At 71.1% G+C, this 114,327-nt stretch carries 110 protein-coding genes, 2 pseudogenes and 3 riboswitches (2 of these 115 running past the window's edge); of the genes and pseudogenes, 77 read left to right on the forward strand and 35 right to left on the reverse strand.

The genetic code is table 11. The annotated features are described in order from the left end of the window. On the forward strand, positions 1–38 hold the final stretch of the coding sequence (locus R4I43_RS05710; protein WP_324264454.1) for a type II toxin-antitoxin system Phd/YefM family antitoxin. 223 nt of this gene lie to the left of the window's left edge; the window shows 38 of its 261 coding nt (coding positions 224–261); the start codon falls outside the window, past its left edge; the stop codon is at positions 36–38. Positions 39–82: 44 nt separating this feature from the next. Then, positions 83–814, forward strand: coding sequence for a Type 1 glutamine amidotransferase-like domain-containing protein (locus tag R4I43_RS05715; RefSeq protein WP_324264455.1), 732 nt, complete (start codon positions 83–85; stop codon positions 812–814). Here the strand turns inward: R4I43_RS05715 and R4I43_RS05720 are convergent. The 3 genes from R4I43_RS05720 to R4I43_RS05730 form a co-directional block, all read right to left on the reverse strand. Next, positions 807–2,204, reverse strand: coding sequence for a mycothione reductase (locus tag R4I43_RS05720; protein ID WP_324264456.1), 1,398 nt, complete (start codon positions 2,202–2,204; stop codon positions 807–809). The two genes, R4I43_RS05715 and R4I43_RS05720, sit on opposite strands and share 8 nt — an antisense overlap. Before the next feature lie 14 nt (positions 2,205–2,218). Next, the gene (locus tag R4I43_RS05725) at positions 2,219–3,208 is read right to left on the reverse strand and encodes a VanZ family protein (protein ID WP_324264457.1); all 990 of its coding nucleotides are present in this window, start codon (positions 3,206–3,208) and stop codon (positions 2,219–2,221) included. 121 nt (positions 3,209–3,329) lie between these two features. Beyond that, entirely contained in the window at positions 3,330–3,875 is a 546-nt protein-coding gene (locus R4I43_RS05730) for a YbhB/YbcL family Raf kinase inhibitor-like protein (RefSeq protein WP_324264458.1), read from the reverse strand. A gap of 187 nt (positions 3,876–4,062) precedes the next feature. On the opposite strand from R4I43_RS05730, the gene R4I43_RS05735 reads away from it, so the two are divergent. The 5 genes from R4I43_RS05735 (at position 4,063) to R4I43_RS05755 (ending at position 11,879) form a co-directional block, all read left to right on the forward strand. Further along, positions 4,063–5,034 (forward strand): sugar kinase, encoded by a 972-nt coding sequence (locus tag R4I43_RS05735; protein ID WP_324264459.1) that lies wholly within the window; start codon positions 4,063–4,065, stop codon positions 5,032–5,034. A 3-nt stretch (positions 5,035–5,037) separates the two neighbouring features. Then, complete coding sequence (locus R4I43_RS05740) at positions 5,038–5,631, forward strand: bifunctional 4-hydroxy-2-oxoglutarate aldolase/2-dehydro-3-deoxy-phosphogluconate aldolase (RefSeq protein ID WP_324264460.1); 594 nt, start codon at positions 5,038–5,040, stop codon at positions 5,629–5,631. Between the two features lie 139 nt (positions 5,632–5,770). Continuing rightward, positions 5,771–6,682, forward strand: a complete 912-nt coding sequence (locus R4I43_RS05745; protein ID WP_324264461.1) for a D-isomer specific 2-hydroxyacid dehydrogenase family protein — start codon at positions 5,771–5,773, stop codon at positions 6,680–6,682. A 313-nt stretch (positions 6,683–6,995) separates the two neighbouring features. After that, positions 6,996–7,115: riboswitch (cobalamin riboswitch) on the forward strand. Positions 7,116–7,166: 51 nt separating this feature from the next. After that, complete coding sequence (gene cobN / locus R4I43_RS05750) at positions 7,167–10,844, forward strand: cobaltochelatase subunit CobN (protein WP_324264462.1); 3,678 nt, start codon at positions 7,167–7,169, stop codon at positions 10,842–10,844. 231 nt (positions 10,845–11,075) lie between these two features. Beyond that, entirely contained in the window at positions 11,076–11,879 is an 804-nt protein-coding gene (locus tag R4I43_RS05755) for a S1 family peptidase (RefSeq protein ID WP_324264463.1), read from the forward strand. 1 nt (position 11,880) lies between these two features. On the opposite strand, the gene R4I43_RS05760 is transcribed toward R4I43_RS05755, so the two are convergent. Then, a complete protein-coding gene (locus tag R4I43_RS05760; RefSeq protein WP_324264464.1) occupies positions 11,881–12,792 on the reverse strand; it encodes a LysR family transcriptional regulator in 912 nt (303 codons plus the stop codon). A 113-nt stretch (positions 12,793–12,905) separates the two neighbouring features. On the opposite strand from R4I43_RS05760, the gene R4I43_RS05765 reads away from it, so the two are divergent. From R4I43_RS05765 to R4I43_RS05775, 3 genes are all read left to right on the forward strand, one after another. Beyond that, positions 12,906–13,109, forward strand: a complete 204-nt coding sequence (locus tag R4I43_RS05765) for a DUF6290 family protein (RefSeq protein ID WP_324264465.1) — start codon at positions 12,906–12,908, stop codon at positions 13,107–13,109. Then, positions 13,106–13,483, forward strand: coding sequence for a type II toxin-antitoxin system death-on-curing family toxin (locus R4I43_RS05770; RefSeq protein ID WP_324264466.1), 378 nt, complete (start codon positions 13,106–13,108; stop codon positions 13,481–13,483). The genes R4I43_RS05765 and R4I43_RS05770 overlap by 4 nt, the downstream gene beginning before the upstream one ends. 76 nt (positions 13,484–13,559) lie before the next feature. Continuing rightward, on the forward strand, positions 13,560–14,771 hold the full coding sequence (locus R4I43_RS05775; RefSeq protein ID WP_324264467.1) for an MFS transporter: 1,212 nt from the start codon (positions 13,560–13,562) through the stop codon (positions 14,769–14,771). On the opposite strand, the gene R4I43_RS05780 is transcribed toward R4I43_RS05775, so the two are convergent. Continuing rightward, on the reverse strand, positions 14,685–15,311 hold the full coding sequence (locus tag R4I43_RS05780; protein WP_324264468.1) for a LysE family translocator: 627 nt from the start codon (positions 15,309–15,311) through the stop codon (positions 14,685–14,687). The two genes, R4I43_RS05775 and R4I43_RS05780, sit on opposite strands and share 87 nt — an antisense overlap. A gap of 300 nt (positions 15,312–15,611) precedes the next feature. Between R4I43_RS05780 and R4I43_RS05785 the strand changes: the two genes are divergently transcribed. The 3 genes from R4I43_RS05785 (at position 15,612) to R4I43_RS05795 (ending at position 19,277) form a co-directional block, all read left to right on the forward strand. Next, complete coding sequence (locus R4I43_RS05785) at positions 15,612–16,430, forward strand: S1 family peptidase (RefSeq protein WP_324264469.1); 819 nt, start codon at positions 15,612–15,614, stop codon at positions 16,428–16,430. 78 nt (positions 16,431–16,508) lie between these two features. Continuing rightward, entirely contained in the window at positions 16,509–16,991 is a 483-nt protein-coding gene (locus R4I43_RS05790; RefSeq protein ID WP_324264470.1) for a GNAT family N-acetyltransferase, read from the forward strand. A gap of 56 nt (positions 16,992–17,047) precedes the next feature. Next, a riboswitch (cobalamin riboswitch) is annotated at positions 17,048–17,220 on the forward strand. 35 nt (positions 17,221–17,255) lie between these two features. Next, positions 17,256–19,277, forward strand: coding sequence for a putative cobaltochelatase (locus R4I43_RS05795; RefSeq protein ID WP_324264471.1), 2,022 nt, complete (start codon positions 17,256–17,258; stop codon positions 19,275–19,277). A 357-nt stretch (positions 19,278–19,634) separates the two neighbouring features. Here R4I43_RS05795 and R4I43_RS05800 read toward each other — a convergent pair whose 3' ends face one another. Beyond that, positions 19,635–20,795, reverse strand: a complete 1,161-nt coding sequence (locus R4I43_RS05800) for an MFS transporter (protein ID WP_324264472.1) — start codon at positions 20,793–20,795, stop codon at positions 19,635–19,637. Positions 20,796–20,917: 122 nt separating this feature from the next. On the opposite strand from R4I43_RS05800, the gene cobO reads away from it, so the two are divergent. The 11 genes and pseudogenes from cobO to R4I43_RS05855 form a co-directional block, all read left to right on the forward strand. Then, entirely contained in the window at positions 20,918–21,532 is a 615-nt protein-coding gene (gene cobO / locus R4I43_RS05805; protein ID WP_324264473.1) for a cob(I)yrinic acid a,c-diamide adenosyltransferase, read from the forward strand. Beyond that, complete coding sequence (locus tag R4I43_RS05810) at positions 21,526–22,896, forward strand: cobyrinate a,c-diamide synthase (protein WP_324264474.1); 1,371 nt, start codon at positions 21,526–21,528, stop codon at positions 22,894–22,896. The genes cobO and R4I43_RS05810 overlap by 7 nt, the downstream gene beginning before the upstream one ends. Next, complete coding sequence (gene cobI, locus R4I43_RS05815) at positions 22,893–23,630, forward strand: precorrin-2 C(20)-methyltransferase (protein WP_324264475.1); 738 nt, start codon at positions 22,893–22,895, stop codon at positions 23,628–23,630. The genes R4I43_RS05810 and cobI overlap by 4 nt, the downstream gene beginning before the upstream one ends. Then, positions 23,624–24,853, forward strand: a complete 1,230-nt coding sequence (gene cobM, locus R4I43_RS05820) for a precorrin-4 C(11)-methyltransferase (RefSeq protein ID WP_324264476.1) — start codon at positions 23,624–23,626, stop codon at positions 24,851–24,853. The genes cobI and cobM overlap by 7 nt, the downstream gene beginning before the upstream one ends. Beyond that, positions 24,837–26,000 carry a cobalt-precorrin-5B (C(1))-methyltransferase gene (locus R4I43_RS05825; protein ID WP_324264477.1) on the forward strand — a complete coding sequence of 388 codons (1,164 nt, stop codon included), beginning with the start codon at positions 24,837–24,839 and terminating at the stop codon, positions 25,998–26,000. Before cobM ends, R4I43_RS05825 begins: the two co-directional genes overlap by 17 nt. After that, positions 25,985–27,184 (forward strand): precorrin-6y C5,15-methyltransferase (decarboxylating) subunit CbiE, encoded by a 1,200-nt coding sequence (gene cbiE, locus R4I43_RS05830; RefSeq protein ID WP_324264478.1) that lies wholly within the window; start codon positions 25,985–25,987, stop codon positions 27,182–27,184. Before R4I43_RS05825 ends, cbiE begins: the two co-directional genes overlap by 16 nt. 147 nt (positions 27,185–27,331) lie before the next feature. Continuing rightward, on the forward strand, positions 27,332–29,089 hold the full coding sequence (cobJ, locus tag R4I43_RS05835) for a precorrin-3B C(17)-methyltransferase (RefSeq protein ID WP_324264479.1): 1,758 nt from the start codon (positions 27,332–27,334) through the stop codon (positions 29,087–29,089). After that, positions 29,079–29,261, forward strand: coding sequence for a DUF362 domain-containing protein (locus R4I43_RS05840; protein ID WP_324264480.1), 183 nt, complete (start codon positions 29,079–29,081; stop codon positions 29,259–29,261). Before cobJ ends, R4I43_RS05840 begins: the two co-directional genes overlap by 11 nt. Positions 29,262–29,291: 30 nt before the next feature. Continuing rightward, complete coding sequence (locus R4I43_RS05845) at positions 29,292–29,594, forward strand: hypothetical protein (RefSeq protein ID WP_324264481.1); 303 nt, start codon at positions 29,292–29,294, stop codon at positions 29,592–29,594. Then, the gene (locus R4I43_RS05850; protein ID WP_324264482.1) at positions 29,545–29,787 is read left to right on the forward strand and encodes a helix-turn-helix domain-containing protein; all 243 of its coding nucleotides are present in this window, start codon (positions 29,545–29,547) and stop codon (positions 29,785–29,787) included. The genes R4I43_RS05845 and R4I43_RS05850 overlap by 50 nt, the downstream gene beginning before the upstream one ends. 243 nt (positions 29,788–30,030) lie before the next feature. Continuing rightward, a pseudogene (locus R4I43_RS05855) lies at positions 30,031–30,513 on the forward strand (pyridoxal-dependent decarboxylase); the annotation flags it as partial. Here R4I43_RS05855 and R4I43_RS05860 read toward each other — a convergent pair. After that, a complete protein-coding gene (locus R4I43_RS05860; protein ID WP_324264483.1) occupies positions 30,510–31,397 on the reverse strand; it encodes a DMT family transporter in 888 nt (295 codons plus the stop codon). The pseudogene R4I43_RS05855 and the gene R4I43_RS05860 overlap by 4 nt on opposite strands. A 91-nt stretch (positions 31,398–31,488) precedes the next feature. Between R4I43_RS05860 and R4I43_RS05865 the strand changes: the two genes are divergently transcribed. After that, positions 31,489–32,343, forward strand: coding sequence for a LysR substrate-binding domain-containing protein (locus R4I43_RS05865; protein WP_324264484.1), 855 nt, complete (start codon positions 31,489–31,491; stop codon positions 32,341–32,343). 32 nt (positions 32,344–32,375) lie between these two features. Here the strand turns inward: R4I43_RS05865 and R4I43_RS05870 are convergent, their stop codons facing one another. Then, entirely contained in the window at positions 32,376–32,645 is a 270-nt protein-coding gene (locus R4I43_RS05870; RefSeq protein ID WP_132677999.1) for a DUF1876 domain-containing protein, read from the reverse strand. Positions 32,646–32,828: 183 nt separating this feature from the next. Continuing rightward, positions 32,829–32,952: riboswitch (cobalamin riboswitch) on the forward strand. 97 nt (positions 32,953–33,049) lie between these two features. Here R4I43_RS05870 and R4I43_RS05875 point away from each other — a divergent pair. From R4I43_RS05875 to cobA, 4 genes are read left to right on the forward strand one after another with little or no spacing between them, the layout of a single operon-like run. Beyond that, positions 33,050–34,084 (forward strand): HoxN/HupN/NixA family nickel/cobalt transporter, encoded by a 1,035-nt coding sequence (locus R4I43_RS05875; protein WP_324264485.1) that lies wholly within the window; start codon positions 33,050–33,052, stop codon positions 34,082–34,084. A 16-nt stretch (positions 34,085–34,100) separates the two neighbouring features. Next, positions 34,101–34,712: a precorrin-8X methylmutase gene (locus R4I43_RS05880; protein WP_324264486.1), complete on the forward strand. Its 612-nt coding sequence runs from the start codon at positions 34,101–34,103 to the stop codon at positions 34,710–34,712. After that, positions 34,709–35,614 (forward strand): sirohydrochlorin chelatase, encoded by a 906-nt coding sequence (locus R4I43_RS05885; RefSeq protein WP_324264487.1) that lies wholly within the window; start codon positions 34,709–34,711, stop codon positions 35,612–35,614. The genes R4I43_RS05880 and R4I43_RS05885 overlap by 4 nt, the downstream gene beginning before the upstream one ends. Then, the gene (gene cobA / locus R4I43_RS05890; RefSeq protein ID WP_324264488.1) at positions 35,595–36,806 is read left to right on the forward strand and encodes a uroporphyrinogen-III C-methyltransferase; all 1,212 of its coding nucleotides are present in this window, start codon (positions 35,595–35,597) and stop codon (positions 36,804–36,806) included. Before R4I43_RS05885 ends, cobA begins: the two co-directional genes overlap by 20 nt. A gap of 306 nt (positions 36,807–37,112) precedes the next feature. On the opposite strand, the gene R4I43_RS05895 is transcribed toward cobA, so the two are convergent. The 4 genes from R4I43_RS05895 to R4I43_RS05910 form a co-directional block, all read right to left on the reverse strand. Continuing rightward, positions 37,113–38,618, reverse strand: coding sequence for a DEAD/DEAH box helicase (locus tag R4I43_RS05895; RefSeq protein WP_407691200.1), 1,506 nt, complete (start codon positions 38,616–38,618; stop codon positions 37,113–37,115). A gap of 220 nt (positions 38,619–38,838) precedes the next feature. After that, complete coding sequence (locus R4I43_RS05900; protein ID WP_407691201.1) at positions 38,839–39,789, reverse strand: serine protein kinase RIO; 951 nt, start codon at positions 39,787–39,789, stop codon at positions 38,839–38,841. Between the two features lie 194 nt (positions 39,790–39,983). Further along, the gene (gene yaaA, locus R4I43_RS05905; protein ID WP_324264489.1) at positions 39,984–40,724 is read right to left on the reverse strand and encodes a peroxide stress protein YaaA; all 741 of its coding nucleotides are present in this window, start codon (positions 40,722–40,724) and stop codon (positions 39,984–39,986) included. Positions 40,725–40,741: 17 nt separating this feature from the next. Beyond that, positions 40,742–41,635 carry an endonuclease domain-containing protein gene (locus R4I43_RS05910; RefSeq protein WP_324264490.1) on the reverse strand — a complete coding sequence of 298 codons (894 nt, stop codon included), beginning with the start codon at positions 41,633–41,635 and terminating at the stop codon, positions 40,742–40,744. A 433-nt stretch (positions 41,636–42,068) separates the two neighbouring features. Here R4I43_RS05910 and R4I43_RS05915 point away from each other — a divergent pair, with 433 nt between their 5' ends. Continuing rightward, on the forward strand, positions 42,069–43,814 hold the full coding sequence (locus tag R4I43_RS05915) for a proline--tRNA ligase (RefSeq protein WP_324264491.1): 1,746 nt from the start codon (positions 42,069–42,071) through the stop codon (positions 43,812–43,814). An 81-nt stretch (positions 43,815–43,895) separates the two neighbouring features. After that, complete coding sequence (locus tag R4I43_RS05920) at positions 43,896–44,726, forward strand: phosphatidylinositol-specific phospholipase C/glycerophosphodiester phosphodiesterase family protein (RefSeq protein WP_324264492.1); 831 nt, start codon at positions 43,896–43,898, stop codon at positions 44,724–44,726. Between the two features lie 4 nt (positions 44,727–44,730). Here R4I43_RS05920 and R4I43_RS05925 read toward each other — a convergent pair whose 3' ends face one another. Further along, positions 44,731–45,141 carry a YjbQ family protein gene (locus R4I43_RS05925; RefSeq protein WP_324264493.1) on the reverse strand — a complete coding sequence of 137 codons (411 nt, stop codon included), beginning with the start codon at positions 45,139–45,141 and terminating at the stop codon, positions 44,731–44,733. A 57-nt stretch (positions 45,142–45,198) separates the two neighbouring features. Between R4I43_RS05925 and R4I43_RS05930 the strand changes: the two genes are divergently transcribed. Both R4I43_RS05930 and R4I43_RS05935 read left to right on the forward strand, forming a co-directional pair. Beyond that, positions 45,199–46,224: an aminotransferase class V-fold PLP-dependent enzyme gene (locus R4I43_RS05930; protein WP_324264494.1), complete on the forward strand. Its 1,026-nt coding sequence runs from the start codon at positions 45,199–45,201 to the stop codon at positions 46,222–46,224. A gap of 61 nt (positions 46,225–46,285) precedes the next feature. Further along, positions 46,286–47,119: a hypothetical protein gene (locus R4I43_RS05935; protein ID WP_324264495.1), complete on the forward strand. Its 834-nt coding sequence runs from the start codon at positions 46,286–46,288 to the stop codon at positions 47,117–47,119. A gap of 4 nt (positions 47,120–47,123) precedes the next feature. Here the strand turns inward: R4I43_RS05935 and R4I43_RS05940 are convergent, their stop codons facing one another. Continuing rightward, a complete protein-coding gene (locus tag R4I43_RS05940) occupies positions 47,124–47,573 on the reverse strand; it encodes a ferritin-like domain-containing protein (RefSeq protein WP_324264496.1) in 450 nt (149 codons plus the stop codon). Continuing rightward, the gene (locus R4I43_RS05945) at positions 47,570–48,058 is read right to left on the reverse strand and encodes a hypothetical protein (protein ID WP_324264497.1); all 489 of its coding nucleotides are present in this window, start codon (positions 48,056–48,058) and stop codon (positions 47,570–47,572) included. Before R4I43_RS05945 ends, R4I43_RS05940 begins: the two co-directional genes overlap by 4 nt. Before the next feature lie 266 nt (positions 48,059–48,324). Here R4I43_RS05945 and rimP point away from each other — a divergent pair, with 266 nt between their 5' ends. From rimP to R4I43_RS05980, 7 genes are all read left to right on the forward strand, one after another. Continuing rightward, a complete protein-coding gene (rimP, locus tag R4I43_RS05950) occupies positions 48,325–48,882 on the forward strand; it encodes a ribosome maturation factor RimP (RefSeq protein WP_324264498.1) in 558 nt (185 codons plus the stop codon). Then, the gene (gene nusA, locus R4I43_RS05955; RefSeq protein ID WP_281454795.1) at positions 48,879–49,949 is read left to right on the forward strand and encodes a transcription termination factor NusA; all 1,071 of its coding nucleotides are present in this window, start codon (positions 48,879–48,881) and stop codon (positions 49,947–49,949) included. The genes rimP and nusA overlap by 4 nt, the downstream gene beginning before the upstream one ends. Positions 49,950–50,098: 149 nt before the next feature. Then, the gene (locus R4I43_RS05960) at positions 50,099–50,377 is read left to right on the forward strand and encodes a YlxR family protein (protein ID WP_407691202.1); all 279 of its coding nucleotides are present in this window, start codon (positions 50,099–50,101) and stop codon (positions 50,375–50,377) included. A gap of 92 nt (positions 50,378–50,469) precedes the next feature. Further along, complete coding sequence (infB, locus tag R4I43_RS05965) at positions 50,470–53,457, forward strand: translation initiation factor IF-2 (protein WP_324264500.1); 2,988 nt, start codon at positions 50,470–50,472, stop codon at positions 53,455–53,457. A gap of 64 nt (positions 53,458–53,521) precedes the next feature. Continuing rightward, positions 53,522–53,815, forward strand: coding sequence for a DUF503 domain-containing protein (locus R4I43_RS05970; RefSeq protein ID WP_324264501.1), 294 nt, complete (start codon positions 53,522–53,524; stop codon positions 53,813–53,815). 57 nt (positions 53,816–53,872) lie between these two features. After that, positions 53,873–54,373, forward strand: a complete 501-nt coding sequence (gene rbfA, locus R4I43_RS05975; protein ID WP_324264502.1) for a 30S ribosome-binding factor RbfA — start codon at positions 53,873–53,875, stop codon at positions 54,371–54,373. A 113-nt stretch (positions 54,374–54,486) separates the two neighbouring features. Continuing rightward, positions 54,487–55,479 (forward strand): DHH family phosphoesterase, encoded by a 993-nt coding sequence (locus R4I43_RS05980; protein ID WP_324264645.1) that lies wholly within the window; start codon positions 54,487–54,489, stop codon positions 55,477–55,479. 217 nt (positions 55,480–55,696) lie between these two features. Here the strand turns inward: R4I43_RS05980 and R4I43_RS05985 are convergent, their stop codons facing one another. Continuing rightward, positions 55,697–56,230, reverse strand: coding sequence for a CGNR zinc finger domain-containing protein (locus R4I43_RS05985; protein WP_324264503.1), 534 nt, complete (start codon positions 56,228–56,230; stop codon positions 55,697–55,699). Between the two features lie 67 nt (positions 56,231–56,297). On the opposite strand from R4I43_RS05985, the gene R4I43_RS05990 reads away from it, so the two are divergent. The 10 genes from R4I43_RS05990 (at position 56,298) to R4I43_RS06035 (ending at position 66,678) form a co-directional block, all read left to right on the forward strand. Continuing rightward, positions 56,298–57,626, forward strand: coding sequence for an MATE family efflux transporter (locus R4I43_RS05990; protein WP_324264504.1), 1,329 nt, complete (start codon positions 56,298–56,300; stop codon positions 57,624–57,626). A gap of 45 nt (positions 57,627–57,671) precedes the next feature. Then, on the forward strand, positions 57,672–58,580 hold the full coding sequence (gene truB / locus R4I43_RS05995) for a tRNA pseudouridine(55) synthase TruB (protein WP_324264505.1): 909 nt from the start codon (positions 57,672–57,674) through the stop codon (positions 58,578–58,580). Positions 58,581–58,759: 179 nt separating this feature from the next. Then, positions 58,760–59,746 (forward strand): bifunctional riboflavin kinase/FAD synthetase, encoded by a 987-nt coding sequence (locus R4I43_RS06000; protein WP_324264506.1) that lies wholly within the window; start codon positions 58,760–58,762, stop codon positions 59,744–59,746. A 122-nt stretch (positions 59,747–59,868) separates the two neighbouring features. After that, a complete protein-coding gene (locus tag R4I43_RS06005) occupies positions 59,869–60,351 on the forward strand; it encodes a helix-turn-helix domain-containing protein (protein WP_132620733.1) in 483 nt (160 codons plus the stop codon). Between the two features lie 16 nt (positions 60,352–60,367). Next, the gene (locus R4I43_RS06010) at positions 60,368–60,928 is read left to right on the forward strand and encodes a 2'-5' RNA ligase family protein (protein ID WP_324264507.1); all 561 of its coding nucleotides are present in this window, start codon (positions 60,368–60,370) and stop codon (positions 60,926–60,928) included. A 148-nt stretch (positions 60,929–61,076) separates the two neighbouring features. Continuing rightward, entirely contained in the window at positions 61,077–61,346 is a 270-nt protein-coding gene (rpsO, locus tag R4I43_RS06015; RefSeq protein WP_093413246.1) for a 30S ribosomal protein S15, read from the forward strand. Between the two features lie 254 nt (positions 61,347–61,600). Beyond that, on the forward strand, positions 61,601–63,850 hold the full coding sequence (locus R4I43_RS06020) for a polyribonucleotide nucleotidyltransferase (RefSeq protein ID WP_324264508.1): 2,250 nt from the start codon (positions 61,601–61,603) through the stop codon (positions 63,848–63,850). Positions 63,851–63,953: 103 nt separating this feature from the next. After that, positions 63,954–65,294, forward strand: a complete 1,341-nt coding sequence (locus R4I43_RS06025; RefSeq protein WP_324264509.1) for a M16 family metallopeptidase — start codon at positions 63,954–63,956, stop codon at positions 65,292–65,294. Between the two features lie 174 nt (positions 65,295–65,468). Next, complete coding sequence (dapB, locus tag R4I43_RS06030) at positions 65,469–66,212, forward strand: 4-hydroxy-tetrahydrodipicolinate reductase (protein WP_324264510.1); 744 nt, start codon at positions 65,469–65,471, stop codon at positions 66,210–66,212. A 16-nt stretch (positions 66,213–66,228) separates the two neighbouring features. Then, a complete protein-coding gene (locus R4I43_RS06035) occupies positions 66,229–66,678 on the forward strand; it encodes a hypothetical protein (protein WP_407691208.1) in 450 nt (149 codons plus the stop codon). Between the two features lie 16 nt (positions 66,679–66,694). Here R4I43_RS06035 and R4I43_RS06040 read toward each other — a convergent pair whose 3' ends face one another. Further along, positions 66,695–67,876, reverse strand: coding sequence for an FAD-dependent monooxygenase (locus R4I43_RS06040; protein ID WP_324264512.1), 1,182 nt, complete (start codon positions 67,874–67,876; stop codon positions 66,695–66,697). A gap of 86 nt (positions 67,877–67,962) precedes the next feature. On the opposite strand from R4I43_RS06040, the gene R4I43_RS06045 reads away from it, so the two are divergent. The 6 genes from R4I43_RS06045 (at position 67,963) to R4I43_RS06070 (ending at position 74,282) form a co-directional block, all read left to right on the forward strand. Then, positions 67,963–68,535, forward strand: a complete 573-nt coding sequence (locus R4I43_RS06045; RefSeq protein WP_324264513.1) for a TetR/AcrR family transcriptional regulator — start codon at positions 67,963–67,965, stop codon at positions 68,533–68,535. Positions 68,536–68,897: 362 nt separating this feature from the next. Further along, positions 68,898–70,718, forward strand: coding sequence for a hypothetical protein (locus R4I43_RS06050; RefSeq protein ID WP_324264514.1), 1,821 nt, complete (start codon positions 68,898–68,900; stop codon positions 70,716–70,718). 106 nt (positions 70,719–70,824) lie between these two features. Continuing rightward, positions 70,825–72,456 (forward strand): hypothetical protein, encoded by a 1,632-nt coding sequence (locus R4I43_RS06055; RefSeq protein WP_324264646.1) that lies wholly within the window; start codon positions 70,825–70,827, stop codon positions 72,454–72,456. Between the two features lie 8 nt (positions 72,457–72,464). Continuing rightward, positions 72,465–73,703, forward strand: a complete 1,239-nt coding sequence (locus R4I43_RS06060) for a YeeE/YedE family protein (RefSeq protein WP_324264515.1) — start codon at positions 72,465–72,467, stop codon at positions 73,701–73,703. A gap of 46 nt (positions 73,704–73,749) precedes the next feature. Further along, entirely contained in the window at positions 73,750–73,941 is a 192-nt protein-coding gene (locus R4I43_RS06065; protein ID WP_324264516.1) for a hypothetical protein, read from the forward strand. A gap of 74 nt (positions 73,942–74,015) precedes the next feature. Next, complete coding sequence (locus R4I43_RS06070) at positions 74,016–74,282, forward strand: hypothetical protein (RefSeq protein WP_324264517.1); 267 nt, start codon at positions 74,016–74,018, stop codon at positions 74,280–74,282. A gap of 204 nt (positions 74,283–74,486) precedes the next feature. Here R4I43_RS06070 and R4I43_RS06075 read toward each other — a convergent pair whose 3' ends face one another. Both R4I43_RS06075 and R4I43_RS06080 read right to left on the reverse strand, forming a co-directional pair. Further along, positions 74,487–74,984 (reverse strand): VTT domain-containing protein, encoded by a 498-nt coding sequence (locus R4I43_RS06075; protein WP_324264518.1) that lies wholly within the window; start codon positions 74,982–74,984, stop codon positions 74,487–74,489. A gap of 23 nt (positions 74,985–75,007) precedes the next feature. Then, positions 75,008–75,571, reverse strand: coding sequence for a GNAT family N-acetyltransferase (locus tag R4I43_RS06080; protein ID WP_324264519.1), 564 nt, complete (start codon positions 75,569–75,571; stop codon positions 75,008–75,010). Positions 75,572–75,773: 202 nt separating this feature from the next. On the opposite strand from R4I43_RS06080, the gene R4I43_RS06085 reads away from it, so the two are divergent. Beyond that, positions 75,774–76,997 carry a winged helix-turn-helix domain-containing protein gene (locus R4I43_RS06085; RefSeq protein ID WP_324264520.1) on the forward strand — a complete coding sequence of 408 codons (1,224 nt, stop codon included), beginning with the start codon at positions 75,774–75,776 and terminating at the stop codon, positions 76,995–76,997. A gap of 6 nt (positions 76,998–77,003) precedes the next feature. Here R4I43_RS06085 and R4I43_RS06090 read toward each other — a convergent pair whose 3' ends face one another. Both R4I43_RS06090 and R4I43_RS06095 read right to left on the reverse strand, forming a co-directional pair. Continuing rightward, a complete protein-coding gene (locus R4I43_RS06090) occupies positions 77,004–77,990 on the reverse strand; it encodes a DUF4097 family beta strand repeat-containing protein (RefSeq protein WP_324264521.1) in 987 nt (328 codons plus the stop codon). Between the two features lie 30 nt (positions 77,991–78,020). After that, positions 78,021–78,629, reverse strand: a complete 609-nt coding sequence (locus R4I43_RS06095; RefSeq protein ID WP_324264522.1) for a toxin-antitoxin system HicB family antitoxin — start codon at positions 78,627–78,629, stop codon at positions 78,021–78,023. 141 nt (positions 78,630–78,770) lie between these two features. Here R4I43_RS06095 and thyX point away from each other — a divergent pair, with 141 nt between their 5' ends. The 5 genes from thyX to R4I43_RS06120 all read left to right on the forward strand — a co-directional run bounded on the left by thyX (position 78,771) and on the right by R4I43_RS06120 (position 83,665). Continuing rightward, complete coding sequence (thyX, locus tag R4I43_RS06100) at positions 78,771–79,523, forward strand: FAD-dependent thymidylate synthase (RefSeq protein ID WP_324264523.1); 753 nt, start codon at positions 78,771–78,773, stop codon at positions 79,521–79,523. A gap of 147 nt (positions 79,524–79,670) precedes the next feature. Next, the gene (locus tag R4I43_RS06105; RefSeq protein ID WP_324264524.1) at positions 79,671–80,297 is read left to right on the forward strand and encodes a TIGR03085 family metal-binding protein; all 627 of its coding nucleotides are present in this window, start codon (positions 79,671–79,673) and stop codon (positions 80,295–80,297) included. A gap of 137 nt (positions 80,298–80,434) precedes the next feature. Then, positions 80,435–81,367 carry a 4-hydroxy-tetrahydrodipicolinate synthase gene (dapA, locus tag R4I43_RS06110; RefSeq protein WP_324264525.1) on the forward strand — a complete coding sequence of 311 codons (933 nt, stop codon included), beginning with the start codon at positions 80,435–80,437 and terminating at the stop codon, positions 81,365–81,367. A gap of 7 nt (positions 81,368–81,374) precedes the next feature. Next, positions 81,375–83,099 (forward strand): ribonuclease J, encoded by a 1,725-nt coding sequence (locus R4I43_RS06115; protein WP_324264526.1) that lies wholly within the window; start codon positions 81,375–81,377, stop codon positions 83,097–83,099. A 260-nt stretch (positions 83,100–83,359) separates the two neighbouring features. Further along, positions 83,360–83,665 (forward strand): hypothetical protein, encoded by a 306-nt coding sequence (locus R4I43_RS06120; protein WP_324264527.1) that lies wholly within the window; start codon positions 83,360–83,362, stop codon positions 83,663–83,665. Between the two features lie 62 nt (positions 83,666–83,727). On the opposite strand, the gene R4I43_RS06125 is transcribed toward R4I43_RS06120, so the two are convergent. The 6 genes and pseudogenes from R4I43_RS06125 to R4I43_RS06150 form a co-directional block, all read right to left on the reverse strand. Then, a complete protein-coding gene (locus R4I43_RS06125) occupies positions 83,728–84,552 on the reverse strand; it encodes an ESX secretion-associated protein EspG (RefSeq protein WP_324264528.1) in 825 nt (274 codons plus the stop codon). Between the two features lie 3 nt (positions 84,553–84,555). Next, positions 84,556–85,746: a hypothetical protein gene (locus tag R4I43_RS06130; RefSeq protein WP_324264529.1), complete on the reverse strand. Its 1,191-nt coding sequence runs from the start codon at positions 85,744–85,746 to the stop codon at positions 84,556–84,558. A 28-nt stretch (positions 85,747–85,774) separates the two neighbouring features. Continuing rightward, on the reverse strand, positions 85,775–86,338 hold the full coding sequence (locus R4I43_RS06135) for a DUF3558 domain-containing protein (protein ID WP_324264530.1): 564 nt from the start codon (positions 86,336–86,338) through the stop codon (positions 85,775–85,777). A 40-nt stretch (positions 86,339–86,378) separates the two neighbouring features. Beyond that, positions 86,379–86,648, reverse strand: a complete 270-nt coding sequence (locus tag R4I43_RS06140) for a hypothetical protein (RefSeq protein ID WP_324264531.1) — start codon at positions 86,646–86,648, stop codon at positions 86,379–86,381. A 268-nt stretch (positions 86,649–86,916) separates the two neighbouring features. Next, a pseudogene (locus R4I43_RS06145) lies at positions 86,917–88,467 on the reverse strand (alpha/beta hydrolase). A 143-nt stretch (positions 88,468–88,610) separates the two neighbouring features. Continuing rightward, on the reverse strand, positions 88,611–89,357 hold the full coding sequence (locus R4I43_RS06150; RefSeq protein ID WP_324264647.1) for a lysophospholipid acyltransferase family protein: 747 nt from the start codon (positions 89,355–89,357) through the stop codon (positions 88,611–88,613). Positions 89,358–89,540: 183 nt separating this feature from the next. Here R4I43_RS06150 and R4I43_RS06155 point away from each other — a divergent pair, with 183 nt between their 5' ends. Together R4I43_RS06155 and R4I43_RS06160 are read left to right on the forward strand one after the other, a co-directional pair. Continuing rightward, complete coding sequence (locus R4I43_RS06155) at positions 89,541–92,042, forward strand: FtsK/SpoIIIE family DNA translocase (protein WP_324264532.1); 2,502 nt, start codon at positions 89,541–89,543, stop codon at positions 92,040–92,042. A 249-nt stretch (positions 92,043–92,291) separates the two neighbouring features. Next, the gene (locus R4I43_RS06160; protein ID WP_324264648.1) at positions 92,292–93,533 is read left to right on the forward strand and encodes a sialidase family protein; all 1,242 of its coding nucleotides are present in this window, start codon (positions 92,292–92,294) and stop codon (positions 93,531–93,533) included. 169 nt (positions 93,534–93,702) lie between these two features. Here R4I43_RS06160 and R4I43_RS06165 read toward each other — a convergent pair whose 3' ends face one another. From R4I43_RS06165 to R4I43_RS06175, 3 genes are all read right to left on the reverse strand, one after another. After that, on the reverse strand, positions 93,703–94,206 hold the full coding sequence (locus R4I43_RS06165; RefSeq protein ID WP_324264533.1) for a phospholipase: 504 nt from the start codon (positions 94,204–94,206) through the stop codon (positions 93,703–93,705). 111 nt (positions 94,207–94,317) lie between these two features. After that, positions 94,318–94,836 (reverse strand): amino-acid N-acetyltransferase, encoded by a 519-nt coding sequence (locus R4I43_RS06170; protein WP_324264534.1) that lies wholly within the window; start codon positions 94,834–94,836, stop codon positions 94,318–94,320. Positions 94,837–94,893: 57 nt separating this feature from the next. Next, entirely contained in the window at positions 94,894–95,394 is a 501-nt protein-coding gene (locus R4I43_RS06175) for an amino-acid N-acetyltransferase (RefSeq protein WP_324264535.1), read from the reverse strand. Between the two features lie 132 nt (positions 95,395–95,526). On the opposite strand from R4I43_RS06175, the gene rimO reads away from it, so the two are divergent. From rimO to R4I43_RS06210, 7 genes are all read left to right on the forward strand, one after another. Next, a complete protein-coding gene (rimO, locus tag R4I43_RS06180) occupies positions 95,527–96,945 on the forward strand; it encodes a 30S ribosomal protein S12 methylthiotransferase RimO (RefSeq protein ID WP_324264536.1) in 1,419 nt (472 codons plus the stop codon). Then, complete coding sequence (gene pgsA / locus R4I43_RS06185; RefSeq protein WP_324264537.1) at positions 96,942–97,532, forward strand: CDP-diacylglycerol--glycerol-3-phosphate 3-phosphatidyltransferase; 591 nt, start codon at positions 96,942–96,944, stop codon at positions 97,530–97,532. The genes rimO and pgsA overlap by 4 nt, the downstream gene beginning before the upstream one ends. Next, positions 97,529–98,020: a CinA family protein gene (locus R4I43_RS06190; RefSeq protein WP_324264538.1), complete on the forward strand. Its 492-nt coding sequence runs from the start codon at positions 97,529–97,531 to the stop codon at positions 98,018–98,020. Before pgsA ends, R4I43_RS06190 begins: the two co-directional genes overlap by 4 nt. 205 nt (positions 98,021–98,225) lie before the next feature. Beyond that, on the forward strand, positions 98,226–98,660 hold the full coding sequence (locus R4I43_RS06195; RefSeq protein ID WP_324264539.1) for a helix-turn-helix domain-containing protein: 435 nt from the start codon (positions 98,226–98,228) through the stop codon (positions 98,658–98,660). A gap of 307 nt (positions 98,661–98,967) precedes the next feature. Continuing rightward, positions 98,968–99,792: a PspA/IM30 family protein gene (locus tag R4I43_RS06200; protein ID WP_324264540.1), complete on the forward strand. Its 825-nt coding sequence runs from the start codon at positions 98,968–98,970 to the stop codon at positions 99,790–99,792. 16 nt (positions 99,793–99,808) lie between these two features. Continuing rightward, a complete protein-coding gene (pspM, locus tag R4I43_RS06205; protein WP_324264541.1) occupies positions 99,809–100,621 on the forward strand; it encodes a phage shock envelope stress response protein PspM in 813 nt (270 codons plus the stop codon). Between the two features lie 160 nt (positions 100,622–100,781). Next, positions 100,782–102,050: a uracil-xanthine permease family protein gene (locus tag R4I43_RS06210; RefSeq protein ID WP_324264542.1), complete on the forward strand. Its 1,269-nt coding sequence runs from the start codon at positions 100,782–100,784 to the stop codon at positions 102,048–102,050. A gap of 40 nt (positions 102,051–102,090) precedes the next feature. Here R4I43_RS06210 and R4I43_RS06215 read toward each other — a convergent pair whose 3' ends face one another. Next, positions 102,091–102,870, reverse strand: coding sequence for a DNA-formamidopyrimidine glycosylase family protein (locus tag R4I43_RS06215; RefSeq protein WP_324264543.1), 780 nt, complete (start codon positions 102,868–102,870; stop codon positions 102,091–102,093). Between the two features lie 4 nt (positions 102,871–102,874). Continuing rightward, on the reverse strand, positions 102,875–103,708 hold the full coding sequence (locus R4I43_RS06220; RefSeq protein WP_324264544.1) for a ParA family protein: 834 nt from the start codon (positions 103,706–103,708) through the stop codon (positions 102,875–102,877). A gap of 200 nt (positions 103,709–103,908) precedes the next feature. Between R4I43_RS06220 and R4I43_RS06225 the strand changes: the two genes are divergently transcribed. Beyond that, positions 103,909–104,637 (forward strand): class I SAM-dependent methyltransferase, encoded by a 729-nt coding sequence (locus tag R4I43_RS06225; RefSeq protein WP_324264545.1) that lies wholly within the window; start codon positions 103,909–103,911, stop codon positions 104,635–104,637. A gap of 302 nt (positions 104,638–104,939) precedes the next feature. Beyond that, entirely contained in the window at positions 104,940–105,356 is a 417-nt protein-coding gene (locus R4I43_RS06230) for a DUF3040 domain-containing protein (RefSeq protein ID WP_324264546.1), read from the forward strand. A gap of 69 nt (positions 105,357–105,425) precedes the next feature. Here R4I43_RS06230 and R4I43_RS06235 read toward each other — a convergent pair whose 3' ends face one another. Genes R4I43_RS06235 through R4I43_RS06245 form a run of 3 tightly spaced genes read right to left on the reverse strand, consistent with a single transcriptional unit; the run spans position 105,426 to position 109,958 of the window. Beyond that, positions 105,426–107,672, reverse strand: coding sequence for a transglutaminase TgpA family protein (locus R4I43_RS06235; RefSeq protein WP_324264547.1), 2,247 nt, complete (start codon positions 107,670–107,672; stop codon positions 105,426–105,428). Beyond that, the gene (locus R4I43_RS06240; protein WP_324264548.1) at positions 107,669–108,925 is read right to left on the reverse strand and encodes a DUF58 domain-containing protein; all 1,257 of its coding nucleotides are present in this window, start codon (positions 108,923–108,925) and stop codon (positions 107,669–107,671) included. The genes R4I43_RS06235 and R4I43_RS06240 overlap by 4 nt, the downstream gene beginning before the upstream one ends. A 1-nt stretch (position 108,926) precedes the next feature. After that, a complete protein-coding gene (locus R4I43_RS06245) occupies positions 108,927–109,958 on the reverse strand; it encodes an AAA family ATPase (RefSeq protein WP_407691204.1) in 1,032 nt (343 codons plus the stop codon). Positions 109,959–110,467: 509 nt separating this feature from the next. Here R4I43_RS06245 and mraZ point away from each other — a divergent pair. The 4 genes from mraZ to R4I43_RS06265 form a co-directional block, all read left to right on the forward strand. Then, positions 110,468–110,899 carry a division/cell wall cluster transcriptional repressor MraZ gene (gene mraZ / locus R4I43_RS06250; protein WP_324264549.1) on the forward strand — a complete coding sequence of 144 codons (432 nt, stop codon included), beginning with the start codon at positions 110,468–110,470 and terminating at the stop codon, positions 110,897–110,899. Positions 110,900–111,109: 210 nt separating this feature from the next. Next, entirely contained in the window at positions 111,110–112,108 is a 999-nt protein-coding gene (gene rsmH / locus R4I43_RS06255; RefSeq protein WP_324264550.1) for a 16S rRNA (cytosine(1402)-N(4))-methyltransferase RsmH, read from the forward strand. Further along, entirely contained in the window at positions 112,105–112,842 is a 738-nt protein-coding gene (locus tag R4I43_RS06260; RefSeq protein WP_324264551.1) for a hypothetical protein, read from the forward strand. Before rsmH ends, R4I43_RS06260 begins: the two co-directional genes overlap by 4 nt. Further along, positions 112,842–114,327: the 5' portion of a peptidoglycan D,D-transpeptidase FtsI family protein gene (locus R4I43_RS06265; protein ID WP_324264552.1), read on the forward strand. 356 nt of this gene lie beyond the right edge of the window; 1,486 of the gene's 1,842 nt are visible here — the first part of the coding sequence; it begins with the start codon at positions 112,842–112,844; its stop codon lies beyond the right edge, outside the window. The genes R4I43_RS06260 and R4I43_RS06265 overlap by 1 nt, the downstream gene beginning before the upstream one ends.

Below are 114,327 nucleotides of genomic sequence, written 5' to 3' on the forward strand. Positions count from 1 at the left end.
ACTACTGGGCCGATCCGGGGACATCCGCCGACGCGTGAGCGAAGCGCGCCCGCACGGCCGCTGAGCTGGGTAGTCTCCGCGCGTGCCCGCTGACGCCCCGACGATCCTCGCCACGAGCGGCGGCTTCCGCCGAGCCGAGCGCCTGCCGTGGGGGATCGGCCCGCTGACCCGACACGCCGTCGACCTCGCCGGAACCACCGGGCGCGCACCGCGCGTGTGCTTCCTGGCCACGGCTGTCGGCGACGACCCGAGCCTGATCAGCACCTTCTACGCCAACGCTTCGGCCGAGGGGTGGCAGGCCAGCCACGTGGCGCTGTTCCCGATGCCGAACCTCGAGGACCTGCGCGAACACCTGCTCAGCAGGGACGTGGTGTGGGTGTGGGGCGGCAGCGTGGCCGGGTTGCTGGCGATGTGGCGGCTGCACGGGCTCGACGAGATCTTCCGCGAAGCATGGCGAGCGGGCGTCGTGCTCACCGGGGTGTCGGCGGGTTCGATCTGCTGGCACGCCGGCGGCACCACCGACTCGTTCGGTCCCGAACTGCGGCCGATCACCAGCGGTCTCGGCCTGCTTCCGCACTCCAACGGCGTGCACTACGACAGCGAGCCCGGTCGCCGGCCGCTGTTCCAGCAGCTCATCGCCGACGGAACCCTGCCGCCCGGGTTCGCCACCGACGACGGAGCCGGCCTGCTCTACCGGGGCACCGAGCTCGTCGAGGCTCTCGCCGAGAAGCGCAGGGCCGGGGCCTACCGGGTCGACCGCGGCCCGGACGGGACCGCGGTCGAAACACCGCTCGACGTCCGCCGGCTCAGTTGAGCGGCAGGTTGAGCAGCGCGTTCTCCAGCAGCTCCGGCATCGCCGGGTGGATCCAGTACTGGCCGTGCGCCATGCTGCGCGCGTCGAGGCCGAAGTGCATGGCCTGGATGATCGGCTGCAGCAGCGTCGGCGCCTGCGGGCCGATGATGTGCGCGCCCAGCAGCAACCCGGTGTTCGGATCGGCCAGCAGCTTGGCGAACCCGGTCGTGTCCTCCATCGCCCAGCCGTAGGCGATGCCCGCGTAGTCCTGGGTGGAGGACACGAAGTCGACGCCGCGCTGCCGGGCCTGCTGCTCGGTCAGCCCGACCGAGGCGATCTGCGGTCCGGAGAACACCGCGTGCGGCACGAAGCGGTGGTCGGAGGTGATCGGTGCCTCCGGGTGCAGCAGGTTGTGCTGCACGACCCGCATCTCGTGGTTGGCGACGTGCTTGAGCTCGTGGTCGGAGCTGATGTCGCCCAGCGCCCACACGCCCTCCACCGAGGTGCGCTGGGTGTCGTCGACCTCGATCTTGCCCGCGTCGGTGAGCCGCAGGCCACCGGTCGCCGCGTCGATCAGGTCGGCGTTGGGGGTGCGCCCCACTGCGACCAGCAACTTCTCGGCCTCAACGGAGTCCGCGCCGTCCAGGCCCTCCAAGTTCAGCCGGATCGCATCACCGGTCTTCTCGGCGGAGACGACCTTGCGGTTGAGCCGCAGGTCCCAGCGCCGGTCCGCGATCTCGGTGAAGCGGGCGGAGACGTCGATGTCCTCGGCGCGCAGCAGCTTGCCGGAGCGGCCGATCATGGTGACCTCGACGCCCAGCGCGCTGAAGATGTGCGCGAACTCGGCGCCGATGAACCCGGTGCCCATGATGATCACCCGGCGCGGCAGCTCTTCCAGGCGCATCACGGTGTCGCTGGTGTGCACCTCGACCTGGTCCAGGCCCGGGATCTCCGGGATGACCGGGCGGCCACCGGCGGCGACCACGAAGCGGTCGGCGGTGATCGTCTCGGCGCCGTCCGCGGTCTGCACGGTCAGCTGCTTGACGTCGGTGAACGCGGCCTCGCCCGTCAGCAGGGTGACGTTCGGCGAGCCCTCGGCCCGGTACTGGCGGCCGCCGTCGGAGATCGGGTCGATGCGCCCGAAGATGCGGTCGCGGATCTCCGGCCAGCGCACGCCCCGGCGTTCGAGGTCGACGCCCAGCCCCGCGCCCGCCTCGGGCGCGCCCGCGACGTCGGCGGTGTGCACGAACATCTTCGTCGGGATGCAGCCGACGTTGAGGCAGGTGCCGCCGTAGGCGTCGTTGGGGCCGATGCCCTTCTCGACGATGGCCACGTTCCAGTCGGCGAACCGGTCGTCGAGGATCGAGTTGCCGGAGCCGGAGCCGATGATGACTAGATCGAAGTGCCGCACGGTTCCATCCTGCCTCACTTGGTGCGGGCCGTTGCCGGTCCGCGGACGTCGGTCAGTTCCAACCCGGCGAGCCGCCCTGAGATTCCACGCCGATCTCGGTCCCAGATCACACCGATCGCGTGCGCGGCGCACCACGACAGGCCGAGCACCGCGCTCGGCGCGCCGCGCACCAGCTCGCAACCGGCCTGCAGCAGCGCGAGGCCGCCGGTGCCCAGCGCCCAGCGCAGCACCGCGGACGGCCCGTCCGGTGCGCGCGCTCGCAGCAGGACCAGCCGCTGACCCGGTGTGCCGTTCGTGCGCAGGGTCACGACCAGCAGGAACAGGGCAGGCGCCAGCCACGCCGCGGCGGCCTGCAGCGCGGGCGAGGCGGGGATGCCGTTCCAGCGCAGGGCGAAGCCCGTCAGGTGCACGCACACCGCGCCCAGCCACCACAGCAGCAGGCCGTCGCAGCACATCCCCAGCAACCGCCGCCCGGCCGTCACCGGGCGCGGCTCGTCGGCCCGCCCGCCGCTGCCGGTGGGAACCCGGGCGAGCAGCGGCGCGAACAGGCCGCCGAGCGCGGCCCCGGTGGTGTTGGCGAGGACGTCGTCGACGTCGAACACCCGCACCGGGCACGGGAACCGGAACCACAGCCCGGTCAGCTGGGTGAGCTCGACGAACACCGACAGCCCCGCCCCGGCCAGCGCCGCCACCGGTGGTGCCCGCCGCAGCAGCGCCCCCAGCGGCACGAACAGCGCGATGTTGCAGGCGAACTGCTCGACGCCGACCGAGCTGGTCAGCCCGGCCAGCGGGCGCAGCTGCGGCGGGAAGCAGGCGGTGCCGCCGGGCGGCAGCACGTAGCAGGCCAGCGCGATCGCGTAGAGCAGCGCCGCGAAGCGCAGCACGGCAGCGCCCGCGCGCAGCTCGCCGTGCCGCCGGTGGTCACCGGCGACGAACGACGGGAACAGCAGCGTGGCCACCCCGGTCGCGATCACCGCGGCGATGGAACCCGGCAGCAGACTCATCCCTCGCACCTCCCTCATGGATAAAGAGGCGCGAACCCCCGAAACAGATACATCTCGATCGGGTGATCAACGACGTCGAGCCCGCCCGGACCGTCCCGGGCGGGCTCGACGAAGAAGGGCGTCAGTGCAGGTAGGTGGGGGTGACGACGGCCCCTCCGCAGGTGTGGAAGGCCAGGTTGAAGCTGACCACCGCCGGGGAGGCGTTCTCGTCCACGCCCAGCTTCTCGGTGTCGACCGCGTGCACCACGAAGTAGTAGCGGTGCGGCCGGTCACCGGGGGGCGGAGCGGCTCCGCCGAAGGCGCGCTCGCCCATGTCGTTGGCGACGTGGAACGAGCCGGCCGGGATGTTCTGGCCGTTGCGGTTGCCCGCGTCGGCGGCCAGCTCGGTCACGTTCGCGGGCACGTCGACCAGGACCCAGTGCCAGAACCCGCCCGGGATGGGTGCGTCCGGGTCGAAGCAGGTGACCACGAAGCTCTTGGCGGCATCCGGGAAGCCCGACCAGCTCAGCTGCGGCGACACGTTCTGACCGCCCGCACCCATGCCGTCGTAGGCCTGGGCCTTCGACATCGCCCGGCCGTCGGCCACGTCGGTGGAGGTGACGGTGAACTCGGGGACCGCGGGCAGGAACGAGTACGGATCAGGATCGATCGGGCGCTCCAGACTCATGCGAGCATCCTCCTTTTCCTGTGGCTAGGGGGTGATCGTCGGCGATCACCGGACCCAGCCTAGGAGACCTCGCGCAGCTCCACCTCGCCGGATCTATCGGCTCGTTGCATCATGCGCAATGAGGGGTGTGCATCTTGCAGCATCGTGTGGCTAAGCTGTCGCCGATCCAGTGATGACGGGAGGAAACGTGGCGCAGCTGGGCAACGAGGCCGAGGTGTTGTGCCTGGGCGAGACGATGTCGCTGGTCGCTCCGGCCGCCCCGGTACCCCTGGAAGAAGCCCCCGCTTTCACGCTCTCCGCCGGTGGCGCCGAGTCCAACGTGGCCGTTCACCTGGCTTCGCTCGGTCACCGCGTGCGGTGGGCGAGTCGCGTCGGGGACGACCCGCTCGGACGTCGCGTGGTCGGCTCCATCGCCGCCGCGGGCGTCGACACCGGGCTGGTCGAGGTGAGATCCGACGCTCCGACCGGCGTCTACTTCAAGGACCCCGGGCCGGACGGCACCCGCGTGCACTACTACCGAGCGGGTTCGGCGGCGTCGACAATGGACCAGGACTTCCTCGCCGACGAGGTCATCGACGCCGCGCGCGTCCTGCACATCAGCGGCATCACGCCGGCGCTGTCGGAGAGCTGCGACCGGCTGATCCGGCGGCTGCTGACCCGCCCCCGCCGCGCCCCGATCTCCTTCGACGTCAACCATCGGCCCGCGCTGTGGTCGGCCCGGCAGGCCGCCCCGGTGCTCGCCGAACTCGCCCAGCTCGCCGACGTGGTGTTCGTCGGGCTCGACGAAGCCGCCGCCCTGTGGGGCGTGAAAACCGCCGAGGACGTGCGGAAACTCCTGGACTCCCCGGTCACGGTCGTGGTCAAGGACGGCGGTGAGGCCGCCCACGCGCTGGGCGAGCGGTCGACCGTCGTGCCCGCGCCGAGCGTCGAGGTCGTCGAACCGGTCGGCGCCGGTGACGCCTTCGCCGCCGGGTTCCTCTCCGGCGTGCTGCGCGGCGAGGACGACCAGCGCTGCCTGCGCCGGGGGCACCTGCTGGCCGCGCACAGCCTGCGCAGCACCGAGGACCACACCACCCCGCCCGATGCCGAATCGCTGGAACGCTGGCTGAGCCTCGACCAACAGCGTTGGGGCGCACTGCGATTCGACGGGAGCGAGTGAGACGTGCCCTTCCTCGACGAACTGTTCGCCAAGCCGGTGATGGCGATCCTGCGCGGCATGGACCCGCAGCGGACCGTCGAACTCGCCGAACGCGCCTGGGACCTGGGCATCGACGCCGTCGAGGTCCCGATCGAGACCCCGGAGGCCGAGCCGTCGCTGGCGGCCGCCGTGCGCGCCGGGACCGAACGCGGCCGCCCGGTCGGCGCGGGCACGATCAGCACCTCGGACCAGCTGCGCACCGCGCGGGAACTCGGCGCGGCCTTCACCATCGCGCCCGGTCTGGACGCCGACGTCGTGCAGCTCAGCGCCGAGCTCGACCTGCCGCACGTGCCCGGCGTGGCCACGCCCAGCGAGATCCAGCAGGCGCTGCGGCTCGGCCTGTCGTGGGTGAAGGCTTTCCCCGCCGCGGAGCTGGGCAGCAGCTGGTTCCGCGCGATGAGGGGTCCCTTCCCCGCGCTGCGCGTGGTCGCCACCGGCGGCATGAACGCCCGCAACGCCCCCGAGTTCCTGCAGGCGGGCGCCGACGTGGTCGCCGTCGGTTCGGCGCTGGAAGATGACGCCCAGCTGCCCGCCCTGGCGCAGCTCATCGACGGGTGAGCGAAGTTTCAGCTGGAACTTCCCCCGCGGCGGTGAACGAAGGTGTCGACTGAACCCGTGGTCCCTCGGGGCGGGTTCCAACCGAAGCTCCCGTCGCTGTGCGGGACGTGGTCGTGACGAACTTGGAAGAGGAGAAGTCGTGAAGGTTCACGTTGGTCCGGTGGCGAACGCCGAACTGGAGGCCGCCGTGGTGGCCGCCGGCGCTGAGCTGAGCTCCGCCGGGGACGCGAACGCGCTGGTGTGGTTCGGCGGGGAGCCGAGCCGGTTCGCCGAGTACGACCGCCCGGGCCTGGAGTGGGTTCAGCTGCCCTCGGCGGGCATCGAGTCGTGGGTGGCCGCCGGTGTGCTGCGCGAGGACCTCACCTTCACCTCGGCCGCCGGCACCTTCGCGCAGACCGTCGCCGAGCACACGCTCGGGCTGATGCTCACCGGCGCGCGGCAGCTGGCGACGATGGCCCGCGCCACCAGCTGGCAGCGCCCGGAGGGCATGCGCAGCCTCACCGGATCGACCGTCGGCATCATCGGTGCAGGTGGGATCGGCAAGGCGCTGATCGAGATGCTGCGTCCCTTCGGCGTGCGGGTGCTGGCGGTGAACCGCTCCGGCAAGCCGGTGCTCGGTGCCGAGCGGACCTGGCCCGCGGAGGACGCCGGGGGAGTCCGCGAGGTGTTCGCCGAGTCCGACTTCGTCGTGGTGGCGGCTCCGGCGACCTCGGCCACCTCGAAGCTCGTCGACGCGGCCGCGCTCGAGGCGATGAAGTCCGGCGCGTGGCTGATCAACATCGCCCGGGGATCCCTCGTCGACACCGAAGCGCTGGTCGAGGCCCTGGACGCGGGTCGGATCGGCGGTGCCGCCCTCGACGTGACCGACCCCGAGCCGCTGCCCGACGGGCACCCCCTGTTCAGCCACCCGCGCGCGCTGATCTCGCCGCACACCGCGAACCCGCCCTCGCTGCAGATGCCCGCGCTGGCCCGCCGCGTCGAGGAGAACATCCGCCGCCACATGGCCGGCCAACCCCTCCTGGGCCTGGTCGACGTCGCGGCCGGGTACTGACGTCAGGCAACCGGCGAAGCCGGTTTCTCTTCCTCCACCTGAGGCACTGGCACCGCGGTGCCCTCCCCTGCGGGGGATTTCTGAGCGTCTTCGCGGCGAGTACGCCGTGACGCCGCGTGTTCGAAATGCTCAAGGAGCGGCGCACGGAGTCCACGAAGGCGCTGCGCTTTCCCGTTCGGGGGTTTCCGCTACCCGCACCGCCACGCAAGTTGAGGTGCTCCTCCAGAGGAGATCTTTCTCGCGAAATCGTGTGATGGGTGGTCCCTGATCGCGCGGTCGATAGGATGGCTGCGCCAGTACGGCGGTGACGTGGAGGAACCCGGTGTGAGGCCGGGGCGGTCGCGCCACTGTGACCGGGGAGCGGACCCCTGGCAGCCACGGCCCTGACGGGCTGGAAGGCGGGGACACCGCGAGGATCCGGGAGCCAGGAACTCCTGCCGCCGTGACCCCCCCGCCGGGGCGCGCACCCCGAGAGAGGATCACCGTGAGCGAGCCTGCCCGCGACGCCCGAGTTCTGCTGCTGTCCACTGCGGACACCGACCTGCTGGCCGCGCGTGCCGCCGAGGCCGACTACCGCGTCGCCAACCCCTCCCGGGTGGCCGCCGAGGACGTCCCGGCGCTGCTGGAGGACGTCGACGTCGTGGTCGTCCGGTTGCTGGGCGGTCGTCGCGCTTGGGAGGAGGGCCTCGACGCGGTGCTGGCCTCGGGCCTGCCGACCGTGGCGCTGGGCGGCGAGGCGACCCCGGACGCCGAGCTGATGACGCTGTCCACGGTGCCCGCCGGTGTGGCCACGCAGGCCCTGGCCTACCTGGTCGAAGGCGGCCCGGAGAACCTCGCGCAGCTGGCGAACTTCCTGTCCGACACGGTGCTGCTGACCGGCACCGGGTTCACCGAGCCGCAGTCGATGCCCGAGTTCGGCCTGCACGGCGAGCGCGCGCACGACCCGTCGCGGCCGACGATCGGCGTCGTCTTCTACCGGGCGCACGCGCTGTCCGGCAACACCGCGTTCGTCGACACCCTCGCCGACCAGGTCGAATCCGCCGGCGCCAACGTCGTGCCGGTGTTCTGCGGCTCGCTGCGCGGCCTGTCCGACGCCGCCGGTCTGCGCGAGCTGCTGGCGGGCTGCGACGCGCTGATCGCCACCGTGCTCGCCGCGGGCGGTGCCGTGGCCGCGGACGCCAGCGCGGGCGGTGACGAGGACTCCTGGGACGCCGGTGCGCTGGCCGAACTCGACATCCCCGTGCTGCAGGGTCTGTGCCTGACCACCAGCCGCGCGGTGTGGGCCGACAGCGACGCCGCGCTGTCGCCGATGGACGCGGCGATGCAGGTCGCCGTGCCGGAGTTCGACGGCCGGCTGATCAGCGTTCCGTTCTCCTTCAAGGAGGAGGGCCCGGAGGGCATCCCGGTCTACGTCGCCGACCCGGAGCGCGCGGCCCGCGTGGCCTCCACGGCGGTGTCGCTGGCGCGGCTGCGGCACGTGGACAATTCCGCCAAGCGCCTCGGCGTGGTGCTTTCGTCGTACCCGACCAAGCACTCCCGCGTCGGCAACGCCGTCGGCCTGGACACCCCGGCATCGGCGGTCGTGCTGCTGCGCGCGCTGGAGGAGGCCGGCTACGACCTGGGCGGGCTGGACGTGGCCGGTCTGGACGGCGACACCCTGATCCACCGGCTCATCTCCGCCGGTGGTCACGACGTGGAGTGGCTGACCGAGGAGCAGATGGCCGAGGCCGCGATCCGCGTCCCGGCGACCCGCTACCGCGAGTGGTTCGACGCGCTGCCCGAGGAGCTGCGCGCGTCGATGACCGAGCACTGGGGCGCCCCGCCCGGCAGCCTCTACGTCGACGACGAGGGCCACCTCTACGTCGCGGCGCTGCGGTTCGGCAACGTGGTGATCCTGATCCAGCCGCCGCGCGGGTTCGGCGAGAACCCGATCGCGATCTACCACGACCCGGACCTGCCGCCCTCGCACCAGTACCTGGCGGCCTACCGCTGGCTGGCCGAGGACTTCGGCGCGCACGCGGTGATCCACCTGGGCAAGCACGGCACGCTGGAGTGGCTGCCCGGCAAGGGCCTCGGGCTGGCCGCGGACTGCGCGCCGGACGCGGTGCTGGGCGACATGCCGTTCGTGTACCCGTTCATCGTCAACGACCCGGGCGAGGGCACGCAGGCCAAGCGGCGCGGCCACGCGACCGTGGTGGACCACATGATCCCGCCGATGGCGCGCGCCGACGCCTACGGCGACATCGCCAAGCTGGAGCAGCTGCTCGACGAGTACGCGCTGGTCACCGACCTGGACCCGGAGAAGAAACCGGCGCTGCGCAACCAGATCTGGGAGCTGGTCACCCAGGCCGAGCTGCACCACGACCTGCACCAGGAGGGCCAGCCGGACGCGGAGTCCTTCGACGACTTCGTGATGCACATCGACGGCTACCTGTGCGAGATCAAGGACGTGCAGATCCGCGACGGCCTGCACATCCTCGGCCGCGCGCCGCGGGACGAGGAGCTGGTCAACGACGTGCTGGCGATCCTGCGCGCCAAGCAGGTCTTCGGCGGCAAGGTCGGCGCGCTGCCCGGTCTGCGCTCCGCGCTTTCAGTCCACTTCGGACTCGACGAGCAGGCGCTGCTGGCCGAGCCCGGTGCCCGCGCGGACGTCCCGGCCGAGCTGACCGCGCTCGTCGAGGGCCCGTCGGCTTCCGCGTCGGACGCGGTGGACCTGCTGGAATCGTTGGCGCGCAAGCTGATCGAGGCGCTGGCCGGCACCGGCTGGGACGTCGAGCGCGCCGAGCAGGTCGTCACCGACGTGATCGGCACCCGAGTCGAGGACCTGGTGCGGGTGCTGCGGTTCGCCTGCGCCGAGCTGGTGCCGCGACTGGCGCGCACCACCGACGAGGTCGACCACGTGCTGCGCGCGCTCAACGGCGGTTTCGTGCCGGCGGGCCCGTCGGGTTCGCCCACCCGGGGGCTGATCTCGGTGCTGCCGACCGGTCGCAACTTCTACTCGGTGGACCCCAAGGCCATCCCGTCCCGCAACGCCTTCGACGTCGGTTCCGCGCTCGCCGATTCGCTCATCGCCCGGCACGTCGCCGACACGGGGGAGAACCCGCGTTCGGTCGGTCTGACCGTGTGGGGCACCTCGGCGATGCGGACCCAGGGCGACGACATCGCCGAGATCCTGTGGCTGCTGGGTTGCCGCCCGAAGTGGGACGACGCCTCGCGGCGGGTCACCGGCTTCGAGGTCGTCGAAGTCGCCGAGCTCGGCCGGCCGCGGATCGACGTGGTGGTGCGCATCTCCGGCTTCTTCCGCGACGCGTTCCCGCACGTCGTCTCGCTGATCGACGACGCGGTGCAGACCGTCGCCAAGCTCGACGAGCCCGACGAGGACAACTACGTCGCCGCGCACTACCGCGCCGACGTCGGTGAGCACGGCGACGACCGGCGGGCCTCGACGCGCATCTTCGGCTCCAAGCCGGGCGCCTACGGTGCCGGGCTGCTGCCGCTGATCGACGCCCGCAACTGGCGCAGCGACGCCGACCTCGCCGAGGTCTACGCGACCTGGGGCGGTTACGCGTACGGCCGGGGGCTCGACGGGCGCGAGGCGCGCGGTGACATGGAGACGGCGTTCAAGCGGATCCAGGTGGCGGCCAAGAACGTCGACACCCGCGAGCACGACATCGCCGACTCCGACGACTACTTCCAGTACCACGGCGGCATGGTCGCGATGGTGCGCTCGCTGTCCGGGCAGAACCCGGCCGCCTACGTGGGTGATTCGGCGGTGCCGCACGCGGTCAAGACGCGCACGCTGGGCGAGGAGACCAAGCGGGTCTTCCGGGCCCGGGTGGTCAACCCGAAGTGGATCTCGGCGATGCAGCGGCACGGCTACAAGGGCGCGTTCGAGCTCGCCGCCACGGTGGACTACCTGTTCGGCTTCGACGCCACGGCCGGTGTGGTCGACGACTGGATGTACACCAAGCTCGCCGAGTCCTACGTCTTCGACGAGCAGGTGCAGCAGTTCCTGCGCAACTCGAACCCGTGGGCGCTGCGCGGCATGACCGAGCGGCTGCTGGAGGCCGCCGACCGGGGTCTGTGGGCCGAGCCGGACGAGCAGGTCCTCGACGCCCTGCGGTCGGTGTACCTGGAGCTGGAGGGCCAGCTGGAGGACTGATCCGCCACCCCGGGGTCCGGGTGCGGGCCTCGGGATGATCGTCCATCCACAATGGACGTCAATGTTGGGCCGTCCGAGTGGAAAAGTCCTTCAAATTCCACTCGTTCGTGTTGTGCTCCCGGCTGAGGTGTATCTGACAGGGGGTTCGTTTCCTCTTACTCGTGGACACTTTGGACGAGCCGGAGCGGCGGTCGGACGGCCGCCGGGAGGCTCCGGGGGAGGAGACGAACCATGTCGGACAAGAAACTCGGGGTGCGGGCAGCGGCCGGGACGCTGGCGGCGATGAGCCTGGTCGGCGGCCTGCTGGCCACCACGGCCAACGCCACCGAGCAGGGGACGGCCGCGCCGCCGATCGTCGGGGGCCAGGCGGCTCGGATCGCCGATCACCCGTGGGTGGTGTACCTGGCCGACGAGCAGGGCAACCAGTTCTGCGGTGGCACGATCGGCGCGGCCAACAAGGTCATCACCGCGGCGCACTGCATCCAGGGCGAGCAGCCCGCGTCCGTGCGCGTGGTGGCCGGCCGGGAGAGCAAGTCGTCCACCGACGGCGTCGAGGCGAAGGTCACCGGCGTCTGGGTGCACCCGAAGTACCAGGACGCCAACACCGGTTCCGACGTCGCGGTGCTGACCCTCGACCAGCAGCTGCCGCAGACCTCGCTGCCGGTCGCGACACCGGCCGACACCGCCTCCTACGAGCCCGGCCGGATGGCCACCGTGCTCGGCTGGGGCGCCACCTCCGAGGGCGGTGACGCGTCGGAGACCCTGCAGAAGGCGGAGGTGCCGCTGACCTCGGACGCCGACTGCAAGAAGGCCTACGACCAGTACGACCCGCAGGCGATGGTCTGCGCCGGGTTCCCGCAGGGCGGTGTGGACAGCTGCCAGGGCGATTCCGGCGGGCCGCTGGTGGTCGACGGCAAGCTCGTCGGCATCGTCTCCACCGGAAACGGCTGCGCCCGACCAGGCAACCCGGGCATCTACACCCGCACCGCGAGCTACCAGGCCGACATCCAGGCCCAGCTCACGGCGCAGCACTGAGTCACGCGGGAGTCAGCCGCAGCCCGGGGCCGAGCTCGCGGGCGAGGCCGGCGGCCAGCGTCCGGAAGGCCCGCACCTCCGGACTCGCGTCGCCGGCGCGGCTGACCAGCACGCTGTGCTCCCACGGCGCGTCGACCACCGGCACGCAGCGGGTGCCCGGCCACGGGTAGAAGCGCTGGAAGGACTCCAGCGCCGAACCCGCCCCGCGCCCGGCGGCGGCCGCGGCCAGCACCTCGTGCGGGGTGACCGCGTCGTCACCGCGACGCGGGGCCTCTCCGCCCCGCGCCGCGGTGAAGTACAGGTAGTCGGTGAAGGGGCGCGGCGTGCGCTCGGGTAGCCGGACGAACGGCAGGTCGAGCACGTCGATCAGGTGCACCTCGGGCGCGTCGGCCAGCTCCCAGCGGGCCGGGACCACGACGATGCGCCGCTCGGTGGTCAGCACGTCGATCTCGACGCGCTCGTCCTCCGGCGCCGGGCGCACGAAGGCCACGTCCACGCGGTGCTCCAGCAGCGCCGAGACGTGCTCGGTGAAGTCCATCGGCACCAGCCGGAGGTCGACCTCGGGGTGGGCGGTCCGGAAGGCCTGCACGGTGGCCGGGGTCAGCTCCGCCGAGCCGTGCCCCATCACCCCGACCCGCAGCGTTCCCGGCTGCTGGGCGGAGGCGGTCTCGGCGACGTCCGCGCGCGCGACCTCGGCGGCGGTGAGCAGCGTCCGCGCGTGCCGGGCGAGCCGGTGCCCGGCGGCGGTCAGCCGCACCGGGCTGCGGTCCAGCAACGGCACCCCGAAGTCCTGCTCCAGCTGCTTGACGTGCTCGGTCACGGTCGCCTTGGCCAGGAACAACCGCTCAGCGGCCCGGCCGAAGTGGCCCTCCTCGGCCACCGCCAGCAAAGTCTCCAACCGCCGCAACTCCATGCGGGCAACGTACGGCCGGGCAAATCCCTTGGCCAGCGAATGAGAGGCGGTTTACCGTGCCGTCCCCGCAAGGGCTCGGTCCGTTTGGTGTCACTGATGATACCATCGTGGTCATGGCGATGACGTTGCGCTTGTCAGACGCCGAAGCGGAGGCTCTTCGGCGTCGTGCTGAGCTTGAAAACCGTTCCATGCAGGAAGTGGCCCGTCAGGCAGTTCGTGAATACGTCGAAGGGCATAGCCGGGCGGATTTGATCGACCAGGTTCTCGATGAGGAACTGCCGCGTTATGCGGAGGCCTTGGAGCGCCTCGGTAAATGATCTACCTCACGCTGGACGAGTTGCTCCACGTTGCCAAGCGGACCATCGGCGGCGAGGTAGAGGTTCGCGATTACGGGCTGCTCGAATCAGCGCTAGCGAGGCCGCAGGCAACGGCATTCGGCGCGGAGGCCTATCCGACGCTGGTGGAGAAGGCCGCGGCGCTGCTGCACTCACTCGCTCGAAACTACAGCCTCGTCGACGGCAACAAACGTCTTGCTCTGACTGCGACTTTCACCTTTCTCGGCATCAACGGTCGCCGGTTGACCTTTTCGAACGCGGAGGCATACGTCGTTGTCATGGCAGTAGCCGCAGGTGAGCTCGACGATGTTCCGAGCATCGCCAAGCGCCTCCAGGACTCGACCGAGCCGCGGTGAGGCCTGTCGTTCGGAAAATCCGAACCATTGATGTCCCTGGTGACGATCAGGCCGTAGAACCTGAGGTGTGCGAAACGTGTGGGTGCCTGCTGCTCTGCTGTTGATGGTGGCGGGGTGGGGCGCTAACCAGTTCTCCCCGTTGCTGGGGGCGTATCGGGGTGAGCTGGGGCTGAGCCCATCGGCCGCGACCGGGTTGCTGGCGTTGTACGTGGTCGGGCTGGTCCCCGGGTTGTTGTTCGGGGGTCCGCTGGCGGATCGGCGCGGGCGCAAACCGGTGGTCATCTGGGCGATCGTGATCAACGCCGTGGCCACGGTGGCGCTGATGCTCGGGGCGCACGTCGTGCCGTGGTTGGTGGTCGGGCGGCTGCTGGTGGGGGTGAGCACCGGTGCGGTGCTGGCGGCCGGGAGCGCCTGGGTGCGGGACCTGTCGCACCCGCCGTTCGGGACCGCGACCGAGGACGGCGCCGGTGCGCGCCGGGCAGGGGTGCTGCTGGCCGCCGGGTTCAGCATCAGCGGCCTGGCCTCCGCGCTGGTCGCGACCTGGGGGCCGTTCCCGCTGGTCAGCGCCTACGTTCCGCACCTGGTGCTGTGCGCGGTGACGCTGCCGCTGGCGTTGCGCTGCCCGGAGACGCGCGTGGAGCCGGTCGCCGGAGCGCCGCGCGGTCGGGGCGCCCGGGATCCCCGGTTCCTGCGGCGGGTGGTGCCGGTGGCGCCGTGGATCTTCCTGTGCCCCACGGTCGGTTTCGCGGTCCTTCCCGCGCAGGTCACCGCGACCTCGCCCGACTACGAGGTGCTCTACGCCGGGATCTCGACGCTGTGCGCCCCGGGTTTCGGCGCGGTCGTGCAGCCCTGGGCGCGCCGGATCGCGCGCAACGGCGTGCGCGCGACCGCCGTGTTCGGGCTCGTGGCCATCGCCGCGGGACTCGTGCTGGCGGCGATCGCGGCCTGGCGGGTGCAGCCGTGGCTGGGGCTGCTCGCCGCGCTGACGTTGGGCACCGGGTACGGCTTCGTCTCGACCTACTGCCTGACGGTGGTCGGCCGCATCGCCGGGCCGTCCGAGCTCGCCGGGCTGACCGCGATCATGTGGGTGCTGGCCTACCTGGGCTTCTGCACGCCGTTCGTGGTGAGCCTGCTCTCCGGCGTGGTCGCGGTGCCCGTCGTGCTGCTGGTGCTGGCCGGTCTCGCGCTGCTGACCCTGCTGTCAGCTCGCGACGAGGCCGATGGAGATGGTCACGAAGGCCGTCGCGCTCAACGCGTCCAGCGACTTCGAGACTCGGGGGTTCTTTAGCCGGTCGGCGATCCCGGCGGCGGCCAGCACGATGGTGACCTCCCAGATCGCGGCCAGCACCAGGAACACCGCGCCCAGCGCGACCAGCTGCAGCGCGGGCTGGGTGGACGAGCCGACGAACTGCGGCAGGAACGCCAGGCTGAACAGCAGCATCTTCGGGTTGGTCAGGTTGCTGAGCAGCCCGCGCAGGTAGGGGTTGGCGCCCTCCGGCGGCGGCACGTCCAGCGCGCCGGACTCGCGCCTGGTCAGCCAGTACCCGCGCACGATCGTCGCCGCGAGGTAGAGCAGGTAGGCCGCGCCGACCCACTTCAGCGCCGCCAGCACGCCCGGGGCGCTGGTGATCAGCGCGCCCAGTCCGGAGATGACCAGCGTGACCTGCAAGGCGCTCGCGCTGTGGATGCCGGCCAGCGCGAGCAGACCGGCCTTGCGGCCGTGGTTCAGCGACGTGCGCAGCAGCAGGAAGACGTCCACTCCCGGTGTGATGATCACGACCGCGCTCGCCAGCAGGAAGGCGGGCAGCGGCGTCAGGTCCAGGAGCACGGCGAATTCCTCTCTCGTCCGGGCAGCGCGCGCTGCCGCGTCACTTGATCAGGTTCTTCTCGTCATCCGGTCAGGCGAAATCGGCGGATGCCGGTGGTGGAGGTGCCCCGGGTCCGCGTTGCCGTGGGATGGAGACGCGACCGTCAACACCGACGATTGCGAAAGAATTTCTTTCCGCAGTCGAGCTTAACGAAATATTTTCCTGGTGACCTATGAGTTGCGCCTCGTGATGTTTCGGTGTGCGGGTGAATACGGTGTGTCCGCTCCGCACCACGACCGCGACAGCTGGAGGCACCCGCTTTGGGCCGCGACGAACAGGGAACCGCCGACACGACCCGCGCGCTGCAGGCGCTCGCCATCGCCGGAGCGGTCGCCGCGCTGGCCGGCACGAGCCCCGCAGCCCACGCCGAACCCGCGATCGCCGGCGACGACCAGCCGCAGTCCCGGATCCTCGGCGGCACCGGCGCCACCACCGACGACACGCCCTGGGTCGTCGCCCTCACCGACCGCTACGGCAACCAGTACTGCGGCGGCACCCTCATCCGCGCGGGCGAGGTCATCACCGCCGCGCACTGCGCGCACGACCCGCTCACCGGCGCGGAGCGCTCCCCGAAGGACATCCGCGTGATCGCCGGGCGCACCGACCTGCGCAGCTCGCAGGGCGACGAAGCCCAGGTCGACGACGTGTGGGTGCACCCCGGCTACGAGGACTTCACCACCGGCGACGACCTCGCGGTGCTCAAGCTCAGCGCACCGCTGCCGCAGCGCCCGCTGCCCGTGGTCGCGCCCGGCGACACCACGTCCTACGAGCCCGGCACGAAGGCCCGCGTCTACGGCTGGGGCCGCACCAGCGAGGACGGTCCCGCCTCCGACACCCTCCGATCCGTGGAGGTGCCGGTCGCCGCCGATGACACCTGCCGCTCCGCCTACCCGACCTACGACTCGCGCAGCATGTTTTGCGCCGGCTACCCCGAAGGTGGCCGGGACGCCTGCGCGGGCGACTCCGGCGGGCCGATCGTGGCCGACGGGCGGCTCATCGGCGTGGTGTCCTACGGAACCGGCTGCGGCAGGCCAGGAACGCCGGGCGTCTACACGCGGTTGGCCAGCTACGTGCCGTGAGCGCACCGCGAGTGGTCTGCACAACTCCTGGTGCCTGCGAATGCGGGGATTCGGAAGCCCTGTGATATCCAGGTAAGGGTGACCCTTCAGCCGCTCGCGACAGCCGTGCAACGCGCCTACACCGCAGATCTCGACGCTTCCGACTTCTACCGGATGCTGCGGCTGCGCGTCGATGTCTTCGTCGTCGAGCAGGAGTGCCCGTACCCCGAGCTCGACGGTCGCGACCTGGAAGACGCCACCCGCCACTTCTGGGTCGACTCCGCCGACGACTACGTGCTCGGCTACCTCCGGCTGCTGGAAGACCCCGACGGCACCTACCGCATCGGCCGCGTCTGCACCGCCAAGAGCGCCCGCGGCCTGGGCATCGCCCGCAAGCTGATGCGCGCCGCCGTCGCCGAGGTCCAGAACTCGCCCGCCGTGCTGTCCGCCCAGACCTACGCCAAGGACTTCTACGCCTCCTTCGGGTTCGTCGAAACCGGGGACGAATACCTCGAAGACGGCATTCCGCACATCGACATGCGGCGCGAACCCCGCCGCGCAGGCGTCACCGCCGGACGCTGAATGTGAGTTGCGGCGCCGGACGGTTGGGCGCTTGATCGACGTCTGGGACGATGTCGATGAATCCGTTTGCAAGGGGTGTTGGCAGGAAGCCGGTGCGAGTCCGGCACGGTCGGCGCCACTGTGACCGAGGAGCGGACCTCCCGCGCGAGCCACCGGGGTGACCTGGGAAGGCCGGAGGGACGTGACGATCCGGGAGTCAGGACACTGCGGCCCCTTGTTCCCGACAGCGGGGCGTCCGCACCCCGAGGAAGGAACCACACCGGCATGTCCGCTGCCCCTCGCTTCCCCTTCTCCGCCGTGGTCGGCCACGACGATCTGCGGCTCGCGCTGCTGCTCAACGCGGTGCACCCGCGCATCGGCGGTGTCCTGGTGCGCGGCGAGAAGGGCACGGCCAAGTCGACCGTGGTGCGCGCCCTCGCCTCGCTGCTGCCGCAGCTCGACGTCGCCGACGGCTGCCGCTTCGGCTGCGACCCCGCCGACTCCGACCCGCAGTGCCCCGACGCCCCGCACGGTGACACCGCCACCCGCAAGCCCGCGCAGCTCGTCGAACTGCCCGTCGGCGCCACCGAAGACCGGCTCATCGGCTCGCTCGACCTCGAACGCGCCCTCACCGAAGGCGTCCGCGCCTTCCAGCCCGGGCTGCTCGCCGGAGCCCACCGCGGCGTGCTCTACGTCGACGAGGTCAACCTGCTGCACGACCACCTCGTGGACCTGCTGCTCGACGCCGCCGCGATGGGCCGGGCCCACGTCGAGCGCGACGGCGTCTCCGTCTCGCACGCCGCGTCGTTCCTGCTGGTCGGCACCATGAACCCGGAAGAGGGCGAGCTGCGGCCGCAGCTGCTGGACCGCTTCGGGCTCACCGTGCAGGTCGCCGCCAGCCGCGAGGTCGTCACCCGCACCGAGGTCGTCCGCCGCCGGCTCGCCTTCGAAGCCGACCCCGCCGGATTCGCCGCCCAGTGGGCCGACGCCGACGCCGAACTCGCCGAGCACATCAGCGCCGCTCGCGCCCGCGTCGAGAAGGTCGTGCTGCCCGACGCCGAACTGCGCCGGATCTCCGCGCTGTGCGCGGCCTTCGACGTCGACGGCATGCGCGCCGACCTGGTGCTCGCGCGCACCGCCGTCGCCCACGCCGCCTGGCGAGGAGCCGAGGCCGTCGCCGAGCAGGACGTCGAAGCCGCCGCCCGGCTCGCGCTCCCGCACCGCCGGCGCCGCGACCCCTTCGACGAACCCGGCATGGCCGAGGACCAGCTGCAGCAGGCTCTGTCCGACGCCGCCGAACAGGCCGAGGACCAGCCGCCGGAAGACCCCGACGACGACCCCGACGGCGGCCCGGACGGCGGTCCCGGCGGGGGCGGCGAACCCCAGGACCAGCCCACCGGCCCCGACGGAAACGGGGGCGGTGAGCAGCAGGAACAACCCGGCGGCGGGGACGGCGACCGCGCTCCCGCCGGCGCCGGACCGTCCTTCCGCGCCCGGCTGCTCGAAGTCCCCGGACTCGGCGAAGGCGCACCCGGCCGCCGGTCCCGCGCGCGCTCGCGCACCGGCCGCACCACCCGCGCCACCACGGTCGACGGCCACGGGCTGCACGTCACCGCCACGCTCGCCGCCGCCGCACCCCACCAGGCCGCGCGCGGGCGCACCGGACCAGGGCTGATCCTGCGCTCCGACGACGTGCGCCGATCCCTGCGCGAAGGCCGCGAAGGCAACCTCGTGCTCTTCGCCGTCGACGCCTCCGGATCGATGGCCGCCCGCGACCGGATGACCGCCGTCAGCGGCGCCGTCCTGTCCCTGCTGCGCGACGCCTACCAGCGGCGCGACAAGGTCGGCGTGATCACCTTCCGCGGGGACCAAGCCGAAGTCGTCCTGCCGCCCACCTCCTCGGTCGACATCGCCGCGGCCCGGCTCCGCCGCCTGCGCACCGGCGGGCGCACCCCGCTGGCCGACGGCCTGCTGCGCACCCAGCACGTCATCCAGACCGAGAGCACCCGCGACCCGCAGCGCAGGGCCCTCGTCGTGCTGCTCACCGACGGCAAGGCCACCGTCGGCGTCCAAGGCGCCGGAACCAAGCAGGCCGTCGACGACGCGCTGCGCGCCGCCCGCGTCCTCGCGGGCACCGGAACCGCCTCCGTCGTCGTCGATTGCGAGAACGGACCCGTCAAGCTCGGACTCGCGAACCAGCTGGCCACAGCCCTGGGCGGGCCCAGCCTGAAGCTCGAAGAGCTCTCCGCCGAACACGTCGCCGGAGTGGTGCGCGCCGTCAGCGGTGACAGCGGTTTGGCAGCTTAGTCTCGTTTTGATTACGAGATGCAACCCTGTCAGTACCGACCTAACGGTCGGATTGGTACGGTGACCACCAGTCCACCTGACCCCCAGGGGTGGACCTTCAAAGTGCCCCGCGCTCCCAGCGACCCCCAGGCCGGTTGAGCGCGGGGCTCTTTTTTCTCGTGGGATTACTCCGGTGGTTGCTTTGCTTGGCGGTGCCAGTAGCGGAACCTGAGCGGCGCTGTGGACTCCGCGCGCCACTCCTTGTGTATGTCCACTACACGGCGTCGCGGCGTGCTCGCCACAGCACCGCTCAGAACCCGCGGCGGTGCCAATGCCTTTGGTGGTGAACGAGAAACCGGCTTTGCCGGTTGCCTGACGTCAGGCTGGTTGTGGGGTTTTCTTGTGGTAGCGGTTCCTGGTGTAGGTGGCTGTTGCTACCAGGGGGATCGCCACCGCTCCTGCTGTGGCGAAGAGGATTGTGTAGTTGCCGTGGTCCGCCAGGGGGCCTGCTGCTGCTGAGGCTGCTGCGCTGCCGAGGAAGAGGGCGCAGGCGAAGAGGGCCACCGCTGTTCCTCGTGCTTCCGGGGCCACCGAGGTGGCCCACGACTGGAGGGAGGAGTGCATGAACGACCAGCCTCCGCCCAGCAGGAGCGCTGTGATGATCACCGTGGCGAGGTTGGTGTCCAGGGTGACTAGCGCGTAGCCGACGATCATCTGGGCGCCGCCGATGGCGATCAGGCGGGACACCGGGAGCTGGGAGTTGATCGCCTTGACGACCCGGGAGAAGACCAGGACCCCGACTCCGTAGGCGCCCGTGGCCAGACCCGCGACCGCGACGTCCAGGCCCTCGTTGACCAGGGCTGATGCCAGGAAGGTCATGGTGCCGAGCAGGACCGCGCCCTCCACGAAGACCAGGCCGAAGACCAGCAGGGCCCAGCGGTTGCGGAGGACCCCGCCGATGTGCGAGCCGACGCCTCCGGTCACCGCTGCTCGGGGTGGTTCCGGGAGGCCGCGCAGGAGCAGGGCGCAGATCGCCGCGCAGAGCGCCGGGAGCGCGAACACTGCGCGCCAGTCCAGCCAGTGCGCCAGGACGCCGCCCACCGCCGTGGCCATCGCCGTGCCAACCGCCTGGGCCGCCATCAGGTCCGACAGCGCGCTCTGCCGCTTCTGCTGCGACACCGTGTCGCCGACGTAGGTCAAGGTCGTCGGCACCACCGCGCCCATGAACGCGCCCGCCAGCACCCGGGCCGCGATCAGCACCGGCAGCGAGGGGGCGAACGTGGAGATCAGGCCCGTCGCGGCCGCCGCCAGCAGGGTGGCGCGCATGATCGGGATCCGGCCGAAGCGGTCCGAGAGGATGCCCCACAGCGGCTGCGAGAGGCCGTAGGCCAGGAAGTAGCCGCTGGCGACCGTGACCGCCGAAGCGATCGGGACGTGCATGCTCAGCGCGATCAGCACCAGCATCGGGGTCACGGCGAACCGGTCGAAACTGCTGATGAACGAGGCTGCGGACAGCACCAGAGGCGGTCTGGTGGGCATGCGGCGGCTCCTAGTTCTGGGACGCTCGTCCATCTTCACGCTTCGAACGGCGGTCGCCGCGGTGAAGTTGCCCACCTCATGCGGGGCCGTGCGCTGGGGATGCTCTTGGTTAGGGTCAGTGCATGCCTCAGGGACAGCCTTCGACCGTGCCAGCCGATGGACTCACGACTCGCCAGCGCCGCAACCGACCCTTGGTCGTGGTGCACACCGGTGAGATGAAGGGCAAGTCCACCGCCGCGTTCGGGCTCGCGCTGCGCGGCTGGAACCAGGGCTGGTCCATCGGGGTCTTCCAGTTCGTCAAGTCCGCCAAGTGGAAGGTCGGCGAGGAGTCGGCGTTCCGCGCCCTCGGCCGGGTCCACGACGAGACCGGCGAAGGCGGTCCCGTCGAGTGGCACAAGATGGGCGAGGGCTGGTCCTGGACCCGAAAGAAGGGCACCGAGGAGGACCACGCCGCCGCCGCGCTCGAAGGCTGGCAGGAGATCGCCCGCCGCCTCGACGAGCAGCGCCACGGCCTCTACGTGCTCGACGAGTTCACCTACCCGCTGCACTGGGGCTGGGTCGACGTCGACGAGGTCGTCGCCAAGCTCCGCGAGCGCGAAGGCCACCAGCACGTCGTCATCACCGGCCGCTACGCGCCGCAGGCGCTGATCGACGCCGCCGACCTCGTGATGGAGACCGGCAAGGTCAAGCACCCGATGGACGCCGGGCAGAAGGGCCAGAAGGGCATCGAGTGGTAAACCCGACCCAGTCACCCGCTCGGGTGGTCTTCGCGGCTCCGGGTTCGGGGCAGGGCAAGACCACCGCGGTGACCGGTCTGCTCGGTGCGCTGCGCAGACGCGGTGACCGCGTCGCGCCCTTCAAGGTGGGACCCGACTACATCGACCCCGGCTACCACCGGCTCGCCGCCGGGCGGACCGCGCGCAACCTCGACCCCGTGCTGGTGGGTGCCGACCGCATCGCTCCGCTGCTGCACCACGGGTCGGCCGGTGCCGACATCGCCGTGGTGGAAGGCGTGATGGGGCTGTTCGACGGCCGCATCGGCGCCGACGAGGAGATCGCCTTCGGCTCCACCGCGCACGTCGCGCAGCTCATCGACGCGCCCGTCGTGCTCGTGGTCGACGCCAAGGGGCAGAGCCACAGCCTCGCCGCGCTGCTGCACGGCTTCCGCGGCTACCGGCCGCAGGTGCGGGTCGCCGGGGTGCTGCTCAACCGCGTCGGCTCGGCCCGCCACGAAGAGGTGCTGCGCTCGGCCGCCGACAACGCGGGCTTACCCGTGGTCGGCGCGATCCCGCGCACCGACGACCTCGAAGTGCCCTCGCGGCACCTCGGCCTGGTCACCGCCGTCGAGCACGGCGCCGAAGCGCTGCGCGCCGTCGAAGCGATGACCGACGTCGTCGAGCGGTCGGTCGACCTCGACGCCGTCACCGCCCTCGCCCGCACCGCCGGTGACCTGCCCGGACCCGCCTGGGACCCGGCCGCCGAAGTCCGGCCGCAGGGTCGGCCGGTCGTCGCCGTGGCGGGCGGGCACGCGTTCAGCTTCGGCTACGCCGAGCACGTCGAACTCCTCGAGGCCGCCGGAGCCGAAGTCGCCCTCGTCGACCCGCTGCGCGACGAACGACTGCCCGAGCGGACCGCCGGACTGGTGCTGCCGGGCGGGTTTCCGGAGCAGCACGCCTCCGCCTTGTCGGCGAACACCGCGCTGCGCAACGAGATCCGCGCGTTCGCCACCTCCGGTGCCCCGGTGCACGCCGAGTGCGGCGGACTGCTCTACCTCGGGGAAGAGCTCGACGGCGAACCGATGTGCGCCGCGCTGCCGGCCCGCGCGGCCATGTCTCAGCGGCTGACGCTGGGCTACCGGGACGCCGTCGCCGCCACCGAATCCCCGCTGTTCGCCGAAGGAACCCGCATCAGCGGCCACGAATTCCACCGCACCGCAACCGAACCTGGCCACGGCCGGGCGCCGGCCTGGTTCTGGCGCGGGCCCTCCGGGGCGCACCGCGAGGGGTTCGTCCACGGCGGAGTGCACGCCTCCTACCTGCACACGCACCCGGCCGGGAACCCCGGCTCGGTGGCCCGATTCGTCATGAGGTGCCTGCGATGAGACTCGTCGGAGTCGGGGTCGGACCCGGCGATCCGGAAATGCTGACCCTGGCCGCGCTGCGCGAGATCCGCAACGCCGACACGGTGTACGTGCCGGTCCTGGCGTCCGACGAGCAGGGGCGCGCGGAGGCCATCGTGCGCGCGCACCTGGGCGCGGACGAACGGGTGCGGCGGCTGGTGTTCGCGCTCGCCGACCCGGTCGACGGGCCGCAGGAACGCCGCCGCAGGCACTGGGACGACGCGGCCGAGACCGTCGCGGAGCGGTTGCGTGATCAGGGCGGCACGGTGGTCTTCGCCACCTTGGGCGACCCCGCCGTGTACTCGACCTTCAGCTATCTGGCAGCGGCCGTCGCCGAGCTGTTGCCCGAGGTCGAGATCGCGACGGTGCCCGGGATCACCGCGATGCAGGCGACCGCGTCGCAGGCGGGCATCGCGCTCACCGAGGGCTCGGAGCCACTCACGGTGATGCCGGTGCTGCGCGATGTCACCGCGCTGCGGGAGGCGTTGCGCACGCGAGGTACGGTCGTTGCTTACAAAGGCGGGCGACGCCTGGGTGAGCTGCGCGACGCGATCGGCGAGAGCGGAGCTCTCGACCGCTCGGTCTACGCCGAGCACCTGGGCACGCCGGATGCGCGGGTGCTACCGCTTGCCGAAGTGTCCGATGTGGACGATGCGCCTTACTTGTCGACAGTGGTAGTGCTGCCACCCCGAGGCGGAAGAGGAGAGCAATGGTGACTGGCCGGATCTCGTTCATCGGCGCCGGACCCGGCGCGGCCGACCTGATCACGGTCCGCGGCGCCAAGCGAATCGCCGAAGCCGACATCGTGGTCTGGGCCGCGAGCCTGGTCACGCCGGAGTGCGTGCAGGAGCACGCCCGGTCTGACACCGAGCTCGTCGACTCCTCCCGGCTGACCCACGAGCAGGCGGTGGAGATCTACCGGCGCGCCGAGCGCGACAAGCTCAACGTCGCCCGCGTGCACTCCGGTGACCCCTCGCTGTGGGGCGCGGTGCAGGAGCAGTACGACGCTGCCGTGCGGATGAACGTCGAGGTCGAGATCGTGCCCGGCGTGCCCGCCTTCTCCGCCGCCGCGGCGGCGATCGGCCGCGAGCTGACCGTCCCGGAGGTCGCGCAGTCGCTGGTGCTGACCCGCCTGGAGGGTGGCAAGACGCCGATGCCCGACGGCGAGAAGGTGCGCGAGTTCGCCAAGCACGGCACCACGATGGCGCTGTTCCTGTCCGCCGCGCGCACCGGCCAGCTGGTCGAGGAGCTGCGCGCCGGCGGCTACCCGGACGACACGCCGGTGCTGGTGGCCTACAAGGTGACCTGGCCCGATGAGCTGCTGGTGCGCAGCACGCTCGGCGAGCTCGAAGCCGACTGCAAGAAGCACAAGCTGTGGCGGCACACGCTGTTCATCATCGGCAAGGGCCTCACTGCGGGCGGCACGCGCTCGCACCTGTACCACGCGGGGCACTTCCACACCTACCGCAAGGCCGACAAGGAGGCCCGCCGCGCGCTGCGCGCCGAGCGCGCCACCCGTCGCACCGAGACGCCGCGCGAGCAGCCCGAGGAGAGCGACCCGAACAAGCTCCGGGAGTCCGACGCGGCCTGGTGGGCCGTCCGCGACTGGCAGGAAACCGCGCGCGGTGCGGCCCGTTTCGGCGCGAACCGGACGATCCCGATCCACCAGGTCGACGAGTCGCAGTCGCAGCTGTTCGTCGCCGAGGAGGCCGCCGAGCCGGAAGCCGTTGCGCCGCAGCAGGAGTCGACCGCGACGGCCACCCGCACGACCGGCGCGACGCGCAAGTCGACCGGTGCTGCGAAGTCCTCGGCCGCGAAGTCCGGCACGGCCAAGTCGGGCGCCACCAAGCGCAAGGCCCCGGCCAAGCCGGCGTCGGCGAAGTCCAAGCAGCCAGCCAAGCGCAAGCCCGCGGCGAAGCCGGATGAGCAGTCAGAGTGATCCGCAGCCGCCGCTGCGCGAGCCGGACCTGCCGCGCACCGCGAAGGTCCGTCCCAAGGCGCTGCGCACCGGTTTCACCACCGGCGCCTGTTCCGCGGCGGCAGCCAGGGCGGCGGCCGAACTGCTGGTCACCGGCCGGCTCCCGGCGACCGTGGACATCGGCTTCCCGGACGGCAAGCGGCGGCGGTTCCCGGTCGACTCCGGCAGCGCCGAACCGCCGACCGCGGTCGTGGTCAAGGACGCCGGCGACGACCCGGACGTCACGCACGGCGCGCGGCTGACCGTCAGCCTCGCGCCGCGCGAGGACGGCGAGGTCGTGCTGCACGGCGGCGAGGGCGTCGGCACCGTCACCAAACCGGGCCTCGGCCTGGAGGTGGGCGGTCCGGCGATCAATCCCGTGCCGCGGCAGATGATCATCGATTCGGTGCGCGAGGTGCTCGGCGAGCGCGGCGCGGACGTCACGATCACCGTGCCCGGCGGCGAGAAGATGGCCTACAAGACCACCAACCGGCGGCTGGGCATCTTCGGCGGCATCTCGATCCTCGGCACCACCGGCATCGTCCGGCCGTTCTCCACCGCCTCGTGGCGCTCCAGCGTCGAGCAGGCGGTGTCGGTGCTGGCCGCGCAGCAGGGCCAGGTGGCGGTGCTGTCCACCGGCGGGCGCACCGAGCGGGTCGCGATGCGGCTGCTGCCCGACGAACCCGAGGTGGCGTTCATCGAGGTCGGCGACTTCACCGGCGCCGCTGTGCGCCAGGCCGTGGAGCACGGGCTGGACGAGATCGTGTTCGTCGGCATGATCGGCAAGCTCACCAAGCTCGCCTCCGGCGTGGTCATGACCCACTACACGCGGTCCAAGGTGGACACCGGGCTGCTGGGGCGGCTGACCGCCGAGTTCGGCGGCAGCGAGCAGGACGTCGCCGAGGTCAGCGAGGCCGCCACCGCCCGCCGCGCGTACGAGGTGTGGCAGCGCGGTGACTACTTCTCGGCGTGTGCGCACCGGTTGTGCGAGCTGGTGGCAGCAGTATTGGAGCGGTTCAGCGAGGAGTGCGGTCGCAGGCTGCGTGCTCGGGTCGCGATGGTCGACTTCGAAGGAGAGCACGTGGTCGCGGCCACCGAGGCGAGGTGGGTGACGTGGCAGTCACGGTGATCGGGGTCGACGGGGCGGCTCTGCCGCCGGGTGGTGCCGAGGCCATGCAGCAGGCGCGGTTGGTCGTGGGAGGCAAGCGCCACCTCGACGCGCACGCGCCCGACCACGCGAAGCGGCTCGAACTCGGACCGCTGGAACCGGCGCTCAACGCGCTGTCCTCCCTGTCCGGCGACGAGACGGGCGTGGTGCTGGCCTCCGGTGATCCGGGGTTCTTCGGCGCCGTGCGCGCGCTGCGGGAACGCGGCGTCCGCTGCACGGTGCTGCCCGCGACCTCCAGCGTGCAGCGGCTGATGGCGCGCGCCGGGCGGTCCTGGGATGACGTGGTGGTGGTCAGCGCCCACGGTCGCGACCTGGGCGCGGCGATCAACGTGTGCCGGGCGCGCCCGGCGGTGGCGGTGCTGACCGCGCCGAAGTCCGGTCCGGCGCAGATCGCGTCGGGTCTGGCCGGGTGGCGGCGGACCATGATCGTCGCCGAGGACCTGGGCGGGCCGAACGAGTCGGTGGTGACCATCGACCCGGCGGACGCGGCCAAGCGCACCTGGTTCGAGCCCAACGTCGTGCTGTGCCTGGCCGACGCCGACGAGGTGCCGCCGCGCGGCTGGATGGCCGGCGGCGAGCCGATCCCGCCGGCGACCGGCTGGGCGCTGTCGGAGGACGAGTTCTCGCACCGCGACGGCATGATCACCAAGGCCGAGGTGCGCGCCGTGGCGCTGGCGCGGCTCGCCCCGCGCCCGGGCACGCTGGTCTGGGACGTCGGCGCGGGTTCCGGTTCGGTGGCGGTGGAGTGCGCCCGGATGGGCGCGGCGACCATCGCGATCGAGTCCGACGAGGCCCAGGTGGTCCGGATGGTCACCAACGCCGCAGGTCACGGTGTTGACGTGCGCATCGAGGAGGGCAAGGCCCCGCAGGCGCTGCGCGAGCTGCCCAAGCCGGACTCGATCTTCGTGGGCGGCGGTGGCAACGAGGTCGTCACCTCCTGCGCCCACGCCGGAGCGAGCCGGATCGTGGTCGCTCTCGCGGCCCTCGACCGGGTCGGCCCGACCCGGGAGACGTTGCGCTCGGCGGGTTATGAGGTCGAGGGCGTCCAGCTCGCGGCCTCGCGGCTGGCGGAACTCCCGGACGGCTCCTCCCGCTTGGAGGCCGCCAACCCGGTGGTCCTCATCTCAGGTCGCAAGAAGGCCTGAGCGCGGACCGGGGCGGGTTCTGCCCGACCTGACCAGGCAGGACGGGAGCGATCACCGCCGGTTCGGTCCGGACTGCCCGGTTCGGGAGTGTCGTAGGGTGTTTTCACCCGATCCGGGCACATGAACGAACGAGGTAGGGGAGTAGCAGTGATCGGTCTGTTCGCGGTGACCGCGGCGGGACGGCGGGCAGCCGCCGAACTCGCCGGACGGCTGGGGCCGGAAGCCCTGGTCGCCGATGGTCCGATCGGACCGGCCGTCCGACGCCTCTGGGACCACCTCGACGCCGCCGTGTTCTTCCTGGCCAGCGGCGCCACGATCCGCCTGGTCGCGCCGCTGCTGCAGGACAAGCACACCGACCCGGGCATCGTCAGCGTCGACGAGGCGCAGCGCTTCGCCATCGCGCTCACCGGCGGGCACGGCGGCGGCGCTAACGCCCTGGCCGAGCAGGTCGCCGACGTCCTCGGCTGCACCCCGGTGATCACCACCGCCACCGACTCCACCGGCACCACCGCGCTGGACGAGCTCGTCGACCAGCTCGACGCCACCGTCGACGGCGACCTGCCCTCCTGCGGTGTGGCGATCCTCGACGGCGCACCGGTCCGGCTGGTCAACCCGCTCGGCTTCCCGCTCCCGGCGCTGCCGCCCAACGTCGGCACCGAGGTCGAGAACCCGGAGTGGACGGTGGTGATCGACGACCGCCGCCCGACCGAGGACGAGGAGCGCACGCTGCGCCTCATCCCGCGCACGCTGGTCGTCGGCGTCGGTTCCGCGCGCGGTGTCTCGCGCACCGCGGTCACCGAGACCATCGCCCGGCTCGACAGCGAGCACGGCCTGGACCCGCGCGCGATCCGCGCGTTCGCCAGCGTCGACCTCAAGGCCGACGAGGCCGGCATCCTCGACGCCGTGCAGGACCTGGGCTTCTGGCACTCCCGCGACGGCGGCGACGAGCTGTCGCTGCTGACCTACCCGGCCGAGGTGCTGTCCGGCGTGGAGGTGCCCAACCCGAGCGAGGTGGTGCGCAGCGAGGTCGGCACGCCCAGCGTCGCCGAGGCCTCTGCGCTGCACGCCGCCGCCGAACTCGCCTACGGCGCACCGGTCGGGCTGGTGGCCGACAAGATCAAGGGCGACAACGTCACCGTCGCCGCCGCTCGGATCAGCCCGCGCGGCAGGCTCGCCATCGTCGGCATCGGCCCCGGTGCGCCGGACCTGCGCACGCCGCGCGCCGACGCCGAGCTGCGCCGCGCCTCGGTGGTCGTCGGCCTGGACCAGTACCTCGACCAGGTCCGGCACCTGCTGCGGCCGGGCACCGAGGAGCGCGCCACCGGCCTGGGCGCCGAGGAGGCCCGCGCGGCCGAGGCGGTCGACCTGGCCAAGCAGGGCCGCGCCGTCGCGCTGATCGGCTCGGGCGACGCGGGCGTGTACGCGATGGCCAGCCCGGCGCTGGAGAAGGCCGACGTGGACATCGAGGTCGTCGGCGTCCCGGGCGTGACGGCCGCGCTGTCGGCGTCGGCGCTGCTGGGCGCCCCGCTCGGCCACGACCACGCCCTGATCAGCCTGTCCGACCTGCACACGCCGTGGGAGATGATCGAGCGCCGGGTCCGCGCCGCGGCCGAGGGCGACCTGGTGGTGTGCTTCTACAACCCGCGTTCGGTGCAGCGGCACTGGCAGCTGGGCCGCGCCCTGGAGATCCTCGCCGAGCACCGGCCCGCCACGACCCCGGTGGGCGCGGTCCGCCAGGCCAGCCGCGCGGACCAGAAGGTCTGGTGCGCCCCGATCGGCGATTTCGACCCGGCCGAGGTGGACATGTTCACCACGGTCGTCGTCGGCTCCTCGCAGTCCGCTGTGGTCGGTCGCCGGATGGTCACGCCGCGCGGCTACCGCTGGATGGCGGGCGATGTCCGTTGACCCGCTGACGATCACCGACGCCTGCACCGCCTGTGGCGCGTGCCTGCTCACCTGCCCGGAACACGCCCTCCGCCCGGCCCCGGGCCGCCCCTACGTGCTCGCCGAAGCCTGCACGTCCTGCGGCGAATGCGTCGAGATCTGCCCCAGGGACGCCATCGACCTCCACGACTAGCATTTTCGTTTTGTTCGTTTCGCTGCTTATGTGGTGGTCATGGAGGGGACGGAGCAACGCACGGTACTGCCGCCGGCCAGGGCCGACGAGCTGTTGGGGCTGTTGCGCGCGCTGGACGAGCAGCGCTCGGCTCCGGCGCTGATCACCCGGGACGGCACCAGGATCGATCTGCCTGACGAGCTCTACGACGTGCTGCACGACGTGGTGTTCGCCCTGTCACGCGGTATGGCCATCACGGTCGCCCCGCGCCACACCGTTTCTGACCACCGGCGAGGCGGCCGAGATGCTGGGAATCTCCCGCCCGACGCTGGTCAGGCTGCTCGAAGCGGGTGAGATCCCGTACGAACAACCCGGTCGGCACCGCAGGATCAGGCTGGACGACCTGCTGGCCTACCAAGAGCGTGCCCGTCGAGCCCGTGCCGCCGGTCTCGACGAGATGGTCCGGGTGTCCGAAGCCGGTGGCGTCTACGACGTGCCGCCCGATGCCAAGGCCGAGCGTCGATCGGTCCCGGAAGAGGAAGCCTGACCGCCACCGATGATCCGTGCCCTCCTCGACACGTGCGTGCTGTTCAAGCCGCTCGTGTGCGACGCGCTCCTCAGCATCGCCGAGGACGCCGCGTTCCGTCCGCTGTGGTCCAGGGACATCCTGGACGAGTTGCGCGGTTCGCTGATCCGCGCCGGTGTGGTTCCCGAGTCGGTGGAGCACCGGATCGCGCAGATGCAGACCCACTTCCCGGGGGCGGACGTCGACGGTTACGAGGATCTGATCCGGGCGCCGATGATCGAGGCGCTGTCGATCCTGCCGGAGTACCTGCGCAACGAGGCCACCGAATCCGGCGAGGTGATCGACTACCGGGACTGGCAGGTCCCGCTCGGCCGCCGGTTCCGGGCGTTGAAGCTGTGGTCGGTGCTGCGCTGGTACGGCGCCGAGGGGCTGCGCGCGCACATCCGCGACACCGTCGCGCTGGCCCAGGAGTTCGCCGGGTGGGTGCGCGAGGACCCGGATTTCGAACTGCTGGAACCGCACCCGTTCGCGCTGGTCTGCTTCCGGCCGCGCTACCCGGACCTGCCCGCGGCCGAGGCCGACGAGCGCACCCACCGGATGATGAACGCGCTCAACGATTCCGGCGACCTCTACCTCACCCACACCAAGATCGACGGTCGGACCTTGCTGCGGCTGGCCATCGGTTCCCCGGCGACCGAGCGACGCCACGTCGAGGCGGCCTGGGAGGCGATCCGCCGGGCCGCCTAGACCGGGGCCGGGGTGCGGGTTTCGGTCCGGGTGCCCAGCACGCACGCCGTGGTCGCCAGGGCGATGCCGACGACCACTGCGGCCGAAGGGGTTTCGCCGAGCAGCGGCCAGGCGATCACGGCCGTGAACGGCGGTACCGCGCTGAACAGGGCGCTCGCCCGCGCCGCCCCGCCGACCGCGACCGCCCGCAGGTAGCAGCTCACGCCCAGCACCGAACCGGTGATCACCAGCCACAGCACGGTGATCCCGGCCTGCGCCCAGTGCGTGACGTGGCCGTGCTCGAACGCCGCGATCACCCCGATGACCAGCGCAGCAGCGACGGTCTGCACGGCACCGCCGGAGCGGATGTCGATGCCGCCGCAGTACCGCTGCTGGTAGAGGCCACCGGCCGAGAAGCCCAGCAGGCCCAGCAGCGTCAGCAGGATCGCCGGGTTCCACTCGCCCTCGGAAGCGACCTGCCCGCCCAGGGTGACCAGCACCGCCAGCACGCCCAGCACGAGGCCCAGCACCCGCCACCGGCTCAGCCGCTCCCGCAGCAGCAGCGCCGCCAGCGCGGCCGTGAGCACCGGGTTCATCGAGATCACCAGCGCCGTCACCGACGCGGGCACGCCGGCGGCCATCCCGCCGTAGCAGCCGCCGAACTGCATCGCGTGCGTCAGCAGCCCGGCCACCGCGCTGTGCCCGGCCGCGGCGCCGCTCGGCCAGGTGGCGCGTCCGACCAGCGCGATCACCGCCAGCACTCCCGCGGCGAGGGTGAGGCGCACGGTGGTCAGCAGGAACGGGGACGCGGCGGCCACTCCCAGCGCTCCGGTCGGGTAGCCGCTGGCCCAGAAGAAGACGACGGGAGCGGCGAGCGAGAGCGGGATCGACCGCGCGGAGGGCATGCTCGAAGACTTCACCGCGCGCCCCGGTGGCGTCCAACAACGATAAGCGATCGCGATCGATCGCGGCTGCTGATCGGTCTACGCTGAGCGCATGAGTGCAGTGCTCGACGTCGTCGCGCTGCGCAGCCTGGTGGCCGTCGCCGACTGCGGCGGCTTCCACCGGGCCGCGGCGGCGCTCTACCTGACCCAGTCGGCGATCAGCCAGCACCTGCGCAAGCTGGAGCGGGCGCTGGACCGCAAGCTCGTGGTCCGCGAGGGCAGGCAGGCCCGGTTCACCGCCGACGGCGAACTGGTGCTCGCTGAGGCCCGCCGCATCCTCGACGTGCACGACGACGCCGTGCGCAGGCTCGGCGCCGAAGGGCGCGGCACGCTGGTGTTCGGCTCCACCGAGCACGCCGCCGACCGGTTCCTGCCCGAACTGGCCTCCGGGATGCGCACGGCGTTCCCGGAACGCGAGATCCGCTTCCGCCTGGACCGCACGGCCCGGCTGGCCGACTCGGTCGACCGCGGCGGCATCGACATCGCGCTGCTCATCGACGACACCGTCTGCCGACGCAGCATCGACGCAGGTCAGCTGCGGCTGGAGTGGTTCGCCGCGCCGGACTGGCAGCCGCCTGCCGAGGACGTGCCGCTGCCGATGGTCGTGTTCGACCAGCCCTGCACGCTGCGCAGGCACGCGATGGAGGCGATGAACGCGCTGGGCCGGAGCCCGGACCTGGTCTGCGAGGCCGCCGACCTCTCCGGCGTGCTCGCCGCGACCCGCGCCGGTCTGGGCGTGACGCTGCTGCCGTCGACGAAGACGCGGCCGACGGGCCTGGTCGAACGCCGCGACCTGCCACGCCTGGAGCCCGCCCAGCTCCGGGTGCGCACCAGACCCGGCCTGCCGATGGAGGTCGCCGAGGCCGCCGCCCACGTCGTCCGCGACGTCCTCGCCGAGGTGGGGTGAGGCTTCGACCGGAACCTCACCGGCCCACGGGGTCAGGCGGGCAGGTGGACTCGGCGGTGGAGGCGGTCTCCGATGTCGTTGGAGGCGTTGTCGAGGAGCTTGTGGGCGAGTTCGAACAGGGCGCGGGCGATGGCGATCTCGTCGCCGATCTGCGGTACCTCCGGGTCGTCGGGGTGCCTGCGGGCCGTGCCGTGACCGTGCAGCGCCTGCCCGGCCGGTGTGGTGAAGCCGACGTCGGCGGTCGTCTTCGCTCCCGCCTCCACGACCTGCAGGTTCAGCGTGATCGAGTGCGTCTCGTTCATGGTGGCCTCCTTGACGCAGCATCGAGCCGGAGCAATGGGCTCGTCCACCGGGGTACCCCCGATCGGTCCGGTTGAAAGCGCCTTCGGCCGATCGAAGCCACGCGCAGATCACGCAACGTGATCGATTTCACCGAGTTTGACCTCGGACCGTAGATCAGGCAAGGATGACTGTCGCCGACAGTGCAGGAACCCGGTGCGAATCCGGGACGGTCCCGCCACTGTGACCGGGGAGTGGTCCCCACCCATCGCCACGGCTGCCACCAGCTGGAAGGCGGGGAACCACGCCGATCCGGGAGTCAGGACACTGCGTGCCGGCCCCGTGCCGCGAACCCGCGGCGCGCGGCCACCGAACCCCGGGCGGGAGAACCCAGGAGGTCGGAGAACCCATGAGCGGGGATGCCGAAGTGAGCCGGCCCACGGCCGGATGGGGCGCACGCGAGCGCCGGAAGTCAGCGGTCCTGCTGGCCGCCATAGGAGCACTGCACCTCGCGGGATGGGGTGCCTACCTGCTGCACGAGCAGGCGTTCAGCGCCGCCGGAGGCCTCGCCGCCGCCGGCACCACCGCCTACCTGCTCGGCCTGCGGCACGGATTCGACGCCGACCACGTCGCCGTCATCGACGACGCCACCCGGCTGCTGATGCAGCGCGGCAGGCGTCCGGTGTCCACCGGCATGTGGTTCGCCCTCGGCCACGCCAGCGTCGTGATGCTGCTGGCCTGCGCGATCGCCTTCATCGCCGGACCCGCCGCCCAGCAGTGGGCCGAGCAGACCGGCGTGCGCGTGGCCACCGCCGTCGACCTGATCGTCGTCGCCGTGCTGACCACCCTCGCCGTGCTCAACGCGCTCGTGCTGCGCGACGCCTGGCGGCTGCTGCGCCGGGCCCGCAGCGGCGCCATCGACGAAGCCGAGGTCGAACTCGTCCTCGGCCGCCGCGGACTGCTCGCGCGCCTGCTGCGCGGCCGGATGCAAGGCGTTGCCCGCTCCTGGCACCTGTTCGGCATCGGCCTGCTGTTCGGCCTCGGGATGCAGACCGCCACCGAGATCACGGTGCTGGCGATGGTCACCCCGGGGGCGAACCTTTCGGCGATCGCGGTGCTGAGCCTGCCGCTGCTGTTCGCCGCCGGGATGTGCACCGTGGACAGCGTCGACGGGATGCTCATGTCCCGCGCCTACACCTGGTCGCTGGCGCGCCCGCTGCGGCGGCTGTGGGTCAACGTCACCACCACCGCGCTGACCGTCGGGCTCGCCGCGCTCGTCGCCTTCGTCGTCCTCTGTGGACTCCTCGCCGAGTCGGGACTGGAGTTCCTCGGCGGGATCGCGGCCATCGCGGACCAGTTCGAGCTGCTCGGCTACTTGACCTTGGCGCTGTTCCTGCTGGTGTGGGGCGGCGCGGCGATGTGGTGGCGGCTCACCGCACGGAAGAACGCGGAAATCGCGTAGGGGAACAGGAACGACCATGAGGCGCACAGTGCATCCGATCGAGACCGAGTCCTACCGGATCATGCGGTCCCGAGCCGACTTCGACCGGTTCGAGCCGTTGACCCGGGCGGTCGTCGAACGCGTCGTGCACACCACCGCCGACCCCAGCTGGACCGGCGAGGTCGTCGCGGACGAGCCCGCGCTGCGGCAGGGCCGCGACGCCCTGCTGGCCGGCGCGCCGCTGATCACCGACGTGCGCATGGTCGCCTCCGGCATCACCGCCCGCGAGGTGCGGATCGGCCTGGACTTCCCGGGAGTCGCCGAGCTCGCCGCTTCCGAAGGCCTCACCCGATCCGCCGCAGGCATGCGACTCGCGGCGGCGGAACACCCCCGCGGCGCCGTGTGGGCGGTCGGCAACGCCCCCACCGCGCTCACCGAACTGCTCCGGCTCGCCGAGAACGGCGACCTGGAACCGGCGCTGATCGTCGGTGTCCCGGTCGGCTTCGTCGGCGCCGTCGACAGCAAGGCCGCACTGCGGCGCAGCGGCCTACCGGCCGTGAGCACCTTGACCGAACGCGGTGGGGCGGCGATCGCTGCCGCCGCCATCAACGCCCTGCTCTACTGGGCAGAACCTGGAGGTAACCGGTGACCGAACCGCTGCTGGTCGTGGGCCACGGCACGGTGGACGAACGAGGTGTGTCGGAGTTCCACGCCTTCCTGGAGCGGCTGAAGGCGCGCATGGCCGCGGCCGGTGTCGACACCTCCGGCGGCTTCATCGAGCTGTCCGCCCCCGCGGTCACCGAAGCCTGGGCCGAGCTCACCGACAAGGGCCACCGCCGGATGGCCGCCGTGCCGCTGGTCCTGGTCGCCGCCGGGCACGGCAAGGGCGACATCCCGGCCGCGCTGGAGCGCGAAGTCCGCCGGCACCCCGGCACGTCGTTCGTCTTCGGCCGCCCGCTCGGCCCGCACCCGATCCTGCTGGACCTGCTCGCCGAGCGGATCGCCGCGGAGGTCCCGCGCGAGGAATGGGTCGACACCGCAGTGGTTCTCGTGGGCCGCGGCTCCACCGACCCCGACGCCAACGCCGAAGTGTGCAAGGTCTCACGCCTCTTGCAGGAGACCTGCGGCTTCGACACTGTTGAGACCGCGTTCATCTCCCTGGCATCGCCGGACGTCCCTGGCGGGCTGGACCGGGCTCGCAAGCTCGGGGCCAAGCGCGTCGTGGTGGCCCCGTACTTCCTGTTCGACGGCGTGCTGCCGCAGCGCGTCGTGACGCAGGCGCGCGAGTGGGCCCAGACCGCGCCGGAGCTCGAGCTCCACGTCGCCGGATACCTGGGGGACTGCGATGCCCTGGTCGACCTCGTCGTGGAGCGGTACCACGAGGCCCTGCACGGCGACATCCGGATGAACTGTGACACCTGCGCGTACCGGGTGCTGCTGCCGGGTTTCGAGGACAAACTGGGTGCACCGCAGACGCCGCACCACCACCCAGACGACCCGACCGGACACGGTCACGCACACGGACACGCACATGGCCACTCCATCGGATAACCACTACCTCGCCGGACTCGACCTCAGCGGTCGCCGCGTCGTCGTGGTCGGTGCCGGGCCCGTCGCTCAGCGACGGCTCCCCCGGCTGATCAAGGCAGGCGCCGCCGTCGAGGTGATCGCCCCGCAGGCGACGCCCGCGGTGGAAGCGCTGGCCGACTCGGGCGAGATCACCTGGAGCCGCCGCGAATACCGCGACGGCGACCTCGACGGCGCCTGGTACGCCGTCGCGGCGACCTCGTCGGACGAGGTCAACGCCGCCGTGGGGGCGGAGGCGGAGCGCGATCGCGTGTTCTGCGTCCGCTCCGACAACGCCACCGAGGGCAGCGCGGTCACGCCCGCCGTCGCCGAGCACGACGGGCTGCTGCTCGGCGTGCTCGCCGGCGGCAAACCGCGCCGCAGCGCCGGTGTCCGCGACGCGCTGCTGGAGGCGATGCAGTCCGGTGCGGTCGACGAGCACCCCGAGCCGCACGCACCCGGTGTCGCGCTCATCGGCGGCGGACCGGGCGCTCCGGACCTGATCACCGTGCGCGGGCGGCGGCTGCTGGCCAAGGCCGACGTGGTGCTCACCGACCACCTGGCGCCTCGGGAACTGCTGGAGGAGCTGGGCTCGCACGTCGAGGTCATCGACGTCTCGAAGATCCCCTACGGCCGCTCGGCGAGCCAGGCCGTGATCAACGAGACGCTGATCGAGAAGGTCCGCGCGGGCAAGTTCGTCGCCCGGCTCAAGGGCGGCGACCCGTACCTGTTCGGCCGCGGCTTCGAGGAGCTGCTGGCCTGCGCCGAAGCCGGTGTCCCGGTGATCGTGGTGCCCGGCATCACCAGCGCCTTCTCGGCTCCGGCGATGGCCGACGTGCCGGTCACGCACCGCGGCGTGGCGCACGAAGCGGTCGTGGTCTCCGGCCACGTGGCTCCCGACGACGAGCGCTCGCTCGTGGACTGGGAAGCCCTGGCCCGGCTGCGCGGCACGTTGGTGCTGCTCATGGCGGTGCAGCGGATCGAGGCGTTCGCCGAGGTGCTGATCAAGAACGGGCGCCCGGCCGACACCCCGGTCGCGGTCGTCCAGGAAGCCACCACTGGCACCCAGCGCTCCCTGAAGACCACCCTGTCCCGGGTCGCGGACGACGTCCGCACCCACGACATCAAACCCCCAGCGGTCATCGTCATCGGCCCCGTCGCGGGTCTGAAGGACTGACCGCACGACGACGCCCCTCCGACCCACGGCCGGAGGGGCGCAGTCATGCCCTCACGCAGAAGAACGGATTACCGCCGTATTCCGTCCACGGATTACGGCGGTAATCCGTCCCCAAAACCGCCACACCCCCAAGACCAGGGCCACCCGCGCAGTCGAAACCCGGATTACCGCCGTAATCGGGCGACGGATTACAGCAGTAATCGGGCGAGACGGAGCACCGCCAACGCCGGTACGGAGCACCGCCGGAGTTGAGACCCGGATTACCGCAGTAATCGGGTCCCGGATTACTGCGGTAATCCGGGTGGATCAGCGAGGGGTGTTGGAGCGGCGCGGGCGTTGCGGGGCGGTTGCGCGGCCGCCGGTGGTGCCGCGGCGGTTGCGGTTCGGGTTGCTGCTGGAACCGGAGCCGCTGCCTCGGCGGCTCGGCTCGGTGCCGCGGGGAGCGCGCTGCGGGCGGTGCTCGCCGCGCGACTTCGCCGGCTTGGGCTGCTGTCGCTGCGGAGCGGCCAGCGGCGTGCCGGAGGGCTCGCGGGCGCCGGTGACCCGGGCGAGTTCGGCGTCCTGCGGGCGGATCTCGGTGGTGATGGCCTTGACCCCGGCCTGGTTGGCCATCGCGCGGAACGCCTGCTTCTGGTCCTCGGTCACCAGCGTGACCACGGTTCCGCTGGAACCCGCGCGCGCGGTGCGACCGGCGCGGTGCAGGTAGTCCTTCGGGTCCGCCGGGGGCTCGACGTGCACCACCAGGCTCACGTCGTCGATGTGGATGCCGCGAGCCGCCACGTTGGTGGCCACCAACGTGCTGGTCGAGGCGTTCTTGAACTCGTCGAGGATGCGGGTGCGCGCGTTCTGCGCCTTCCCGCCGTGCAGCGCACCTGCCTCGACGCCGACCGCGCGCAGCTTCTTGGCGAGCCGGTCGGCGTGGTGCTTGGTGCGCACGAACATGATCGTGCGGCCTTCGCGCGCGGCGATGCGCGCCAGCACGGTCTGCTTGTCGGTCGCCGACACCAGGAACTGGTGGTGCTCCATGCTGTCCACGCTCGCCGACGGCGGCGCCAGCGAGTGCACCACCGGGTCGGTCATGTACCGCTCGACGAGCTTGTCCACGTCACCGTCGAGCGTCGCGGAGAACAGCAGCCGCTGCCCGTCGGAGGGCACCAGGTCCAGGATTTCCCGCACCTGCGGCATGAATCCCATGTCGGCCATCTGGTCGGCCTCGTCGAGCGCGGTTCGCTCCACTTCGGACAGATCGCAGGTGCCCTGCCGGAGGTGGTCGTTGAGCCGACCGGGAGTGGCGACCAGGACGTCCACGCCGCGCCGCAGCGTGTCGACCTGCCGGTTGAACGACGTGCCGCCCACGACCTCGCGGACGTACAGGCCCAGGGCCTTGGCGAGCGGTTTGAGCGAGTCGGTGACCTGCGTGGCCAGTTCGCGGGTGGGCACCAGCACCAGAGCGCGCGGCCGCATCGGGCGCGCGCTCTCGGTCTGCAGCGCCAGCAGCGGTAGCCCGAAGGCCAACGTCTTGCCCGAACCCGTCTGGCCCCGGCCGAGCACGTCGCGGCCGGTCAGCGCGTCCGGGATGGTCGCGGCCTGGATCGGGAAGGCCTCCCGCATGCCGTTGTCGTGCAGGGCGCGTACCAGGCGCTTGGGAAGGCCGAGGTCGGCGAACGGTGCCGGGTCGACGGCCGTCACCCCGACCTCGTCGAACAGGCTCCGCTTCGCCGGCTTGGCGTTGACCGCCTTGGCCTGCGGGCGGCGGCGACGCGGCCGGTCCTGCTGGCTGCGGCGTGCGGGCGTGGCAGAAGAAGAAGGCACGAAGAGAACTCCCCGGAGGTAGGCACGTCACGGGGAGAGCTTCGCGGATCCCTCCGCGGGCGATCACGAGGACGAGCCCGGCGCGATGCCGCGCCGATGGGTGGGCGAACGCGGCGGACGCCGCTCGCAGTGCGGCCGAATCTCGGCCGCGGACTCGGGCAAGTCTATCCGATCGACCCGGCCCCTGGGCTCGCGGTGTCCGAGGGCCGGGACACATCGGTCAGCGCAGATTCGCCTCGGCGGCGAGCAAGTCGGCCAGTTCATCGGGGTCGAACCGGGTCTCGTCGCCGCTGCGGGAGCGGAACCAGGACGCGATGTTGCGTGCGTCACGCCGCAGGTAATCCGCGCCCTGCGGGTTGGCGACCACGTCCACCGCCTGCGGCAGGTCGATGAGCATCAGGCGGCCTCGGTGCACCAGCACGTTGTAGGCCGACAGGTCGCCGTGGGTGAATCCGTGCCGCGCCAGCGTCCTGAGGGCTTCGACGAGCTGGGCCCAGAGGTCGTCGAGCTCGCCGGAGTCCGGGCGCAGCGCGGCGAGCCGAGGTGCGGCAGTGCCGTCCGGTGAGCCGAGGAACTGCATGAGCACCTCGGTGCCGACCCGCTGCGCCGGGGAGGGGACCGGCGCTCCCGCCTGCCACAAGGCGCTGAGCACGGTGAACTCCGCCACCGCCCACTGCTGGGCGATCATGCCTCGGCCGAACGAGGTGCGGTTCTCGATCGCCCGCATCTCGCGGGACCGGCGCAACCGCCTGCCCTCCAGATAGCCGCCATCGCGGTGGAACATGCGGTGGTCGGCGTCGCGGTAGCGCTTGGCCGCGAGCAGGCAGGACTGGCCATCGGGAACCGAACGGCGCAGCAGGTGCACGTCGGCTTCCTTGCCGGTCTTGAGCACGCCGAGCTCCTGGTCGACCGCCGCGAGATCGGTGACCAGCCACTCCGGATGCGGCTGCGGCCCGTGCCCGCCGGAGTCCCAGGTGGACCAGCGGTCGGCGCCGTCGGGCAGCGGGAGCGGCTCCGGCTCGTCGCGGAGTTCCGCGAGGTGGGTGCGTTCCTCTTCGGTCAGCCGACCGCGCCGGACGGGCTCGTCGTCGAAGCGGCGGCGTCGGGGCGCGGCGGGCTTGCGCTGCTTGAACTGCTTGGTGGTGCGGATGAACTTCGGATCGTCGTGCACGACTGCGGGCTCCTTGAACGGATTCCTCCGCCGGAGCAACCGGTTTCAGCGCACGCGAAGCGGAGGAAGAAGTTTGGGGTGTCTGCGCGGCTGAACCGCGCGCACGACCGTCACTGCGCTCACCACGGCAAACCTCCTTCCTTCTCGTCGACGGCTAGTTTCGGGGGAACCGGCCGCCGACCGCAACCGAATTTTCACCGCACCACGATGCAGAGCTTGCGGTCGGCCTCGCGTTCCACGTTCAGACCCGCGTCCGAGGCGGTGTCCAGGACGTCCTCGACGGTCGCGGGCTCCTCCGGCGCGCAGGCGAGTGCGCGGGCGAGGCGGCCCTTGTGCGACTTGTTGTGGTGGCTGACCACCTTGCGCTTGCCCGAGGCGTCTTCGGAGAGGACCCGCACCTCGACGGCCCCGCCGACCTTGGCCAGCGCCGCGTAGGCGCCGGAGCGGAGGTCGACGACGAGGTCGTCGGCCTCGGCCAGCACCGGCTCCAGCACCGGCCGCCACACGCTGCGCAACGTCCCCAGGCCGGGCAGCGAGCCGCCGCCGGAGAGCCGGTAGGCCGGGATCGAGTCGGTGCCGCGCACCAGCCCGAACAGCGCCGAGGCCACCGCCAGCCGCGCATCCGCCTGCTTGCGCTCGGCGGGCTCCAGCGAACCGATGTCCAGCGCGTCGTAGAGCACCCCGGTGTAGCGCTCCAGCGCGGGCCGCGTGGGTGCCGACCACAGCGCGGCGTTGCGCTCCACCTCGTCGACCTGGCGCTCGGAAATCCCCAGCACCTCAAGGCTTCTCGGCACGTCAGAGGACAAAGTGGACAGAGCGTCGACGAGCTCGCGACGAGTCCCGTTCAGCTCCGGGTGCGACATCCCGGCCAGCTCCAGCCGAGCACCGTCCCCACCAGCCGCCTTGGTCTCCGAAGGAGGAAGCAGAACCAACACCCCACCAGGGTAAACGCTCACGCGGCGCTACGACCGCGCCACCTGACCGCTGACGCGACCTCTGCGATGACCTCGTCCACGCGGTTGCGCAGCCGATCGTTGGTCACCACGATCACCGTCCACCCCAACGCCCGCAGCCGATCACGCCGAACCCGGTCGTGCTCCACCTGCGCGGGATCCGCGTGCCAGCCCCCGTCGTACTCGACCGCGACCTTCGTCTCCTCGAAGGCGAGATCGAGGCGAGCGACGAACCGATCACCGTCGTAGACCTCCAGCTGCGGCACGGGACGCATGCCGCGCAGCACGAACTCGACCCGGAGAACGGACTCGGGAACCGACTCGGCCCGCCCGTCCAGGTAGGGGATCCGCAGCCGTGCACGCCGGATCCCGTGGTCGTGCCTGCCGACGAGGGATCCCGCGACCTCCTCTGCCGTGATGGCTCCGGCGTGCAGCAGGGCGTCGCAGTGGGCGACCGCCTGCGTGATCGACCGCTGTTTGAGCAGGTCGAACGCGATACGGGGGAACCCGGCCACTCCGACGCCGCGCCACGGCGAGTGCTCGAACTCGGCGATGCGAACCGCAGAGCAACGCAGCCCCTTCCTGCGCATCATCCGGTCGGCGTTCGGCACGATCACCTCGACCGGGTCGCTGAACCCGGCGAGTTCCACGCCGCGCAACGTCGCGGCTGATCTGCCGGTGATGACCGAGCCTTCGGGGACGGTCAACGCGGCTGCGGCGCATTTCAGCAGGTGGGTCAGGGGCGTGGTGGGCGTGGTGTAGACGCCGTGGAACACGCGGAGGAAGCGGGCGTAGATCTGTTCATCGGTCAGGCCCGCGGCCCGGGCGTCGCAGCGGCGGAAGACGGTGATCGGGAGTTCGTCGATGACGGGCGGACGTGGTTGGGGTCGCATGCCAACAAAGAGGAACGAACGCCCTTCTCAGATACACCTCGCGGATCTTTTCGGGGTGAAACTCCCTGAACGTGTGAACTGAACGCTCCGTTTTTCGTCGGAGGTGACGGATTACTCCGGTAATCCGTTCACTGATTACCGGAGTTTTCAGGGTCCTACTGCGTCCCGCTCCGGATTACCGCCGTAATCGGGTTCCTGAATACGGCGGTAATCGGGTCACCCCGTGCCCAGGGTGCGTCTCGTGGACGAGGGGTGGTTTGCGGTTTGGGGAGGTGGGTGGGGTTCTGGGTGGGGTGCGGTATTCGTTTGACCAGGTCGTTTGGGGTGCGGGAGTATCAGGGCTCCGCCTCACCCGCGACCGCGCAGACGGGTGGGTTGGGGTGGTCGTTACCCTGCCTGTATTCCCATCGGGCCGAACGAGGAGCCAGTAGCCGTGATCACGAGGATGTCGACGTTGTTCCTGCGTACGTTGCGCGAGGATCCGGCCGACGCCGAGGTGCCGAGCCACAAGCTGCTCGTGCGGGCCGGCTACGTGCGGCGCATCGCGCCGGGCATCTACTCGTGGCTGCCGCTGGGTCTGCGGGTGCTGCGGCGCGTCGAGGAGGTCGTGCGCCAGGAGATGGACGCGATCGGGGCGCAGGAGATCCACTTCCCCGCGCTGCTGCCCAAGGAGCCCTACGAGGCGACCAACCGCTGGACCGAGTACGGCCCGAACCTGTTCCGGCTCAAGGACCGCAAGAACGCCGACTACCTCCTCGGGCCCACCCACGAGGAGCTGTTCACGCTCACCGTCAAGGGCGAGTACAGCTCCTACAAGGACTACCCGGTCATGCTGTACCAGATCCAGACCAAGTACCGGGACGAGGAGCGCCCCCGCGCGGGCATCCTGCGCGGCCGCGAGTTCGTGATGAAGGACTCCTACTCCTTCGACATCGACGACGAGGGCCTGTCGGAGTCCTACCAGCGGCACCGCGACGCCTACATCAAGATCTTCGACCGGGTCGGCCTGCGCTACGTGATCGTGGCCGCGACCTCGGGCGCGATGGGCGGGTCGGCCTCCGAGGAGTTCCTGGCGGAGAGCCCCACCGGTGAGGACACCTTCGTCCGCAGCACCGGTTCCGGGTTCGCCGCCAACGTGGAGGCCGTGGTCACCCCCGCGCCGCCCGCCGAGTCCATTGAGGACAAGCCGGCCGCCGAGGTGCACCACACGCCCAGCACTCCCACCATCGAGTCGCTGGTGGACTTCCTCAACGCCAACACCGACCGCAAGTTCACCGCCGCGGACACGCTGAAGAACGTGCTGGTCAAGACCCGCCGCCCGGGCGCCGAGGAGTGGGAGCTGCTGGCCGTCGGCGTGCCCGGCGACCGCGAGGTCGACATGAAGCGCCTCGAAGCCTCGCTGGAGCCGGCCGAGGTGGCGCTGCTGGAGGAGTCCGACTTCGCCGCGAACCCGTTCCTGGTCAAGGGCTACATCGGTCCGAAGGCGCTGCAGGACAACGGTGTTCGCTACCTGGTCGACCCGCGCGTGGTCACCGGCACGGCCTGGGTGACCGGTGCGGACAAGAACGACCACCACGTGCTGGACCTGGTCTGCGGCCGCGACTTCACCCCGGACGGCACCATCGAGGCCGCCGAGGTCCGCGAGGGCGACCCGTCGCCCGACGGCCAGGGCACCCTGGTCGCCGCGCGCGGCATCGAGATCGGCCACATCTTCCAGCTGGGCCGCAAGTACTCCGACGCGTTCGGCCTGGACGCGCTCGGCCAGGACGGCAAGCCCAAGCGGATCACGATGGGCTCCTACGGCGTCGGCGTGTCCCGCCTGGTCGCGGCGATCGCCGAGCAGAGCCACGACGACATGGGCCTGGCGTGGCCGCGCGAGGTGGCCCCGGCCGACGTGCACGTGGTCATCGCCGGCAAGGACGAGAACGTCCGCGCCCGCGCCGAGGAGATGGCCGCCGAGCTCGACAGCGCGGGCGTGCAGGTGATCCTGGACGACCGCACGGTGTCGCCGGGCGTGAAGTTCGCCGACGCCGAGCTGGTCGGCATCCCGTCCATCCTGGTGGTCGGCAAGGGCCTGGCCAACGGCGTCGTCGAGGTCCGCGACCGGCTCTCCGGCGAGCGCACCGAGGTCGCCGCCGACGAGGCGGTGTCCCACCTGATCGGCGCGGTGCGTGGCTGAATCACGTCAGCGCACGCGCTGACCAGCGCGATCGCACTAGCCTCCGGTGGTGATCAACTGATCATCACCGGAGGCTTTCTCATGCGGTCCCCCTCGCGTTTCCTGCTCCTCGCGCTCGCGGCGCTCACCCTGATCGCGCCCAGCGCGAACGCCGAACCGGAAGCCGACGTCGAGCCGTTGGCCCAGGCGCACGCGCACAACGACTACCTGCACGAACGCCCGCTGCTGGACGCCCTCGACCACGGGTTCACCAGCGTCGAGGCCGACATCTACCCGCTGGGCGACGCGCTGCTGATCGGACACGACCCGTTCCAGCTCCACCCCGACCGCACCATCGAGTCGCTGTACCTGGACCCGCTGCTGGAGCGGGTCAACGCGGGCGGCGGCAGCGTCTACCCGGGCCACGACGTGCACTTCCAGCTGCTGGTCGACTTCAAGACCTTCGGCGAGGACGGCTACCGGCGGCTCGACGCGATCATGCGCGACAGCAAGTACGCCGGGCTGTTCACCCACTACGAGAACGGCACCGTCACCGAAGGCCCGGTCACCGTGGTGATCTCCGGGGACAAGCCCACCGAGTTCGTGGAGGGCCAGACCGACCGCTACGCCTTCCTCGACGGCGGCACCGGCGGTTCGATCGGCGCCGATCCGAAGCTGGTGCCGCTGGTCTCCGACGACTGGACGCAGGTGTTCACCTGGAACGGCTCCGGCGAGATGCCCGCCGAGGAGCGCAGCGAGCTGGAGCGGATCGTGGGCGACGCCCACGCCGCCGGGCAGCGGGTGCGCTTCTGGGCCACCCCCGATTCCGCGGGAGCCGAGCGCGAAGCCGTGTGGGAGGTGCTCGAGGAGGTCGGGGTCGACCACATCAACTCCGACGACCTGGCCGGGCTCCAGGAGTTCCTGAGCAGGTGACCGGTCAGCCGGCCAGGAAGCTCAACCGCACCTTGCGGACCGGGTTGTCGACGTTGGTGTCCACCAGGCACACCGACTGCCAGGTGCCCAGCGCCATCCGCCCGCCCAGCACCGGGATCGTCGCGTAGGGCGGGACGAACGCGGGCATGACGTGGTCGCGACCGTGCCCGGGGGAGCCGTGGCGGTGCCGCCAGCGGTCGTCCCCGGGCAGCAGGTCCCGCAGCGCCGCCAGCAGGTCGTCGTCGCTGCCCGCGCCGGTCTCGATGATCGCCAGCCCTGCGGTCGCGTGCGGCACCCACACGTTGAGCAGCCCGTCGCCGGCACCGGCCGAGCTCAGGAACCGGTGGCACTCGTCGCGCAGATCGCGGACGACCTCGCGGCTCCCGGTGCGGATCTCGATCTCTTCGCTGTGCATGCTCCAACCGTATGCAGAGCTCACCGCCGAGGCCTGATCGGTGCGAGGATGGTGACCATGCGGAAGGCTTTCAACGCGGTTTTCGACGTCCCCGACGGCTATCTCAACACCGCCAGCATCGGCATCCCGCCGACCGAGACCGCGCGGAAGGTCGCCGAAGCCGTGGAGCGCTGGGGGCGCGGCCAAGACCGGCCGGGCGACTTCGACGGCCACGTCGCCACCGCCCGCGACGCCTTCGCGCGGCTCATCGGCGTCCCCGCCGAGCGGATCACCATCGGCGCCAGCGCGTCGCAGGTGATCGGCCTGGTCGCGGCCAGCGTGCCCGACGGGGCCCGGGTCCTGGTCGCCACCGACGACTTCACCAGCGTGCTGTTCCCGTTCGCCGCGCAAGCCGGCCGGGGCGTCACGGTCACCGAGGTCGAGCTGGACGAAATCGGCGCGTGCGCACCGGAGTTCGACGTGGTGGCGGTCAGCGCCGTGCAGTCCAAGGACGGCCGGATCGCCGACTTCGCAGCCCTCGAGCGCGCCAAGCGGGAGCACGGCACCCGCGTGCTGCTCGACGCCACGCAGGCCGCCGGCTGGATGCCGCTGAGCCTGGGCTGGGCGGACTGGGTGGCCGCCGCGGGCTACAAGTGGCTGATGGCCCCGCGCGGTTCGGCGTGGCTGGCCGTCCACCCCGACGCGCCGCGCCCGGTGCCGCACAGCGCCAACTGGTACGCCGCCGAGGACCCGTGGGAGGCCACCTACGGCCTGCCGCTGCGGCTGGCCGGTGGTGCGCGCGGACTCGACATCTCCCCGGTGTGGCTGGCGCAGGTCGGCGCGGCGGCGTCGATGGAGTGGCTGGCCTGTCTGGATCTCGCCGAGGTCGCCGCGCACTGCAGCGGTCTCGCCGACGGGCTCCGGGCCGAGCTCGGGCTGCCGCCCGCCGGTTCGGCGATCGTGTCGCTGCCCAGGCCCGACGCGGTGGCCAAGCTCACCGAGGCCGGTGTCGTCTGCGCCAGCCGAGGCGGTCAGGCCAGGCTGTCGTTCCACCTCTACAACACCGAGGACGACGTCGATCGGGCGGTTCGGGCGCTGCTCTGATCAGCGCAACCGCGCATCGGGTTGTCCGTCCCGTAATCCGCACCCGCTACCGTAGGCACTCGTGTCAGACCGACAGGGTGTGCCCGAGGACGTGACGGGAGCGCAAGGCAACACGCAGCGTGAGACCGCGCCGCTGCGGCGGGACAACGCCTACATCAGGCAGGACCGCCCGGTGGCCGCACCGACCCCGGAGCACGCGACCAGGCCGGTGATCACGCACTCGCCGACGCCGCAGCAGCCCCACCAGGCGCCGCAGCAGTCCTACCCGGGCACCAGCAGACAGCCGGTGCCGCCGCCCCCGCCGCAGCAGCAGCAGCAGCGGGTCACGCCGATGGGTTGGGCCCTGCGCGGGCTGGTGCTGGTGCTGGTCGCCGTCGTGTCCGGTCTGATCTGGAGCGCCATCAAGCCCGACGACGAGGCCGCCGCCCCCGCGCCGCCGAAGCTGCGCTACGACTTCACCCTGGTCCGCAAGGAAGAGGCCTTCCAGGGCTGCAAGAACGTCTCCGACGACGACATCCGCAGCTTCTTCACCAAGCAGGAGTGCGACCACCTCACCCGCGCGCTCTACACCACGACGCTGCCCGACGGCCGCCGCGTGCTGACCTCGGTCATCACCGTGCTGATGCCCACGCCCCAGGTGGCGGCCCAGCTCAACGAGCTGACCACCAAGGACGGCACGGGCAACATCCGGGACCTGGTCGAGGACGAGCGGGACGGCACCAAGGACATGCCCGACCTCGACGACGCCGCCTACGCCTCGGGACGGCAGGACCGGCTGGTCGTGATCGGCGACTCGGCGTTCTTCGGCAAGTCCTCGAAGAAGGACCCGGCGCTCAGCGACGTCACCAACGAGGCCCTCAAGCTGGGCTGGCCGCAGGACCAGGCGCCGAAGTGACCGCTCAGGACCGCTGACCGGGGAAGTGCTCCACTGCGGGCTGCCGCCCCAGCGTCAGCCGCCAGCGGGTGGCGCGGGTGGCCGAGGTCGTCAGGCCGTCCAGCGCGGTGCGGCGCAGCCCGGCGTCGTCGCTGTTGTCCAGCACCGAGCGCCAGCCGACCTCGCAGTCGCCCTCGGCGGTGATCAGCAGATCGATCGCCGCGGACTGGTCGGGCACCTGGGCGCCGACGTCGTAGGCGGGCTGCGCGGGGGTCGGCGTCAGGCCCGCCTGCCGCATCGCCTGCTCGGCGGTGTCGCGCAGCCTGGTGTGCTGCTCGACGGCGTCGTCGATCGCGGTGCGCACCCGCGCCTCCCCGGCGAAGGCGTTGGCCAGGCCGTACACCCACAGCGCCGCGTGCTCGGCGCCCAGCGCGTCGCCGAGCGCCGCTGCGGCCTGCTCCGAGAGCTCGCTCATCCCAGCACCTCCTGCAGGCTCGCGCAGCCGGCCGACACCGAGGCCACCAGGCCCGCGCGGTGGCCGGGCAGCCCGGGAACGAGGTTCGCCGCCTGCTGCTGGCCCTGGCGCATCGCGGTGCGCAGCGCGTCGGCGGCGGCACCGGCGGTCGACGGCGCCTTCTTCGGCGCGGGATCGGGCACCGACGGCGGGTCCTCGGGATCACGCGGCGCGACCCGGTCGATCTCCCGCTGCAGCGCCGTGGCGTGCGCGGTCCGCGCGGCGGCCAGCTCCCGAGCGGTCTCGGACATCCCGGAGTGCGTCCGCGCGATCGCGTTGGCCAGGGCGGCGTCCGCCTTCGCGGCGGTCGCCAGCGGCAGCAGCTGATCCGGCTCGTCGGACTCGGTGCCGCACGCGGCCAGCACGGCCACGGCGGGCGCGGCGGCGAACAACCGCAACACGCGCCGACGCTCGAAGACCGACAGGGATGCGCGGGGGAGTTCCACGAAGACCTATCCTGCCAGGCACCGCGATCATCGCGTGCACCCTGGGTACCACCACCGGAGCGGTCAGACCGGTGATCCGTTCGGGGTCGTGCACAATCCGCCGATCGTTGGGGTCCCACGGCGCGCTCGGGTGCGGGCGGACGCGATACCCTGGGCGACCGCGGCCGGGGTGGACCGGACGTGGGCGGTGCGCGCCCGCGGACGTGCCCGGGACGTGATGCATGAGGTCTGAACCAGACCACGAACCGAAACCTAGGAGTGCCAACGTGTCCAGCCCGCCGCGTGGTGAGATCACCGCGCAGCTGGAGCCCGTCGTCGCCGAGGCCGTCGCCGAGAAGGGCTTCGACCTCGAAGAACTAGACGTGCAGCAGGCCGGTCGTCGCCGGCTGGTCAAGGTCGTCATCGACTCCGATGACGGTGTCGGCCTCGACGACATCACCGAGGTGAGCCGCTCGGTCGCCAAGGTCCTGGACGCGCACGAGCACGTGCTGGCCGGTTCTTACACGCTGGAGGTCACCTCTCCCGGCGTGGACCGGCCCCTGACCAAGCAGCGACACTGGAAGCGCGCCCGCTACCGGCTGGTCAAGATCCGGCTGACCGGCGGCGAGCAGCTGGTGGCGCGGGTCGGCAAGGCCGATGATGAGGACGTGCAGGTGTTGGTCGGCGGCGAACTGCGCCAGGTGGCCTACCGTGATGTGGAGCGCGCGGTGGTCGAGGTGGAGTTCCAGCAGCCACCGGCGGAGGACCTGCGCAAGCTGGAGCGGGCTGCGAGCGGCGTTTCCCAGCAGGGGGACGACCGGGAAGACACGGAGGAGTCGAGGTGAACGTCGACATCGCGGCGCTGCGGGCGATCGAACGCGACAAGGACATCCCGTTCGAGACGGTCCTGGAAGCGATCGAATCGGCACTGCTCACCGCATACCGTCACACCGAGGGGCACCAGCCGCACGCGCGGGTGGAGGTCGACCGCAAGACCGGCATCGTGCGGGTCATCGCGCACTCCCTCAACGCCGACGGCAGCGTTTCGGAGGAGTGGGACGACACCCCGGAGGGGTTCGGGCGGATCGCGGCGACGACCGCGCGGCAGGTCATCCTGCAGCGGTTGCGCGACGCGGAGCACGAGCGCACCTTCGGCGAGTTCGCCGCCAAGGAAGGCGAGATCATCGGCGGGGTCATCCAGCGCGATGCGCGGGCCAACTCGCGCGGCATGGTGATCGTGCAGATCGGTGACAGCGAGGGCGTCATCCCGGGCGCCGAGCAGGTGCCGGGGGAGAACTACGAGCACGGCACGCGGATCAAGTGCTACGTCTACGGCGTGGCGCGCAGCGCCCGCGGCCCGCAGATCTCGCTGTCGCGCACCCACCCGAACCTGGTCCGCCGGCTGTTCGCGCTGGAGGTCCCGGAGATCGCCGACGGCACCGTGGAGATCCCCGCGGTGGCGCGCGAGGCCGGGCACCGGTCGAAGATCGCGGTGCGGTCCGCCGTCAGCGGCGTCAACGCCAAGGGTGCCTGCATCGGCCCGATGGGCGCGCGGGTGCGCAACGTGATGAGCGAGCTGGGCGGCGAGAAGATCGACATCATCGACTACTCGGACGACCCGGCGACCTTCGTCGGCAACGCGCTGTCGCCGGCCAAGGTGGTCTCGGTCGAGGTGGTCGACGAGCGGACCAAGACCGCGCGGGTGATCGTGCCGGACTTCCAGCTGTCGCTGGCGATCGGCAAGGAAGGCCAGAACGCGCGGCTGGCGGCCCGGCTGACCGGCTGGCGGATCGACATCCGCAGCGATGCCGACCCGTCGTCGCCGACGACCACGAGCGGCCAGGCACCCGTGCAGCCGACCGGCCCGGACCCTGCGGTTGAGGGACTGCCCACCGTGGGTTCGGCCGAGTGACGCCGTCGGGTTAGAATCGACGAGGAGGCTCGACGCGAGGGGAGCGATCAATCCACACGAGTGCACCCGGGAATGGCCAGCGCCATGTTCCCGTTCGTACGTGTGTGGGTTGTCGTGCTCGGACGTCGGCCGTTGAGCTGCTACGTGTGGTGGCTGAGGTCGGTGGTTCGGGGCCCGTCGCGGTTCCCGATCTGCGGCATCGGCGACCGGGTCGGGGAGCCTGGCTGCACCCTGATCCGGCTTGCCTTCGTCTGGCCGAACGGCGCCGGGCTTTTCCGCGGGCACTTCGAGTGCCGGGATCTCTCGACACCTCAGCCGTGCAACACCACTTGAGTGCCGGGCAACCGCCCTCGGCGGCTCAGGACATGACCGACGCGGGATCCGTCCCGCGCCAGGCAACCGAAGGAAAGCAGGTCGACCCGTCATGAATCAGCCGTGAAGCTGAAGCCATGAACGCGCATCGGCGATAGGACGAGGTCGAGCGGGACTGCCGCCCGGCCTCACCCAGATGAGGAGAGCAGTGGCAGGCAAGGCCCGCGTACATGAGCTCGCGAAAGAGCTCGGTGTCACCAGCAAGGAAGTACTGAACAAGCTCGCCGAGCAGGGCGAGTACGTCAAGTCTGCATCCTCCACCGTGGAAGCCCCGGTGGCGCGCAGGCTGCGCGACGCATACGCCAAGTCGTCGAAGAAGAGCGGCGACAACGGCAAGCCCGCTCAGAGCGAGTCCAAAGCCGTCAGTACCGGAGGGGCAGCCGAATCCTCGGCGCCCAAGCCTGGTCCCAAGCCCGGCCCGCGCGCCGAGGCACCCAAGCCCGGCCCCAAGCCGGGTCCGAAACCAACCCCCAAGCCCGAACCGAAGGCCGAGCCGGCCCCGGCCGCCCAGGCCGAGCCGAAGGCCGACGCGCCCAAGTCCGAGGCGCCCAAGGTCGAAGAGCCGAAGTTCGAGCAGCCCAAGGCCGACAAGCCCAAGGGCGACGTCAAGCCCGGCCCCAAGCCGGGTCCCAAGCCCACGCCCAAGGCTCCGGGTGGCGACGGCGACGCCGCTCGCCCCAAGGCTCCCAAGCCGGGCCCGAAGCCCCCGCGCGTCGGCAACAACCCGTTCGGCGTCGGTCAGGGTGCTCCGCAGCAGCGCCCGGGTCGTCCCGGTTCGGGTCCGCGCCAGGACCGCGGTGGCCAGCAGGGCCCCGGTCGCGGTCGTGACGACCAGCGTCGCGGCGGTGGCGGCCAGGGTGCCGGTACCGCTCCCGCCGGTGGCGGCAACGCCCCGCGCGGCGAAGGCGGCGGTGGCGGCGGTTCGCGCCCGAACCCGGGCATGATGCCGCCGCGTCCGAACCCCGGCATGATGCCTCCGCGCCCGGCCCGCAGCGGTAGCGGCGGTCCCGGTGGCGGTCGCGGTCGTGGTGGCCCCGGTGGCGGCGGCGGTGGCCGCGGTCCCGGTGGCGGCGGCGGTCGTCCCGGCGGCGGTGGCGGTGGATTCCGCCCCGGCGGTGGCGGCGGCGCTCCGGGTGGAGCTCCGGCCGGCGGTGGCTTCCGCGGTCGTCCCGGCGGCGGTGGCCGTCCGGGCGGTCCCGGTGGTCGCGGCGGCACGGCAGGTGCCTTCGGTCGTCCCGGCGGGCCCGCGAAGCGCGGTCGCAAGTCGAAGCGGCAGAAGCGCCAGGAGTACATGGAGAACATGCAGGCGCCGTCGGTCGGCGGCGTCCGCCTCCCGCGCGGCAACGGCGAAACCCTTCGCCTGCGCCGCGGTGCTTCGCTGACCGACTTCGCCGAGAAGATCAACGCCAACCCGGCTTCGCTGGTGCAGGCGATGTTCCACCTCGGTGAGATGGTCACCGCGACCCAGTCCGTCTCCGACGAGATCCTCGAGCTCCTCGGCCAGGAGATGAACTACAAGGTCGAGATGGTCTCCCCCGAGGACGAGGACCGGGAGCTGCTGCAGTCGTTCGACATCAGCTACGGCGACCCGGGCTCCTCCGAGGAGGAGCTGGCCGCCCGTCCGCCGGTCGTGACCGTCATGGGTCACGTCGACCACGGTAAGACGCGGCTGCTGGACACCATCCGGAAGGCGAACGTGCAGGCCGGCGAGGCCGGCGGCATCACCCAGCACATCGGTGCCTACCAGGTCGTCACCGAGCTGGAGGGCAACGAGCGGCCCGTCACCTTCATCGACACCCCTGGTCACGAGGCGTTCACCGCCATGCGTGCCCGCGGTGCGAAGTCGACGGACATCGCCGTGCTGGTGGTCGCCGCCGACGACGGCGTCATGCCGCAGACGGTCGAGGCGATCAACCACGCCCAGGCCGCCGGTGTGCCGATCGTGGTCGCAGTCAACAAGATCGACGTCGAGGGTGCGAACCCGGACAAGATCCGCCAGCAGCTGACCGAGTACAACCTGGTGGCCGAGGAGTACGGCGGCGAGACGATGTTCGTCGAGATCTCCGCCAAGCAGGGCACCAACATCGAAGGTCTGCTGGAGGCGATCCTGCTGACCGCCGACGCCTCGCTCGACCTCCGGGCCAACCCGAACATGTCGGCGCAGGGTGTCGCGATCGAGGCGCACCTGGACCGCGGTCGCGGCCCGGTGGCCACGGTGCTGGTGCAGCGAGGCACGCTGCGCGTCGGTGACTCGGTCGTCGCCGGTGACGCCTACGGCCGCGTTCGCCGCATGATCAACGAGAACGACGAGGACGTCACCGCGGCGCTGCCGTCGCGGCCGGTCCAGGTCATCGGCTTCACGTCGGTGCCCGGTGCCGGTGACTCCTTCCTGGTGGTCGACGAGGACCGGGTCGCCCGGCAGATCGCCGACCGCCGCGGGGCCCGCATCCGCGAGGCGCAGAACGCGGCCAAGCGCAAGCGGGTCAGCCTCGAGGACCTGGACAAGGTGCTCAAGGAGACCAACCAGCTGAACCTGATCATCAAGGGTGACAACTCGGGTACCGTCGAGGCGCTCGAGGAGTCCCTGATGAAGATCGAGGTCGGCGACGAGGTCGAGCTGCGGGTCATCCACCGCGGCGTCGGTGGCATCAACGAGTCCGACATCAACCTCGCCACCGCGGAGAACACCATCGTCCTGGGCTTCAACGTCCGGGCCGAGGGCAAGGCGGCCGAGGTCGCCAACCGCGAGGGCGTCGAGATCCGGTACTACTCGGTGATCTACCGGGCCATCGAGGACATCGAGCAGGCCCTCAAGGGCATGCTCAAGCCCGAGTACGAGGAAGTCGAGCTCGGTCGGGCGGAGATCCGCGAGGTCTTCAAGTCCTCGAAGGTCGGCACGATCGCCGGTTGCATGGTCACCGACGGCATCGTCAAGCGGAACGCGAAGGCGCGCCTGCTGCGGGACAACGTGGTGGTCGCCGAGAACCTCAGCATCAACTCGCTGAAGCGGTTCAAGGACGACGCCACCGAGGTCCGCGACGGTTTCGAGTGCGGTCTGACCCTGGGGTCGTACAACGACCTCAAGGTCGGCGACATCATCGAGCCGTACGAGATGCGCGAGAAGCCTCGCGACTGATTCCGAACCTGCGCAGGGGGTCCGTTCCGGGCCCCCTGCGCGGGGACGGCCGGGGGATGCGCTCATGTACGTCGGTGCACTGGAGCTGGACGTGCTGCTGGGCGACGTCCACTCGTTGAAGCAGAAGCGCGCGGTCGTGCGCCCGGTCCTGGCCGAGCTGCGCCGCCGCTTCGAGGTCTCGGTGTCCGAGGCCGGCGATCAAGATCTCCACCGCCGCGCCCTGCTCGGTGTCGCGGCGGTCTCCGGCGACGCCTCGCACGTCCGCGAGGTGCTGGACGCGTGCGAGCGACTCGTCGCCGCCCGCCCAGAGCTGGAACTGCTCTCCGCCCGCCAGCGCATGCTGGGACCGGAGGATTAGACCCACCCGCCGGATCACCGCGGGTTTCGAAGCTTTCTTGCAAGAAGGAGGTGCGTCGTGGCTGATACGGCGCGCGCCCGCAGGCTGGCCAAGCGCATCGCGCAGATCGTGGCGTCCGGGCTGGAGCACGAGGTCAAGGACCCGCGGCTGGCGATGGTGACGATCACCGACGCGCGGGTCACCCCGGATCTGCGGGATGCCACGGTTTACTACACCGTCTTCGGTGACGACGCCGACTACGCCTCGACGGCGGCCGCGCTCAGCAGCGCGACCGGCGTGCTGCGCTCCCGCGTCGGCGACCAGACCGGCGTGCGGTTCACCCCGACGCTGACCTTCGTCGCGGACACCGTGCCCGACCAGGCGCGCCGGATGGAGGAGCTGCTCGCCAAGGCCAAGGAGGCCGACGAGGAGGTCGCCCGGCTGGCCTCCGGCGCCGTCCCGGCCGGTGACGCCGATCCGTACCGCGCGAGCACCGACGATGACGACGAGGACACCGAAGGTGTCGAGGACGAGGACTTTTCCGACGCCGATGTGCGGCGTGGCCCACAAGGTGGTTGAGTCGCGGCGCCGGATCGGGTGCGTTGGTCACCGGTGACCGGATCAGGTCGCCGATGACGTGGAGGTGACGTGTGCGCGGGCAACCCGAGACCGCGGGCCCGCAGGGCCGGTCCCTGCAGGAGGCCGTCGCGGCGGCTGCGGGCAAGCTCGCGGCAGCACCTGACGTGACCCTGTTCGGGCACGTCAACCCCGATGCCGACGCCCTGGGCAGCGCGCTCGCGCTGGGCCGGGCCCTGAAGAAGCGCGGCAGCACCGTCCGGGTGTCCTTCGGGCATCCGGACAAGCCCGCGCACTCGCTGCGCGACCTCGACGCGGACGGGCTCGTCGTGCCCGTCTCGGAGGTGCCGGCGGCACCTCCGCTGCTGGTCGTGTGCGACACCGGCAGCCTGGGTCGGCTGGGCAGGCTCGCCGACCGGGTCAAGGGCACCATCGCGGCCGGTGGTGAGGTCATCGTCCTCGACCACCACGTCTCCAACACCCGCTACGGCACGCTGCACGTCGTCGACGAGTCCGCCGAGGCCACGGTGCTGATCGTGCTGCGGCTGCTCGACGAGCTCGGGGCCGAGCTGGACCTGCCGATCGCCCGCTGCGTGTACGCCGGGCTGGTCACCGACACGCGATCGTTCCGGCACGCCGGTGCCGAGGTGCACCGGGTGGCGGCCCGGCTGCTCGAAGCCGGTGTCGATCCGGAGGCCACCACCAAACCGCTGCTCGACACCCATCCGTTCGGGTTCATGGGCATGCTCGCCGGCGTGCTCGGCCGGGCTGAGCTGGAGCGCTCGGCCGCGCAGGGCTTGGGCTTCGTGCACGCCACCGTCCGCGCCACCGATTCCGAGGGGCTGGGCAGCGAGGACGTCGACAGCGTCATCGACGTCATCCGCACCACCAGCGAGGCCGAGGTGGCCGCGGTGCTCAAGGAGATCGGCGCGGACCACTGGTCGGTGTCGCTGCGCGCCGACAGCCGCATCGACGTCAGCCACGCCGCAAACGCCTGCGGAGGCGGCGGCCACCGGCTGGCGTCCGGCTTCACGGCCAAGGGCACGGAGGCGGAGATCCTCGCCGAGATCCGCAAAGCCCTCGACAACGCCCCGCTCCTCAACCCCTGATCCCCTCGCACCCAGCCCCCGTTCGAATTTCGCGCGAAGTTCGACCCCCAAAGTTCCCACTCGAATTTCGCGAGAAATTGGAATCCGCCCCCCCGCGCGGATGCCGATGCCCGGGGGTTTCGTCGTGCTGTGGGGTTTTGACCTGGTGGTTTCCAACTTCGCGCGAAATTCGACTCTCCCGTGTGGCGGTCGAATTTCGCGCGAAGTTCGAAGGGGGTCAGGTGCGTTTGCGGGCTCGGAAGGCTGCGACGTGGACCCGGTTGGCGCATCGGGGGGAGCAGAAGCGCTTGGCCTGGTTGGTCGAGGTGTCCAGGTAGTACGTGCCGCAGGCTTCGGCTTGGCAGCGGCCCCAGCGCCGTGTGCCGTGGTGGACGATGCCCTGGGCCAGACCCCACGCGGCAGCCGCGACGACCTCGTCCACCGCGGGCGCGTCCGGGCCGGCCACGTGCACGTGCCAGTTGGGAGCGTCGTCGTGGCCGCCGTGACCCGAGAGCCGGGGGCGCGGGGGATGGGCTGCGAGCAGCGCGTTGACCTCGTCGCGGACCGTCTCGTCGTGGCCGGGCCCGTCGACCATCGCGGCCAGCGCCCGGCGCAGGCCCTCGGCGACCTCCCACAGCAGCGGCAGGTCGGAGTCGCGGAGCCGGTCGGCCCACCAGGGCTCCTCGTGCAGCGCTGCGCGGACCGTCTCGACGTCGGTCAGGTCGGCGTTGGCGAGCCGGAGCGCGACCTCGGTGTAATCGGCGCTATCCACTGACGCTCCTTACCGCTACCCTGTGTCAGGGGCGAACCTGACAATCGCAGCTTACAAGGGAGATGACGTGTCCGAGGCCGGGGAACGGGTGTCACCGCGCAAGGTGCTGGGGCTCGCGGTCCCCGCGCTCGGCGTGCTCGCGGCCGAGCCGCTGTACGTGCTGGTCGACACCGCCGTGGTCGGTCACCTCGGCGCTGTCCCGCTGGCCGGGCTCGCGCTCGGCGGCACCCTGTTCACGCTGGTCTCCAGCCAGCTGACGTTCCTCACCTACGGCACCACCGCGCGCACCGCGCGGCTGCACGGCGCCGGTCGGCGCACCGAGGCCGTCGCCGAAGGCGTGCAGGCCACCTGGCTCGGCGTTGCCGTGGGCATGATCCTCTCGCTGCTCGCGCAGCTGGTCGCCACCCCGGTCGCGGAACTGCTCGCCGGACCCGGACCGGTCGCCGACGCCGCCGGGTCCTGGCTGCGCATCGCGCTCTGCGGTGCGCCGCTGGTGCTGATCACGATGGCGGGGAACGGCTGGATGCGCGGGGTGCAGGACACCGTCCGGCCGCTGCGCTACACGCTCATCGGCAACGGCGTCTCCGCCGTGCTGTGCCCCGTCCTGGTCTACCCGCTGGGCCTGGGGCTGGAAGGTTCGGCGATCGCGAACCTGATCGGCCAGACCATCGCCGCGGCCCTGTTCGTGCGAGCCCTGCTCGTCGAGAAGGCCCCGCTGCGCCCCGACTGGACCAAGATGCGCGCCCAGCTGGGCATGGGTCGCGACCTGGTGCTGCGCACGATGGCCTTCCAGGTCTGCTTCCTGTCGGCGACCTCGGTCGCGGCCCGGACCGGCGCCGAGACCGCCGCCGCCCACCAGGTGGTGTGGCAGCTGTGGATGTTCCAGTCGCTGGTGCTGGACTCGCTGGCGATCGCCGCCCAGTCGCTGGTCGGCGCGGCCCTGGGCAGCGGTTCGGTGCCGCGCGCGAAGGCCGTCGCCAAGCAGGTCACCTGGTACAGCCTGGTGTTCGGCTGCGGGCTGGCGCTGTTGTTCACCGCCGTGTCCGGGGTGCTGCCCTCGGTGTTCACCACCGATCCGGCGGTGCTCGGCGAGATGCCGCACGCCTGGTGGTTCTTCGTGGCGGTCCAGCCCGTGGCCGGTGTGGTCTTCGCGCTCGACGGGGTGTTCCTCGGCGCCGGCGACGCCGCCTACCTGCGCACCGCGACGATCCTCAGCGCCGTCGTCGGCTACCTCCCGCTGATCTGGCTCGCGCTCGCGTTCGGCTGGGGGCTGGCCGGGATCTGGACCGGGCTGAGCCTGTTCATGGTGCTGCGGATGATCACGCTGCTGCTGCGCGCCCGCTCCGGCAAGTGGGCGGTGACGGGCGCGACCCGCGAAGCCGCTGCCGCCGCCTGACCCTGGAGGCATCGGGCGCCGCCGGGTCGGGGATGATGGTTCGCCGTGTCCGCGCAATCCCGCAAGCAGAGTCCCGCCGTTCCTCCAGGCCTCCTGGTCGTCGACAAACCGGCGGGGATGACCTCGCACGACGTCGTCTCCCGTGTTCGCCGCATCATGGGCACCCGCAAGGTCGGGCACGCCGGGACACTGGACCCGATGGCCACCGGCGTGCTGGTGCTCGGCCTGGAGCGGGCGACCAAGCTGCTGGGCCACCTGGCGCTGGACACCAAGGCCTACCTCGCGACGATCACGCTCGGGGTCGCGACCAGCACCGATGACGCCGAGGGCGAGGTTATCTCGACCGCCGACGCCTCCGGGGCGGACGAGGCCGAGGTCCGCGACGGGGTCGCGGCGCTGACCGGCGACCTGCAGCAGGTCCCCAGCGCCGTCAGCGCGGTGAAGGTCAACGGGCGCCGCGCCTACGACATCGCGCGCAGCGGCGAAACCGTCGAGCTCGCGTCCCGGCCGGTCACGGTCTCCCGGTTCGACGTGCTCGCGCTGCGGCGCACCGAGCGGACCACCGAGCTGGACGTCCTGGTGGAGTGCTCATCGGGCACCTACGTCCGGGCGCTGGCCCGCGACCTCGGCGAGGCGCTCGACGTCGGCGGGCACCTCACCGCGCTGCGGCGCACCCGGGTGGGTCCGTTCGGGCTGGCCACCGCGCGGACGCTGGAGCAGCTGGAGGACACCCCCGAGCTGTCGATGAACCTGGACCAGGCCGTCGAGACGGCCTTCCCGCGCCGCAACGTCGACGCCTCGACCGCCCGGGCGCTGTCGCACGGGCAGGTCGTCACCGCCGCGGGCGTCGAGGGGACCTACGGCATGTTCGATCCCGACGGCCGCGCCGTGGCCCTGGTCCGCGACCGGGGCCGCACGGCCAAGGCCGTCCTGGTCATCGTCCCCGGGAACTGACGACGGCCGTGCGCTCACCTCGCGCAGCGCGGGGGATTCGAATTTCGCGCGAAATTCGAATCCCCCGACGGGTGCTGGAGGCTTCGTCGGGTGGTGGGTGGCGCCGCGCGGCTGGGGTCGGGCGGGTTCGAAACCACCGCTCGGCGCTCGATCGTGCGGGGCAAGTAGGCTTCCAGATCGTGCAGCGTTGGCGTGGTTTGGAGCAGATTCCCGGTGGTTGGGGCCGTTGCGTGGTCACCATCGGTGTCTTCGACGGGGTGCATCGCGGTCACCAGAAACTCATCGCGCACGCCGTGCAGCAGGCTCGGCGGCGCGGCGTCCCCTGCGTGCTGATGACCTTCGATCCGCATCCGGCCGAGGTCGTGCGTCCCGGCAGTCACCCGGCGCAGCTGACCACCTTGCGGCGGCGGGCCGAGCTCGTCGAGCAGTTGGGCGTGGACGTGTTCTGCGTGCTGCCGTTCACCCGCGAGCTGTCCCGCGTGCCCGCGGAGGGCTTCGCGCACGAGATCCTGGTGGAGAAGCTGCACGCCGCCGAGGTCGTGGTGGGGGAGAACTTCACCTTCGGGCACAAGGCGGCGGGCAACATCGAGCTGCTGACCAAGCTCGGCGAGCGCTTCGGGTTCGAGGTCGCCTCCGACGCGCTGGTGTCCGGCCCGGTGGAGCGCTCCGACGACCCCGACGGCACCTCCGTGACGTTCTCCTCGACCTACATCCGCGCGTGCATCGACGCAGGTGACGTGGTCGCGGCGGCCTCCGCGCTGGGGCGGCACCACCGGCTCGAGGGCATCGTGGTGCGCGGCGCCGGTCGTGGCGGCAAGGAGCTGGGCTTCCCGACCGCCAACCTGTCCACTCCGGACTACACGGCGATCCCCGCAGACGGCGTCTACGCGGCCTGGTTCACCCACCGCAGGCGCGGCGCCTCCCAGCCGGGACCGGCGCTGCCCGCGGCGGTGTCGGTGGGCAGCAACCCGACGTTCTCGGGCACCGAGCGCACCGTCGAGGCCTTCGTGCTCGACGTGGACGCCGACTTCTACGGCGAGCACGTCGACCTGGACTTCGTGCAGCGTCTCCGCGCGATGGAGCGCTACGACTCGGTCGAGGCGCTGATCGAGCAGATGAACGCCGACGTGTCCGAAACCCGCCGGATCCTCGGAGCGCGCGAGTGAGCTCCGCCGCCGGAATGCAGAGGTTTTCGGATTCTCGACCCCGCGCGGCCGGTGAGCTGGCAGGATTCGAGTCCGGATCATCCCGGGCTCGTCGGGGTGGCGGTCACGCAGGGGGAGCGAAGGTGTCGGAGAGCAGCAGCGTCCAGCGGAACCTGGCTCTGCAGCGGCAGTGGTACGGCGAGCCGCTGGGGGACCGGGTGCGCCGGCTGGTCGTGGCCTTCCGAATCTCGCAGGCCCAGCTGGCCGACGTGCTCGGCATCAGCGCGCCGATGCTCAGCCAGGTCATGAGCGGCCGCCGCGCCAAGATCGGCAACCCGCAGGTGCTGGCCCGGCTGGTGATGCTGGAGCGCAAGGTCCTCATCCCGGGCGTCGCCGCGGGCGAGTCGGACGCGATCAAGCAGGCGCTGGAGGACGTGCGCCAGTCGCAGCCCTCGGTGGGCCGCGACAACCTGCCGGTCAAGCAGACCGCCAACGGCGAGCAGATCGCGTGGCCGGTCCTGCTGGAGGTCGCCAAGCCCACCGAGCTGGAGGCCGCCGCCTCCTTGCTGGAGGGCCGCTACCCGCGCCTGGCCGGCCTGCTGCGCCGAGCCGCGGACAGCGAGTAGGCGCGATACTCGCGGCATGCGGCTGTTCACCGCGCTGTGGCCGTCCGGCGAGGCGGTGGCGCACCTGGGCGAGGCGGTCGCGGCGCTCGATCCGGCGCAGGTGAGCGAGGCGACGGCGGGCTTGCGCAAGTTCCGCTTCGCCGCGGCCGAGCGCTGGCACCTGACGTTGCGCTTCCACGGCGACGACGCCGACCCGCGACGCGTCGCCGAACGCCTCGACCGGCGGATCCGCCGGGTCACCGGCACCCCGCCCACCCTGCGCCTGAGCGGCGCGGGAACGTTCCGCGGCGTGCTGTGGATCGACGTCGAAGCCGCCACCGGGGACGACCGGCGAACCCTGCGCGAGCTGGTGCGGGCGGCCGGTGGCGACCCGGACGGCTTCCGGGCGCACCTGACCATCGCCAGGTGGGCCTCGGGCGGGTCCGGTCGGCGGTCGGTGGCGGCGCTGTTCACCGGCTACACCGGACCTTGGTGGACCGCCGGGGAACTGGCGGTGATGCGCAGTGACCAGGGCGAAGGCGCTCCGGTGTACCGGGCGGTGCACCGGGTGCCGGTGACGCGCGACGCGTCGGGGTAACCGGGGCGAGCAGGCCTTCCCTGTTATCCTGGCCTGTGGAGCGGCTGCAGTCCGTGGTGGCCGTTCTGGGGTAACCAGCCCTCACGGCGGCGGCGCCGCCAGGCAGCTCGCCGCCCACCGACACGGGACATGCAAGAAGGAGTATTTCGTGGCGCTGTCCACTGACGAGAAGAAGCAGATCCTGGCCGAGTACGGCCTGAAGGACGGCGACACCGGTTCGCCGGAGGCCCAGGTGGCCCTGCTGACCAAGCGGATCACCGGCCTGACCGAGCACCTCAAGCAGCACAAGCACGACCACCACTCGCGTCGTGGTCTGCTGCTGATGGTGGGTCGCCGCCGTCGTCTGCTCAACTACCTGACCAAGGTGGACATCGAACGCTACCGTTCGCTGATCCAGCGACTCGGTCTGCGTCGTTGACATGACACCGGGGGGAGTGGCCGCGGCCGCTCCCCCCGGTGCGTAAAACCGGGCGGTGCCGTTCAGGCGCCGTCAGCAACTCAATAGAGCGCTCACGGTGGCAAGCACTGGGTGCAGGCGTCCGCCGGTCCTCGGTAGTGGCTGCCGGGCAAGTCGTCACGAGACGGTCCCGGGAGCTTCGATCGATGGCCGGCCTTGTCGGATCACCGATCCGGATGCTCCTGCCGTGGGCGTTGTGACGATAGGGAGTCACCTTGACTGAAGCGATCGAAGAGGGCGTGTACGAGTCGACCGCCGTGCTGGACAACGGCGCGTTCGGCACCCGTACCGTTCGTTTCGAGACCGGCCGGCTCGCCAAGCAGGCCGCCGGGAGCGTCGTCGCCTACCTCGACGACGAAACCATGCTGCTGTCGGCCACCACGGCCTCCAAGCAGCCGAAGGAGCACTTCGACTTCTTCCCGCTGACCGTCGACGTCGAAGAGCGGATGTACGCCGCGGGCCGCATCCCCGGCTCGTTCTTCCGCCGCGAGGGCCGGCCGTCCACGGACGCGATCCTGACCTGCCGGCTGATCGACCGCCCGCTGCGCCCGTCGTTCGTCGACGGCCTGCGCAACGAGGTCCAGGTCGTGGTCACGGTCATGAGCCTGAAGCCGGGCGACCTCTACGACGTGCTGGCGATCAACGCCGCGTCCGCGTCCACCCAGGGCTCGGGCCTGCCGTTCTCCGGCCCGATCGGTGCCACCCGCATGGCGCTGATCGACGGCCAGTGGGTCGCGTTCCCGACCCACGAGCAGCTCGAGCGCGCCGTGTTCGACATGGTCGTCGCGGGCCGCATCGTCGGTGACGACGTCGCGATCATGATGGTCGAGGCCGAGGCCACCGAGAAGACCGTCGAGCTGGTCGACGGCGGTGCCCAGGCGCCGACCGAGGAGATCGTGGCCGCCGGCCTGGAGGCCGCCAAGCCGTTCATCCGCAGCCTGTGCGTGGCCCAGCAGCAGCTGGCCCAGGCGGTCGGCAAGGACACCCAGGAGTTCCCGGTGTTCCCGGCCTACCAGGACGACGCGTTCACCGCCGTCGAGCAGGCCGTGTCCGCCGAGCTGGCCGAGGCGCTGAAGATCGCCGGCAAGCAGGAGCGCGAGAACCGCCTCGACGAGATCAAGGCGTCGGTCCTGGAGAAGGTCGGCACCGGTGAGGGCGAGGCGTTCGAGGGCCGCGAGAAGGAGATCGGCGCGGCGTTCCGCTCGCTGACCAAGAAGCTGGTCCGCCAGCGCATCATCCGCGACCAGGTCCGCATCGACGGCCGCAGCCTGACCGACATCCGCAGCCTGTCCGCCGAGGTCGGCGTGATCCCGCGGACCCACGGTTCGGCGCTGTTCGAGCGCGGCGAGACCCAGATCCTGGGTGTGTCCACGCTGAACATGCTGCGGCTGGAGCAGACCATCGACTCGCTCTCCCCGGAGACGACGAAGCGGTACATGCACCACTACAACTTCCCGCCGTACTCGACCGGTGAGACCGGCCGGGTGGGCAGCCCGAAGCGTCGCGAGATCGGCCACGGCGCGCTGGCCGAGCGCGCGCTGGTCCCGGTGCTGCCCTCGCGCGAGGAGTTCCCGTACGCCCTCCGGCAGGTCTCCGAGGCCCTGGGCTCCAACGGTTCCACCTCGATGGGCTCGGTCTGCGCCTCGACGCTGTCCCTGCTCAACGCGGGTGTGCCGCTGAAGGCCCCGGTCGCGGGCATCGCGATGGGCCTGGTCTCCGACGAGGTCGACGGCAAGACCCACTACGTGGCGCTGACCGACATCCTCGGTGCCGAGGACGCCTTCGGCGACATGGACTTCAAGGTCGCGGGCACGAAGGACTTCGTGACCGCCCTGCAGCTGGACACCAAGCTGGACGGCATCCCGTCCGAGGTGCTGGCGCAGGCGCTGGGCCAGGCGCGCGACGCCCGGTTCACGATCCTGGAGGTCATGGCCGAGGCCATCGGCAAGCCGGACGAGATGAGCCCGCACGCCCCGCGCGTGACCTCGGTGAGCATCCCGGTCGACAAGATCGGCGAGGTCATCGGCCCGAAGGGCAAGATGATCAACTCGATCACCGAGGAGACCGGCGCCGAGATCACCATCGAGGACGACGGCACCATCTACGTGGGTGCGGCCGACGGCCCGTCCGCCGAGGCGGCGATCGACAAGATCAACGCCATCGCGAACCCGCAGCTGCCGAAGGTCGGCGAGCGCTTCCTGGGCACCGTGGTCAAGACCGCGGCCTTCGGCGCGTTCGTCTCGCTGCTGCCGGGCAAGGACGGCCTGGTGCACATCTCCAAGCTGGGCAACGGCAAGCGCATCGGCAAGGTCGAGGACGTGGTGAACGTCGGCGACAAGCTGCGCGTGGAGATCGCCGACATCGACAACCGCGGCAAGATCAGCCTGGTGCTGGTCAACGACGAGGAGGAGAAGTCGGGCGAGAGCGAGGGCGAGGCCGCCCCGGCCGAAGCCTCCGCCGAATGATCGGCTGACCGACGTCGTGATGCGGCCCGTCCCGGGAATGCCGGGGCGGGCCGTATTGTCGTAGTGCGTGCGCGGGGAGCGCAGAAGCTACGAGAACGGGCATATGAAGCAGCAGAAGCAGACAGCCGGATACCTGCAGCGTCCCGGGACCACCCGGGTTCTCGGGCACAACGGTGCCGCCGAAGTGCGCCGGACGGTCCTGCCGGGCGGGCTGCGGGTGGTCACCGAACCCGTGCCCGGAGTTCGATCCGCCTCGGTGGGCATCTGGGTCGGCGTCGGTTCGCGCGACGAGACCCGGGCGCAGGCGGGTGCCGCGCACTACCTGGAGCACCTGCTGTTCAAGGGCACCGCGAAGCGGACCGCCGTGGGCATCGCGCAGGAGATCGACGCGGTCGGCGGGGAGCTCAACGCCTTCACCTCCAAGGAGCACACCTGCTACTACGCGCACGTGCTCGACGAGGACCTCCCGCTGGCCATCGACATGCTCTGCGACGTGGTCTTCGACGCGGTCAACGACAGCGCGGACGTCGACGTCGAGCGCAGCGTGGTGCTCGAGGAGATCGCGATGCGCGACGACGACCCCGAGGACCTGCTGCACGAGCTGTTCTCCACCGCCGTGCTGGGCGACAGCCCGCTGGGGCGGTCGGTGCTGGGCACCGAGGAGTCGATCGGCGAGATGACCCGCAACCGGGTGCACGGCTTCTACCGGCGCAGCTACCAGATGCCGAAGATGATCGTGGCGGTGGCGGGCAACGTCGAGCACGCCAAGGTCGTGCGGCTGCTGCGCAAGGCGCTCGGCGACCGGCTGACCGGCGACGACCGCCCGGAGGCGCCGCGCGGGGGCCGGGTCCGGCTGCCGAAGCAGGAGCCGCTGGTGCTGCAGCCCGACGACACCGAGCAGACCCACCTGCTGATCGGCTGCCGCGGCCTGGACCGCTACGACGAGCGCCGGTTCGCCCTCGGCGTGCTCAACGCGGCGCTGGGCGGCGGGATGAGCTCGCGGCTGTTCCAGGAGATCCGGGAGAGCCGGGGGTTGGCGTACTCGGTGTACTCGTCGAGCGCGGCCTACTCGGACGCGGGCACGTTCTCGGTGTACGCGGGCTGCACGCCGGAGCGCCTCGGCGAGGTCGCCTCGGTGATCCGGAAGGTGCTCGCCGACGTCGCCGCCGACGGCCTGTTGCCGGAGGAGGTCGACCGGGGACGGGGTCAGCTGCGCGGCGGCCTGGTCCTGGGCCTGGAGGACAGCGCGGCCCGGATGAGCCGCATCGGCAAGACCGAGCTCAACTACGGCCGCCACTACACGGTCGAGGAGACCCTCGCCAAGATCGAGGCGGTCACCCCGGACGACGTCGCGGTCCTCGCGCGCGACCTCCTCAACCGCCCCTTCACCACCGCCGTCGTCGGCCCCTACAAGACCCCGGAGGACCTCCCGGAGGGCGTGTAGCGGCAGCCGGGGCGGTTCTTGCCGGAGTCGCCCGTGGTCCTCTTGCGCCTCGGCCCTGGGGAACGGGCGCACGTGGATGGTGTTGGTCACCAGGTGGGGTGGGTCGTCCGGTGCGCGCGGGCGGGGTGCCTAGACTCCGGGTGAGCAGTGTCGGCGCGGAGAGGTGTTGCAACGGTGATCAAGGTTGGTGTGCTGGGCGCCCGCGGGCGGATGGGTTCCGAGGCCGCACGAGCCGTCGGCGAGGCCGCCGACACCGAGCTGGTCGCTGAGATCGACCACGACGACCCCATCGAGCGGCTCGTCGAGTCCGGCGCGCAGGTCGCCGTCGACCTCACCCACCCCGACGCGGTGCTGAACAACATCAAGTTCTGCGTCGACAACGGCATCAACGTCGTGGTCGGCACCAGCGGTCTCGGCCCGGCCGAACTGGACTCCATCCGCACCTGGCTGGCCGACAAGCCGCAGGTCGGCGTGATCGTGGCGCCGAACTTCGCGATCGGCGCGGTGCTGTCGATGCGGTTCGCCGAGCTGGCCGCCAAGTACTTCGACAACGCCGAGATCGTCGAGCTGCACCACCCGAAGAAGGCCGACGCGCCGTCGGGCACTGCGGCCCGCACCGCGCACGTCATCGGCAAGGCCCGCGAGGAAGCCGGTCTCGGCGAGATGCCCGACGCCACCACCAAGGACCCCGACGGCGCCCGCGGCGCCGAGGTCGACGGGGTGCGGGTGCACGCGGTGCGGATGACCGGCCTGGTCGCGCACCAGGAAGTGCTGTTCGGCACCGAGGGCGAGACCCTCACCATCCGGCACGACTCCTACGACCGCCGTTCCTTCATGCCGGGCGTGCTGCTGGGCATCCGCGAGGTTCCGGGCCGTCCGGGGCTGACCGTGGGCCTCGACGCGCTGATGGGCATCTGAGGTGACCAAGCCGCTGCTGACCGCGCGGAACGCGGCGTTCGTGGTCGCGCTCGTGCTGCTGGTCTACTTGGTGCTGATGGGTGGCCGCGCGATCACGATGATCTCCAGCGGCGAACCAGTCTTCATCGCGCTGGGCCTGGCGATCCTGGTCTTCCCGGTGCTCGGCGCGGTCCTGGTCGCCGACCAGCTGCGCTTCGGCGCCTCCACCGAGCGGCTGGCGCGCAGGCTCGACGACGAGGGCGCGCTGCCGGACGTCTCGCACCTGCCGCGCCGGCCCTCGGGCCGGGTCGAGCGGGCGGCGGCCGACGAGTGGTTCGACGCCAAGCAGGCCGAGCTGGAAGCGTCACCGAACGACTGGCGCCGCTGGTTCGCCGTCGCCCAGGCCTACGACCTCGCCGGCGACCGCAACCGCGGCCGCAAGGCCATGCGCAAGGCCATCGAGCTGGAGCGCGACGAAACGGCCTGAGCCGCAGGGGAAGTGCTCAACCCAGCGCCTCCGTCGCGGCCTGGGCGTCGTGCTCGTGGATCCACTGCAGCGTGTCCGGGATCGCCGCGAGCCGCCGGTCGCGGTCGTCTGCGTCCGGCCCGTCGGGCAGGTGCAGCAGCGCCGAGGCCACCCACGAGCTGCGCTGGACCGCGCGCGTGCGGGCGCGCCGGAGGCGTTCGTAGCGGGGCAGCGCCTGGTCCGGCGCGAAGCGGTGCAGCAGCGCGGCGAGGGTGGCCGCGTCCTCGATGGACTGGTTGGCGCCCTGACCGTGGTGCGGCAGCATGGCGTGCGCGGCGTCGCCGAGCAGCACGATCCCGCCCCGGTGCCAGCTGGTGAGCGGCCGTTGCCCGAACAGGGCCCACCGCTTGTGCAGGCTCGTCGCCGCGACCATCTCGCGCACTCCCGGGTGCCAGTCGGCGAAAGGCGCGCGGAGCTGGTCGGCTGAGACGTCCTCCACCCAGCTGGAGCCCGTCCACGTCGGCGGATCGTCCACGACGGCCAGGAAGTTGACGAAGTCTCCGTCGCCGATCGGGTAGTGCAGCACGTGAGCGCCGGGCCCCATCCAGAACTGGATGGCGCCGGGGTCGGGCAGCGAGGGCATCGCGTCGACCGGGATCAGGCCGCGAAAACCGCTGGTGCCGGAGTACTGGGCCGGTTCGTCGTCCGCGACCCACCGGCGCACCGTGGAGTGCACGCCGTCGGCGCCGACGACGAGATCGGCGTGCGCCGCGGTGCCGTCGGCGAAGTGCAGCTCGTACCCCCGGTTCTCGGTCGAGAGGTCCACGAGCCGGTGGTCGAGGTGGAGGTCGTCGTGGCCGCAGGCCTCGGCCAAGGCGGCCTGGAGGTCGGCGCGGTGCACGCCGTAGTACGGGGCGCCGAACCGCGCCGCGTAGTCGTCGCCGGCCGTGAAGGCCGCGATCCGCCGACCACCGCGCCAGTCCCGGTAGATGAGCTCGGTGGGCACGGCGCTGCGGGCGGCCAGGCGGTCGCGCAAGCCGAAGGCGTGCAGCACGCGCGTGCCGTTGGCCGACAGCGCCACCGCCGCGCCCACTTCCCGCAGCTCGGAGGCCCGCTCGTGGACGGTGGCCCGGATTCCCCTGCGCCGCAACGCGATCGCGAGCGTGAGCCCGCCGATCCCCGCGCCGGTGATCGCTACCGATGGTGACTTCGTCGTCATGCGCACCCCCGACGGTCGTGCCGGTGTCGTTGTACCGATCGGTACAGGAATTGCACGCTAGTTGTACCGATCGGTACGGTCAAGGGGTGAGTTCACGAGGCGACAAGCGCGCCGAACTGCTGCGGAAGGCCGTCGACCACCTCGCCGAGCACGGCATCGCCGACCTTTCCCTGGCGCCCACGGCCGAGAAGCTGGGCACCAGCAAGCGCATGCTGCTGTACTACTTCGGCAGCCGCGACGCGCTCATCGCCGAGGCGATCGCCGCGAGCCGTCCCGACGTCTCCGGCCTGTTCCGCGACGTCGGCGACACCGGTGACCTGGAGCGGGCGGCGTGGGAGCTGTGGGAGGCGATCACCCGCGGGCGCCAGCAGCGGCCGATCCGGATCCTGTTCCAGGTGCTGAGCCTGGCCCCGACGCAGCCGGATCGCTACGCCGCGCTCGCCGCGGACGCCGTCAGGGCGATGGTGGAGCCGCTCGTGCCCGTCTACCGCGGGCTCGGCTTCGACGAGCTCGAGGCGCGTTCCCGCGCGAGCCTGCTCATCTCGGGTCTGCGCGGGCTGTGCCTGGACCGCATCGTCACCGGTGATGCGGAGCGGATCGAGGCCGCCGCCGGCGTGCTCATCCGGGCCGCCACGACGACGGAGAATCGGAAACCATAAGTTCGCTTGGGCTTTCGCGCATACCGCCGTTCGGGCTACTGATCGTTTTCGCCAGGCGATTCTCAGGGTCTCGTGGGAAGGGATCCCACAACGTGGTTGAAGATTGACACCACGTGGGCGCTTCTCGATTATTACCGGCATGTCCAGGTTCGCCTGTCTGGTGGCTCGCCTGCATGTCGATCTCCGGCAGCAGGCCAGCGCGCTCTGTCACGCGTAAGCGACCTCCTTCTCTCGCCGCTGCAAGGCGTTCTCTCCCTCTCCGAGCAGTCCACGACGAAGCTCGCCCGGAAATTCGCGCATTCCGGTCGCGTGCGATTCGTCGTGCCCGATTTCGGAATTCTCCACGAAAATCCGGAGCACACATGAAAAAGAGTCTTCGAAGGCTGCCCATCGGGCTGGCCGCCCTAGCCCTGGCGGTCGGTGCGGTCACGTTACCGGTGCCGGACGCCTACGCCGATGTCGACGTGTCCTCGCAGTCCGTCAAGGGTGCGGACGGCAAGGACTACACCGTCACCAACCACGTCGTGAAGAGCGCGCTGGAGAAGTCCACATCGGACGGCAAGCCGAAGGAGTGGCTTGTCGTCTGGGCGGGCGACGAGAACATCGCCGACACCGCGGTGGCCGACGTCCGAAACCTGCCGGGCTCGCTGTCCGGTGGCGCGGGCAAGGCCGCCAACGCGGCACCCGGCCCGGACTTCCTGGCGATCATCGACGCGACCAAGGGCTCACCCGGCTACGGCCAGGTGGTCAACACCGTCACCGTCGGACCGCTGGTGGAGAACGAGCCGCACCACATGCAGTACGTGTGGCACAAGGGCGACACCATCTTCGCCGGTGCGCTCTTCGGCGCGGCGACCTACGCGTTCGACGTGACCTCGCTGCCCAACGTCAAGCTCAAGGGCATCAGCCTGCCCACGCAGACGCCGGGCGGATCCGTTCCGGACGCGTACTGGACGCTCAAGGACGGCACCGCATACGGCACCTACATGGGCGGCCCGGTGGCCCCGGGCCCGTACCGCTACTCGGACGGTTCGGTGCACCTGGGCAACGGCTTCGCCGGCAGCCCCGGTGAGGTCGTCCGGTTCGACCAGAACGCCAAGGTGCTCTCCGAATCCCCGGCCGCCACACCGGGCGGGGACAACGAGAAGCTGTGCGCCAACCTGCCGCGGATCGGCACGCCGACCTGCGCCAACCCGCACGGCATCCAGGCCCGCGAGGACCTGAACACCCTGGTCACCTCGGACTACACCGAGCCGCGCAACATCATCCTCGACCCGGTGAAGGCCCCGTCTCCGTACCTGCGGCGGCCGACCGTGCGGACCTGGGACATCAGCGATCGCAACCACCCGAAGCTCAAGGCGGTCTCGTACCTGCCCAACGGCCCGCGCTCGGACCCGAAGGACCCGCTGCACAACGAGAGCCGTGCCGTCATGGAGACCACGGTGACGAACCTGCCGGGCCACAAGGGCGCTTTCGCGCAGACCATGCAGGGCGGTGCGGTGTTCTACACGCCGGACATCACCGCGCCGGAACCGCACTGGCGCCAGGTGTTCGACGACGGCGCCGCGGTCGTGAACTTCGACAAGGCCAACGACCGCAACGGCGGCAGCTCCAACGGCGGCTGGATCCAGACCAGCCCGGACGACCGGTTCCTGTACCGGGCGATCCAGGGGCGTGCGGCGGGCACGTTCGGCGAGGACGACCCGGGCACCACGGGCGGTGTGTACACGCTGGACATCCAGAAGCTGGTCAACTCCGGCAACGACTTCCAGTGCAACATCGACACCATCGCCGAGTCCGAGCGCGGTGGCGCCGAGTCCGACTGCCCGACGGTGGCCGGCACGACGCCCATCAACCCGGGCAAGGCCGCGGGCGGTCCGCACTGGGGCGGGTACGACAACTTCGTGCTCGGCCCGGACGGCAAGTACACCGAAACCCAGACGCCCGGGCGCCTGGCGGTGTCGAACTACTTCGTCGCGCGATCCGGCAACGACGGCGACCACAAGATCAACATGGTCGACCTCGGCCCGGACGGGAAGGTTTCGCTCGACGACACCTTCCGCGACGAGGGGACCGGTGAGGTCGGCGTCAACTTCAACCGGCGGTCCTGGCCGCACGGCGAGTTCGGCTACGCCAAACCTCACTCGGAGCTGTTCGTGGTCGCCGACAGCGACCTGAAGTAGTCGCAGGAGCCACCGGACCTGGACCCGGCGGCGAACGGGTGGCCGCCGTCCCGGCGGCGGCCACCCACCTCCCCAGCCCTTCCGAACGAGAGCGGACGTGGAACACATGCACACCCACACCGGAGTGTCCAGTGTGGACTACCTCGCGCTGGTGCTGCGCGTGCTGCTGCTGACCGGCACCCCGCTGGTCGCAGGCATCGGCCTGCTGCGCGCCGGAGCGGAGATGCGCCCGTGGTCCGCCTGGATCGCAGGCGTCGGCACCGCCGCCCTGGCCGGGCTGTCCGCCGCGGTCCTGCACATCAACACCGGCTTCGCGATCACCCACGTGGTGCTCGCGCTCGCCGTGCCCGTCGCGCTGCGCTGGCGCGGCCCCTCGACCTTCCTCGGCTTCGCCCTGGCGCTGCTGCTCATCGCCGAAGCCGCCCTCGGCCACACCTCGCTGGCCTTCTTCCTCGACACGATCTTCGTCGCGGTCGCCGTCGTCTGGTTCGGCCTGGCGCTGGCCAAGAACTGGGCGCCCGACAGCGGACTGCGGCCGCGCCCCATCGCGCTGACCGCCGCGATCGCGCTGGTCGGAGCGGGCATCGGGCAGCTGGTACTCTCCGGCGTCTTCGACCGCAGGCTCTGGACCACCGGGTACGGGATCACCGTGCTGGTGCTCGTGATCGGCGCTGCCGCCGTGCTGGCGTTGACCCTCGCGCTGCGGGAGGAACGCCGCGCCTACCGCTTCGGCGCGATCGGCGTGCTCGCCGTCGTCCTCGCCTGGGCCACCCTGCCCGGCATCCCCGCACCGCACGAGCTGCCCGTCCCCGGCACCGCCCGGATCGCCCAAGCGGCGGGCGCACCCGTGCTGGTCAGCCCGCAGCGCGTCGGCCGGAACCTGGTGCACTTCCCGGAAAGCGCTGGCGCGGGCATCACCGTCGAGCAGGGCGACCGGGTCTCGCGGGCCGTTCCGGTGCCCGGCACCAGCGGCACGTGGGCCGAGGTCGACCTACCGCCCGGCGGCAGCGACCTGGTGATCCGGCGCGGAACCGACAGCGGGACCGTCGAAGTCGACACCGGTGACCTGCCCGAGGTCCCCGGATCGGCCGACCCCGAGTGCGCCAGCGCCGCCCTCGGCGCCATCGCCGCCGCGGCGCCCGGCCCGGTGACCTGCCCGGACGTCGAACTGCTCGCCGAAGACGCCGACGCGCTGCGCAAGCAGGTCTCCTACCTCGCCGACCTGGAGGCGCCCTCGATCTCCGTCGTGGGCGACGGCACACCGCGCGGCAAGGCCGCGACCGATGTCGTGCTCGCCGAAGCCGCCCACCGCGGCCTGCCCGTCAGCGACCACCCCGACGGGGCGTTGGTGCTGGTCTCGGGCTGGGCGAAGGCGTCCCACACCCTGGAACGGGCGAGCTTCCTGTACGGAATGCACCTCGCGCCCTGGCTGTTGCACGGTCCGGTGGTGAACTCGACCGCGGGCGCGGTGTTGCCGCTGCGGTTCGACCCGCGCGACCGCGGCGCCCTCACCTACGGGATGACCCAGGCCAACACCTTCGGCGACCCGCCGTCGCTGTCGGGATACCGGCAGTGGGCGCGCGCCCGCGGCGAGAACCTCACCGGCGAGGTCACCATCTACGCGTCCGCCCAGGTCGACGTCATGCACATGGGCGGACACGAGCATGGCGGAAACCTCGGCCAGTGGATCCCGCAGGGGACGATCGTGGCCATCTCAGGTCCGCTCACGGAGAAGTAGGAGTGCACATGTCTGTTGTGGACGTTGAAAGACCGGCCCCGCCGCCGGTTCGCACGGCGCCGCCCGCGCAACGCGGCGTCGTCGCGATCGGCATCACCATCGCCGTCGTGCTCGGCCTGGCCGTGGCCAACGCGGCCGGCTGGAAGATGACCGTGCTCTACGCGGTCGGTCTGGCCCTGGGACTGGTGCTGTTCCACTCCCGGTTCGGCTTCACCTCCGCCTGGCGGCAGCTGATCACCGTCGGCCAGGGGAGGGCGATCCGCGCGCACATGCTGATGCTGGGCGTGGCGGCCGTGCTGTTCGCGGGAATCCTCGGCAGCGGCTACTCGCTTTCCGGCACCCCCGAACCCCAGCTGCAGACCGCCGGGCTGGGCGTGGTGTTCGGAGCGTTCCTGTTCGGCGTCGGCATGCAGGTCGGCGGTTCCTGCGCGTCCGGCACGCTCTTCGCCGTCGGCAGCGGGCAGACCGCGATCATCTTCACCCTCGGCGGGTTCATCGCCGGATCGGTGCTCACCGCCTTCATCTCGCCGTTCATCAAGACGGTGCAGGGCATCGGCCCGAAGGTCTCGCTGGCCGAAACCCCGCTGGGCTACGTCGGCGGAGTGCTGTTCACGCTGGTCATCATCGGTGTCGTCGTCGGGGTGTCGCTGCTGGTCGAGCGGCGCCGCACGCCTCCGCCGATCGACCAGCCGCCGATCGCCAAGGGCGTGCTGCGCGCGCTGCGCGGCTCCTGGCCGCTGTGGGTGGGCGCGGTGCTGCTGGCCGTGCTCAACGCGGTGACGCTGTTCGTCTCCGGCAACTCGTGGGGCATCACCTCGGCGTTCGGCCTGTGGGGCGCGAAGATCCTCGGCTGGATCGGGATCGACGTCTCCGGAGCCCCCTTCTGGCAGGACCCGGAGAACGCCGCGAAGCTCACCGCTTCGGTGCTCGCCGACCGGATCTCGGTGATGGACTTCGGGATCATGGTCGGCGCGCTGATCGCCGCCGCGCTGGCCGGTGCGTTCACCCTCCACCGCAAGATCCCGTGGCGGATGGCCGTCGGCGCCGTGCTCGGCGGAATCCTGATGGGCATCGGCGCGCGCTTCGCGGGCGGCTGCAACATCGGTGCCTACTTCTCCGGCGTCGCCTCGTTCAGCCTGCACGGCTGGCTGTGGGGCGTGATGGCCATCGTCGGCACCTACGCCGGTGTCGCGCTGCGACCGCTGTTCGGACTCGGCAACCCCAAGCCCTCGGACGCCGTCTGCTGATCTTCCACCGGCTGCGGCCGGTGGTGAGGAAAAGGGAGGAACGAACATGTCCACGTCCATCCGCCGTGCCGCCACCGCGGTCGCCATCGCCGTGAGTGCCGCGCTGCTCACCGGTGGCGTCGCCAACGCCGAGTCGGTGTGGGTCCTGCCCGGCGTCGACCTCGGCGCCGTGCTCACCCCGACCGTGCAGCTGCCCACCCAGCTGCTCGCGCCGGTCGTCGCCATCCTGGCCGGCTGACCAGGAAGTACGTCCGCTCCTGCCGCGTGGCCCGCGCACCGCGCGGCAGATCGGCAGCAACGAAGGGAACCCGCATGAACAACACCGCATCCCGCGCCATCACCGCCTCGCTCCTGGTCGGGGCCGCCCTCTGCACCACCGCCCCGGCAGCCCTGGCCGCTCCGGCGGCGGCCCCGGCTCCGGCCCAGGACGGACCGGCCATCGTCGACGAGCCCGACACCGGCGACCTCAACGACAAGTGGACGTTCGCCCCGGTCGGCGTGCCGGTCTTCGGCTTGATCGACTCGGTCCTGGGCGTCCCCGCCCGCCTCGGCCTCCCCGCCCTGCCCACCCTCCCCTGAGGGACCGCCGCCCCCTCCCACCCCACTGCGAGGGGGCGGCGGTAGGGCTGTGGAGTGGTCCGTCTCCTTGGCGGTGCCAGTAGCGGAATACACGGCGTCGCGGCGTGTTCGCCACGAAGCCGCTCAGAAATCCCCCGAAGGGGACGGCACCGCGGTGCAAGCGTCCCAGGTGGGAAAAGAGAATGCGGCTCCGTGCACCGTGTCTTAGAGCCAGGCGGCCATTGCTGTGGGGGCTGCTGCGAGTGCTCCGAACCGGGCGAAGCGGCCTACGAAACCGGTGATCAGGAACGTCGTCACCGGGACCTTGGCCCAGCCGGCGACGATGGCCACCGCCGCGAACGGGGGGAGGCTGGCCAGGGCGCTGACCAGCAGGACCGCGCCCGCCCAGACCGGGCGGTTGCGGCAGTTCTCCCGGAACGACTCCAGCCACGTCTTCCAGCGGCCCTTGGCCTCCGGGTCCTCCCGCTTCTTCTTGCGGTGCAGGAACTTGGGCAGGCGGATGGCGCCGCGGGCGGCGTAGAAGTGCAGGAGCTTGCCGCCGATCTGACCCGTGGCGATCACCAGCGCCAACACCCACCACGGGATGCTGGGCTCCTTGAGGACCAGGCCCACCGCGAACAGCTCGACGCTGATCAGCGGGAGCAGCGCGGACGCCACCGACACACCGAAGGTGGTGGAGAGCAACCCGATGATCGTCAGCACGTTCGGCTCCGGATGGGCAGGCGTCAGTGGTGCTCGAACTCGAATTCGAGCGGACCGGTCAGGCGCATTTCGCGAAGCGGGCGCCCGCCCGCGTCCAACGTGCGCACAGTACCGTCCGGCGACCAGCCCGCACCGCGGTAGAACGACAACGACGCCGAATCCGACTCCGGGACCCACGCGATGCCACGCGTGGCACCGCGCTCGGCGAACTGGCGTCCCATCGTCCCGAGCAGCCGTCCGGCGTGGCCCCGACGACCCCAGCGCGGTTCCACCAACAAGGCGCTGACCAGCACGGTCGTCGTCGCGTCCGGGGGTAGCGCGCCGTCCGCGGCGGCGACCTCGGACTCCGGGGCCGGGCCTGCCGCGCAGAAACCCACGGTCCAGCGTCCCTCGATCGCGAGCAGCACGGTCGCGGCGCCGGACGTGACGGCTTCTCGCCATTCGCGCTCGGCTTGGGCGCTGTCCAGTCCGGCCAGGACCGCGGGCGGGAGGATCTCGGCGTAGGCGGTCAGCCACGTCTCGACCTGAATGCGCGCGATCTCGGAGGCATCGGACGCCACAGCTTCGCGCACGTCGGCTTCGGCCATGCGCGACAACCTAACGTGTCGTCCGCTGACGGTCGGCACCCAGCCCATCACTCACCGTCGGGAGGGTTGGCTAGAGCCTGCCAACGGATGCGGCGGAGCCGCTCAGGTTCCGCCACCCGCACCGCCACGCAAGGTGACCACATCAACAGTGCTCAGTCAGGGGAGCGCTGGACTGTCGGGGAGTGGTGGCACGATCCTGCGCGTGCAGACCATCAGCAACGACACGGCACGTCGAATGGCGCTGGCCGCTCAGGGCTTCGCCGACCCCCGGCCACGAGGAGTGGTGACCCGGAGGCACCTCCAGCGGGCGCTGTCCCGAACCAAGCTGCTGCAGCTGGATTCGGTCAACGTCGCGGTCCGCGCCCACTACATGCCGCTGTTCAGCAGACTCGGCGGCTACCCGGCCGAGCTGGTCGACACCGCTGCGTGGTCGCACACCTCCCGGCAGCCCCGGATGCTCGTCGAGTACTGGGCGCACGAGGCGTCGCTGATCCCCGTCGAGGACTGGCCGCTGCTGCGCTGGCGGATGCGCGAGTACGGCGGCGCGTGGCGCAAGCGCTCCCGCGAACTGCTGGAGCAGAACCCCGAGCTGGTCAACGACGTGCTCAGCGCGGTCAAGGAGCTCGGCCCGATCGGGGCGGGCCAGCTGGAACGCGAGCTCGGCGGTGGCGAGCGGCAGGGGCGCGGACCCTGGTGGAACCGCACCGACACCAAGCGGGTCTGCGAGCTGCTGTTCGCGATGGGGGAGCTGACGACCGGCACCCGCCGGGGTTTCGAACGGCTCTACGACCTGCCGGAACGCGTGCTGCCCGCCGGAATCCTCGCGCACGAGCCCGAGGATTCCGAAGCCGTGCGCGCGCTGGTGGAGCGCTCCGCCGAAGCCTTGGGCATCGGTACCGAAACCGATCTGCGCGACTACTACCGGCTGTCCCCGGACCAGTCGAAGCAGGCGGTCGCGGAGCTCGTCGAGGACGGCGTGCTGGAGCCCGTGGTGGTGCACGGGTGGCGCCAGCCCGCCTACCGGCACGTCGACGCCCGCTCTCCCCGCAAGATCACCGGACGGGCTCCGCTGTGCCCGTTCGACCCGCTGATCTGGGAACGTGCTCGCGCCGAGAGGATCTTCGGCTTCCGCTACCGCATCGAGATCTACGTCCCGGAGCCCAAGCGGCAGTACGGCTACTACGTCTTCCCCTTCCTCCTCGACGGTGAGCTCGTCGGCCGCGTCGACCTCAAGGCCGACCGGTCGGCGGGCGTGCTCCGGGTCCCCGGGGCCTTCCTCGAACCCGGGCGCGACGCCGGACGCGTCGCGCCCGAGCTGGCCGCCGCGTTGCGCGACATGGCGGCCTGGCTCGGCCTCGACGACGTGGTCGTCGGGGAGCGCGGTGACCTCATCCGCCCGCTGAACGCCGAACTCGCAGCGGCGTAGCGGGAATCAGCCGGCGGTGGTCAGCACCGCGTCCCCGCTGCCGGTGCGGCCGAAGACCCGCAGCGTCGGCTCCGTCTCCGGTGGCTGATCGGCGACGTCCAGGTCGCTGCGCGCGGCACCGGTCGAGGAGGTGAGGTCGACCTCGGCGGCCGTTCCGCCGTGGATCGAGACCTGCAGCTCACCGGACCCGGTGATCAGCTCGACCTGCCCGTCGACGGCGTCGGCCACGGTGATGTCGCCGCTGCCGGTGCGCACCAGCACGTCACCGGAGACCTCGCCGAGCCAGATGGCGCCCGACCCGTTGGCCACCGACGACGGTGCCCCGATGGCGCCGACCTCGATGTCACCGCGCCCGGAGCGCGCGTGCACGCCGCCGCGCATGGTCCCCAGCCGGAGGTGCCCGGAGCCGCTGCGCACGGTCGCCCGGTCAGCGGCCTCCTCGACCGCGACGGTTCCCGTCCCGGCCTGCACGTTGACCTTCCCGGCCGCGCCGCTCACCGAGACCTCGGCGGATCCGCTCTGCACACCCACCTCGGAGCCGAGCGGCGCGGTCACCCGCACCGCGAGCGGAACACCGCGCAGCGGTGCGTTGGACGGTGCCCGCACGACCAGCCGGCCGCTGCTCAGGTCGATCCGCGTGCGCCGGACCGCCTCGACGACCGGCTCTCGTGGCAGGTTGCCGAGGTCGAAACCGCCTCGCCCGCCGGTCGGGCCGGCGGCGCCGAACTGCTCGGTGACCCAGCTCAGCAACCCGGACAGGCCGTTCTGCCAGTCCTGGCCGGTCGAGGACGGGTCGTGCCTGACCTCGACGTGCGTCACCGCCGTCTCGGCGAGCTCGACCACGACGGAGCCGCGGTTGTTGCCGATGTCGATCCGGATCGGGCTGTCGGTGTCGAAGTCCTGGCTGCGCAGCAGGTCGGTGAGCTCTTCCTCGGCCTCGGCCCACTCCTGGTTCAGGTCCGGTTCGTCGTTGGAATCGTTGTTCTCGGTCATCTCAAGCCGCCTTTCCGCCATGTCACCAGGTCAGCCCTGCACCCAGCCGCGAACGCGGGAGCCGCCGCCCTCGCCGCCGGGCCAGCCGCCGAAGCCGGGGCCGTCCCACGGGCCACCGCGACCACGCCCGTGACCGCCGGGCCCGTGACCGTGTCCGCCGCGACCACCGCGGCGGGGCCTGTCCCACGGGCCGCCGCGGCCGCGCCCCTGCAGCGCGCCCTGCACGGCCTGCGCGACGAAGGTGTTCAGCGAGACGCCCTGCGCGGAGGCCGCTTGCTCGGCCTGCGACTTGATCTCCTCCATGAGTCGCAGCGTGATGCGGCTGATGTCGCCGTTGTCGCCGCTGGGCGGCGGAGGTGGTGGGGGTTCGGCCTCGTCGCCCGTGGTGCTGGGAGTGCTGCCACCGCTGACCACGACGCGGATGTCGCGGCCGTCCAGTCGCAGGTCCACGACCTGCCCGTCGAGGTTCGTCGTGACCTCGGCCGCGAGGTCGGACAGTGCGTTCATGATCGCCAGCCGTGCGGCCGGCTCGATCGCGCCGGACAGCACCGCCGCCGTTTGCCGCGTCTGGTCGTCGCCTGCGGCAGCGGCGGAGGTGAGGTCTTCGCGAAGCTGGTCGATGTAGGGGTTCAGATCCATGACACCACTGTGCCGTCGTCGGTGACGTCATGCAACCGCCCGATGGTGTCAAATGGCGTCAGGGGATCTCGTCCGGCCCGCTGGTTAGGCTTCCGGGCAGCACATGGGGAGTCGTCAGAGCAGGAGAGGGGCACGCCCGTCGTGACCGAGATTGTGCGGCCGAAGGTGCAGCTGATCGGCAAGACCGAGTTCTTCCCGCCGGAGGACGTGGACTGGTCGACCGATGCCGACGGCGGTCAGGCGCTGGCGGAGTTCGCGGGCCGGGCGTGCTACCAGTCGTGGCGCAAGCCGAACCCGGCCACGGCCACCAACGCCGGCTACCTCAAGCACATCCTGGAGGTCGGCCACCTGTCCGTGCTGGAGCACGGGTCGGTGACGTTCTACCTCACCGGGATGTCCCGCTCGCTGACCCACGAGCTGATCCGGCACCGGCACTTCTCCTACTCGCAGCTCTCGCAGCGCTACGTCCCGGAGGGCGACGCGGCGATGGTCGAGCCCGACGTCATCGCCGAGGACCCGGAGCTGCACGAGAAGTTCGTCCAGGCCGCCGAGGCGAGCGCGCAGGCCTACCGCGACCTGCTGGCCGCGCTGGAGGAGAAGTTCGCCGACGAGCCGAAGATGACCCTGCGCCGCAAGCAGGCCCGGCAGGCGGCCCGCTCGGTGCTGCCCAACGCCACCGAGACCCGCATCGTGGTCACCGGCAACTACCGCGCTTGGCGGCACTTCGTCGCGATGCGCGCCTCGGAGCACGCGGACGTGGAGATCCGCGGCCTGGCCGTGGAGTGCCTGAAGCAGCTGCAGAAGGCCGCCCCGAACGTCTTCAGCGACTTCGAGATCACCACCCTCAAGGACGGCACGGAGGTGGCCTCCAGCCCCTTCGTCAGCGAGGGCTGACGAACGTCCTGATCCGTGCGCGCCTCCTGGACCCGCGCGCCGCTCCTGATGTCGCAACGGCACCCGCCGGGAAACCGCGGGTGCCGTTTTCGTCTCGATCGGTGACGTGGCGGACGCCTGGGCCGCTCGGCGTTTAGAGTGTGCGGCATGGGTGTGGCCAGCGATGAACGCCAGCTGTTGTGCGAGCTGTTCGAGCAAGTCGGCCCGGACGCGCCGACGCTGTGCGAGGGGTGGGCGACCAGGGACCTCGCGGTGCACCTGGTGGTGCGCGAGCGCCGGCCGGACGCCCTCGCCGGCAGGTTGATCAAGGCGCTGGCCGAGCGCGGTGAGCGCGCCGAGCAGGAGCTGCGCGGGCTCGCCTGGCCGGAGCTGGTCGACCAGGTGCGGCAGGGCCCGCCCAAGTGGAACCCGATGAGCATCGGCGGGGTCGACGAGACGGTCAACGCGGCCGAGTTCTTCGTGCACCACGAGGACGTCCGCCGCGCGCAGCCGAACTGGCAGCCGCGTCCCGCCGACGAGGTCCGCGACGAGGCCCTGTGGAAGTCGCTGGGGCGGGTCGCGCGGATGTTCTACGGCCGCAGCCCGGTGGGCGTGGTGCTGCGCCGCACCGACGGCACCGAGATCCAGGCCAAGCGCGGCCCGCGCACGGTGCGCATCATCGGCGAGCCCGCCGAGCTCCTGCTCTACGCCTTCGGCCGGAGCGAAGCGAAGGTCACCTTCGAGGGCAACGAGGCCGACATCATGGCGATGCAGGACCTGCGCCGCTCGTTCTAGGAAAACTGCTCGTCAGGGCCCTGGTAAGCCGAAAGAAACACGCCTGTTCGAGCCCGTCGGAAACACCTTTCCGGCGGGCTCGGTTCAGCTCGGTCCGGCTGTCTTCGGCAGGCCCCTGACCAGGTAGCGTCAGGGCCATGACCGACTGCCCCACCGCCATTCCGGGCCGCCCGTTCGGCCGCGTCCTGACCGCCATGGTCACGCCGTTCGACGAAGACGGGAAGGTCGACCTGAAAGTGGCGCAGGAGCTCGCCGCTTACCTGGTCGACAACGTCGGCAACGACGGGCTGGTCGTCAACGGCACCACCGGTGAGAGCCCCACCACCACCGATCAGGAGAAGGAGCAGCTGCTTCGCGCGGTGGTCGAGGCGGTGGGCGACCGGGCGACCGTCGTCGCCGGTGCCGGCACCAACAACACCGAGCACTCCGTGGAGCTGGCGCGCTCCGCCGAGAAGGCCGGTGCGCACGGCCTGCTGGTCGTGACCCCCTACTACTCCCGGCCGCCGCAGGAAGGCCTCTACCAGCACTTCTGGACGGTCGCCGACGCCACCGAGCTGCCGGTGATGCTCTATGACATCCCGCCGCGCAGCGTGGTGCCGATCCAGGTCGACACCCTCAAGCGGCTGGCCGAGCACCCGCAGATCGTGGCGGTGAAGGACTCCAAGCACGACCTGTGGGCGGGCAGCGAGGCGATGAACGACGCCGGTCTGGCCTACTACTCCGGCGAGGACCCGCTGAACCTGCCGTGGCTGTCGGTGGGCGCGGTCGGCTTCGTCAGCGTGATCGGTCACGTGGTCGGCGACCGGCTCCGCAAGATGCTCGACTCCTACGAATCCGGTGATGTCGCAGGGGCTCTGGAGGTCCACAAGGGACTGCTCCCGGTGTACCGCTCGATGAACTTCGTCGGCGGCGTCATCTTCGCCAAGACCGCGCTGCGGCTGTGCGGCTACGAGACGGGCCAGCCGAGGCTGCCGCTGCCCGCCGCCACGGAGGAGCAGGTGCGGCTGATCACCAGCGACCTGTGGGATGCTGGCCTGGTATTGGTCAACCCGGACGCAGCACAGAGGTGACACAGCGTTGAGCGCACAGGCGACAGCCACCGAGTACCACCCGGTGACGCCGACTTCGTCGGCACCACCACGCCCGTTGGCCGAAGGTGGTCTCAGGGTCGTCGCGCTGGGCGGTATCGGCGAGGTCGGCCGCAACATGACGGTCTTCGAGCACGAGGGCCGGCTGCTGATCGTCGACTGCGGCGTGCTGTTCCCGGAGGACGACCAGCCCGGTGTCGACCTGATCCTGCCGGACTTCGGCGCGATCGAGGACCGGCTGGACGACATCGAGGCCCTGGTGCTCACGCACGGCCACGAGGACCACATCGGCGCGGTGCCGTTCCTGCTGCGGTTGCGGCCGGACCTGCCGGTGGTCGGCTCGAAGTTCACGCTGGCGCTGCTGGCGGCCAAGTGCCGCGAGCACCGGCTGAACCCGGAGCTGATCGAGGTCGCCGAGGGGCAGCGCAGCGCGCACGGTGCATTCGAGCTGGAGTTCTTCGCGGTCAACCACTCGATCCCGGACGCGCTGGCGGTCGCGATCCGCACGCCCGCCGGGGTCGTGCTGCACACCGGTGACATCAAGCTGGACCAGCTGCCGCTGGACAGCCGGCTGACCGACCTGGCCGGGTTCTCCCGGCTCGGCGACGAGGGCGTGGACCTGTTCCTGGTCGACTCCACCAACGCCGAGGTGCCCGGCTTCGTCACGCCGGAGCGCGAGATCGGCCCGGTGCTGGACCGGGTGATCGGCAAGGCGACGCAGCGGGTCATCGTGGCCTGCTTCGCCAGCCACGTGCACCGCGTGCAGCAGGTGCTGGAGGTCGCTGAGACGCACGGTCGCAAGGTCTGCTTCGTGGGCCGGTCGATGGTGCGCAACATGGGCATCGCGGCCGATCTGGGCATGCTGAACGTGCCGGACGGCCTGCTGGTCGACCTCGACCAGGCGCTGGAGATGCCGGAGGAAGAGGTCGCGTTCGTCTCGACGGGTTCGCAGGGCGAGCCGCTGTCGGCGCTGTCGCGGATGGCGCGCGGCGAGCACAAGCAGATCGGCATCCGCGCCGGTGACACGGTGGTGCTGGCCAGCTCGCTGATCCCGGGCAACGAGACCGCGGTGTTCGGCGTGGTCAACGGCCTGGTCCGGCTGGGTGCGCAGGTGGTGCACCAGGGCCACGCGAAGGTCCACGTCTCGGGTCACGCCTCCGCCGGTGAGCTGCTGTACCTGTACAACGCGGTGCGTCCGAGCAACGTGATGCCGGTGCACGGCGAGTGGCGCCACTTGCGCGCGAACGCCGAGCTGGCGCGGCTGACCGGCGTGCCCGCCGATCGCGTGGTCATCGCCGAGGACGGCGTGGTGGTGGACCTGGTGGACGGCATCGCGAGCATCGCGGGACGCGTCGAGGTCGGTCACGTCTACGTCGACGGCCTGTCTGTGGGCGACGTGGGCGAGTCGACGCTGTCGGACCGGTTGGTGCTGGGCGAGGGCGGCTTCATCGCGATCACGGTCGCGGTGGACGCCACGAACGGGCGCGCGGTGTCCTCGCCGACGATCTCCGGGCGCGGTTTCTCCGACGACCCGAAGGCGCTGGACGACGTGGTGCCGCTGGTGGAGATGGAGCTGGCGCGCACCGAGGCCGAGGGCATCACCGACACGCACCGCATCGCGCAGTCGGTGCGCCGGGTGGTCGGCCGCTGGGTGGCCGAGAAGTACCGCAGGCGCCCGATGATCGTGCCGAACGTGCTCCCCGTCGGATCCTGATCTTTCCCCTGAACGGGTTGGCTCGAAAATCCTTCCGAGCCAACCCGTTCGCTTTTTCGCATCACCGCGGGTAGCCGCCGTGCAGGGCGGAACATCGTGGCTCGTACCGGATTTCAATCACCCATTACACGGTCGTGTCGATCTCCACTGAGGAATGTCCGGATTTCCCGTTCACGCTGGGTCGTTTCGAACACCTCTCGTGTGGACCGCGTGCCACTTTGGAATGACCCACCGCGCTGATCGGTACATCCGCTGCGAGGGTGAAACTCGTCGGTTCGAGCTTCTTCGTTCCGCTGGAAAACCACTCGGAAGATTGGGGTCTGAAGGTGCGTACTTCCGCTCGACTTCTCGGCGCTGCCGCCGCAGCGACGGCACTCATGGCCATTGGTGGCCCGGCTTTCGCCGACAGTGCGGACAACGACGGGGTGAACCTGCTGAACGACAACAACGTGAGCGTGTTGCCGGTTCAGGCGTGCGGCAACAACGTCGCCGCTCTGGGGCTGACGGCCCCGATCGGGTCCCCGCAGAACAGCGCGTGCGTCAACGCTCCGATCACAGAGGGCTGAGCCGACACACCGACGGCGAAGAAGGGCCGGCCTCCGTTGCGAGGCCGGCCCTTCTCCGCGTCTCAGACCCGAGCCGCCGGGCTGGTGAGCAATCGGATCATCTCGTTGACGGTTCCGATGAGCTTCCGCGAATCGGCCGGAGCCAGGGTGTACCAGTCCTGCCCGTCCCGGCCGGGTTTGCGCTGGGCCAGGTAGCAGCCGGCCTCGGTGGCGAAGAACTGCACGTTGAACGGCAGGGAACGCGTGCGCCGGACCTTCTCGTCGTAGGCCCGCACGGTGATGAGCCCTTCCAGGCTGCGCTTCGCCGTGAACGCCTTCATTAGCGTCTTCGCTTGCGCACCGCGGACTCCCGCGTACCCCAGCGCGGCGGACAGGGTCCGCGCCGAGCCGCTCATCCGCCCGCTCACCTGCTCGAGGTGGGCGTAGGGGAGGGACACCGCTGCGTCCTCGGCGGCGGTGATCCTGCCGAGCAGGTTGACCGCGTTGCCCGCCGGACCACCGTGCTGGTGCCGCTTGACGCGGATTTCCCGCAGGTCGTCGGGGGTTTCACCGTCGGCCTGGTAGGCCTGGACGGTGCTGCGGCCGTACTCGACGAGCACGGCGTTGAAGTTCTCGCCCTCCCGCGCGTGGACCGCGACCCCGACCGCCAGCGGCGGCCGGGCCAGAAGCCGCACGGCGTCCTCGACGAACGGGTGCAGCTCGTCGCCGTCGAACAGGCCCTGCTGGATCAGCTGGCGCCGACCGAGCTCGGCCGCCTCGCGGCAATCCTGCTCGGTGGCGTCCAGCGGTAGCCAGCCCACCCGCAGCAGCGGGTGGAGTTGCAGGTCGAAACGGGTGCAGAGGTAGTTCGCCGCGGCGGGAGGCAGGCTCAGTTCACGCCTGGCCACGAATCACCGGCCTTGGTCGGCGTCACCGAAAACGGCGGGGGCGGTGCGCTGCATGTCGTTGGTGAACACGTCGTCCTGCTCCACCAACCAGCCCGGACGCTGGTGCTCCTGCTCCTCGGACTCGCCCTGCCTGCCGCGACCGGCACGGGCGCCGGCACCCGCACCGGCCTGCCCGGCCCGGCCGGCGGCACCACCGGAGGCGTTCGCGCCACCGGTAGCACCGAGACTGCCCATCGCGGCCCGGCCACCAGCACCGCGACCCGCGGGAGCCCCCGCGGCTTCTCCGCTGCGCCGACCACCGGGGCCGCCGTTGGGGGAGGGAGCCCAGCGACCGTTGTGCGGGTTCTGCCGTTCCCACGCGCCGGTCTGCGGGTTCTGCCGGAACAGCGTGCCGTCGGGACCGCGCACGACACCAGGGGGAAGGCCCGGTCCCGGCGTCGCCCAGGACGGGTTGGAGGCGGCAGGCGGAGCGGACGGCGCGTGCACCGAAGGCGCGGCGGCGGGAGCCGAAGCCCACGCCGAAGACGTGCCTGCCGGAGCGGAGTAGCCGCCGCCCGAGTAGGAAGAACCGCTGTCACCAGCGGAATGCGTGCCGGGGGTCGGGTACGACGACACCCGCGGGGCGGCGGGCGGCGGCTGGTGCGCGGGCTCGAACTCGGGCAGCCGCGCGATCACGCCGTCGGTCTGCTGGCTGTAGCGCTCCATGACCTGGTCGGCCTGCTGGTTGGTGTCCACGTAGGCCTGCTGGCGCTCTTCGTAGTCCGACATCCAGCCGGTCACCGGGTTCGAGTCGAGACCCCAGTCCTCGACCCATCCCTTCTGCGGTGGGTCGAGGATCGCCCCCTTCCCGCTCGGCAGCGGATCGTCCTGCCGAGGCAAAGCCTGAAAAGCCTCGCGCTGGTAGGTGTTCTGCTCCTCCAGAGCTGCCTTGACCCCGCGCGAGGTCTCGGCCGCCGACCGAGCGAGCGGCTGGATCTCGGCGATGGAGGCGTTGGCGGCCTCGGCGGCACGACCCGTGTGCGCGGCCTCGGCATCGCGCAGCGCCGCGGCGATGTCCTCGACCATCTGGTCGAACGCCTTCGCGGCGTTCTCCCAGCGCTTCACACCCTCGTCGGTGGGGGCAGGCAGGCTGGCGGCGTCCGGGGCCCCGCCCATCTGCTTGCGGTATTCCTTGGCGCTACTCGCGTAACACATGTCGAGCATTTGTCTTGTCCCCCAATGGCTACTTCGAAGCAGGAAGGGTTGGAACGGCGGCTTCAAGCGCCTTCTGCGCGATGCCGCAGGCGTCTTGGCTCGTGTCCATCACATGGGCCTGTGCGGACAAGATCTGGCCTTCCTTCGTGGCGACGAAGATGTCGCAAGTGCCGTCCTGCTTGGGGTCGCCCTGGTTGGCCCGCACCGACGGGTGCCCTGCGATCGAAAGCTCCTGGAAATCGGCGTACTTCGACTTGTTGTCGTAGTACGCCTGGATCGAGCGCCCATCGAGCGGGGTCAGTGACAGGCGGTTCTTGCCGTCCTCGGAGTTCCAGACGCACGGGGAGGGAGCTTCCGGATCCAGCGGATCGGACTGCTCCTTGCCTTGCGGGGCAAGGCCGAGCCCGGTCGCGGCGTCGGCGGGCAGGAGGCCGCAACGGTCCGTCGCCATCGCGTCCTTCGGTGCGCTGATCGTGACACCGCTCGGCTGCTGCGCCTCCGGTGCGGGGGAGCCTTCGGTTCCACCACCGCCGCAGGCGGTGAGGGCGCTGAAGACTGCGCCTGCACAGAGAATCGCGCTGCGCTTGACCACGTCACTCCTCGTCGTCACGGTTCGGATCACGCCCGGCACATTAGCTTGCGACATGGCGCTGGACGTCACTTCCGTGCTCGTCCGCAGCCTGGTACTCGGCGAGGACCGCGTTGTAGGCGTCGATCTTCTCCTGAAGCTTCTTGGTCAGATCGTGCGCCGTCATCCGCAACGAGCCCGTTTCGCCCGCTGCTCGTTCGGTGATCGCCAGGCGTGCCCTGTTCGTGTAGGTGTCCTTGGCCGTCAGCTCGCCCGGCTCCACACGTGCGGCGCTGTCGACCATCGCGAGGGCGTCGTCCCGGATCTTCTCCAAGCGTTTGATCGCACTCTGCAGTCCCGCAGGATCGACTACGAACCCGGCCACAGCGGTGTTCCCCCATCGTCGTGTTGCACGTCTGGCTTCCGGTCCACCTTCGGTGATCACCGATGATGATCACAGCGTTTCGGACCGGCGCACATTATGAACGCGATCACCTTACTGAGTGAGTGGATTCGCCTCGTCGGTCACCTGGATGGCGCAATGGTCCAACGCGCACGGGCCGGTCTCCGCGGGGGAGGACGGCCCGTTTCGCGTCACCGCGTCAGTGGTGGTTGGACTGCAGGGCTTCCTGCAGGACCGCCGGTTGTCCGTGGGTGGACTGGGCGCCGACCGCTTCCGGGTTCGGCTGCGGGAGCGGTTCGCAGGTGGTGTCCGTGCCTTCGCCGGTCTGGCGGGGCGGGAGGGCGCCGGTGAGCAGGTAGTCCGCGATCTTGTCGTCCTCGCAGGCGTTCCCGCTCAGCGAACCCTAGTGCGTCGTGCCGCCGGGGAGGCTGATGAGGCTGGCGTTCGGGAAGCGCTTGCGGGCTTCCAGGGCGCCCGGGAACGGGGTGGCCGCGTCGAGCTCTTCGCTGATGAGCAGCGCGCTGCCGACCTCGCTGCCGTCGACCTCGACGGGCTTGCCGGGCTTGGCGGGCCAGTTCAGGCACGGGGCGTTGTACCAGGCGTTGCCCCAGGTTTCGAAGGGCGCCTCGGCGTGGGTTTCCCAGTTGTCCTGGCGCCACTGCTCCCAGCTGGTCGGCCACTGCACGTCCGTGCACTGCACTCCGGTGTAGATCGAGTAGCCGTTGTCGTCGCCCGGGGTGTTGGCGTCGTCGTAGAGCGCCTTGGCCGGGGCCCAGTCGCCGTTGTTGACCCACGCCGCGAACGCCTGCGCGCGCTCCGGCCACACCGACGTCGAATACCCGGCCTGCAGGAACAGGTCGGTCCACTCCGCCGAGCCGATCACGTCACCGGCCGGCTTCTGGTCCAGCGCGGCGAGCTGCTCGTAGTAGCGCTTCTCGACGTCGGCGCCGGTGCCCAGGTGGTAGGTCGCGTCGTTGCGGGCGACCCAGTCGAAGAAGATCTTGATGTTGCGGTCGAACGCCACGTCCTGGTTCAGGTTCGCCTGGTACCAGACGTCCTCGACGTCGACGACGCCGTCCATCACCAGCCGGCGCATCCGCTCCGGGTGCAGCGTGCTGTAGACCTGCCCGAGGTAGGTGCCGTAGGAGAAGCCGTAGTAGTTGATCTGCTCCTGGCCCAGCGCCTTGCGGATGCTCTCCATGTCCTCGACCGAATCGGTGGTCTTGATGTGGTCGAGCAGCTTGCCGGCGTTGCCGCAGGCCTTCGCGTAGCCCTCGGAGCGCTCCAGCCAGGTCTTCTCCAGCTCGGCCTCAGGCACGTAGTGCGGCCGGTCGTAGCCGAAGTAGTTCGGGTCGCACGACAGCGCGGGTTCGCTGTTACCGACACCGCGCGGGTCGAAGCCGATCCAGTCGTAGGCGGCGCCGGCGTTCTTCGGCACGTACGAGCCGAGCACGCTCAGGTTCAGCCCGGAACCGCCGGGCCCGCCCGGGTTGACCAGCATGACGCCCTGGTACTGGTCTTCGGGGACGGTGTGCTTGATGCGCGAGACCGCGAGCTTGATCTGCTCGCCCGCCGGGTCGGCGTAGTCCAGCGGAACCGAGACCGCGCCGCATTCGGCACCGGCCTTCTGCAGCGACTCGCTGGCGCACGGTCCCCACTGGATCGGCGCCGGGGTGAATTCGGGTGCTGGTGGCGCGGCGGATGCCGAGCCGACCGTCGGCGATGAGCCGATCAGCAGCCCGAGCGCCAGCGCGGTGGTGGCGGCGTCGTCCTCGTCTGTCCGGGTTTTCGCCGGTGATGGATGGCGATGCAGTGTGGACAGTTAACGAGATGGGACGAGGTCGTGACGTGCGGTTGGCGCACAATGGTCGCGGCGAGCGCGTTTCCGCTCGGTTACCTGCTCAACCAGGGGGAGGGCTTGTCGTTGACCGGGCGGGTCGCGTCCTGGTGGTGCGGGGATTCCGGCTCGTCGATGCGCAGCGGGGCCAGGCCGTCGGTGATGGCGCGCATGATGCGGTCGCGGGCGCGCGCGGCGTCGCCGACTCGATCCGCGGACAGGTCCGAGAGGTCCACCGGGGCGCCGAAGTGGACCCGCATCGTCGGCCGGCGCGCGATCGCCCGCAGCCAGGACGACAACAGGATCCACAGGTCGCGGGCGCTCTCCACGCGGACCATGCCGTAGCACATGGCCTCGTGCGCACCCCACTGGCTGACCGGGACCACCTTCGTCCCCGCCGCCAGCGCCATGCGGGCCACGCCGGTCTTGCCGCGCTCGGGCCACATGTTCGGCTCCAGGGTGATCCGCCCCTCCGGGTAGACCAGAACCGGGTTCACGTCCTCCTTGAGCGCCGCGACCACCTTGTCCAGGGCTTCAGCGGCGGTCGCCTTGCCGCGATCGGCGCGGACGTGCCGGCCGGCGCGCATGACCGCGCCGAGCACCGGCGCGTCGAACAAGCCGCCCGTGGCCACGAACCGGGGCGCGATCCGCCGCTCCCCGCAGGCCGCGATCAGCACCAGCGGATCCAGGTTGCCGACGTGGTTGGCCGCCATCAGCAGCGGCTGTCCGCGCAGCTCAACGGGCACGTCGCCGGTGATGACCAGCCGCCCCGTCAGCGCGATCACCGCGCGGTCCACGCGCATCAGCGCGCGCCACAGCCTCGGCGTGGCGCGGAACAGGTCCTCGCGGTCGCTTCGGTGTGTCGGCTCCGGGCCGCTGGGCAGGGCAACCATGATGGGCAAGGATCTCATGGCTCGCGCGCCGAGAGGGCGCGAACCCCTGTGGTTGTTGTGACGGGAGAGGCAGGTGCCGATACCGTGTGGGGCATGGCGAGCCGGACAACTAACGGGGGGCGGGGCTCGTCGCGCGGCAAGGCGGCGACGCAGCGTAGCGGCACCGCCGCGAAGCGTGGCAAGAGCACCGCGTCGAAGAGCGCTGCTTCCAAGACCTCGTCGTCCAAGGGGCAGAGCAAGCCGCGTGCCGGATCGACGCACGCGCCGCGCAAGACGCCCGCGAAGCGCACCCCCGCCAAGAGCACCAAGAAGCAAGGTGGCGGACTCGGCGGAGTGGTCCGCGCGGTCGGCAAGACCCGCGAACTCGACCCCGCCCACCGCCGCGACGGAGTCGCGCTGATCTACCTCGCGCTGGCCGTGATCGTGGCCGCCGGGGTGTGGTGGAAGGCCGGCGGACCGGTCGGTCACTGGTTCGACTGGGCGCTGCGCTCGGTCATCGGCATCGGCGCGATCGTGCTGCCCATCGTCCTGCTGATCACCTCGATCGTCCTGATGCGCACCGAGACCAGCCCCGAAGCCCGGCCGCGGGTGGTCATCGGCTCGGTGCTGCTGCTGTTCGCGACGCTGGGAACCATTCACGTCCTGTCGGGTTCCCCGTTGGAGTCCCAAGCATGGCCCACCGCCGGGGGCGCGCTCGGATTCGTCGCCGGTGGCGCGCTGTCCTACGGCCTGACCGGCTACGTCGCCGTCCCGGTGCTGGTCATCGCCGGGCTGTTCGGCCTGCTCGTGCTCACCGGGTCCTCGGTGCGCGACGTGCTGGCCAAGATGCGCGGCGAGGGCTACGACGACGAGGACGGCTTCGAGCCCGCGCCCAGCAAGGCCGAGCTCGAAGGCGACCCGTCGACGGTCAAGCTGCGCCGCCCGTCCCGGCGCCGCCAGGCGGCGATGTCGGAGGAGGACAAGCAGCTCTCCCTCGACGACGTCCCGGAGGAGCCACCGGCCAAGGCCGCCAAGCCCAAGCCCGTCGAGGTCCCCGCCGCCAAGCCGGAGAAGGCCGAGAAGCCGCCGAAGGACAGCGACCGGCCGCAGATCAGCCGCGACGTCGAGGGCGACTACCAGCTGCCGCCGCTGGACGTGCTCACCGACGGCGACCCGCCGAAGAGCCGCAGCAAGGTCAACGACTCGATGATCGAGGCGATCACGGCCGTGCTGGAGCAGTTCAACATCGACGCGCAGGTCACCGGCTTCACCCGGGGGCCGACCGTCACGCGCTACGAGGTCGAGCTCGGTCCCGGTGTGAAGGTCGAGAAGATCACCGCGCTGACCAAGAACATCGCCTACGCCGCGGCCACCGACAACGTGCGGTTGCTCGCGCCGATCCCCGGCAAGTCCGCGGTGGGCATCGAGGTGCCCAACAGCGACCGGGAGATGGTGCGGCTCGGCGACGTGCTGCGCTCCTCGGAAGCCGCCAAGGACTCGCACCCGCTGGTCATGGGCCTGGGCAAGGACATCGAGGGCCACATGGTCACCGCGAACCTGTCCAAGATGCCGCACCTGCTGTGCGCGGGTTCGACCGGTTCCGGTAAGTCGAGCTTCGTCAACTCGATGCTGGTGTCGCTGCTGGCGCGGGCCACCCCGCAAGAGGTCAGGATGATCCTGATCGACCCGAAGATGGTGGAGCTGACGCCCTACGAGGGCATCCCGCACCTGATCACGCCCATCATCACCCAGCCGAAGAAGGCCGCCGCCGCGCTGGCCTGGCTGGTGGAGGAGATGGAGCAGCGCTACCAGGACATGCAGGCCAACCGGGTGCGGCACATCGACGACTTCAACGCGAAGGTGAAGTCGGGCGAGATCACCGCGCCGCTGGGCAGCGAGCGCGAGTACAAGCCCTACCCCTACATCCTGGCGATCGTCGACGAGCTCGCGGACCTGATGATGACCGCACCGCGCGACGTCGAGGACGCGATCGTGCGGATCACGCAGAAGGCCCGCGCCGCGGGCATCCACCTGGTGCTGGCCACGCAGCGGCCGTCGGTGGACGTGGTCACCGGCCTGATCAAGACCAACGTGCCGTCGCGGCTGGCGTTCGCGACCTCGTCGCTGACCGACTCGCGGGTCATCCTCGACCAGCCGGGTGCGGAGAAGCTGATCGGCATGGGCGACGCGCTCTACCTGCCGATGGGCGCCTCGAGGCCGGTGCGCGTGCAGGGCTCGTTCGTCGCCGACGACGAGATCCACCGCATCGTCGCCTACACCAAGGACCAGGCCGAGCCGGACTACACCGACGGGGTCACCGCGGCCAAGGCGGGCGAGAAGAAGGAGGTCGACTCCGACATCGGCGACGACCTCGACGTCCTGCTGCAGGCCGCCGAACTCGTCGTGACCAGCCAGTTCGGGTCCACCTCGATGTTGCAGCGCAAGCTGCGGGTCGGCTTCGCCAAGGCCGGTCGGCTGATGGACCTGCTCGAATCGCGCGGGGTGGTCGGCCCGTCGGAGGGGTCCAAGGCGCGCGACGTGCTGGTCAAGCCCGACGAGCTGGAGAACGCGCTGTACGCGATCCGCGGCGGGCCCTCGCCCGACGAGGAGGAGTGAGCACGGGCCCGCGGCGATCTTCAAGCCGCGGGCCCGATTCTTCTTCCGCGCTTTTCACGGAGTTCATCGCCATTTGTTTCGCATTCTTTCCACTGCTCCATTTGCGTCCGCCCAATTGCTCTGAACGGAATTCTCAGAGGGCTCGATTCAGAATGTTTCTGCGATAGCCTCTCCGCCGCTGACGGTTGATCCGCCCGCGGTTGAGGGGTATTGCGCATGGTCGTCCGGAAAGTTCGCGCTTTGTTGGTCGTGCTGTTCTCGGCGGCATTGGTGGCCGCCGGATTCCAGCAGATCGCGTTATCCGCGCCCGCTCCCGGTGATGTCGGGACGCAGGACGTCGAGAAGGGTGAGCTGCTGCGCGTCGGCGGTTCCAGCTATCCGAGGCTGGTGCGGCTGGAGCACTCGGGCGAGGCCAACGGGCGCGTGCTGGCGAGCATGACGACCTACCGCGACAACGCCGGTTTCGCCGTCGTCCACGAGAGCCGCGACGACGGCAAGACCTTCCAACCGCTCGCCGAGATCCACGATCCCGCAGGTGAGAACACCAAGGGCATGTGCTGCTCGACGCTGTACGAGCTGCCGGAGCAGGTCGGCGACATGCCGGCGGGAACGCTGCTGTGGGCCGGGACCGCCGGGATCGGCGCCGACGCCGAGGAACGCCAGTCCAGCATCCGGGTGTGGCGCAGCGACGACCACGGCAAGACCTGGAACCACCTCTCCGACATCGTGAGGGCGCCGGTCGGGCCGGGCGTGTGGGAACCCGAGTTCACGGTTTCCGAGCAGGGAGATCTGGTCGCCTTCTATTCCGATGACGGCGACCCGAAGCACGATCAAAAGCTGATGCAGGTGCGTTCCTCGGACGGTCGCAATTGGACCGATTCGAAGGAGATGCTGAAGAACGACAAGTTCACCGTGCGTCCCGGAATGTCGGGCGTCCGCAAGCTGCCGGACGGCACTTACGTGATGGTCTACGAGGTCTGCAATTACGACCCGGTGCACACCTGCACGGTCTGGATCCGCAAATCCTCCGACGGCTGGGACTGGGGCGACCCCTACGACCTCGGCACCGAGATCGTCTCCGACACCGGTGGGCAGCCGCTGGGCACGCCGACCATCGCGCTCGCGCCCGGCCCGAACCCCAACGGGCGGCTGCTGCTGGCCTACCAGATGCTCGCCGGCGACAACGGCGGCTGGGCGCCGGGCAACGGCAAGACCGTGATGGCCAACGAGAACCCCGAGGACCTCGGCGGGCCGTGGAAGGAGATCCCGGCCCCGGTGCAGATCAGCTACAACCAGGGCAGCGTCTGCCGGAACTTCAGCCCGTCGCTGCTGCCGACCTCCGACGGCAAGTCCATGATCCACGTGGCCACGGACTTCGAGCACTACATCGGCGGCCCGTGCGAGGCGTTCTACGGCGTCGGCCCGATCGACGGCGGTGCGGCGACGACGAAGTCCGAACCCCGCCCGATGGACACCCGAGTCGGCCGCTGACCGCCACGAGGCCCCCACGGGCGGCCACGCGGAAAGCTCGCCCCATCGAAAAGACGGCCCCCACCTCGCGAGACGGTCCTCCCGCCGGGTGGGGGCTTGTCGAATTTCGCGCGAATTTTGAGCCCGAAACCTCGATGTCGAATTTCGCGCGAAATTCGAGAGGTGCGGCTCAGCGCTGGGCGGCGCGCTCCGGCACGTCGGCCATCTCGACGGCCTCGGCCAGCGAGGACGCCGAGCCGCCGAACTGGCGAACGGCCTGGTAGTACAGGTCCGCGGTGGCCTCGCAGGCGCGATCTCCGTCGCACACCGAGTACATGTCGTCGCGGAAGTTGTCGTCGACCTCCAGCCGGTTGTCCTCGGAGAACCGCTCCTGCTTCTTGTAGTTGCGGTAGCCGAAGTCGTGCCGGTGGCAGCTCTGCAGGAACTTGTAGCCGAACGGCGAGTCGGGGGAGTAGGAGCAGCCGTCGGAGGACCAGTCGAGCTGGTCGGCGTGCGGCTGCTCGGAACGGGTCTCGGTGAACTCGTCGAGCGAGTGCTCGTACAGGTAGCTGTCGGTGGTCTTCTGCAGCTCTTCGGGCGTGAGGTCGGCGGCGAAGGCCGTTCCGCCGGTCAGCAGCAGGGCACCGGTGGCGGCCACGGTGGCGATCAGGCCACGGCGACGGTTGCGTTCCAAGGTGGTCTCCTCTGGGTGGAACGAATGACCACCGGTGTTTATAGCCGGTGCCAGAGGTGCCCGTGAGGAAGTTGCGAACTTGCGAACGCGAAAGGTTGATGAACGACGAGTTCAGCCCGAGAGCTCCAGCAGCATGCGGGTGTTGCCGAGGGTGTTGGGCTTGATGTTGGCCAGGTCGAGGAACTCGGCGACGCCGGCGTCGACGGAGCGGCGCATCTCCTCGTAGACCTCGGGGCTGACCGGAGCGCCGTCGATGGTGCGGAAGCCGTGGCGGCCGAAGAACTCGGTCTCGAAGGTGAGCACGAAAACCCTGGTCAAGCCCAGTTCGGTGGCCAGCTCGACGAGGCGGCGGACGAGCCGGTGCCCGATGCCGCGCCCCTTGACCACCGGGTCGATCGCCACCGTGCGGATCTCGGCGAGGTCCTCCCAGAGCACGTGCAGCGCGCCGCAGCCCACGACGCGCCCGCCGTCGTCGGCGACCCAGAACTCCTGGATGTCCTCGTAGAGCGTGACGAGTTCCTTCTCCAGCAGCACTTCACCGGCGTAGGTGTCGACCAGCGCCTTGATCGTCGGGACGTCGGCGATCCGAGCCCGCCGGATCACTATCTCCGACGGCGCATAACCATTCATGCATCCATCGTAGCGCCGCGCTTCCCGCGCAGCGCGTGAATATCGGGAGCGCGAACCTCAGGCGAGCTGCAGCAGCATCCGCGTGTTGCCCAAGGTGTTCGGCTTGACGTGCGCCAGGTCCAGGAACTGCGCGACGCCCTCGTCGGGCGAGCGGCGGATCTCGGCGTAGACCTCGGCGGAGACCGGGGTGTCGGCGATCGGCCGGAAGCCGTGGCTGCCGAAGAACTCCGTCTCGAAGGTGAGCACGAAGATCCGGGACAGCCCCAGCTCCGCCGCGTGCTCGATCAGCCGGTCGACGATGAGGTGCCCGGCGCCGCGTCCCTTCTCCAGCGGGTCGACGGCCACCGTGCGGATCTCGGCGAGGTCCTCCCAGAGCACGTGCAGCGCGCCGCAGCCGACGATGCGGCCGTCGTCCTCGGCGACCTGGAACTCCTGGATGTCCTCGTAGAGGGTCACGAGTTCCTTGCCGAGCACCACTTTGCCCGCGTAGTGGTCGATCAACGACTTGATCGCTCGCGCGTCGCGGACTCGGGCCGGCCGCACCTCGATGGCATTCACGTTAGGTAAGCCTAACCATCACAACAGGACGATGGTCGTCCGGACGGTCGTAATCTTGGCCACCGCTCGGCGGCGCTGCGCGGCGGCAGGCTCGTTGCCGAAGGTCGACAGCAGGGACGTTAGGCTCGACCCATGTCAACCGAGCAGCAACACCACCGAGTCGCCATGATCACGCTCGGTTGCGCGCGCAACGAGGTGGATTCCGAAGAGCTGGCGGGCAACCTGCACGGCCGGGGCTGGGACCTCGTCGAACCCGACGAGGCCGAGGTCGTCGTGGTCAACACCTGCGGCTTCGTCGAATCGGCGAAGAAGGACTCGGTCGACACGCTGCTCGCCGCCTCCGACACCGGCGCCAAGGTCGTCGCGGTCGGCTGCATGGCCGAGCGCTACGGCGCCGAGCTCGCCGAGCAGATGCCCGAAGCCAACGCCGTGCTGGGCTTCGACCACTACGACACCCTCGCCGACCGGCTCGATGACGTGCTCGCCGGTCGCACCGTGGAGTCCCACCAGCCGCAGGACCGGCGCAAGATGCTGCCGATCAGCCCCGTGTCGCGCCCGGCCGCCGCGGCCGAGGTCGCCGTGCCCGGTCACGGCTGGGTGCCCGCCGCGCGCGAGATCTCGCGCCGCAGGCTCGACGACTCGCCGGTCGCCGCGCTCAAGCTCGCCTCCGGCTGCGACCGCCGCTGCTCGTTCTGCGCGATCCCGTCCTTCCGCGGTTCGTTCCTGTCCCGCCCGCCGGAAGAGGTCCTGGGCGAGGGCGCCTGGCTGGCCGAGAACGGCGCCAAGGAGCTGTTCCTGGTCAGCGAGAACTCCACCTCCTACGGCAAGGACCTCTCCGACCAGCGCGCCTTGGAGCTGCTGCTGCCGCGGCTGGCCGAGCTCGACGGCGTCGAGCGGGTCCGGGTGTCCTACCTGCAGCCCGCCGAGACCCGTCCGGGCCTGGTGCGCACCATCGCCACCGAGCCCGGTGTGGCGACCTACTTCGACCTGTCCTTCCAGCACTCCAGCGAGTCCGTGCTGCGCCGGATGCGCCGGTTCGGCTCCACCCAGTCGTTCCTGCAGCTCATCGAGCAGATCCGGGAGCTGGCGCCGGAGGCCGGGATCCGCAGCAACTTCATCGTCGGCTTCCCCGGTGAGACCGAGGAGGACTTCGCCGAGCTGCAGGAGTTCCTGACTGCGGCCCGGCTGGACGCCGTCGGCGTGTTCGGCTACTCCGACGAGGACGGCACCGAGGCCGCCAGCTTCGACGGCAAGCTCGACCCCGAGGTGGTCGACAAGCGCGTCGAGCAGCTGACCGCCCTCGCCGACGAGCTCATCGCGCAGCGCGCCGAGGACCGCATCGGCACCGAGGTCACCGTGCTCGTCGAGCGCTTCGACGAGGACGAGATCATCGGGCGCGCCGACCACCAGGGTCCCGAGGTCGACGGCGAATGCCTGGTCGTCGACACCGACGACCTCGCCGTCGACGAGATGGTGCGGTGCGAGGTCATCGACAGCGACGGCGTCGACCTCGTCGTGCGCCCCGTGGAGAAGCCCGGGGAGCAGCCATGACGGCCGACGGCCAGGCGCAGCAGGCTCCCGTCCTCAACATCGCCAACGTGCTGACCATGTCCCGGCTCGTCCTCGTGCCGGTGTTCCTGGTCGCGCTGTTCTGGGACGACGGCCACGACACGCTGTGGCGCTGGATCGCCACCGGCGTGTTCGTCCTGGCCTCGGTCACCGACCGGATCGACGGCGAGGTGGCCCGCAAGCGCGGCCTGGTCACCGACTTCGGCAAGATCGCCGACCCGATCGCCGACAAGGCGCTCACCGGTGCCGCGCTGGTCGGGCTGAGCCTGCTCGGCGACCTGTGGTGGTGGGCGACCTGGGTGATCATCGCCCGCGAGCTGGGCGTGACGCTGCTGCGGTTCTGGGTGATCCGGCACGGCGTGATCGCCGCCAGCCATGGGGGCAAGATCAAGACCTTGCTGCAGGCCATCGCGATCGGGCTCTACCTGATGCCGCTGGCCTCGTGGGCCGACATCCCTCGCTGGATCGTGCTCGGCGTTGCGCTGATCGCCACCGTCGCGACCGGGCTCGACTACGTGATCCGCGCCCTGCGGCTGCGCGCCGCGGGCGGTGCGAAGGCCGACGCGTGATCCTCGAACCTCTCGGATTGCCGTTCTCGCAGGTCGCGGAGCTGATCGGCGTCCTGCGGCGGCGCAGCGAGACGGTCGCGACCGCCGAGTCGCTGACCGCCGGGCTGGTGTCGGCCGCCCTCACCGAGGTGCCGGGCTCCAGCGCCGTGGTGCGCGGCGGGCTCGTCGTCTACGCCACGGACCTCAAGGAGCGGCTCGCGGGGGTCGATCCGCAGCTGCTCGCCGAGCACGGCGCGGTCCACCCGGACGTGGCCGCCCAACTCGCCGTCGGCGCGTCGCGGCGCTGCGGTGCGGACTGGGGCGTCGGGCTGACCGGCGTGGCGGGCCCGGATCCGCAGGACGGAGTCGCTCCCGGTACCGTTCACCTGGGCTTTTCCGGCCCGCAAGATTCGCAGGTGCGCTCCGTGGTGCTCGACGGTGATCGCCACGCGGTGCGCGCGGCCGCTGTTCGGGTGGCCCTGGAACACTTCGCCGGGATGCTGCGTTGAATAATTTGCAGGTGGGCCGCCATGTCCCCGCATGCGCCGTGCGCTGCGTGAACATGGCCGAGTGGGGACTAGTCCGATCGATCATGAACCGTTCGCCCTGGGCGGACTTCGGCTCGATCGTTCTCGTTCCGGCCCTTCGATGAGTAACGTAGGGGGCGTTCACGCGTAGTGCACGCGGAAGGCGACGAAGGAAGGGAGGCGCGCGATGACCGTATTGTTGCGGGAGGCGGTCGGTGAACGGCTGCGCCGCGCCCGGACCGCACAGTCTCGGACGTTGCGGGATGTTTCGCGCGCTGCCCGGGTGAGCCTCGGATACCTGTCCGAGGTCGAACGGGGCCGCAAGGAGGCGTCCAGCGAGCTGCTGTCCTCGATCTGTGACGCCTTGGACCTGCCGCTGCCAGAGCTGTTGGTGACCGTGGCCGGTGACCTCGACGGGACGATGGTCGTGCCATCGGTCGTCGAGCAGCCAGCGACGGCGGACATCGACGGCGGTCAGCTGGTGCCGAGCCTCATCGGTGCTGAGCTCTCCGACGCCGAGCAGTTCGCTGATGCAGGTGACGGCTCGTCCCGCGCAGGACTGCAGCCGGTGCTCAGCCAGCGCATCAGCGCTCCGGTGCGCAAGCAGGTAGTGGCCGCCTGAACGACTAGACGACACCGACCGCCCCGCGTGCCCGCAGGTACGCGGGGCGGTCGGCTTTTTGTTGATCACGGTTCTATGTCCGTTGTGCCCCCGGAGCGGCGGCGGTCGGGCGGGGCTGGTTCGATCAACGTCGAGCGCTCCGGGAAATACCCGGAGATCTGCCGTGTTTGGTGGAAGCAGACACAACTACCTGACACGATGGAACCAGCCGAAGCTCTTGGGGCGTTGTATCGGCGAGAGATCGGCTGGGGGCAGACGGCTCGCAGCGCCACGTGGCAGGCAAGCGGAAAGAAGGCAGGCGGAGGAGATGGCCAACCCGTTCGTGAAGGCCTGGAAGTACCTGATGGCGTCCTTCTCGTCGAAGGTCGACGAGCACGCTGACCCGAAGGTGCAGATCCAGCAGGCCATCGAAGAGGCCCAGCGGCAGCACCAGGCTCTCTCCCAGCAGGCCGCGTCGGTGATCGGCAACCAGCGCCAGCTGGAGATGAAGCTGAACCGCCAGCTCGGTGAGGTCGAGAAGCTGCAGGCCTCGGCCAAGCAGGCGCTGGTGATGGCCGACCAGGCCCGCTCCGAAGGGGACGAGGCCAAGGCCCAGAAGTACGAGGAGACCGCGACGCAGCTGGCCAGCCAGCTGGTCACCGCCGAGCAGGGCGTCGAGGACCTCAAGACCCTGCACGACCAGTCGCTGGGTGCCGCTGAGCAGGCCAAGCAGGCCGTCGAGCGCAACGCGCAGGTCCTGCAGCAGAAGATCGCCGAGCGCACCAAGCTCCTCAGCCAGCTGGAGCAGGCCAAGATGCAGGAGCAGGTCTCGGCGTCGATGAAGTCGATGACCGAGGTCGCGGCTCCGGGCAACACGCCTTCGCTGGAAGAGGTCCGGGACAAGATCGAGCGCCGCTACACCACCGCCCTCGGCGAGGCGGAGCTGGCGGAGAACAGCGTGCAGGGCCGGATGCTGGAGGTCGAGCAGGCCTCCGTCGACGCGGCGGGCGCCAGCCGCCTGGCGCAGCTGCGCGCCTCGATGGGCGGCGACCAGCAGCAGGTGACCAGCGGTTCGCAGCAGCAGATCTCCAGCGGCGAGCAGACCCCGGCCGAGACCACGAAGCAGGAGAAGCCGCAGGCGGACCAGGCCTGATCGAGGCGGAGGCGCCATGTCCCGGAAACAGGAGCTCGCGCAGTTGGGCGAGGCTGCCCTGGAAACGCTGCGCGGGCCGGTGGCGACCGAGGTGCGGCGCAAGTGGGCCGGCTGGCGCGACCCGCGGGCGAAGCTCGTCCGGCGCCGCCGGGCGGCCAAGCGGATCGCCGGTGGGAGCGCCACCGGAGCCGGTGTGTTCGGCCTCGGCGCCGTCGTCTCGTGGATGACACCGATCGTGGACTCGGTCTTCTTCTGGCAGTACGCGGGGGAGACCGCTGCGGTCGGCCTGGGCGGCGTCGCCGTGGCCGGTGGTGTGGGCGCGATCAGCGCCGGGTTGAAGTACCGCAAGCTGAAGAACACGCCGCTGCCGGAGCCCAGCGCCACCGACCTGCTGCCGGCTCCGGGTTCGGCGGCGCGCCCTCCGATGCAGCGGCTGCGGGACGCCGAGCAGACCCTCGGCGCCGCGCTCACCGAGCTCACCTCGGCCGGTGCCGGGGCCTCGGCCGCCGAAGCCCGCGCGACGGCCGATGCCGCCGCCGCGGAGCTGCGCCGGGGCGCGCAGCGGCTGGTCGCGGTGGAGTCGGCGATGCGCTACGCGCCGCCCGGTGAGCAGAAGGAGCTCCGCGCGGACGTCGAACGGCTGCGGGCCGAGCTGGACGAGGGCGTGTCGAGCTACGGCGGAGTGGTCGCCGCCGCCGGGAAGGCCGTCGCCGCGAGCGGGGCGGGCGAGCAGCGGCACCAGCTGCAGGACGCCACGGACCGGCTCGCCGGTCTCGCGGCCGGGATGCGCGAGGTGTTCGGCGGAACGGACGAGTCCGCTCAGCACTGACTTTCACGACGCGCTGCATCGGTATCACTAGCGGTAGTCGATATTTTTAGCGACGACGGACCGGGTGACTTGATTGCGTGATGCCGAATAGTAATCTTTCCCCAGTCATCACATGCCGTGACAGTGAATCCGCCCGACCGGGTGGCGCGGGGAGGCCAATGTGGCGTTGTGGGCCGTGCACGGCAACGGTCGACGACTGCTGCGCGATTCCGTCGTGTCCTCAGAGGAACGGCTGAGCTGGCCGCTCACCATCGGCTTCGGCGTGCAGCACCTGCTCGCGATGTTCGGCACCACCACGCTCGTGCCGCTGCTGACCGGCTTCCCGGTCGCCACCACGCTCCTGCTCTCCGGCATCGGCACCCTGCTGTTCCTGGTGATCACCCGCAACCGGGTGCCCAGCTACCTGGGTTCCTCGGTGGCGTTCGTGGTGCCGATGAGCGCCGCGGTCAGCGAGGTCGGCGCGGGCCCTGCGGCGCTGCTCGGCGGGATCATGGTCGTCGGACTGGTGGTGCTGGCCGTCGGCGTGGCCGTCAAGGCGCTGGGCGTGCGGCTGCTGGAGACCGCGATGCCGCCGGTGGTGACCGGTGCGATCGTGCTCATGATCGGGCTGAGCCTGGCCCCGCAGTCGGTGTCGTCGTTCGACCAGCAGCGGGTCCCGGCCGCGCTGACGCTGGGGACCGTCGTGCTGCTGACGGTGATCAGCCGGGGCATGGCCGGCCGCGTCGCGGTGCTGATCGGTGTCCTGGTGGGTTGGCTGTACGCGGCGATGATGGGGCAGCTGGTGCCCGAGCGGGTCGCCGAGCTGGCGGACGCGCCGTGGTTCGGCGTCCCGGAGCTGATCACACCGCAGGTGCACGTCTCGGTCGTGCCGTTCGTGCTGCCGCTGGCGATAGTGCTGGTCGCCGAGCACGTCGCCCACCTCAAGGCCGTCGCCGCCGTGTCCGGCCGCGACCTCGACCCGTACGTCGGTGACGCGTTGATCGGCGGCGGGCTCGCCACGATGCTGTCGGGATCGGCCGGTGGTTCCGCGGTGAGCAGCTACGCCGCCAACATCGGTGTGATGGCCGCGACCCGCATCTACTCCACGGCTTCCTGCCTGGTCGCGGCGGTGGCAGCGATCGTGCTGTCGTTCTCGCCGAAGCTCGCCGCGCTGATCAACACGGTGCCGATGGGCGTTCTCGGCGGGGCGACGCTGGTCCTGTTCGGCATGCTCGCCCTCGTCGGGGTCCGCATCTGGCTCGACGCCCGCGTGGACTTCGCCGATCCGGTCAACCTCGCGGTCCTCGGCACCGCCGTCATCGCCGGTGTCGGCGACCTGACGCTCAGCGTCGGCGACCTCCGGATCACCGGTCTCGTCTGGGGTTCGATCGGCATCGTCATCGTCTACCCCCTCCTCCGGAACCTCGCAGACCTCCGCAACATGCCCTGACCTACGTCCCCGGGCGCGGATTATCCGATTTCAATGGAAATCAGGGTTGGCAGCGGGGGCAGTGGTAGGTGACTCGGGCGTCCGGGGGTTGGCCCTGGGTGCCTCGGTGGACCGGGTTTCCGCAGCGTAGGCAGGTCCTTCGGGCGTAGACCCAGTGCTGGTCGCCGCGGCGGAGGCTCTTGGTCGTGGTCTGCTCAGGGTGCCAGGCGTTGCGGAGCAGGAGCTCGTGGCTGAGGCGGACGGCCTTCCGAGCGTCGATCTCGGCGACCGGCGTCCACGGGGAGCGACCGAGCAGGAAGCAGACCTCGGTCTTGTAGAGGTTGCCGATGCCGGCCATGATCCGCTGGTCCAGCAGGGCCAGGCCGATCTCGCGGTCCGGTTCGGCGGTGAGCCTGCGCAGCGCCTCGGCCTCGTGCTCCGGGCCCCAGTCGGGTGCCAGCAGGTCCGGCCCGAGGTGGCCGATGAACTCCGGCTCGCGGGCGGTCGGGATCCAGCGCATGTCGTGCAGGGCGAAGCCGACCGCCACCTGGTCTGCCGTCGCCAGCACCGCGCGGGCCTGGTGCCCGGGGCGCCGCCACCGGCCGCCGGGCGGGTAGAGGTGCCAGGCGCCGTCCATCTTCAGGTGGTTGTGCAGCGTGCGGCCGTGCTCGAAGCGGATCAGCAGGTGCTTGCCCGCCGGGCGGACCTCGCTCACCACCCGGCCGGCGAGCTCCACAGTGGACAGGCGCGGGTGCCGGAGCTCGCCGCGGACCAGCGGCTGCCCGGACAGGGCCTCGTCCAGCCGGTGGCAGGCGAGGAAGACCGTGTCGCCCTCGGGCACCTCGTCACTCGTCTTCCTCGACGAGGTCCTCGTCCTCCGGCTCCGGGCGGCGCAGTCGGCCCGCGCGGAGCGTGCGGGCGAGGATCAGGTTGAACGCCAGCGCCACCTCGCGAGCTCCCGGCGTGCCCCACTGGTGGATCGGCATGCACGCGCCCTGCGCCTGCTGGACCGCGAGCCGGTCCGGCAGCGCCACCGGCATCACCAGCGGGCCGAAGATGTCGCGCAGCTCGTCGATGCGGTACTGGTGCTCGTGCGACCTGGGCCGGACCCGGTTGACGACCACGCCCAGCGGCTGCAGGTCCGGGTTGGTGGCGCGCTCGGCCTGGACGGCCTCGAAGGCGCGCTGCACGCCGGAGACGGCGAAGATCGTCGGCTCGGTCACCAGCAGCGCGCGATCCGCCGCGACCAGCGCGGACCGGGTCAACCGGCCCAGCGACGGCGGGCAGTCCAGCAGCACCAGCTGGTAGGGGAGCTCGCCGTCGGCGATCAGATCGTCCAGTTCGGACAGCGCCTCGTCCAGGCGGGACAGGTGACCGCCGTCGGCCTGGTGCCCGTTGAGGTTCTCGGCGTCCTCGGACCCGACCAGCACGTCGACCTCGTCGCCCCAGGCGCTGCCGGTCACCGCCGCGCGCAGCACCTCCGGGCGGGGATCGGCGAGCACGTCGGTGAGACCTTTCGCGGTTTTGTCCGGTTCGAGGGCGGCGGTGGCGTTGCACTGCGGGTCGAGATCGACCACCAGCGTCCGAACCCCTCGTCGCATGGCGGCCGAGGCGAGCCCGAGCACCACGGTCGTCTTGCCCACGCCACCTTTGAGACTCAGCACCGCAACCGTCTGCACGCACGTAGCCTACGGAACCCGGGCCTCCCAGAGCAGCGCTGGCCGAGATTCGCCCGCATCACCCCGATCACCCCCGGCCCACGGGGTCGAAAACCGCAGTTCTCGACCCGACGAGAACCGCGGTGTTCGCCCTGGTGGTTCCTGCGGTGTTCGCCCCCGCCGGTGAGAGGTGCGGGCGTGCCGGGATTACGCTCTTGGTCATGAGATCGGACGCCGTCCACCAGGTGCTGGAAACCGAGATCGCCGACGCGGCGCAGCGGCTCGGCCGCCGACCGCGCGTGCTCGACGTCGGCGGCGGCAGCGGGGTGTGGGCGGTGCCGCTGGCCGAGGCCGGATGCGCGGTCACCGTCGTCGACCCCAGCCCGAACGCGCTGGCCACCCTGCAGCGCCGCGCCGAGGACGCCGGCGTCGCCGACCGCGTGACCCCGCTGCAGGGCGACACCGATGCGCTCGCGGCGCTGAGCCCGGACGGCGGCGCGGACCTCGTCCTCGCGCACGGCCTGCTGGAGGTCGTCGACGACGTCCCGGCCGCCATCGCCGCGCTGGCCGCCTCCACCGCGCCCGGCGGGGCGGTGTCGGTGCTGGTCGCCAACCGCTATGCGGCGGTGCTCGCTCGCGCGCTGGCCGGTCGCGTCGGCGAGGCGCTGCGGCTGCTCAACGACGCCGACGGCGTCCTGGAGGCCGGGTCGGAGACGCTGCAGCGCCGGTTCGACACCGACGGGCTGCAGCGGTCCCTGGTCGAGGGCGGGTTCACCGTCGAGCTCGTGCAGGGCCAGGGGGCGCTCAGCGACCTGGTGCCGGGCTCGGTGACCGACGACAACCCGCGCACCGCCGACGCCGTCGCGGAGCTGGAGCAGGCCGCCGCGACCCGCTCGCCGCTGCGCGACATCGCCACCCGGCTGCACGCGATCGCCCGCAAGCCCGCCTGAGCTGCACGACACGTCTGCGGACCAGCCGGTTTCGGAAATTCTGCCGATCGGCCGTACAGGTGACAAAACGATCACTGAACGCGACTACCCAGGGTGCTCCGGATGATTACCGCTGGTCGTTGATACCGTCTGAGAAGTCGATCACGGCCCCGATCCGGCGATGTCCGCAATGTCGCAGGTTTCCGGTGGCCGGACCGGGTAGTCGTCGGCTCGCCGGAACCGTATCCTCGAAGGAGACGCCCCCAAGCGTTCGCCGGTCGGCAAGCCCGGCGCCACCGAGAACCTGTGCCGGAGGAGGAGTCATGCCACTCTCCGAGCACGAGCAGCGACAGCTCGAGCAGATCGAGCGCGCGCTCTACGCCGAGGACCCCAAGTTCGCCTCCACCGTGCGCGGAGGACGGCTACAACGCCCATCCCGACGTCGGCGTTTGCAGGGCATCGCCGTCTTCGTGCTGGGCCTTGCCCTGCTGGTCATCGGCGCGGTGATCCCCGCCCTGCGACCGGCGGAAATCCCGGTGCTGAGCGTGGTCGGCTTCCTCGTGATGTTCGGCGGAGCAGTGATCGTCCTGTCCGCGTTGCGCGGTGGCGGCGATGACGCCGAGTCGACGGACAACGGCGGCGGAGGCGAGAAGCCCAAGCGCGGATCCGGCCGTTCGCCGGCGCGCGGCTCCCTCGCCCAGCGCATGGAAGAACGCTTCCGCAAGCGTTTCGAGCAGTAGAACCTCACATCGAAGATCGCCGCCGGGACCTCGGAACCGGCGGCGATCTTCGTCTGCGCGAGCGGCGGCTCAGGGGGTCGTGCGCCAGGGCGGGAGGGCCGAGCGCGGGAAGAGGCGGGAGCGCAGGTCCAGCGGGGCGTTGTGGTGCAGGCTCCTGGTGATGGCCTCGAGGGTGTCCGTCAACGTGCCGTCGGACGGGGCCGTCGGCGCGTACCACTCGCGCTCCACCGCCGTGACCAGGTGCTTCAGGGCGTCAGCGCCGGTCGCGTCCAAGTCGTGGTCGGTGACCAGGCGGTCCGCCAGCTGGCGGGCGGTGTCGGTGTCGCGCGGCTGGTGGCCGCGGTCGCGGACCTCGTCCAGCACCTCGCGCCACGCGGTGCTCGCGGCCCCCTCGCGTCCCTCGGTGATCGCCTGCAGGCGCTGGCCGCGGCGGATCTCGCGGATCGCCAGCGGCGTCGCCGCGCCCGCGCAGGCCAGCAGCACGATCAGCGCCAGCACCGTGATCGACCAGCCGCGATCCGCCGGTTCCCGCCGCTGCTGCGGGACGTCGCGGGAGTCCGGCTGGGCACCGGCCACCGGCGGAGCCGGTGCACCCGGCACCGGTCCGGGCCGCGGCTGACCCGGCTGCGGCGCCGGGGTCTGCGGCGGGTGCAGCGCGGTGTCGAGGAACTGCGGCAGCGCGGTGCGGCCATCGCTGAGCGGCGTCGGGTCGAACGTCTGCCAACCCCAGCCCGGGAAGTAGGCCTCCACCCACGCGTGCGCGTCCTCGGTGGTGATGACCTGCTCGGTGCCGTCCTGGTAGCCGGCGGTGAACCCGATCGCCACCCGCGAGGGGATGCCGAGCGAGCGCAGCAGCACCGCCATCGACGAGGCGTACTGCTCGCAGAACCCGCGCTTGCCCCGGAACAGGAAGTCGCTCAACGCGTCCTGACCGGTCGACGGCGCGGTGGTCAGGTCGTAGCGGAACCCGTTGGCGGGGTCGGTGAAGAACCGGTTGACCGCCACCGCCTTGTCGAACTCGGTGGGCGCGTCCGCGGTCAGCCGCTGCGCCAGCTCGGCGACCTGCGGTGAGATGCCGGAGGCGTCGACGTAGGCGGGGTCGATCGGCATCGGCCCGCGCGCGGCGCGCAGCTCCTCCGGCGACGGATCCGGGACGATCACCTGCTGGGTGTAGGGCCGGGTCTCCTGGTTGGTCTGGGTGAACACGATCCCGGCGGCCGGGTCGTAGCGCCAGTTGCGGCCCATGCCCGACACGGAGACCGGCGTGCCGAACACCGGCAGCCACGGGTCCCGGTAGCCGATCGGCTGCACCTCGATGCGCTCGGGCCTGCCGCGTCCGATGGTGGTGCCCTCGGGCAGCGGCAGCGGTGCGTTCGCGTCCACGCCCTGGGTGAGGCCGTCGAGCTGCCAGCCGGTGCGCGGGTCGAACTTGCGCAGCGTCATCGCCCGCAGGTAGCTGTCCTGCTGCAGGCCCCGGACGCGGAACAGCTCCACGACCCGGTCGCGGTTGAGCTGCCCGCGCAGCGAGGTGAACGGTTGCAGGCCGATGCCGTCGGTGCCGCCGAACTCCTCCGGCACCGACCCGGGCAGGCGGCCCTCGGTGCCGACACCGGTGAACACCGAACCGGCCAGCACCGCGATCACCCCGGCGGTGCCCGCGACGACGGCGGTGGTCCTGCCGAACAGCGCGTAGGCCACCCGGTCCGGTTCCTCGTAGCGCCGCCACCTGCGGTGATGTCCGGCCGCGGCGAGCAGCAGGGCGTACCCGGCGCCGCCCAGCGCGAACGACCACCAGGGCAGCATCCGGTCGGCCAGCGACGCCGGGATCGCGAACACGCACAGCAGCACCAGACCGGTCACGGCCGGAGTCCCGATGCCCACCGCGATCAGGTCCACCAGCAACGCCACCACGCCCAGGCCGAGGCACACCAGCGCCTGCAGCGGCGGGTCGGCGGGCACGGGCGGTACGCCGGTGCGGATCAGCTCCCCGGTGCCGCCCAGCAGCCGGGCGAGCTCGGCGATCGCCGCCGGTCCGGGCAGCACCCCGAGGATCGCGCTGGAGGAGGCGAACAGGACCGTCAAGATCACCAGCAGTCCGGCCAGCTGAGCGGCGACCACGCCGACCGTCGGCCAGCCCAGGCGCCTGCCCAGCACGCCCACGCCCACCACGGCCAGGACCGTGATCAGCGCTGGTATCAGCCAGCCGGCGTCGGCGAGCACGCCGGCGAACGACGCCGAGGCGCACATGACGGCCAGCGCCCCGGCCGCTGCGGCCACCAGCGAGGTGTCGAGGGACCCGGTGTTCTCGGTGCTCACGGCATCATTCCCGCGGTGTCCGCCGACTTCGTCTGCCCGCACAGCTCCTGCCAGACCTCGGAGATCGGGGTTCGGGGGCCGTCGGCCACCACGACCGTCCAGCCCGCCGCGCGCAGCGTGCGCGCCGCGCCCTCGACGTCGACCCCGCCTCCCTCGCCGTTCCACGACTGGACCGCGAGCAGCACCGCGATGCTGCGGGTCTCCTGGGGGCGGAGCTTGGTCAGCTCGGCGACGGCCGCGGTGGTGGTCTCGCCGAGCACGGCGATGAGCTCGTGCCCGTCTCCGGGGTCGCGGCTGCACTGCAGGTCGCGCTGGGGCGAGGGGCGCACGGCCGCCAGCGAGTCGAGCAGCGCCTCGTCCCTGCCGCCGCCGCCGTCGTCGCCGCCGATGTCGCGGGAGAGCGGTTGGCCGTCCTCGGTGACCAGCCGGACCTGCTGGCCGCTGCGGGCCAGGTGCAGGCAGATGCTGGCGACCGCGGAGATCGCCCACTCGACGCTGTTGCGCGCGCCGTTGCCCCGGTGCGCGGCCGAGCGCCGGTCCAGCAGCACGGTGACCCCGCCGTGCCAGGGCCGCTCCTCCACCCGCACCATCAGCTCGTCGCGGCGGGCGGTGGACTTCCAGTGCACGCGGCGGATGTCGTCGCCCTGCCGGTACTGGCGGACCATCGCGTCGTCCTCGCCGTGCCCGGCGCGCAGCCGCGCGGTGCCGTCCTCGCCGGTGCCCAGCCCGGAACCGGCGGGCAGCCCGGCCAGCTCGACGACCTGGGGAGTGGCCACCAGCCGAGAACGCCCGGCCAGCTCGCGCTCGAACTGCGCCAGCCCGAACGGGTCGCCGATCCAGGTGCGCAGCGGTCCGATGTGGTGGATCCCGCGCAGCGCCGGGATCACCGGGTAGCTGACGACCTGGCCGCGGTGGCGGGGCACGATCGGCAGCCGGAAGCGGGGACGGCCGCCGAGCGCGTGCGGGGTGCCGTCCTCCAGGACCAGCCCGTCGGCGGGCAACCGGCCGCTGCCGCTGATGTGCAGCCGCACCTCCGCCTGCGACCCGACGGGAACGCGCGGCGGATCGATCACCCGGCGCGCGGTCACGCCGAACCTGACCTGGCCGGACAGGATCAGCGACAGCAGCGGCAAGGCGATCACGAAGGCCGAGACCCGCAGCAGGTCCCGCTCGTCGAGGACCAGCGCGCAGATCCCGGCTGCCACGCCCGCGGCCAACAGGCAGCGGCCGCGGATGGTCAGCCCGGAAAGCATGTCAGCCTCGTTCGTCGTGGGTGTCGCCGCGCGGCACCGGGATGCGCTCCAGCAGTTGCCGCACCAGGTCGGTCGCCGAGCGGCGGGCGGCGCGCGCCTCGCTGGTCAGCACCAGCCGGTGCGCCAGCACCGGTACCGACACCGCCTGCAGGTCGTCGGGGACGACGAAGTCGCGGCCGGCCAGCGCGGCCTGCGCGCGGGCGGCGCGCAGCAGCTGCAGCGTCGAGCGCGGGGAGGCGCCCAACCGCAGCTCGGCGAGGTTGCGGGTCGCGGTGACCAGCTCGATCGCGTAGCGGCGGATGTCGGTGGAGGTGTGCACCTGGGCGACCGCGCGCAGCAGCTCCTGCACCTCGGCGCTGTCGGCGACCGGGCGCAGTTGGCCCAGCGGGTCGTGCCCGGAGTGCTCGTCGACCATCGCCAGCTCGGCCTTGGCGTCCGGGTAGCCGATCGACACGCGCGCGGTGAAGCGGTCGCGCTGGGCCTCGGGCAGGGCGTAGGTGCCCTCCATCTCGACCGGGTTCTGCGTGGCGATGACCATGAACGGCGCACCGAGGGCGTAGGTGTCGCCGTCGACGGTGACCTGCTGCTCCTCCATGCACTCCAGCAGCGCGGACTGCGTCTTGGGCGAGGCCCGGTTGATCTCGTCGCCGACCACGATGTTGGCGAACACCGGGCCGGGCCGGAACTCGAAGCTCTCGGTCTGCCGGTTGTAGATGGACACGCCGGTGATGTCGCTGGGCAGCAGGTCCGGGGTGAACTGGATGCGGCTGACCGTGCAGTCGATCGACCGCGCGAGCGCCTTGGCCAGCGAGGTCTTGCCCACGCCGGGCACGTCCTCGACCAGCAGGTGGCCCTCGGCGAGCATGGTGACCAGCGCGATCCGGACCACCTCGGGCTTGCCGACGAGGACCTGCTCGACGTTGGCGGCGATGCGCTGGATGGTGCCGTGCACGCGGTCGATGCCGGGCGCGGCCGGAGCGGGCGCGCCGGTCGTCGGACCGGCGGTACCGGTCAGCTGGGTTTTCGGCGTCACGCCACCTCCTGGGATTTCGCCCTCCCGATCGTGTCTGGCCCGCAGACCGGGGATGCCGGGAGGACACCCGGACCGGGCCGGCGGAGTCGGGGCCCCACTGCCCCCACTTCACCCCACCACCGGTGCCCGGCCGCCGCCGGACACCGAACGGACTGAGCATAACCGGCCGCCCGCCTAGTTGATCTACACGCGTGCTGACCGGCGGTTTTCGCCAGATCCCCGCCCATCGTGGCTGGTGGACCCGCGGTGGTGCGTGGTGGGGTGGGGGCGGCGCGGTGACCCCGTTTTCCCCCACTTCGCCCCCACGGCGTGCTACCTGCGGAAACGGCCGCCACCCGGCCGGGGCGCAGGGGGCGTTTCGTGTTGACGGTGGAGCGAAGTGGGGTAGTGTGGGGCTCGGTGGGGCAAAAGGGGGTCCTGCTGCCTTCGTCGGCAGTTGATTCCGCGTCGGTTCGGCGTGCGGAGCAGTCGTCGGCAGAGGCGATCCGGGTCGGGGGAGGTGGACCGGGATGTTTCTCGGCACCCATCACCCCAAGCTCGACGACAAGGGGCGCTTGACGCTGCCGGCGAAGTTCCGGGACGCACTGGCGGGGGGTCTGATGGTCACCAAGGGACAGGACCACTGCCTCTACGTCTTCCCGCGCGACGAGTTCGAGCAGATGGCGCGCAAGGTCGCCGAGGCTCCGTTCACCAACGAGGCGGTTCGCGCCTACCAGCGGTACCTGTTCGCCGGAACCGACGAGCAGCGGCCCGACGGTCAGGGGCGGATCTCCATCGCGCCGGAGCTGCGGCGCTACGCGGAGCTGAACAAGGAATGCGTGGTCATCGGCGCGATCACCCGCCTGGAGATCTGGCAGGCGGACAGGTGGCAGAGCTACCTCGACGAGCACGAGGAGGGCTACGCGCAGGCGCGCGAGGAGGTGCTGCCCGGCGTGTTCTAGGCGCAAGGGTCGGGTTTCGTGAGGCCTCGGTCCGCTCGGCTTTCGACTCCTGGTGCATCTTCCCCGGTACCAGGAATCGACGGGCGGGCGGGGACCTGACGGGATCCGGTGCAAGAGGGGGATCAACGCAACGACGGTCGGTGCGCACTGCCGGGTGCGCGCCGATCGGTGGTTATGAGCAAGACCGGCACGCGGGAGGGAGGGGCCGCCGTGGCCGACAAGCCGCATGAGACGGGCGGTTCCGCCCGCGACAGGCACGTGCCGGTGCTGCTGGACCGCTGCCTGGAGCTGCTCGCCCCGGCGATCTCGCGCGAGGGCGCGGTGGTCGTCGACGCCACGCTGGGCATGGGTGGGCACTCCGAGGCGATGCTGGCCGCGCACCCGGGGCTGCGCCTGATCGGGCTGGACCGGGACCCGGACGCGCTGCGCCTGGCCGGTGAGCGGCTGGCGCCCTACGCCGACCGGATCGACCTGGTGCACGCGGTCTACGACGAGTGGGACCGGGTGCTCGACGAGCTCGACCTGTCCGCTGTGGACGGTGCGCTGTTCGACCTGGGCGTGTCGTCCCTGCAGCTGGACGAGACCGACCGCGGTTTCGCCTACGCGCAGGACGCGCCGCTGGACATGCGGATGGACCCGGGCGCGCCGCGCACCGCGGCCGACGTCCTCAACACCTACCCGCACGAGGACCTCGCCCGGGTGCTGCGCGTCTACGGCGAGGAGAAGTTCGCGGGCAAGATCGCCTCGGCGATCATCCGCGAGCGCGACAAGGAACCCTTCAGCAACAGCGCGCGGCTGGTCGAGCTGCTCTACAACACGGTCCCGGCGGCCAGCCGGCGCACCGGCGGGCACCCGGCCAAGCGCACCTTCCAGGCGCTGCGCATCGAGGTCAACGCCGAACTCGACGTGCTGGAGCGGGCGCTGCCCGCGGCGCTGGAATCACTGGCCGTGGGCGGCCGGATCGCGGTCATGTCCTACCACTCGCTGGAGGACAAGATCACCAAGCGGGAGTTCGCCGACCGCGTGAAGTCCCGCACCCCGGTCGACCTGCCGGTCGAACTCCCCGGGCACGGGCCGGAGTTCCGGCTGCTCACCCGGGGTTCCGAGCAGGCCGGTGCCGACGAGATCGAAACCAACCCCAGGGCGGCTTCGGTGCGGCTGCGCGCCGCCGAGCGGATCCGCGGGGGCAACGGCGAGGAGGCGACATGACTGCACCTGCACGTGCCAACGCGGCTTCACGGACCGACAGCGCCCAGGACGCGATCGCGGAGAAGACCCGCACGGCGACCCAGCCGTCGGGGCTGAAGCCGACGCCGAAGAAGTCCGACAAGCGCCGCACCCGCTCGGCCGCCGCCGAGCGCGCCTACGCGCGTCGCGAGGAGCGGCGCGAGCAGTCCGCGCGCCGCCCGCGCCAGGTCCGGCAGGGCGTCGAGGAGCGGCGTCCCGTCGCGGCCATGCCGCGGGCCAAGCAGCTGGTGCACGAGCGCGTCTCGACGCTGGCCCGGCTGCCGCTGGTCGTGGTGGTGATGGTGGTGCTGGCCACCGGTTTGGCGGCGACGCTGTGGCTGTCGATCTCGGCGGTCTCCGGCAGCTACCGGCTGCAGGAGGGCGAAGCCCGGGTCAACGCGCTCAACGAGCGCAAGGAGCAGCTGCAGCGCGACGTCAGCACGATGGGCTCCACGCCGGAGATCCAGCGCCGCGCCGAGCAGGAGCTGGGCATGGTGAAGGCTCCGGCTCCCGCGCACCTGGTGCCGCAGGCGGACGGGTCGGTCGCGGTCGTGGGTGAGCCGAAGAAGGCCACCACCCCGCCGCCGCCCGTCCCGCCCGCACCTGCGGTCGTGCCCGGCCAGCCGGCTCCCGGACAGGCCGGGGCTCCCGTTCAGCCGGTTCCGCCGGCTGCTCCGCAGCAGGACCCGGCCCAAGCGCAGGCGATGGGGCGCTGATGCCGCGCAGGCCCCAAGCACGAGGTCGCACCGCCCGAACCAACGTCGCCGGGAGCAACCGGCGGTTGTTGGTCGGGCGGTTGCTCATGGTGATCGCGTTGCTGGTCACCGGCGCCAAGCTGGTCCAGGTCCAGGGCGTGGAAGCCGGTGCGCTGTCCAGCCAGGCCGAGAAGCAGCGGATCACCAAGGACGCGATCCCCGCCGACCGCGGGTCCATCGTGGACCGCAACACCAACGTGCTCGCGTTCTCCAGCGAAGCGCGTCAGCTCTACGCGAACCCGCGCCAGCTCACCAAGGACTTCGACGAGCAGCACGCCAAGGACCCGAGCAAGCCGACCTCCGCGCAGTACAAGCAGGAGGTCGCCCGGTTCATCGCCAAGACGCTGCCCGGTCAGATCACCGAGCAGGAAGTGCTCGACGCGCTGTTCAAGGACGCGGGGTTCACCTACTTCGGCCCGGAGATCGACCCCAGCCAGGCCAACCTGATCACCGAGAAGTACCCGCACATCGGTGCCGAGTACCGCGCGACCCGCGAGTACCCGGCGGGCAACCTGGCGGCCAACGTCATAGGGGCCGCGAACTGGCGGATGGACGAGCGCAAGGTCGAAGGCCAGATCGGTCTCGAAGCCGCGATGAACGACGTCCTCGCCGGCCGCAACGGCACCAAGGTGTCCGACACCGCGATGGGCTCGAGCCTGGTCATCCCCGGCACCGAGCGGGAGCTGGAACCGGCCACCCCGGGCTCGGACGTGCAGCTGACCCTGGACTCCGACCTGCAGTACACGGTGCAGCGGGAGGTCTCCGACTACGCCGTGCGCGCGGGGGCCAAGAGCGCGAGCGCGGTGGTGCTCGACGCCAAGACCGGCGAGGTCTACGCGCTGGCCAACGACAAGACCTTCGATCCGCGCGGCCCGTGGGTGGGCAACCTCGGCAACCCCGCGGTCACCACGCCCTTCGAGCCCGGTTCGGTGAACAAGGTGATCACCGCGGCGGGTGCGATCGAGCAGGGCATCGTCAAGCCGGAGCAGGTGCTGCAGGTCCCGGGCAGCATCGAGGTCGCCGACCGCACCGTCGGTGACGCCTGGGAGCACGGCACGATCGGGCTGACGTTCACCGGTGTGCTGGGCAAGTCCTCCAACGTGGGCACCCTGATGGTGGCCCAGCAGCTCGGCGAGCAGCGCTGGTACGACATGGCCAGGGCGTTCGGGCTGGGCAAGCCGACCGGCATCGGCCTGCCCGGCGAGAGCGGTGGCAGCATCCCGGCGCGCGAGAACTGGTCGGGATCGACGTTCGCGAACCTGCCGATCGGGCAGGGCCTTTCGATGACGGTGCTGCAGATGGCGGGCATGTACCAGGCCATCGCCAACGACGGCGTTCGCGTTCCGCCGCAGATCATCGAGGCCGAGGTCCGCCCGGACGGCACGCGGGTGGAGCGGCCCCGGCCGGAACCGGTCCGGGTGGTCAGCCCGCAGACCGCGCACACCG

This window comes from Saccharopolyspora mangrovi, from assembly GCF_035320975.1.
Classification (GTDB): domain Bacteria; phylum Actinomycetota; class Actinomycetes; order Mycobacteriales; family Pseudonocardiaceae; genus Saccharopolyspora; species Saccharopolyspora mangrovi.

Excerpts from the sequence above, each read along its gene's own strand:
- R4I43_RS05725 (WP_324264457.1), bottom strand. The coding sequence starts at position 3,208 with ATGAGTCTGCTGCCGGGTTCCATCGCCGCGGTGATCGCGACCGGGGTG.
- R4I43_RS05730 (WP_324264458.1), bottom strand. The coding sequence starts at position 3,875 with ATGAGTCTGGAGCGCCCGATCGATCCTGATCCGTACTCGTTCCTGCCC.
- R4I43_RS05755 (WP_324264463.1), top strand. The coding sequence starts at position 11,076 with ATGTCGGACAAGAAACTCGGGGTGCGGGCAGCGGCCGGGACGCTGGCG.
- R4I43_RS05760 (WP_324264464.1), bottom strand. The coding sequence starts at position 12,792 with ATGGAGTTGCGGCGGTTGGAGACTTTGCTGGCGGTGGCCGAGGAGGGC.
- R4I43_RS05765 (WP_324264465.1), top strand. The coding sequence starts at position 12,906 with ATGGCGATGACGTTGCGCTTGTCAGACGCCGAAGCGGAGGCTCTTCGG.
- R4I43_RS05770 (WP_324264466.1), top strand. The coding sequence starts at position 13,106 with ATGATCTACCTCACGCTGGACGAGTTGCTCCACGTTGCCAAGCGGACC.
- R4I43_RS05795 (WP_324264471.1), top strand. The coding sequence starts at position 17,256 with ATGTCCGCTGCCCCTCGCTTCCCCTTCTCCGCCGTGGTCGGCCACGAC.
- R4I43_RS05800 (WP_324264472.1), bottom strand. The coding sequence starts at position 20,795 with ATGCCCACCAGACCGCCTCTGGTGCTGTCCGCAGCCTCGTTCATCAGC.
- cobO (WP_324264473.1), top strand. The coding sequence starts at position 20,918 with ATGCCTCAGGGACAGCCTTCGACCGTGCCAGCCGATGGACTCACGACT.
- cobI (WP_324264475.1), top strand. The coding sequence starts at position 22,893 with ATGAGACTCGTCGGAGTCGGGGTCGGACCCGGCGATCCGGAAATGCTG.
- cobM (WP_324264476.1), top strand. The coding sequence starts at position 23,624 with ATGGTGACTGGCCGGATCTCGTTCATCGGCGCCGGACCCGGCGCGGCC.
- R4I43_RS05825 (WP_324264477.1), top strand. The coding sequence starts at position 24,837 with ATGAGCAGTCAGAGTGATCCGCAGCCGCCGCTGCGCGAGCCGGACCTG.
- R4I43_RS05840 (WP_324264480.1), top strand. The coding sequence starts at position 29,079 with ATGTCCGTTGACCCGCTGACGATCACCGACGCCTGCACCGCCTGTGGC.
- R4I43_RS05850 (WP_324264482.1), top strand. The coding sequence starts at position 29,545 with ATGCTGGGAATCTCCCGCCCGACGCTGGTCAGGCTGCTCGAAGCGGGT.
- R4I43_RS05860 (WP_324264483.1), bottom strand. The coding sequence starts at position 31,397 with ATGCCCTCCGCGCGGTCGATCCCGCTCTCGCTCGCCGCTCCCGTCGTC.
- R4I43_RS05865 (WP_324264484.1), top strand. The coding sequence starts at position 31,489 with ATGAGTGCAGTGCTCGACGTCGTCGCGCTGCGCAGCCTGGTGGCCGTC.
- R4I43_RS05870 (WP_132677999.1), bottom strand. The coding sequence starts at position 32,645 with ATGAACGAGACGCACTCGATCACGCTGAACCTGCAGGTCGTGGAGGCG.
- R4I43_RS05880 (WP_324264486.1), top strand. The coding sequence starts at position 34,101 with ATGAGGCGCACAGTGCATCCGATCGAGACCGAGTCCTACCGGATCATG.
- cobA (WP_324264488.1), top strand. The coding sequence starts at position 35,595 with ATGGCCACTCCATCGGATAACCACTACCTCGCCGGACTCGACCTCAGC.
- R4I43_RS05910 (WP_324264490.1), bottom strand. The coding sequence starts at position 41,635 with ATGCGACCCCAACCACGTCCGCCCGTCATCGACGAACTCCCGATCACC.
- R4I43_RS05920 (WP_324264492.1), top strand. The coding sequence starts at position 43,896 with ATGCGGTCCCCCTCGCGTTTCCTGCTCCTCGCGCTCGCGGCGCTCACC.
- R4I43_RS05925 (WP_324264493.1), bottom strand. The coding sequence starts at position 45,141 with ATGCACAGCGAAGAGATCGAGATCCGCACCGGGAGCCGCGAGGTCGTC.
- R4I43_RS05930 (WP_324264494.1), top strand. The coding sequence starts at position 45,199 with ATGCGGAAGGCTTTCAACGCGGTTTTCGACGTCCCCGACGGCTATCTC.
- R4I43_RS05940 (WP_324264496.1), bottom strand. The coding sequence starts at position 47,573 with ATGAGCGAGCTCTCGGAGCAGGCCGCAGCGGCGCTCGGCGACGCGCTG.
- R4I43_RS05970 (WP_324264501.1), top strand. The coding sequence starts at position 53,522 with ATGTACGTCGGTGCACTGGAGCTGGACGTGCTGCTGGGCGACGTCCAC.
- R4I43_RS06010 (WP_324264507.1), top strand. The coding sequence starts at position 60,368 with ATGCGGCTGTTCACCGCGCTGTGGCCGTCCGGCGAGGCGGTGGCGCAC.
- R4I43_RS06025 (WP_324264509.1), top strand. The coding sequence starts at position 63,954 with ATGAAGCAGCAGAAGCAGACAGCCGGATACCTGCAGCGTCCCGGGACC.
- R4I43_RS06040 (WP_324264512.1), bottom strand. The coding sequence starts at position 67,876 with ATGACGACGAAGTCACCATCGGTAGCGATCACCGGCGCGGGGATCGGC.
- R4I43_RS06050 (WP_324264514.1), top strand. The coding sequence starts at position 68,898 with ATGAAAAAGAGTCTTCGAAGGCTGCCCATCGGGCTGGCCGCCCTAGCC.
- R4I43_RS06055 (WP_324264646.1), top strand. The coding sequence starts at position 70,825 with ATGCACACCCACACCGGAGTGTCCAGTGTGGACTACCTCGCGCTGGTG.
- R4I43_RS06060 (WP_324264515.1), top strand. The coding sequence starts at position 72,465 with ATGTCTGTTGTGGACGTTGAAAGACCGGCCCCGCCGCCGGTTCGCACG.
- R4I43_RS06065 (WP_324264516.1), top strand. The coding sequence starts at position 73,750 with ATGTCCACGTCCATCCGCCGTGCCGCCACCGCGGTCGCCATCGCCGTG.
- R4I43_RS06070 (WP_324264517.1), top strand. The coding sequence starts at position 74,016 with ATGAACAACACCGCATCCCGCGCCATCACCGCCTCGCTCCTGGTCGGG.
- R4I43_RS06080 (WP_324264519.1), bottom strand. The coding sequence starts at position 75,571 with ATGGCCGAAGCCGACGTGCGCGAAGCTGTGGCGTCCGATGCCTCCGAG.
- R4I43_RS06090 (WP_324264521.1), bottom strand. The coding sequence starts at position 77,990 with ATGACCGAGAACAACGATTCCAACGACGAACCGGACCTGAACCAGGAG.
- R4I43_RS06095 (WP_324264522.1), bottom strand. The coding sequence starts at position 78,629 with ATGGATCTGAACCCCTACATCGACCAGCTTCGCGAAGACCTCACCTCC.
- R4I43_RS06105 (WP_324264524.1), top strand. The coding sequence starts at position 79,671 with ATGGGTGTGGCCAGCGATGAACGCCAGCTGTTGTGCGAGCTGTTCGAG.
- dapA (WP_324264525.1), top strand. The coding sequence starts at position 80,435 with ATGACCGACTGCCCCACCGCCATTCCGGGCCGCCCGTTCGGCCGCGTC.
- R4I43_RS06130 (WP_324264529.1), bottom strand. The coding sequence starts at position 85,746 with ATGTGTTACGCGAGTAGCGCCAAGGAATACCGCAAGCAGATGGGCGGG.
- R4I43_RS06150 (WP_324264647.1), bottom strand. The coding sequence starts at position 89,357 with ATGCGCGTGGACCGCGCGGTGATCGCGCTGACGGGGCGGCTGGTCATC.
- R4I43_RS06155 (WP_324264532.1), top strand. The coding sequence starts at position 89,541 with ATGGCGAGCCGGACAACTAACGGGGGGCGGGGCTCGTCGCGCGGCAAG.
- R4I43_RS06170 (WP_324264534.1), bottom strand. The coding sequence starts at position 94,836 with ATGAATGGTTATGCGCCGTCGGAGATAGTGATCCGGCGGGCTCGGATC.
- rimO (WP_324264536.1), top strand. The coding sequence starts at position 95,527 with ATGTCAACCGAGCAGCAACACCACCGAGTCGCCATGATCACGCTCGGT.
- pgsA (WP_324264537.1), top strand. The coding sequence starts at position 96,942 with ATGACGGCCGACGGCCAGGCGCAGCAGGCTCCCGTCCTCAACATCGCC.
- R4I43_RS06195 (WP_324264539.1), top strand. The coding sequence starts at position 98,226 with ATGACCGTATTGTTGCGGGAGGCGGTCGGTGAACGGCTGCGCCGCGCC.
- R4I43_RS06200 (WP_324264540.1), top strand. The coding sequence starts at position 98,968 with ATGGCCAACCCGTTCGTGAAGGCCTGGAAGTACCTGATGGCGTCCTTC.
- pspM (WP_324264541.1), top strand. The coding sequence starts at position 99,809 with ATGTCCCGGAAACAGGAGCTCGCGCAGTTGGGCGAGGCTGCCCTGGAA.
- R4I43_RS06225 (WP_324264545.1), top strand. The coding sequence starts at position 103,909 with ATGAGATCGGACGCCGTCCACCAGGTGCTGGAAACCGAGATCGCCGAC.
- R4I43_RS06230 (WP_324264546.1), top strand. The coding sequence starts at position 104,940 with ATGCCACTCTCCGAGCACGAGCAGCGACAGCTCGAGCAGATCGAGCGC.
- R4I43_RS06240 (WP_324264548.1), bottom strand. The coding sequence starts at position 108,925 with ATGCTTTCCGGGCTGACCATCCGCGGCCGCTGCCTGTTGGCCGCGGGC.
- mraZ (WP_324264549.1), top strand. The coding sequence starts at position 110,468 with ATGTTTCTCGGCACCCATCACCCCAAGCTCGACGACAAGGGGCGCTTG.
- R4I43_RS06260 (WP_324264551.1), top strand. The coding sequence starts at position 112,105 with ATGACTGCACCTGCACGTGCCAACGCGGCTTCACGGACCGACAGCGCC.